General features: G+C 60.9%; 71 protein-coding genes and 3 pseudogenes (1 of these 74 running past the window's edge). 56 read left to right on the top strand and 18 right to left on the bottom strand.

Features of this window, described 5'->3' with window-relative positions:
• Together KHP07_RS25630 and KHP07_RS25625 are read left to right on the top strand one after the other, a co-directional pair.
• Window positions 1–109 (top strand): IS3 family transposase (locus tag KHP07_RS25630; protein WP_146427598.1); only part of this gene is annotated, 109 nt, incomplete at its 5' end.
• 18 nt (window positions 110–127) lie between these two features.
• Window positions 128–1057 (top strand): annotated as a pseudogene (locus KHP07_RS25625) (IS1182 family transposase); the annotation flags it as partial.
• Window positions 1058–1463: 406 nt separating this feature from the next.
• On the opposite strand, the gene KHP07_RS25620 reads toward KHP07_RS25625, so the two are convergent.
• Window positions 1464–2381, bottom strand: coding sequence for a LysR family transcriptional regulator (locus KHP07_RS25620; RefSeq protein WP_214498262.1), 918 nt, complete (start codon window positions 2379–2381; stop codon window positions 1464–1466).
• A gap of 157 nt (window positions 2382–2538) precedes the next feature.
• Here KHP07_RS25620 and KHP07_RS25615 point away from each other — a divergent pair, with 157 nt between their 5' ends.
• From KHP07_RS25615 to KHP07_RS25600, 5 genes and pseudogenes are all read left to right on the top strand, one after another.
• Entirely contained in the window at window positions 2539–3570 is a 1032-nt protein-coding gene (locus KHP07_RS25615) for an alcohol dehydrogenase catalytic domain-containing protein (RefSeq protein ID WP_214498261.1), read from the top strand.
• Between the two features lie 348 nt (window positions 3571–3918).
• Window positions 3919–4134, top strand: a complete 216-nt coding sequence (locus KHP07_RS29620) for a death domain-containing protein (RefSeq protein WP_058426048.1) — start codon at window positions 3919–3921, stop codon at window positions 4132–4134.
• A 201-nt stretch (window positions 4135–4335) separates the two neighbouring features.
• On the top strand, window positions 4336–4626 hold the full coding sequence (locus tag KHP07_RS25610; RefSeq protein ID WP_122555158.1) for a type II toxin-antitoxin system ParD family antitoxin: 291 nt from the start codon (window positions 4336–4338) through the stop codon (window positions 4624–4626).
• 2 nt (window positions 4627–4628) lie between these two features.
• Window positions 4629–4985 carry a type II toxin-antitoxin system RelE/ParE family toxin gene (locus KHP07_RS25605; RefSeq protein ID WP_068937483.1) on the top strand — a complete coding sequence of 119 codons (357 nt, stop codon included), beginning with the start codon at window positions 4629–4631 and terminating at the stop codon, window positions 4983–4985.
• A gap of 734 nt (window positions 4986–5719) precedes the next feature.
• Window positions 5720–5920, top strand: a pseudogene (locus KHP07_RS25600) (cupin domain-containing protein); the annotation flags it as partial.
• A gap of 46 nt (window positions 5921–5966) precedes the next feature.
• On the opposite strand, the gene KHP07_RS25595 reads toward KHP07_RS25600, so the two are convergent.
• The 5 genes from KHP07_RS25595 to KHP07_RS25575 are packed head-to-tail and all read right to left on the bottom strand — an operon-like array spanning window position 5967 to window position 11862.
• A complete protein-coding gene (locus tag KHP07_RS25595; protein WP_214498260.1) occupies window positions 5967–6842 on the bottom strand; it encodes an alpha/beta fold hydrolase in 876 nt (291 codons plus the stop codon).
• Entirely contained in the window at window positions 6835–8481 is a 1647-nt protein-coding gene (locus KHP07_RS25590) for a dipeptide ABC transporter ATP-binding protein (protein WP_214498259.1), read from the bottom strand. Before KHP07_RS25590 ends, KHP07_RS25595 begins: the two co-directional genes overlap by 8 nt.
• Window positions 8478–9305: an ABC transporter permease gene (locus KHP07_RS25585; protein WP_214498258.1), complete on the bottom strand. Its 828-nt coding sequence runs from the start codon at window positions 9303–9305 to the stop codon at window positions 8478–8480. Before KHP07_RS25585 ends, KHP07_RS25590 begins: the two co-directional genes overlap by 4 nt.
• Window positions 9305–10282 carry an ABC transporter permease gene (locus tag KHP07_RS25580; RefSeq protein ID WP_214498257.1) on the bottom strand — a complete coding sequence of 326 codons (978 nt, stop codon included), beginning with the start codon at window positions 10280–10282 and terminating at the stop codon, window positions 9305–9307. The genes KHP07_RS25585 and KHP07_RS25580 overlap by 1 nt, the downstream gene beginning before the upstream one ends.
• Complete coding sequence (locus KHP07_RS25575; RefSeq protein ID WP_214498256.1) at window positions 10279–11862, bottom strand: ABC transporter substrate-binding protein; 1584 nt, start codon at window positions 11860–11862, stop codon at window positions 10279–10281. Before KHP07_RS25575 ends, KHP07_RS25580 begins: the two co-directional genes overlap by 4 nt.
• Before the next feature lie 317 nt (window positions 11863–12179).
• Here KHP07_RS25575 and KHP07_RS25570 point away from each other — a divergent pair, with 317 nt between their 5' ends.
• Window positions 12180–13520 carry a tetratricopeptide repeat protein gene (locus KHP07_RS25570; protein WP_214498255.1) on the top strand — a complete coding sequence of 447 codons (1341 nt, stop codon included), beginning with the start codon at window positions 12180–12182 and terminating at the stop codon, window positions 13518–13520.
• Between the two features lie 103 nt (window positions 13521–13623).
• Here the strand turns inward: KHP07_RS25570 and KHP07_RS25565 are convergent, their stop codons facing one another.
• Complete coding sequence (locus tag KHP07_RS25565) at window positions 13624–14616, bottom strand: P1 family peptidase (RefSeq protein WP_150054148.1); 993 nt, start codon at window positions 14614–14616, stop codon at window positions 13624–13626.
• Window positions 14617–14926: 310 nt separating this feature from the next.
• Between KHP07_RS25565 and KHP07_RS25560 the strand changes: the two genes are divergently transcribed.
• From KHP07_RS25560 to KHP07_RS25530, 7 genes are read left to right on the top strand one after another with little or no spacing between them, the layout of a single operon-like run.
• On the top strand, window positions 14927–17362 hold the full coding sequence (locus KHP07_RS25560; RefSeq protein ID WP_214498254.1) for a TonB-dependent receptor plug domain-containing protein: 2436 nt from the start codon (window positions 14927–14929) through the stop codon (window positions 17360–17362).
• A 57-nt stretch (window positions 17363–17419) separates the two neighbouring features.
• The gene (locus KHP07_RS25555) at window positions 17420–18754 is read left to right on the top strand and encodes an LLM class flavin-dependent oxidoreductase (protein WP_214498253.1); all 1335 of its coding nucleotides are present in this window, start codon (window positions 17420–17422) and stop codon (window positions 18752–18754) included.
• Entirely contained in the window at window positions 18751–19665 is a 915-nt protein-coding gene (locus tag KHP07_RS25550) for a 5'/3'-nucleotidase SurE (protein WP_214498252.1), read from the top strand. Before KHP07_RS25555 ends, KHP07_RS25550 begins: the two co-directional genes overlap by 4 nt.
• Window positions 19662–20642: an LLM class flavin-dependent oxidoreductase gene (locus tag KHP07_RS25545; RefSeq protein WP_214498251.1), complete on the top strand. Its 981-nt coding sequence runs from the start codon at window positions 19662–19664 to the stop codon at window positions 20640–20642. The genes KHP07_RS25550 and KHP07_RS25545 overlap by 4 nt, the downstream gene beginning before the upstream one ends.
• Window positions 20639–21616 (top strand): LLM class flavin-dependent oxidoreductase, encoded by a 978-nt coding sequence (locus KHP07_RS25540; RefSeq protein ID WP_214498250.1) that lies wholly within the window; start codon window positions 20639–20641, stop codon window positions 21614–21616. Before KHP07_RS25545 ends, KHP07_RS25540 begins: the two co-directional genes overlap by 4 nt.
• 16 nt (window positions 21617–21632) lie before the next feature.
• Window positions 21633–22610, top strand: coding sequence for an LLM class flavin-dependent oxidoreductase (locus KHP07_RS25535; RefSeq protein WP_093545150.1), 978 nt, complete (start codon window positions 21633–21635; stop codon window positions 22608–22610).
• Complete coding sequence (locus KHP07_RS25530) at window positions 22603–23739, top strand: LLM class flavin-dependent oxidoreductase (protein WP_214498249.1); 1137 nt, start codon at window positions 22603–22605, stop codon at window positions 23737–23739. Before KHP07_RS25535 ends, KHP07_RS25530 begins: the two co-directional genes overlap by 8 nt.
• A gap of 7 nt (window positions 23740–23746) precedes the next feature.
• Here KHP07_RS25530 and KHP07_RS25525 read toward each other — a convergent pair whose 3' ends face one another.
• Entirely contained in the window at window positions 23747–24826 is a 1080-nt protein-coding gene (locus KHP07_RS25525; RefSeq protein ID WP_214498248.1) for a sigma-54 interaction domain-containing protein, read from the bottom strand.
• A gap of 303 nt (window positions 24827–25129) precedes the next feature.
• On the opposite strand from KHP07_RS25525, the gene KHP07_RS25520 reads away from it, so the two are divergent.
• The 3 genes from KHP07_RS25520 (at window position 25130) to KHP07_RS25510 (ending at window position 27592) form a co-directional block, all read left to right on the top strand.
• A complete protein-coding gene (locus KHP07_RS25520; protein WP_214498247.1) occupies window positions 25130–25858 on the top strand; it encodes an SDR family NAD(P)-dependent oxidoreductase in 729 nt (242 codons plus the stop codon).
• A 15-nt stretch (window positions 25859–25873) separates the two neighbouring features.
• Window positions 25874–26707: a CmcJ/NvfI family oxidoreductase gene (locus KHP07_RS25515; RefSeq protein ID WP_214498246.1), complete on the top strand. Its 834-nt coding sequence runs from the start codon at window positions 25874–25876 to the stop codon at window positions 26705–26707.
• A 102-nt stretch (window positions 26708–26809) separates the two neighbouring features.
• Entirely contained in the window at window positions 26810–27592 is a 783-nt protein-coding gene (locus tag KHP07_RS25510) for an IclR family transcriptional regulator (RefSeq protein ID WP_214498245.1), read from the top strand.
• Here the strand turns inward: KHP07_RS25510 and KHP07_RS25505 are convergent.
• Window positions 27589–29067: a class I adenylate-forming enzyme family protein gene (locus KHP07_RS25505; protein ID WP_214498244.1), complete on the bottom strand. Its 1479-nt coding sequence runs from the start codon at window positions 29065–29067 to the stop codon at window positions 27589–27591. The two genes, KHP07_RS25510 and KHP07_RS25505, sit on opposite strands and share 4 nt — an antisense overlap.
• 2 nt (window positions 29068–29069) lie before the next feature.
• Window positions 29070–30092, bottom strand: a complete 1023-nt coding sequence (locus KHP07_RS25500) for an alcohol dehydrogenase catalytic domain-containing protein (RefSeq protein ID WP_214498243.1) — start codon at window positions 30090–30092, stop codon at window positions 29070–29072.
• A 148-nt stretch (window positions 30093–30240) separates the two neighbouring features.
• On the opposite strand from KHP07_RS25500, the gene KHP07_RS25495 reads away from it, so the two are divergent.
• The 15 genes from KHP07_RS25495 (at window position 30241) to KHP07_RS25425 (ending at window position 48106) form a co-directional block, all read left to right on the top strand.
• Window positions 30241–30942, top strand: a complete 702-nt coding sequence (locus KHP07_RS25495; protein WP_214498242.1) for an enoyl-CoA hydratase/isomerase family protein — start codon at window positions 30241–30243, stop codon at window positions 30940–30942.
• Between the two features lie 105 nt (window positions 30943–31047).
• Window positions 31048–33573: a TonB-dependent receptor plug domain-containing protein gene (locus KHP07_RS25490; RefSeq protein ID WP_150675466.1), complete on the top strand. Its 2526-nt coding sequence runs from the start codon at window positions 31048–31050 to the stop codon at window positions 33571–33573.
• Window positions 33573–34886, top strand: coding sequence for an MFS transporter (locus KHP07_RS25485; protein ID WP_224794944.1), 1314 nt, complete (start codon window positions 33573–33575; stop codon window positions 34884–34886). Before KHP07_RS25490 ends, KHP07_RS25485 begins: the two co-directional genes overlap by 1 nt.
• Window positions 34887–34906: 20 nt before the next feature.
• Entirely contained in the window at window positions 34907–36091 is a 1185-nt protein-coding gene (locus KHP07_RS25480; RefSeq protein ID WP_150675464.1) for an acyl-CoA dehydrogenase family protein, read from the top strand.
• A 9-nt stretch (window positions 36092–36100) separates the two neighbouring features.
• Window positions 36101–37423: an amidohydrolase gene (locus KHP07_RS25475; protein WP_150675463.1), complete on the top strand. Its 1323-nt coding sequence runs from the start codon at window positions 36101–36103 to the stop codon at window positions 37421–37423.
• A gap of 128 nt (window positions 37424–37551) precedes the next feature.
• On the top strand, window positions 37552–38472 hold the full coding sequence (locus KHP07_RS25470) for an ABC transporter substrate-binding protein (RefSeq protein ID WP_150675462.1): 921 nt from the start codon (window positions 37552–37554) through the stop codon (window positions 38470–38472).
• Entirely contained in the window at window positions 38469–39581 is a 1113-nt protein-coding gene (locus tag KHP07_RS25465; protein WP_150675461.1) for a phosphotransferase enzyme family protein, read from the top strand. Before KHP07_RS25470 ends, KHP07_RS25465 begins: the two co-directional genes overlap by 4 nt.
• The gene (locus KHP07_RS25460) at window positions 39578–40450 is read left to right on the top strand and encodes a sulfurtransferase (RefSeq protein ID WP_214498241.1); all 873 of its coding nucleotides are present in this window, start codon (window positions 39578–39580) and stop codon (window positions 40448–40450) included. Before KHP07_RS25465 ends, KHP07_RS25460 begins: the two co-directional genes overlap by 4 nt.
• Before the next feature lie 125 nt (window positions 40451–40575).
• Window positions 40576–42723: a TonB-dependent siderophore receptor gene (locus KHP07_RS25455; RefSeq protein WP_214498240.1), complete on the top strand. Its 2148-nt coding sequence runs from the start codon at window positions 40576–40578 to the stop codon at window positions 42721–42723.
• 12 nt (window positions 42724–42735) lie between these two features.
• Window positions 42736–43572: an HAD family acid phosphatase gene (locus KHP07_RS25450; protein ID WP_214498239.1), complete on the top strand. Its 837-nt coding sequence runs from the start codon at window positions 42736–42738 to the stop codon at window positions 43570–43572.
• Window positions 43573–43587: 15 nt separating this feature from the next.
• Complete coding sequence (pnuC, locus tag KHP07_RS25445; RefSeq protein ID WP_214498238.1) at window positions 43588–44181, top strand: nicotinamide riboside transporter PnuC; 594 nt, start codon at window positions 43588–43590, stop codon at window positions 44179–44181.
• A 62-nt stretch (window positions 44182–44243) separates the two neighbouring features.
• On the top strand, window positions 44244–45062 hold the full coding sequence (locus KHP07_RS25440) for a transporter substrate-binding domain-containing protein (RefSeq protein ID WP_214498237.1): 819 nt from the start codon (window positions 44244–44246) through the stop codon (window positions 45060–45062).
• Window positions 45059–45889 (top strand): amino acid ABC transporter permease, encoded by an 831-nt coding sequence (locus KHP07_RS25435; RefSeq protein WP_185710955.1) that lies wholly within the window; start codon window positions 45059–45061, stop codon window positions 45887–45889. The genes KHP07_RS25440 and KHP07_RS25435 overlap by 4 nt, the downstream gene beginning before the upstream one ends.
• A 27-nt stretch (window positions 45890–45916) precedes the next feature.
• A complete protein-coding gene (locus KHP07_RS25430) occupies window positions 45917–47290 on the top strand; it encodes an LLM class flavin-dependent oxidoreductase (protein WP_214498236.1) in 1374 nt (457 codons plus the stop codon).
• Between the two features lie 81 nt (window positions 47291–47371).
• Entirely contained in the window at window positions 47372–48106 is a 735-nt protein-coding gene (locus KHP07_RS25425; RefSeq protein ID WP_214498235.1) for a UTRA domain-containing protein, read from the top strand.
• A gap of 188 nt (window positions 48107–48294) precedes the next feature.
• On the opposite strand, the gene KHP07_RS29615 is transcribed toward KHP07_RS25425, so the two are convergent.
• Window positions 48295–48522: a hypothetical protein gene (locus KHP07_RS29615; protein WP_250883722.1), complete on the bottom strand. Its 228-nt coding sequence runs from the start codon at window positions 48520–48522 to the stop codon at window positions 48295–48297.
• Window positions 48519–49460 carry an MFS transporter gene (locus tag KHP07_RS25420; protein WP_250883723.1) on the bottom strand — a complete coding sequence of 314 codons (942 nt, stop codon included), beginning with the start codon at window positions 49458–49460 and terminating at the stop codon, window positions 48519–48521. The genes KHP07_RS29615 and KHP07_RS25420 overlap by 4 nt, the downstream gene beginning before the upstream one ends.
• Before the next feature lie 416 nt (window positions 49461–49876).
• On the opposite strand from KHP07_RS25420, the gene KHP07_RS25415 reads away from it, so the two are divergent.
• The 6 genes from KHP07_RS25415 (at window position 49877) to KHP07_RS25390 (ending at window position 54642) form a co-directional block, all read left to right on the top strand.
• Window positions 49877–50167, top strand: coding sequence for a type II toxin-antitoxin system ParD family antitoxin (locus KHP07_RS25415; RefSeq protein WP_214498234.1), 291 nt, complete (start codon window positions 49877–49879; stop codon window positions 50165–50167).
• A gap of 2 nt (window positions 50168–50169) precedes the next feature.
• On the top strand, window positions 50170–50526 hold the full coding sequence (locus KHP07_RS25410) for a type II toxin-antitoxin system RelE/ParE family toxin (protein WP_122815095.1): 357 nt from the start codon (window positions 50170–50172) through the stop codon (window positions 50524–50526).
• Between the two features lie 803 nt (window positions 50527–51329).
• Window positions 51330–52319 carry an aldo/keto reductase gene (locus KHP07_RS25405; RefSeq protein WP_214498233.1) on the top strand — a complete coding sequence of 330 codons (990 nt, stop codon included), beginning with the start codon at window positions 51330–51332 and terminating at the stop codon, window positions 52317–52319.
• Window positions 52320–52368: 49 nt separating this feature from the next.
• Entirely contained in the window at window positions 52369–52857 is a 489-nt protein-coding gene (locus tag KHP07_RS25400; RefSeq protein ID WP_214498232.1) for a (R)-mandelonitrile lyase, read from the top strand.
• Between the two features lie 70 nt (window positions 52858–52927).
• Window positions 52928–53821, top strand: coding sequence for a LysR family transcriptional regulator (locus KHP07_RS25395; RefSeq protein WP_214498231.1), 894 nt, complete (start codon window positions 52928–52930; stop codon window positions 53819–53821).
• Between the two features lie 65 nt (window positions 53822–53886).
• Window positions 53887–54642 (top strand): bestrophin-like domain, encoded by a 756-nt coding sequence (locus tag KHP07_RS25390; RefSeq protein WP_214498230.1) that lies wholly within the window; start codon window positions 53887–53889, stop codon window positions 54640–54642.
• A 33-nt stretch (window positions 54643–54675) separates the two neighbouring features.
• Here the strand turns inward: KHP07_RS25390 and KHP07_RS25385 are convergent.
• Window positions 54676–54882: pseudogene (locus KHP07_RS25385) on the bottom strand (zinc-binding dehydrogenase); the annotation flags it as partial.
• A gap of 162 nt (window positions 54883–55044) precedes the next feature.
• Between KHP07_RS25385 and KHP07_RS25380 the strand changes: the two are divergent.
• Both KHP07_RS25380 and KHP07_RS25375 read left to right on the top strand, forming a co-directional pair.
• On the top strand, window positions 55045–55596 hold the full coding sequence (locus KHP07_RS25380) for a GNAT family N-acetyltransferase (RefSeq protein WP_214498229.1): 552 nt from the start codon (window positions 55045–55047) through the stop codon (window positions 55594–55596).
• A 40-nt stretch (window positions 55597–55636) separates the two neighbouring features.
• Window positions 55637–56011 (top strand): hypothetical protein, encoded by a 375-nt coding sequence (locus KHP07_RS25375; protein WP_250883724.1) that lies wholly within the window; start codon window positions 55637–55639, stop codon window positions 56009–56011.
• 81 nt (window positions 56012–56092) lie between these two features.
• Here the strand turns inward: KHP07_RS25375 and KHP07_RS25370 are convergent, their stop codons facing one another.
• The gene (locus KHP07_RS25370) at window positions 56093–56539 is read right to left on the bottom strand and encodes a GNAT family N-acetyltransferase (RefSeq protein WP_214498228.1); all 447 of its coding nucleotides are present in this window, start codon (window positions 56537–56539) and stop codon (window positions 56093–56095) included.
• 306 nt (window positions 56540–56845) lie between these two features.
• Between KHP07_RS25370 and KHP07_RS25365 the strand changes: the two genes are divergently transcribed.
• The 5 genes from KHP07_RS25365 to KHP07_RS25345 all read left to right on the top strand — a co-directional run bounded on the left by KHP07_RS25365 (window position 56846) and on the right by KHP07_RS25345 (window position 64408).
• The gene (locus tag KHP07_RS25365) at window positions 56846–59266 is read left to right on the top strand and encodes a TonB-dependent receptor plug domain-containing protein (protein ID WP_214498227.1); all 2421 of its coding nucleotides are present in this window, start codon (window positions 56846–56848) and stop codon (window positions 59264–59266) included.
• 62 nt (window positions 59267–59328) lie between these two features.
• A complete protein-coding gene (locus KHP07_RS25360) occupies window positions 59329–60939 on the top strand; it encodes an ABC transporter substrate-binding protein (protein WP_214498265.1) in 1611 nt (536 codons plus the stop codon).
• On the top strand, window positions 60936–61886 hold the full coding sequence (locus KHP07_RS25355; protein WP_078048391.1) for an ABC transporter permease: 951 nt from the start codon (window positions 60936–60938) through the stop codon (window positions 61884–61886). Before KHP07_RS25360 ends, KHP07_RS25355 begins: the two co-directional genes overlap by 4 nt.
• 3 nt (window positions 61887–61889) lie before the next feature.
• Entirely contained in the window at window positions 61890–62789 is a 900-nt protein-coding gene (locus tag KHP07_RS25350) for an ABC transporter permease (RefSeq protein ID WP_214498226.1), read from the top strand.
• Window positions 62786–64408 (top strand): dipeptide ABC transporter ATP-binding protein, encoded by a 1623-nt coding sequence (locus KHP07_RS25345; protein WP_100490722.1) that lies wholly within the window; start codon window positions 62786–62788, stop codon window positions 64406–64408. Before KHP07_RS25350 ends, KHP07_RS25345 begins: the two co-directional genes overlap by 4 nt.
• On the opposite strand, the gene KHP07_RS25340 is transcribed toward KHP07_RS25345, so the two are convergent.
• Entirely contained in the window at window positions 64389–65582 is a 1194-nt protein-coding gene (locus tag KHP07_RS25340; RefSeq protein ID WP_214498225.1) for a hypothetical protein, read from the bottom strand. The genes KHP07_RS25345 and KHP07_RS25340 overlap by 20 nt on opposite strands.
• Window positions 65583–66038: 456 nt before the next feature.
• Between KHP07_RS25340 and mexE the strand changes: the two genes are divergently transcribed.
• From mexE to KHP07_RS25325, 3 genes are read left to right on the top strand one after another with little or no spacing between them, the layout of a single operon-like run.
• Window positions 66039–67280 (top strand): multidrug efflux RND transporter periplasmic adaptor subunit MexE, encoded by a 1242-nt coding sequence (gene mexE, locus KHP07_RS25335; protein WP_099491276.1) that lies wholly within the window; start codon window positions 66039–66041, stop codon window positions 67278–67280.
• Between the two features lie 15 nt (window positions 67281–67295).
• Window positions 67296–70475: an efflux RND transporter permease subunit gene (locus KHP07_RS25330; RefSeq protein ID WP_214498224.1), complete on the top strand. Its 3180-nt coding sequence runs from the start codon at window positions 67296–67298 to the stop codon at window positions 70473–70475.
• Window positions 70472–71887 carry an efflux transporter outer membrane subunit gene (locus KHP07_RS25325; RefSeq protein ID WP_214498223.1) on the top strand — a complete coding sequence of 472 codons (1416 nt, stop codon included), beginning with the start codon at window positions 70472–70474 and terminating at the stop codon, window positions 71885–71887. The genes KHP07_RS25330 and KHP07_RS25325 overlap by 4 nt, the downstream gene beginning before the upstream one ends.
• 196 nt (window positions 71888–72083) lie before the next feature.
• Here the strand turns inward: KHP07_RS25325 and KHP07_RS25320 are convergent, their stop codons facing one another.
• Window positions 72084–75599 (bottom strand): hypothetical protein, encoded by a 3516-nt coding sequence (locus KHP07_RS25320; RefSeq protein WP_214498222.1) that lies wholly within the window; start codon window positions 75597–75599, stop codon window positions 72084–72086.
• Between the two features lie 196 nt (window positions 75600–75795).
• Window positions 75796–76812 (bottom strand): AraC family transcriptional regulator, encoded by a 1017-nt coding sequence (locus KHP07_RS25315; protein WP_078048382.1) that lies wholly within the window; start codon window positions 76810–76812, stop codon window positions 75796–75798.
• Window positions 76813–76942: 130 nt separating this feature from the next.
• Here KHP07_RS25315 and KHP07_RS25310 point away from each other — a divergent pair, with 130 nt between their 5' ends.
• From KHP07_RS25310 to efeO (KHP07_RS25290), 5 genes are all read left to right on the top strand, one after another.
• Entirely contained in the window at window positions 76943–78337 is a 1395-nt protein-coding gene (locus KHP07_RS25310; protein ID WP_214498221.1) for a J domain-containing protein, read from the top strand.
• Window positions 78338–78443: 106 nt separating this feature from the next.
• Entirely contained in the window at window positions 78444–79289 is an 846-nt protein-coding gene (gene efeU, locus KHP07_RS25305) for an iron uptake transporter permease EfeU (protein ID WP_078048380.1), read from the top strand.
• 10 nt (window positions 79290–79299) lie between these two features.
• The gene (efeO, locus tag KHP07_RS25300; RefSeq protein ID WP_214498220.1) at window positions 79300–80502 is read left to right on the top strand and encodes an iron uptake system protein EfeO; all 1203 of its coding nucleotides are present in this window, start codon (window positions 79300–79302) and stop codon (window positions 80500–80502) included.
• Window positions 80503–80516: 14 nt separating this feature from the next.
• Window positions 80517–81821, top strand: coding sequence for an iron uptake transporter deferrochelatase/peroxidase subunit (efeB, locus tag KHP07_RS25295; RefSeq protein WP_078050918.1), 1305 nt, complete (start codon window positions 80517–80519; stop codon window positions 81819–81821).
• Window positions 81822–81849: 28 nt separating this feature from the next.
• Window positions 81850–82668 carry an iron uptake system protein EfeO gene (gene efeO / locus KHP07_RS25290; protein ID WP_078048378.1) on the top strand — a complete coding sequence of 273 codons (819 nt, stop codon included), beginning with the start codon at window positions 81850–81852 and terminating at the stop codon, window positions 82666–82668.
• 64 nt (window positions 82669–82732) lie between these two features.
• On the opposite strand, the gene pssA is transcribed toward efeO (KHP07_RS25290), so the two are convergent.
• A complete protein-coding gene (gene pssA, locus KHP07_RS25285) occupies window positions 82733–84076 on the bottom strand; it encodes a CDP-diacylglycerol--serine O-phosphatidyltransferase (protein WP_099491152.1) in 1344 nt (447 codons plus the stop codon).
• 125 nt (window positions 84077–84201) lie between these two features.
• Between pssA and KHP07_RS25280 the strand changes: the two genes are divergently transcribed.
• Entirely contained in the window at window positions 84202–84765 is a 564-nt protein-coding gene (locus KHP07_RS25280) for a TetR/AcrR family transcriptional regulator (RefSeq protein ID WP_078048376.1), read from the top strand.
• A gap of 53 nt (window positions 84766–84818) precedes the next feature.
• A protein-coding gene (locus KHP07_RS25275; protein ID WP_078048375.1) for a nuclear transport factor 2 family protein crosses the window boundary here: on the top strand, window positions 84819–84853 show its beginning. The gene runs 445 nt beyond the window's last position; only the first 35 of its 480 coding nucleotides appear in the window; the start codon lies at window positions 84819–84821; its stop codon lies off the right edge, out of view.

The following is an 84853-nucleotide window of genomic DNA, read 5'->3' as shown; positions in this document are numbered from 1 at the left end:
CGATTACATCGAGATGTTCTACAACGTAAAACGCCGCCATGGTTTCAACAATCAGCTGTCACCGGTAGAGTTTGAAAAGCGTTACGCAATGAGCTTGCAAGGTGTCTAGAGAATCCGGGGCGATTCAGAAATTGAATCGAGCATCAACCGTTACCTGACGGCACTCGATGCTGCCGATCGGCAAGAACCAACAGCTTCCGAGCCCAGTGTCGTGCGGCTGGAAGAAAAAATCGCCAAGCTCAAAACTCAAATGAAGGAGCTTCAGGCGATCGAAATCCAGCTCAATGAATCGCCTGATAAACAGGTCTCACTGACCGACCCAGATGCTCGCTCCATGATGACGCGCGGCACGGGAATCGTCGGCTACAACGTGCAGACAGCGGTCGATACGCAGCACCATTTGATCGTTGCACATGAGGTGACCAACGTTGGTTCCGACCGCGATCAACTCAGCTCAATGGCCAAGCAGGCCCGCGAGGCCATAGCGTCAGAAACATTGTCGGTGGTGGCGGATCGAGGTTACTTCAAAAGCGAACAAATCCTGGCTTGTCACGATGCAGGCATCACCGCCTACGTGCCCAAGCCGATGACCTCTGGAGCCAAGGCTGACGGGCGTTTCAATAACGATGCCTTCATCTATGACGCGGAAAAAAACCAATACATTTGCCCGGCTGGCGAGGCGCTGATCTGGCGCTATTCCAACGTTGAAAAAGACCTGAAGTTGCATCGTTACTGGAGTTCGAAATGCCAGGGCTGCGCGTTGAAAGCACAGTGCACGCCGAGCACGGAACGACGAGTTCGACGCTGGGAGCATGAAGCCGTCTTAGAGGAAATGCAGCTTCGGCTGAGCAACGCGCCAGAGATGATGCGAGTCCGAAAACGGACGGTTGAGCATCCCTTCGGGACGCTCAAACAATGGATGGGTGCGGCGCACTTCCTGACGCGAAAGCTGGCCGGGGTGAGTGCAGAGATGAGCTTGAGTGTGCTCGCCTACAACTTGAAACGGGTCATGAAGATCATGGGTGCCAACGGTTTGATGAAAGCGCTGACTGCCTAAAAAGGCCGATTTGGCCCATCCCAGAAGCTGTAAGAACAGGCTGGTGTGTTCCAAGTTACGACTGATGCGACCCGCGACATTGACCGTGCGATCGCTCAGCCACGAACGTAAATGACCCAAGACGATCAGGTTATGAGCGTTTTTACACACTCTGGGCCGATTGCTGCCTGTCTCGAAGAGCTGCAGCCCGCCAGAAGCGGACGGATTGCGAGCAGAGAAAAGGGGACTGATATAATTTCTGAGAAATAAATCAGTCCCCTTTTCCCTAAGACCGCGGACGCGTCCGAGACGCTTGGCCAACGATCAGCCGCAGACAGCTGCAATGGCAAGTCGCTGACGATGCTGGTCGTCAAATTGTGCCAGGCGGTGTTACCACGGGCCCGCCGGCTCCTAGGCGCAAGGTCGTCTAATTGCTGGACCGCCTATCAGTCAGCATATTGATCAACGCCCTGAGGCCGGATGGTACATGGCGATTCGCCGAGTAATAGAGGCACAGCCCCAGATACGCGGGACACCACTCTTCCAGAACTCGTTTGAGTCGGCCCTCCTTGAGCGCATGTGCTGCAAGATGGTCGGGCACGAAGGCGATCCCTATTCCCTCGATTGCTGCCTCCACCATCAACGATTGATCAGTCAACGTGAGAGGGCCGGGAGCGTTGATCCTTTCGACAGCGCCATGGCGCTCAAACTCCCATCTGTAGATTGCACCACTTTCAAACCGGAAGCGGATGCAATGATGGTCATACAGATCTTGCGGCACTACTGGATATCCGCGTTGCTCGAAGTACTCGGGCGACGCCACTACCGCAAAGCGGACCTCTCCCATAACTGGGATGGCCACCATATCTTTGGGTACTGCTTCCGCTAATCGGATACCCGCATCAAAACCATCGGCAACGATATCGCTCAGCTTGCCATCACTGAATATGTCGAGATGGACGCGAGGATTCTCGCGCAAAAAGCGCGCAAGCACTGGCCACAGTACCAACCGGATGGCGCCCTCACTGGCATTGATTCGCACCGTTCCGCTGGGAGCGTGGTCATTGCCCTCCAGCTCCCGAACGGCTTCTTCAACTGAGGCCATTGCCGGTCTTAGTTTTATGGCCAGGCGCTCTCCCGCCTCGGTCAAGGAGACGCTTCGAGTCGTCCGGTTGAAAAGGCGGACGTTTAACCGTTGTTCGAGAGCCTTGATCGAGTGACTGATCGCCGAGGGCGTCATGTCGAGATCGATTGCGGCGCTGCGGAAACTTCGGTGGGCTGCGACCGCTAAGAATGCGGCAAAGGCCGACAGGTCATTGCCCTTGGATTGGTGAATTACTTTCATCATGAAATCAAATATTGACCAGATTGTCGCGACAGTCAACGACCCATAGACTCGAATGAAGCTGCAGCATCGTGGGTCCAAAAGGGCCGGTGTAGCTCTCAGAGCATCTCGTTCGCAGCCCTAACAGTAATGACCACCTGATCGAAAGGAACATGCGATGAAGATGAAGGCAGTTGTGATGACCGGCGCGAACAAACCCTGGGAGGTTCATGAGGTTCCCATGCCCAAGGCAGAGCCAGGGCTGGTCCTGGTGAAAGTTCACGCCTCCGGCATGTGCTACACGGACGTGTGGGCAACTCAGGGGGCTGGCGGTGACATTTATCCTCAGACTCCGGGTCACGAAGTGGTTGGTGAAATCGTCGAAGTCGGTGCGGGTGTCCACACGCGCAAGGTTGGAGACCGAGTCGGTACCACCTGGGTACAGTCCTCGTGCGGTCGATGCCCTTACTGCCGCCAGAACCGCCCGTTGACCGGCCAGACTGCCATGAACTGCGTTTCGCCCAGAACGACCGGCTTCGCGTCGCAGGGCGGGCACGCAGAGTACATCGCAATTTCTGCGGAAGGCACCGTATTGTTGCCCGATGGGCTGTCCTACACGGACGCCGCGCCCATGATGTGCGCGGGCTATACCACCTGGAGCGGCCTGCGAGACGCGGAGCCGAAACCGGGTGACCGGGTCGCTGTGCTGGGGATCGGCGGGTTGGGCCACGTCGCCTTGCAGTTCTCAAAGGCATGCGGATTCGAGACCATCGCGATCACGCATTCTCCAGACAAGCACAAGCTTGCGACCGACTTGGGTGCCGACCATGTCGTCACCAATGCCGAGGAGCTATTGGCAGTCGGTGGTGCCGACGTGCTGCTGATCACCACCAACGACTTCGAAACCGCCGAAAAGGCGCTCGCGGGAGTCAATTCTGACGGTCGCATCGTCCTTTGCGGGCTCGACTTCAGCAAGCCGTTCTCGATTCCGTCCGATGGCAAGCCATTCCATATGATGCGCCAACGGGTGGTTGGCTCCACGCATGGGGGACAGCACTACCTCGCCGAAATTCTCGAATTGGCCGCGAAGGGTAAGGTCAAGCCTATAGTCGAAACCTTCTCTCTTGACCAAGCAACGGAGGCTTATGAACGCCTGTCCTCCGGGAAGATGCGATTCCGTGGTGTGTTCCTGCCTCACGGCGGAAATTGATTCCCAGAGCGGTTCCGGCGACCGCGCGGTCGCCGGCTTCGACTCCAACACATGCAGATGCCTGTTTGCGACTGACAAATATCGGCTTCCGCTTCCAGAGCGATGCATCGCATCTTGGGCGGGTGCGTGAATAGGTATAGCTTTTCTAGAAACCTCGGTACCTCAAAGCGAGCCCACTGATCCGTGTGGGGCGGTCTGCTAATGGCCATCTGCTGCCTGTCGCAACGGCAGTTTTTGGCGAATGCTGACCCTCACTCTAAACCGTTTCATTCACTTAACTCACGGGTGGCTCGGGACATCCGCCTCCCCCGCTGCTACGCTTTCGGCTCCTTCATTGGAGTCGAAACAATACCCACTGAATATTCACTGCCTGATGTCCTTGAGCGTCTGTACCAAAACCAGCTCGCCTTAGAGGCGGCGGTGATGGAGTTGACGTTGTGGATTGAGCGCAAGGGTACGACGGACACAGGCGACAATATCCGCGGCGCGCTACAAACGATTGGAGAGAACGCCGGACACATCAAACAAGGCTTGGCAAAACTGAAGGCCCGAGGCCCACACTAATTAAGCTGTCCACGACGTCCCGCATGCGGCAGCCTTGCTTGGACTTTGTGCGCATACAGTCCGGGCCATCTGTTCGGCGCAAAGGATGACCCCACACTTTACAGTTCGTCAGATACAAATCCCAAACTCCCTGAGTTTATGTAAAATGGCATAATATGCCAACGATCGAAACAATATGTTTGCCCAGAGTTGGAGCTAATGATGGCGACGCGAAACGTTGTGCTCACCCCTCAACAAGAACAGGTTATCCAAGACCTGGTCCAGTCCGGCCGTTATCAAAATGCCAGCGAAGTGATGCGAGAAGGTTTGCGTTTACTGGAGCAGCGCGTCGCCGAAGACACTGCCAAAATTGAGGCGCTGCGTCTGGCGACCTCGATCGGCATCATGGATCTTGAACACGGGCGCTTTACTCAATTGAACGAAGGGCATCTGGAGCTTTACCTAGAGGGCTTGAGCCTGGAGGCCACCACTCTCGCGAGCGAGAAACACTGAGCATGCCGCAGTATCGGATTTCCAACGCGGCGCGCGCCGACATTGTCGACATCCTCAGGCTCTCCCAGACGCAGTTCGGCGATCAAGCACGGCAGCGCTACCAGGCGCTGATACTCACGGCGTTGCAAGCTCTTGCCAGCACTCCTTACTGCATTGGCAGCCACGACCGCGATGAGCTTGCACCGGGCCTTCGCAGCTATCACCTCACCTATTCACGCCAGCAGGTCAAACACCCCCATGGGAGGGTCAAAAGCCCACGCCATATCGTGTTCTATCGTGTGGTAAATGACGCCCTGATCGAGGTCGTCCGACTCCTTCATGACGCCATGGAAGTGCAGTTGCACTTGCCTAATGACTGATCACCGAGCGGGCCCAACAGCATAACTGGCCAGGAACAACGAAGGTAAGACGCGCCCTCTACTAGCGACCGCGCCATTGCAACATCGCGCAGAGCCTGAGCATCTCGCGAGCCAATTTCTGGATAGGTACAGAGAGACAGATCCGAAAAGTCCGCTTAGGGATATCAACTCATAACCCATATCCCTCTTCCGAACGACCATGGATTTGCCACATTCGGGTTGCTCATCCAGTATACGGAGGCGCACTGAATACCAGCCACGGCCACCCAGGTCCGCGTCAGAAATCGCCATTCGCGATCGCTCGAACACCCGGTGCAATTGGGGGCAAAACTGGGGGCATAATTCGAGCTTTTCACGCTATAACTACCGTGCTAGAGCAATGTCAAAATGTTTTTTGGCTTGCCTGAGAGTCTTTCTGCCTCGTAGGACAGGCAATTCTTCTGATCATTTTCGCATTTCCACAAACCATGTGGCTTCGTTCACTTCCAGTGGATTGCTAGATTGGGGGCACATCTGAGGGCATGCTTTGGATGGTCTGAAAAGGATGCCCCTAGCCTGAGGCTCAACAATCTTCTTCTCGAAAAGTCACCTGCTACAGTTCCCTACCGCCGTTGAATGCTATCAGATCACCTCAGTTCAAAGACGCAGAGTGCTCATTGTCGCTGGAGCAACCTGCGCGCTTGCTGGGTTGATGTCGCAGTGGCTGACTACAGACATTACTTGCAGAACAACCGTCACCCCAAGGAGTACCAATCCATTTCGCGCACAGCCCATACCTTCACCGCACAGTGTCGCAGGGCGTGCTGGAAATCAGCGTCAACGATGATCGCTATCTGCTCTCTACTGGTGACTCTATTCTGTTCTTCGCCGATCAGCCGCACCGCTATCTCAGTCCGGCCGATAGTCAGGCTGCAGGGCTCCTGATAGTGACGTAGTCCGAACGCCAAAGCTGAAGGGCCCGCATCCACAACTGAAGCCAGATTAGCTGGACGCACCTGGACGCTGATCAAGTTTTTTCATCAGCCTCTGGAATGCCGCCAGCACCTGCGCAGGCCTTTCCAACATCAATTGATGACCACACCGCTCCACCACCTCAAAGCTACCCGTTGGCAGCTGTCGGGCGAGCGCTTCACCCCCACTGGAGGGCGTCAGCCCGTCGCTGTCTCCCGCTAACACATAAGTCGGCAACGTCAGTCGGGCCAGGGCATCGGCGTCGGGCCATTGGGCGTTTTGCAGTAGAGACTTGAACACATACAGACGATTACGACGAGTCAGGTTTTCCTCGTAGGCCACCAGCCGGGCATCGGCTGCGAGGTGCCACGCACGCTGACGAAAGCCCTTGGCCAGCAACGGCCGCAGCAGCTCCAACACCCAGGCAGGCAGCGCCATCAGGCCACCGCGGCTCAACGGGCGATGCAGTTGCGTGCCTAGCAGCAGGGCGCCATCTATGGTCACCTGCGGCAACCTGTGTGGGAGCTCCAGCAAGGCACTCAACCCCAGTCCGGTACCAAAGGAATGTGCAACCAGGATATTCCGACGTGCAGCGTAGCGGCTCAGTATTTCCAGCTGATCTGCCACCAGTTCCGACCAGGCATAGGCCTGCGGCTGGCGCGGCTTTTCACTATCGCCGTGCCCCAACAGGTCCCACGCCACCAGGCTGTATCCCTGATCGGACAACGCCTGCCATAACTCGCGCCATTGATCCTTGTGACCACCCCCACCATGCCCGAAGAACAAAACTGTATCTGCCTGATGCGTGCCTGGTTGATAAGCGATGCTCAGGTACCGTCCTGGACGGATTTCCACCCGCTCGCCCCGCACCAGAGGTAAATCAGAAAATGCGTGTAAATCAGTCATGAGTGGGACAAGCCTCTTTGAATTCAAGGTTTTGAGGAGTGACTGTCGAAGGGAGGACGGTTCTGGAGAAGCCACGCAATAAGGTCTGGGTATAAGCATGTTGCGGATGGACCAGTAGCGTTGCCGCTTCCCCCTGCTCCACCACATGCCCGCCCTGCATCACGGCAATGCGATCACACAGTCTGGCGGCCACTCGCAAATCGTGGGTGATGAACACAATGCTCAGCTTGAGCCGACGTTGCAGGTCTTCAAGCAACTCGAGAATCTGTACCTGGATCAGCGCATCCAGAGCGGAAACGCATTCGTCCGCGATGAGTATTTTCGGCTCCACAGCCAAGGCACGGGCGATACCGATACGTTGGCGCTGGCCACCGGAGAACTCATGGGGATAGCGCTCGAACGCCGTGGCGGGTAGCCCAACCAACGCCAAAAATGAGCGCGTGCGCCGCTCGGCCTCGGCCTTTGAGTGCCCCTGTACCAGCGGGCCGGTCATGACGATACGACCGACGGTCTGGCGCGGATTGAGCGAGGCAAACGGGTCCTGGAAAATCATCTGCACATCGCTACGCAATGCTCGCAAACGCCCTTCGGAAAGCGCCGTTACATCCTGACCCAGCCATTGAATTTGACCACTGTCAGCGCGTAGCAGCCGAACAAGGCAACGCCCCAGAGTGGATTTCCCCGAGCCTGACTCCCCAACAATGCCCAGGGTTTCACCCTCGCGCAGGGTCAGCTGAACCTGCGCCAGGGCCTGGGTAGCACGCTTGCGCCACCAACCGCTGTTGCTGCGAAACACTTTATTGAGTTGCTCGGCCTTGAGCACCACACTCCCGTCCACCGTTGTGCGCGGGGCCCGAGGTTGCGCCGAGACCGCTGCCAGCAGTTGCTGGGTATAAAGCGCCTGAGGCTTGCGCAATACTTGATGGGCGCTGCCCTGCTCCACCAGTTGACCTTTTTCCAGCACCAGCACGCGGTCGGCAATGGCCTCGACCACGGAGAAATCATGGGTGATGAACAACAGCGACATGCCCTTATCCTGTTGAATCTTGCGTAACAGATCGATGATCTGCGCCTGGGTGGTCACGTCCAGCGCCGAGGTGGGTTCGTCGGCGATCAGTAACGAGGGATCGAACGCCAACGCCATGGCGATGACCACGCGCTGACGCTGGCCACCGGAGAGCTCAAAGGGATAGACCAGGCGCAGGCGTTCAGGCTCGGGCAGGCCGACATAACCCAGCAATTCCACAACCCGTCGGCGACGCTCCTGGGCCGATTTCACCCCGTGGGCGCGCAGGGTTTCATCGATCTGCTCACCCACACGCAGCAGCGGGTTCAGCGCGCTCATGGGCTCCTGGAACACCATGCTTATATCTCGCCCGCGCAGCTGGCGCATCGCGGTTTCACTGAGCTTCGCCAGGTCTTCATCACGAAACACCAGTCGCCCGCTTTCCACGCTCAGCGGCGTCGGTAACTGGCGCAACAATGCCTTGGCCAACATCGACTTGCCCGAGCCGGACTCGCCCACTACACATAGGCATTCGCCGCTGCGCAATTGCAGCGACAGGTCATACAGCGCGTGACTGCGGTCGGCACCGGCCGGCAAGGCGATACGCAGGTTTTCCACACTGAGCAACGTCATAGCGACCTCCCCGGTTCAAAGGCCACGCGCAGGCCTTCGCCCACCCGGTTCACGGCCAGCACGCACAGCACAATCGCCACCCCCGGCAAGAAACTCATCCACCAGGCATCCCGCAGCAGCCCACGTGATGCGTTGATCATGTAACCCCAGCTCATGGCCTCAGGGTCGCTCAGGCCGAGAAACGCTAACGCGGCTTCGGTGAGAACTGCAGTGGCCATCACAAAGGTCATGGTCACCAACAACGGCGCCAAGGCATTGGGCAGGATTTGTTGGCTGATGATGCCTAATGGCGATTGCCCCAGCACCCGCGCCGCCTGCACAAACTCACGTTGTCGCAGGGTAAGGAATTCGCTGCGCACTAGCCGCGCGACGCCCGGCCACGCTACCAGCGAAATCGCCAGCACGATGGAACCCAGGGACGGCTCCAGCACCGCCACCAGGATCACCGCCAACACTAACTGCGGAATGATCTGAAAGAACTCGGCGATCCGCATCAGCGCGCCGTCGAGCCATCCACCAAAATAACCGGCGACAGCGCCGACGAGCAGCCCCACCAGCAAGGTCGCCAGACTGGTCAGCACCCCAACGGCCAGGGACACACGGGCGCCGTAGAGCAAGCCGCTGCCGAGGTCGCGGCCAAGCATATCGCTGCCCAGCCAGTGCGCAGAATCGTGGAACGGCGGTAGCATCGGCTGGGTGTTCATTTCCCAGGGCGAGCTACTGGTGAGCCACGGTGCGGCAGTCGCTAGTGCTGCTAACACCAGCAAAAACACCGCGCCGGCCAGCGCCGACGGCTGGTGAATAAAGCGTGTGAACACCGCCATCAGCCCTGTCCTCCAGCGCCAATACGTGGGTCGAGCAAACGGCAAATCACATCGGTCAACACATTGAAGCCCACCACCAAAATCGAGATCACCAGAAAGCCGCCCATCAACACACCGTAGTCACGCTGGGCCAATGAGTCATACATCAAGCGGCCAATGCCAGGCCAGGAGTACACCACCTCCACCAGTAACGCACCGCTGGCCAGTTGGCCGAGTTGCAAACCAGCGAAAGTCACCACCGGCAGCAGTGCATTGCGCAACACATGTACATACAGAATCCGCCGTGGATACAGGCCTTTGGCGTGGGCAGTGCGTACGTATTCCTGACCAAGAGCATCGAGCACGGCGGCTCGGGTGAGGTGGATATACAGAGCCAGAAACAGCACGCTCAGGGATAGGCACGGCAACAACAGATGCCGCAGGCGATCCAGCAGCGAGAAGTCCCGGCCCACGGTCTCCATACCGAACGCCGGCAACCAATCCAGACTGACGGAGAACAGCAAAATCATCAGCATCGCCAGCCAGAACGGCGGCATCGCGTACAGCAACAAAGCACCATGGGAGATCACGCCGTCCAGCCAATGCCGCTTCTGCCGTGCCCGCGCCGCCAGCACACCTAAGGTCACGCCGAGCACGGAAGAAACTACAAAGGCCGAGCCCATCAATGCCAGCGTCGCCGGCAACCGCTCGGCGATCAGCGACCACACCGAGGTCTGGTTTCGGTAGGAATAACCCAGGTCCAGGTGGGCGATATTGCTCAGGTATATCAGCAACTGCTGGAGCAACGGTTTATCCAGGCCCATGGTCTGGCGCAGTTGCTCGATAAACTGCACATCGTCCACTCCTGCCTCTCCGGCCAACAGCAATGCAGGATCGCCCGGCGCCAGTCGAATCAGCAGGAAACTCAGCACCAGCACCGCCACCACCATCAGCAACGCCTTGACGAGCCGCCCGCTGAAATACAACACGCCGTTCATGGCGTCAGGGCCTCGAGGTACACGCTCTCGTAGTCCTCATTAAGGCTGGTAGCGGTCTGCAGCAGTTTTTTCACCTGTTTGTGAAACAGCGTCGGGTAACGCATTTCGAAGATCGGTGCGATGGGCAGGTCGGTGTTCAGCAGGTTCTCCAGCTGGCTGTAGAGCTGTTTGCGCTCCGGGCCTTCCGGGGTATCGGCGACTTTCGCCCACAAGGCATCGGCCTCTGCGCTGTTGTAGCCGCTGACGTTGGCGAACGGAGAAGTTTTGAGTATGTAGTCGGAGCGGAACAGATAGGCGCTGGTCAGGTAGGGATCGCCGATCTGGAAGATAAAATTGTAGGTCAGGTCGAAGTCCCAGTCGCTCACGCGCTGGAACCAGGTCGCCGCGTCGGACGTCACCACCTGCACCTTGAAACCCAGGGGCTGCAAGGACTGCTTAGTGTATTCGGCCAGGCGCTCCCAGGCCCCCCCCTTCTCGCCATTGAGCAGGCGAATGCGCACCGCGCCGACATCAACGCCGGATTCGGCAATCAGCGCTTTGGCCTTTTTCACGTCATAGGCGTACTGCGGCAACTGGGGATCGTGGTAAGGCGAGCTGGACACAAACGGCCCCTGGGCGACCTTGCCCGAGCCGAAGAAGATGTTATCGACGATGAACTGTCGGTTCAGCGCATACAGGATCGCCTGGCGCACCTTGGGGTTGTTCAACGGTGGCTTGCGCGTGTTGATTTGCAGGAAGGCCAGACCTGAGTACAACTCCCAGCCCTTCTCCGACGACTGCACATCGGGCAAGGCGGTTAGGCGCTTAAGGTCGGAGTAATCCGCATCGCCGCTGCGCAGCACTTGCACGTCGTTACGCTCGAACGCGGCGGCACGCGAAGAGGCATCAGGAATGACGTGGAAGATGATGCTGTCGAGGTGCGGCAGGCCCTTTTTCCAGTAGTTGGGGTTTTTAGCCAGCTTGATATAGGCGCCTCGTTTCCACTCGACGAACACAAACGGCCCGGTACCCACCGGTTTTAGGTTGTAGGGGTTGTTACGAAAGTCGGTGTTCTCGTAAAGGTGCTTCGGCACCACCGGGCGCAAGCCGCTGCCCAAGGCCGAAAGCAACGGTGCGAAAGGTTTCTTCAGGTGAAAGACCACCTGCAGCGGACCTTTGGCGGTGATGCTCTCGACGTACTCGGTGATGATACCGCCAAGACGCTTGTCCACCTCGGGGTAGAAGGTCTGGAAGCTGAACACCACGTCATCGGCGGTGAACGCTGGACCGTCGTGCCAGTGCACGCCGTCCTGCAAGTCGAAGGTATAGGTGAGGCCGTCAGGGGAGATAGTCCAGGCTTTGGCCAATACCGGTTTGGGCGCAAGGTGTGTGTCGAAGGTGAGCAGGCCCTGGAGCACCTTGCCGCTCACGTATTGGGTCGACACATGGCTGACTACGCCGTGCATCAGCGAGGGCGGCTCCGGCTGGGCCACCAGGTTGAGCACCCCGCCCTCCTGGGGTTGCGCTTGAGCCTGGCCGGCCAACAACGTGGTGCACAGTGCCACGGACGTGAGGGCACGGCGGAAAGAGAATGAGCGCATGGAGTCTCCTCGAATTGAAAAATATAACGAGGGTTTTGCAAGCGTTGTGCCATGGCCGGTTGGGCGGGTATTGCTGGGGTTGGTGGTGATCGCGCTGATGAAAAAACCACAGAGCTGCGCCTGAGTGTGCAAAAAGCAGCAGCAAAGCATTTCAAATGCGGGAGGGGGCTTGCCCCCGATACCGGTCGGTCATCAATGAATGAGCCAACTGACACGCCGCTATCGGGGGCAAGCCCCCTCCCACAGGGGTTCATCGCTGGTCGATGGCACAAGGTTTGCCCCTGTAACCGTCATCTGAATAAACGAGCCTCGCCACTATGTCACTGGATTACCTGGGCAACCCCATCGACACCACCGACCCCACCACCCGCCAAGGGCTGGACGACTTCATAGGCGGCTTCCTCGGCTACCAGCCCCGTGCCGAACGCATCCTTGCCACCGCCGATGCCGATCCCGGCTCCGCGCTGGCTAATGCGTTTGCCGGCTTGCTGCTGATGTTCAGCGAGTCGCCCGAGGGCCCGGCACTGGCGGAAAAATACCACCAACGTGCGGCGCACGCCGCTCACCCGCGCGCTGAGCTGTACCTTGGCGTGCTGCAAGCCTGGATCAAGGACGACCTCGATCAGGTCCTGCATTTGAGCGAAAACCTGCTCGACCGCTACCCCCGCGACCTATTCGCCGCCAAGCTCAACCAGTACCTGGAATTCAACCGCGGCAACTGGCCCGCCCTGTTGCGCATCGGCCTAAAGGCCACCGCTGGCGCACCCGATATTGCCCACAGCCACGGTCTGCTGGCCTTCGCCTACGAGCAATGCCACCTGCTTGAAGACGCCGAAGCCAGCGCGCTGCAAGCCTTGCGCCTGCAACCCTCGGAGCCTTGGGCCCAGCACGCCCTGGCCCATGTGATGCTGACCCAGGGACGTATCGAGGAAGGCACGGTATTCCTGGAAAGCGTGACCCATCACTGGGACGGTTTGAACTCGTTCATGTACACCCACAACTGGTGGCACCTGGCGTTGTTCTACCTGGCGCGGGGCGAGAATCAGCGCGTGCTGGAGATTTACGACCAACACGTGTGGGGCATTCTCCCGGAATACTCCCAGGACCAGGTCGGCGCCGTGTCCTTGCTCGCGCGATTGGAACTGGCCGGCATCGATGTGGGCGAGCGCTGGCAGGCGCTGGCACCGTACCTGCAACGCCGGGTCTGCGATACGGTACAGCCGTTCCTGAGCGTGCAGTACCTGTATGGCTTGGCCCGGGCGGGCAAGCCGGAGGCGGATAGGTTGCTGGCGACGTTGCGCCAGTACAGCTTTGACGCACGGCCGGTGTGGGGCGAAGTGACCCTGCCGTTGGCGAAGGGCTTATTGGCCCATGCACGTGGCGACTGGCAACAGTCGCTGGCGCAACTGACGATCGCCCTTCCCCGGCTGAATGAGATTGGTGGCAGCCACGCACAGCGCGATCTGTTTGCCCTGGTGGAGCTGGATGCACGCGTGAAGGCCGGGGATTGGTTGGGGGCGCAGCAGACACTGGAATTGCGGCGCCGGTATGACGGGTGGGATGTGCCGACGAATCGGAGTTTGGTACGGGTGTATGAGGCGTTGAAGTTGCCGGAGCTGGCGGCAAAGGCACAGACGCGCCTATCACCTTTCACCTGAGCAGCAGGAGCCGGCTTGTCGGCGTTAGCGGTCTGTCAGTTAATACAGGCGCAAGCTAAACCGCCGCCGTCGCCGGCGAGCCGGTTCCTACAGTGGATAGTGGCTAGCCCCTGGCACTGAACACCCCTCTGGCGATCGCCCGCGCCACGCAATCCGCAGCCGCCGAGCCAATACAACCAATCTCCACCTGCCGCCGTGGGCCATCGGTCAACTCAACCGCCGCCGACGCCAAGGCAAATACAGTGTCCCCATCAAACGGCAAATGCGCCGGACGCACCGCACGGGCAATTCCGTCCTGAGCCATGATCGCCACGCGCTTGCACTCAGCCACAGTGAGCCGAGCGGTACTGGCGACCACCACCAGCGTCGTGTTGGCCCCGGCTTGCAGGCGGCCCATCGAATCCAGGCGTGACAACTCCGGCATCGGGTCGCTGCAGTCCATCTCGGCTTCAGGCCGCCGGCCACCGAATTCCCCCGCGACTTCCCAGGGCCAGGCCCAGAACGTTTTACCGTCGGGCATGTACACCGAGCCAATGGGGTTGGCGACGACCAGTGCGGCGACGATCAATCCGTCACCCAGGTCCAGCGAGGCGGTACCCAGCCCGCCTTTCAATACACCGGCCATGGCGCCACGGCCGGCGCCCACCGAGCCCAACTCGAAATCTTCTCCAGCATTGGCCAGCGCTTCAAAGCCCAGGCGTCGGTAAGGCGGGTCCAGGCCCCAGTCCTTGTCGCCGCCGTTGGCCAGGTCGTGCAACACGGCGGCGGGCACTATGGGGATTGCCGGGGCGCCGGGTTTCAAGTGCAGGCCCACCTCGTCCTGAGACAGTTTTGCCGCCACGGCATCCGCCGCGCCCAGGCCGAACACCGAGCCGCCGGCGAAAACCAGAGCGTGGAGTTGGCCGACCATGTTTTCCGGCTCCAAGGCGGCGGTTTCACGCCCGCCAGGGCCACCGCCGCGAATGTCGATGCTGGCAGTCCAGAAACCATTGGGGCGAATCACTGTGACGCCGGTGTCGACGCGCAGGTCCGTGGCGTGGCCGACCGTGAGGCCTGGGATATCGGTGAGGGCATTGCGCGGGCCGGGTCTAGGCATACAGAAATAGCTTCCTTGGGTTCAGGGTGTTGCGTGGGGAGAGCAAGTCGTGTGCCAAGCACAACCACCCAAGCCTTACGGCTCAATACCCGGTTGCCGATGAAAGCCCCTGCACAAAAACCAACACCCTGCCCTTCGGCCTGTTAAAAAAACACCAACACCCCCGCTTACTACGCAATAAGCCTATGTTTTTAAACATTTTTAACAGATGGCACAGCCCTTGCTCTCCAGCCTTCCCACCAGAGCTTGAACTCAACAAGCCGTCCTCTATCAAGGCCCAACACCTTAAACCACTGGAGTATTTCCCATCATGAATGCATCACGCGCCACAGGTCGCCGACCCAGTAAGGCCTTCGCCCACACGTTGTTGTTTATTGCCCTGTACGAAGCCGCCAGCTACAGCAGCCTGACTCTCGCCGCCGACGCGCCGGCCAGCGATAACCCCTTGGACACCGTTGTGGTGATCGGCAACCGTGGCCAGGCGCGCACCCTGGCCGAGAGCACCGCACCGGTGGATGTGATCTCGTCCAAACAACTGCTCGCTACCGGCCAGGGCGACCTGACCCGCGCCTTGAGCAGAGTGCTGCCGTCCCTCAACCAGCCGGCGTCGTCGGGCTTCGGCTCAACCTCGGTGGTGCGCCCGATCAGCCTGCGTGGCCTCAATGGCGACCAGGTGCTAGTACTGGTCAACGGCAAGCGCCGCCATAACAGCGCGCTGCTCAACAACGGCACCTACCTCAACTCTGGCTCGCAACCAGTCGACCTGGACATGATCCCCACCGCCCTGGTGGATCACGTCGAAGTGCTGCGCGACGGCGCCTCGGCCCAGTACGGTTCGGATGCGATCGGTGGAGTGGTGAACATCGTGCTCAAGCAGACCGACCACGGCGGCAGCCTATCCACCAGCTACGGCCAGAACTATGAGAACGGCGACGGCGAAACCGCGCGACAAACCGGCAATATCGGCCTGGCGTTGCCCAACGACGGCTTTATCAACCTCGCCCTGGACGTGAAGAAACAGAAGATCTCCGACCGCTCCGACAACGCGCCATATACCGACTCGGCCGGCAACACCAGCCTGCAACACACCTACTACGGCACCGGCCTGCCCGAGGCACGCAACTTCAGTTTCGGCTACAACGCCGAGCTGCCGGTGGACGATGCCCTCACGCTCTACTCATTCTCCACCTACACCCGCCGCAACTCGGAAAAACCGCTGGCTTTCCACCAGCCCGCCAGTTTCGATGGCATCCGCACCCCCTTCCCCGAAGGCATCGAAGACACCCTGCGTTTTATCGAAAATGACTTCCAGGTAGCGTTTGGCGGCAAGGGCGAACTCGCCGGCTGGGACTATGACCTGTCCAGCACCTATGGCCAGGACCACGCCGAAGCGACCCTGCGTCACACCTACAACCTGAGCTACGGCCCGGACTCGCCGACCTCGGTGGACACCGGCGTCAAGACCTTCAGCCAATGGACCAACAACCTCGACCTGACCCGCGCATTTGACCTCGGCCTGCACAAACCCACGCAGATTTCCTGGGGCCTGGAGCAACGCTACGAGAACTACAAGATCGGCAAGGGTGACCTCGCCTCCTACGCCAGCGGCCCTTTCACCACCGGAGCCAGCGGTGGCCTGATCGCACCGGGCACCATCTCCGGTGCCGGTACCACCCCGCAGGATGCTGCGCAAAAAGGCCGCACCAGCCTCGCCGGGTATGGCGAGATCGGCCAGGACTTCACCGATAAATGGCACGTCGACCTGGCCGGTCGCTACGAGCACTACAACGATGGCTCGGGCACCACGACTAACGGCAAGTTCTCCACCCGCTACCAACTCACACCGATCCTGGCAGTACGCGGCACCTTCAGCACCGGTTTCCGTGCGCCTTCACTGGCCCAGCAGATTTACAGCTCCACCTCGCAAACCAGCGTCAACGGCCAGCTGTTCGACTACCGTAACGTTGCAGTCAACTCCGACGTGGCCAAGGCGCTCGGTGCCGAGACTCTCAAACCTGAGAAGTCCACCAACTTCAGCCTGGGCCTGACTCTGCAACCGACGGATGCCACCAGCATCACCCTTGATGCCTACCAGATCAAAATCAAGGACCGTATCGCGCAAACCGGCTACCTGGGCGGCACGCCTCAGATTAGCGCGATCCTCGCCGCCGCCGGCCTCAACCCGAACCAGGCCGTCACCTACTTCACCAACGCCCTCGACACCACCACCCGCGGCGTCGACCTGGTGGGCGACTACCGCCAGAGCATCGGTGCCTACGGCAACCTGCGCTACACCCTGGGCTTCAACTGGAACACCACGCAGATCGACGACATCCACGCCTCCAGCGTGGCCCAGCAAGCCCTCGGCCCAACCGGTGGTTATGACCGCCAGCGCCAGGGCAACCTCAAGTACGGCCTGCCGCAATCCAAATTGCTGCTGGGCACCACCTGGACCTACGAAAAACTCGAACTGGGCCTGAACCTGACCCGCTACGGCGAATACACCCAGTACGGCACCGCCGAAGCCTTCGACCGCACCTTCTCGCCGGCGTGGATCACTGACCTGAACATCGACTACCACCTGACCCCGGCAATCACCCTGAATGCCGGTGCCAACAACCTGTTCAACCAGTACCCCGAGCGCACAAAGCTGGCCAGCAGCTCCGGCGCATTCCCCTACGGCAACTTCTCGCCGTACGGCACCACCGGCGGCTATTGGTACACCGGCGTGACCTACAACTTCTGATCCTGCTCCACGGGCCGGTTCGCCGGCCCCTTGCCTGACTCAAATGGGAGCCTGTCCATGACCCGCCGTACCGATCGACTCAAACTGGGGGCCTTCCTCGCCAACAGCGGCCATCACGTCGCCGCCTGGCGCCACCCACTGGCTCAGGCCGATGCGAGCCTGGATTTCGAGCACTTCAAGCACATCGCCCAAACCGCCGAACGCGGCAAGTTCGACGCCCTGTTCATCGCCGACGTGGTTGCGCTGTGGGGGCATCATCACGACGCGCTCAGCCGTACCGCCCGTGCCGAGCACTTCGAACCGCTGACCTTGATGTCGGCCTTGGCGGCCGTCACACACAAGATCGGCCTGATCGCCACCGCGACCACCACCTACAACGAGCCGTACCATATCGCGCGCAAGTTCGCCTCCCTGGACCACCTGTCCAAAGGCCGCGCCGCCTGGAACCTGGTGACCTCGGTCGTCTCCGATGAAGCCTGGAATTTCGGCCGCGAACACCATGTGGACCACGGCGACCGCTACCAGCGCGCCGAAGAGTTCCACGACGTGGTCAAGGGCCTGTGGGACAGCTGGGACGACGACGCCTTCACCCGCGACAAGGCCAGCGGCGAGTATTTCGACCCGGCCAAACTGCACACCCTCAACCACCGCGGCGAGCATTTCTCCGTGCGCGGCCCACTGAATGTGGCGCGCCCGCCCCAGGGCCACCCGGTGCTGGTGCAGGCCGGTGCATCGGAGCCGGGCAAACAGCTCGCCGCCCGTGTGGCCGAGCTGATTTTTGCCCACGCCCATCATCAGCAAGACGCCCAGGCGTTCTACCAGGACATCAAGGCCCGTGCCGCCGCCCTGGGTCGTAACCCGGACCACATCAAGATCCTGCCCGGCGTCACGCCATTTATCGCCGACACCCGCGAACAGGCCCAGGCGTTGTTCGAGGAATTCCAGGCCCTGATCGACCCAGTGCTGGGCCTGCGCCTGCTGGCCGATACCCTCGGCGATGACATCGACCTGTCCGGCCATAACCTTGACGACCCGTTGCCGGATACACCGGTGGGCCAACGTGGCAGCCGTCGCGACAAGGTGCTGGAACTGGCGCGCACGGAAAACCTCAGCATCCGCCAACTGTACCTGCGCCTGGCGGGCGGCAACCCGGTGATAGGCACCGCCGAGGACGTGGCCGATCACTTCGAGACATGGTTCCAGGCACGCGCCTGCGATGGCTTCAATGTGTTCTTCCCCTACTTCCCTGGCGCCATCGACGTGTTCGTCGATCAGGTGATTCCGTTGCTGCAGGCGCGTGGGCTGTTTCGCCAGGAATACGAGGGCACCACCCTGCGCGAAAACCTCGGCCTGCCGCGCCCGGACAACCGCTTTACGGGAGAGAGGGCATGAAACGCAGCGCCTGGATGCTCGCCTTCGCCAGCTTGATCGCCCCCAAAGCCTTCGCCTTGAACATCTTGCTGAGCAATGACGACGGCTATCAGCATCCGAACATTCGCGCACTCTACACCGTGCTGAAAGCCCAGGGGCACACCGTGAAGATTGCCGCGCCGCAAAGTGACCAGAGTGCACGCGGCGGCGCGTTCTTTTTCGGACGCGAAGTCACGGTCGGCCACGACACCGACCCAGCCTACCCCGACAGCTACTACATCAGCACCTCCGATAAAGGCGTGTGCCAGAGTCCCGAATGCGCCGGCAAAGAGGTCCAGATCGAAATCAGCGGCACGCCGGTGATGGCCCTGCTGATGGGCCTGGACAAGGTGCTGCCCCACCCCGACCTGGTGATCGTCGGCCCCAACCCCGGCAATAATCTTGGGGCGATCAATATGGCTTCCGGCACCTTCAATGCGGCCAGCGTGGCGTTGCAATCGGGTATTCCGGCATTGGCGGTGAGCACCGACCTGAAGGAGCAAGACCCACAGCGCGCCGCCCAATTGGTGGCAAAACTGGTCGCCACCCTCGACCGGCATCGCCAACCCGACGGAGCCCTGCTACCGCTGGGACTGGGCTTGAATATGAACCTGCCCAAGGACACGCAGATCAAGGGCGTGAAACTCACCCGTGTGGGCAGTTACGTGGGCTTCGAAGCGCGCTACACCGATGACCTCAAGCAATTCAACCTGCCGGGCAAACCGGGCATCGGCTTCCAATACAGCCCCGCCGCGACTGCCGCGCAGCAAAACGATGAGGCGGTGTGGCTGAACAAGGGCTACCTGACCATCAGCCCGTTCAGTGGCCTGCCGGAATCCATCAACGCCGGACCCGCGTTGCAAATGCAATTGGCCCGTGAGATGAAGCCATGAGTGGCGGTTTTTCCCTGGGCTTTTTGAGCCGGGTCTATAGCCCGCAATTTGATCCGAGGGTATATCGCGACACCCTGGAACTGTTCAGAGTCGCTGAAGAACTGGGTTTCGACAGCGGCTGGGTGGCGCAGCACCACTTCGCCAGTGAACACGGGCGCCTGCCTGCGCCGCTGGTGTTATTGGCCGCCATTGCCCAGCGCACGCGACATATCAGCCTGGGCACCGGGATTGTCGTACTGCCCCAGGAAGTGCCGCTGCGCCTGGCCGAAGATGCGGCCGTGCTGGATGTGCTGAGCAATGGCCGGCTGGAACTGGGCCTTGGCGCGGGTTTCGATCCCGAGACATTCCTGGCGTTTGGCCGCGAACATGAGGCGCGCCATCGTGACTACGAACAGCACCTGCAACAACTGCGCAACGCCCTGGGCAATATGCCGCTGACCGACAGCGGCTCACGCCTGTTGCCACGCGCCAACGGCTTGAGACATCGCCTGTGGGAAGCCACTTCGCGGGTAGAACAGGTCGCCGAGCGTGGCCACGGCCTGATCATGGCACCCAATCCGCATTTGCCTGCCCAAGCCGGTGTTGAACTGGTGAACCGCTACCGCAACGCCTGGACCGGCGACAACGGCACGCCCGCCCGCTTCGCACGGGTGCAGGCGTTGCTCGCCGCACCGGACGACGCCACACGCCGCGATATCCAGGCCTATGTGCAACGCCAGCAAAACATCGGCGTACTCAAGGGCATGCCGGACGCTGACTTCGACACCACCCTCAAGCGCCTCGGTGTGTTGCACGGCCCGGTGGAGAATATCATCGAGCAATTGCAGCAAGGCCCGCCATTGACAGCCCACGATCAACTGATCCTGCAAATCCAAACCACCAGCACACCGTTGCGCGAGGCGATCCGTGCGCTGGAGATCATCCGCCAACACATCGCACCAGCACTGGGCTGGCAGCCCACAGGAGCCCCCTCATGACGTTCAAATTGGGTTTCCTCAGCCACGCTTTTGGTGATGACCCCCGGCAGGTCTACCGCGACCTGATCGAACAATTCGAAGTGGCTGAAGCCCTTGGCTTCGACGGTGGTTGGATTGCCCAGCACCACTTGAGCAATGGCTTTGGTCGTCTTCCTTCACCCTTGGTGCTGCTGGCGGCCGTTGCCGAACGCACGCGGCATATCGAACTGGGCACCGGGGTGATTGTGTTGCCATTCGAGGACCCGATCCGCCTGGCCGAAGACGCTAGTGTGCTGGACGCTCTGAGCAGCGGGCGCGTGCAATTGGGCCTGGGCAGTGGTGGCGCCAACCTCGATAACTTCAGCGCTTTTGATCGCGACCCAAGCCGGCGCCAGGCGGATTTTGCCGAGCGCCAGCAACGTTTGCAGCGCCTACTGGAAGGTAAACCGCTGAACGGCGAATTAACGTTGCAACCGCCTGCCATCGGTCTGGGCGAACGCCTTTGGCATTCCCACGGCAGCACTGACGGCGCGGTCTATACCGCCCGACAAGGCAATGGACTGCTGCTGGGCACAGCTACCCATGATCCGCTCACCGTGCAAAAGCCTTTGGCGGATGCCTACCTGCAAGCCTGGTCGAGCAGTGAGCGCGCACCGCGTATCGGCGTGGTTCGTGCCATTTTCCCTGCCATCGACCGCGCCAGCGCCCAGGCCGAACTGTCGGTGGATATCGAGCGGCATATCCCGCGCCTGCAACGTGAGGGCCTGATCGACGAAGCCTTGGATTTGCAGGAACACCTGCGCTTGATGAACGTGCACTACGGCCATCCCGATGAAGTGATCGAAAGCTTGCAACAGGACCCGTCGCTGCTGCCTTATGCTGACTACATGATTGCTGTGGTTCAGGCCGAAAGCTCGACCCAGGCACAAATTCTCAAACGTTTGGAAATCCTGGCCCAGGACATCGCCCCGGCCTTGGGTTGGAAAAAACGATGAATAATGGAGCTTATGCATGCCCCTGGAATTCAGCTGGTTGATGCCCTTGTGTACCCCAGACTGGGCGGCGCGGCCGGGACAATGGGTTCAATTGGCCCAGGCTGTGGAATACGCCGGGCTCGATGGCCTTTGGATTCCCGGTGGCGTGTTATGTGCCGACAGCCTGGGCGTGGCGGCAGCCTTGTGTGCGCATACACGCAGCGTGCAGTTGTCGGTGAGTGTGCCGCCGGAAGTGATGCTTCCAGCCGCGCTGGCCACTACCCTGCAAAGCCTGCAGTCGATCAGCGGCCACCGTGTGCGGCTACATTTACCCAATAGCGAACACAGTGCCTTTGGGGAGTGGCTCAACCGCGACCAACGCAGCGAACGCATTGGAGAATATCTGGAACTGTTGCAACGACTGCTGGCTTCCAACACCGGCGGGTTCGACTATCAGGGCCGTTATTTCCAACTGGAGAACGCCGGCTTCACCCGCCGCGAAATACCCGCCCCATCGTTGCTACTGGACGACACCCAGAGCCATGCGCTGGTGGCGGCACATGCCCAGACCTGCCTGTTAGCGCCTGGCCATCCACAACGACTGGCCCAGGAGATACAGCACTGGCGACAGGTCCAACCTACGCTCGACTTTGCCTGCACGTTTGGGTTGATCCTCGGTGACAGCGAAGACCTCGCCTGGGAGACCGCCGCCGCTTTATTATCGGCTCCTCAATTGCCCGAAGAACCCCTGGCCACCCTGCCCCGTGCACGCCACCCGCTGCGCCAGTGGGAAGTGCATCCCAACCTGCTGCAAAGGGAAGCCGGCCAACCGCTGATCCTGGTGGGCACCCCGCAACAAGTCGCTACACGCCTGCAAGAACTGCACGGAATTGGCTTGAATCACCTGATCCTGGAGGGCGGGCCGTCAGTCAGCGAAGTGCTGCGCTTTGGCGAACAGGTTTTACCGTTGCTTTTCCAACAGGGTTTGCGCAAGGAGCGCCTGCACCATGACTGATGATTTACGCCCACCGATCCAACTGGACTGGTTTTTACCCACCAATGGCGATGGCCGTCACCTCACTAGCAGCGGCTTGCCCAAGGTCGGGTTGTTCCAGCAAGGCGAGCGTGCACCGACGCTGGAATACCTGCGCCAGATTGTGCGCGCCACCGAACAGGCCGGTTTCGACGGCATCATGGTGCCCACCGCTGCCGGGTTTGAAGACCCATGGCTGATCACTGCGGTGCTGGCCCAGGAAGTGCGCCGCCTGAAATTCCTCCTGACGCTGCGACCGGGCACCGAGCTTCCAGCCTATACCGCCCACCGCGCGGCGACGTTGCAACTGCTCAGCGAGAATCGTCTGGCGTTGCATGTGGTGACCGGCTCCAGCCGTTTTGAACAGCGCTCCCTCGGGGATTTTCTCGAACACGATGAACGTTACGCACGCACCGCAGAATTTCTGCAGGTGTTCCAGTCCGTGTGGGCAGCCCAACCGCCCGCGCATCAGGGACGTTACTACCGCAGTGGCATTCAAACGCCGATTGCGCCAGGCGCACACGTACCGCCAATTTACTTTGGCGGCGCCTCCGAAGCCGCCGAGCGTGTCGGTGCGGCCCATGGGCAAACATATCTGATGTGGTGCGAACCGCCGGTCATGATCGCCGAACGCATCCAACGCATGCGTGAACTGGCTGCCGCCCAAGGCCGTACTCTGCGCTTCGGTCTACGTCTGCACGTGTTCGCCGCTGTCACTGACGACGCGGCGTGGGCCCACGTGGAACGGCTGCTGGAAGAAATCCCAACGGATACCATTGACCATGCACAACGGCAGATGGCGGCATATGAGTCGGTGGGGCAAAGCAGGCAGACGCAGTTGATGCAGGGCCGTGGGCGCGGCGCTCGGGAACTTGAGGTGTCAGCCAATCTTTGGGCCGGGGTAGGCTTGGTACGCGGCGGCGCAGGAACAGCGTTGGTCGGCAGTTATGCGCAGGTGGCAGAGCGAATCGAGGAGTACCACCAGTTGGGGGTGGACAGTTTTATTCTGTCGGGTTTTCCCCATTTGGAGGAAGCGATTCACCTGGGCGCGCAGTTGCTGCCTAAGCTACGCCGCATAGGTAACCCACCCAGCCAGGTCAAACAAGGTTGAACGCAGATCAGGGTTTTGCTCGACCTTTGAGCATGCCGTGATTGACCAGTAAGGTGCGCATGGCGTTGCGGGTAATACCCAGTAGTTGCGCGGTGCGTAACTGGTTGAAACCGCAGTAGGCAAAAGCCTCGCGCACCATCAACTCCTCAATATCGTGCAAGAGCGAATCACCTGGAACATCGAACAATCGCAAAAACTGTTCGCGAAGCACTTCCTGAGGAAGCTTTTGCACCCCGTTGGAACTTGCGCCTTGCAATGCACTAAGGCCTGCCGAGAACTTCAAGTGCTCGGGGCGGACCGGTCTGTCGCCGGCCACCAGTAAAGCCAAGTGAACAACGTTCTCGAGCTCTCGGATATTCCCCGGCCAGGGATAATCGAGCAGCGCCTGAGTAGCCGACTCCGAAAGCATAGGCTCATTGATTTTAAGGCGGGCGCTGTAGAGTTTCCTGAAGTGTTCCACCAACGGCAGAATGTCCAAGGGACGTGCCCTTAACGGCAGAACTTCCACTTGGGCGACGTTTATTCGATAGAACAGATCGAGCCGAAAATTGCCAGCTTCAATGGCCTGTTCCAAATTGACGTTGGTAGCCGTCACCAATCGGATGTTGATCTTGATCGGTTTGCGCGAGCCGACCCGAACCACTTCCTGTTCCTGTAGGACACGCAGCAATTTAACTTGCAAAGGCAGCGGCAGATCACCAATCTCATCGAGAAACAGTGTCCCTCCATCTGCCTCCTCGAACCAGCCGGCTCGCCGACCGACAGCTCCGGAAAACGAACCGGCCTCATGGCCAAAAAACTCGCTTTCAGCCAGGGTCTCACTGATCGCACCGCAATTGACCGCAATAAAAGCGCCAGTGCGGCCACTGCTCGAATGGATGTAGCGCGCCACCAACTCCTTACCGGTGCCCGTCTCTCCATTGATCAACACTGGCGCGTCACTGGGCGCCACCCGCTGCAGATACTCCAGCAACTGCCGAGACCGGGGGTCGGCAAATACCAGCGCTTTCGCTCGGATTGAAAGAGGATCTTTATCGCCCTGAGGCAATGTCAAAATCGGGCTGGGGTGTCCGCGCGGGATGTTCATAGACAATTTCCAATGGCGGCCATGAAGGAGTTAACAGCACTTTACTGCTCGCGCCATATAACAAGAAATATTAAAAAAACATGAGGATATAACCTCGCAACAAGAATGCAATTCGACCGGCCATAAACCAATCGCTTACATGGGCGAACGATAAGAAAGGATCCAGGGGGCTTAATTGCAGGCCAACCCTCTGATCCCCTATGCCTGAAAAGACGAGCATAACCTTAGCTGTCGATATTCTTATTCCTCCCGCCCGGCCATGGGTAGATTGGTAGCCACTTACCCCATTGGAGGATGTGGCGCATGGCGGAATCAGTGGTGTGGATTGCCGGGGTCGGCGCGGTTGCCGGGCTGGGTGCAGCCTTAGCACGGCGTTTTGCCCGCGAGGACTACCGCGTAGCGGTCAGCGGCAGGAGCCAGGACAAGTTGCAGACGGTGGTGGCTGATATAGAAGCGAACGGCGGCAAAGCCAATGCAATCGTGGCCGACTTGGGTATCGAAGCCGACGTGCTCGCCGCCATCGCCCAGGTCAATGAGCTCGGCACACTCAGGGCGGCGATCTTCAACGTGGGCAATTCGGTGTCCAAGCCGGCGCTTGAGTTGAGCGCCGAGTTGTTCGAGCAAACCTGGCGCGCCTCGACATTGGGGGGCTTTTTATTCGCCCGCGAAGCCACCCGCACCTTGCTCGCCAATGGCGGCGGCAGCCTGTTATTTACCGGCGCCACCGCCTCACTGCGCGGCAAGCCGCCGTACACCGCGTTTGCGGCAGGCAAGGCCGGGCTGCGCTCGGTAAGCCAGTCGTTTGCGCGGGAATTCGGCCCACGGAATGTGCATGTCGCCCATGTGGTCATCGACGGTTCCATCGATGGCGAGCGCGTGAAAAGCCGTGCGCCCGACTACCTGACCAAGCTGGGCGAAGACGGCGCATTGCGGCTCGAAGACATCGCCGACGCCTATTGGTATCTGCACACCCAACCGCACAGCGCCTGGACCCAGGAGCTGGACTTGCGGCCATTCAAGGAACCGTTCTGACACCGGGAGATGGTTATGGGAACCCATCAGACACAACTCGCGCCCGCCTCCGTGCTCGGCGTGCTCAATTACCTGAAAGACACCGGCGAGCGCCCGGTGAACTACACCTACCCGCCACCCGATGGCGCGGCCCAGCGCAGCGGCGTACTTGACCCTACCCAGGTGACCATCCATAACGCGCGGTTGCTGGATACATCTGCGAGCCTGCAGCGTGAGGGCTTCGAGAAGGTCGAGCACGCCAGCGCAGTGGTCAACCTGGAGGATGACGAACAGGTGCGCCTGCATTACTACCCGGAAACCGAAGCCCTGCTCAAACAGCAGACTGGTGCGATAAAGGTGGTGATTTTCGACCATACGATTCGCGTCGATGACCCTGGCCGTGAGGCGCGTGGCCTGCGCGAGCCGGTGCGCTACGTGCACAACGACCAGACCGAACGCTCGGCGATTCGCCGTGTGCGCGACCACCTCGACCCAGACGAAGCCGAACAGCGCCTGCTCAAACGCTTTGCGATCATCAATGTGTGGCGGCCCATCGGCACGACAGTGCTGAGCACGCCCCTTGCCTTGTGCGATGCGCGTAGCATGGTCGATAGCGATTTATTGCCCAGCGACCTGGTGTATCGCGACAAGGTCGGCGAAACGTTTTCGGTCAAGGCTAACCCGGCTCACCGCTGGTTTTACTATCCGCAGTTGCGACCAGACGAGGCCTTACTGTTGAAGATCCACGATTCGCGGCGGGATGTAGCCAGGCTGAGTGCACACACCGCATTTGATGACCCCACCACGCCAAAGGACGCGCCGCCACGGCGCAGCATCGAATTGCGCGCACTGGTGTTCTTCGACACGTAAATCAAGGCTTCACCCAGCAACGGATCGCGGCTAACCTTGGCCACCGGCCAAGCCTGCGATCCGCGCTTGCCGAACATAATGATTTCGGAAGCTGCTGCCACCATGGATATTTCTTCGACGCCTTCTCCGCCTGCCAGTAACAAGGAAAATACCGGTGGGCGCGTACAGGTCATCGACCGCTCGATTGTACTGCTGCGCACCCTCTCGGGCCTCAAGCATGGCGCCAGCGCGCTGGACCTGGCGCGACTGACCGGTATAGACCGCACCACCATTCATCGCCTGCTCAAGACCCTGACCCACTGGAGCCTGATCGAATCCCAGGGCGGCACCTATCGCATCGGCCCGGAATGCCTGATCTACTCGGCGGCGTACCTGAACCGCCTGAACCTGCGCAAGATCGCCCTGCCCTACGCCATCGAGTTGCAACGGGTGATCGGCGAGCGCCAGGCGATTGTGTCGTTGTCGGTGCCAGTGGGTGACCAAGTGGTGTTGATCGAGCGGATGTGGACACCGACCACGCCGCTCAACGTGATTGTCGACCTGGCCGACCAATTCCCCATCGACGGCAGCCCCAGCGGGCGTGCGGTACTCGCCACCTACAGCGAGACGGCCGCACAGGCAATCCTCGGCGAAGCGCGTTACGCCAAAGCCCTGCCGGCACTGGAGCAAATTCGCAGCCAGCAGGACTTCGCCTTCGGCCACGGCGAGTTCAAGCCGGGCCTGTCTTCGGTGGCGTTTCCGATTCGCGTGGAAGCCGGGCAAGCCATTGGCGCGGTCGTCGTTGCCGGGCTTGAGATGGAAGACGAAACCCACCCCGGCTCGTCCCTGGCCAGCCATGTGCGCCGCGCCTGTGAAGGTATCGCGGCGCAGTTGGGCAACCTTTAGGGCTTGAGGCCCAGTGCGGCGAGCAGGCGATTTTTCTGCACCTTGCCGTAGTGGGAGCGCGGTAGTTCGTCGATAAAGTAGACGCGGCGCGGCACCTTGTAGCGCGACAAACCGGCGCGGCAGTGGTCCATCAACTGCTGCGCCGACAGGTCTTGCGAGCCGTCCACTACCACGGCTGCGCATACTTGCTCACCCCATTCCAGATCCGCCAGGCCAAACACGTGGGCGTCCTGCACGCCGGGATGGCTCAGCAGGTTTTGTTCGACTTCACCGGGCTGCACGGATTTGCCGCCGCTGCGGATGATGTCCTTGCAACGCCCCAGCACACGCAGCAGCCCATCGGCGCCAATGCGCCCGAGGTCACCGCTGCGCAGCCAGCCGTTGTCCAGGGTCTTGGCGCTGAGTGCTTCCAGCTGCCAGTAGCCGCTCATCAATTGCGGGCCGCCGAGCAGGATTTCGCCCACACCGTTTGCGTCCGGTTGATCGATACGGATCGCGGCGCTGAACAACGGTCGGCCCACCACACCTTCGCCACTGTCGCCGGCCGCGCGCACCGCCGACATTTGCGCGGGCGAGAGGTAGCAACTCCAGGGCGCTTCGGTCATGCCGTAGAGCACGCCGATGCGTTCACTGAACAAACTGCATGAGCCTTCCAGCACGTCGCCGGTCAACGCGGCAGCGCCGATATCGAGGCTCTTGAATACCGGAAGATCGGCCGCTGCAGGGCCGGTTTCGCGCAACAGACGCAGTAATTGCGTAGGCACAAGAGAGCTGAACGCCACCTGGTACTCAGTAAGCTGAGCGATGAAGGCCTTGCCGTCGAAGCGACCACCCAACACCACTCGGCCGCCGCTGAGCACATGGGCCAGCACCGCCACCGCTGCAATCGGCCATAGCGGGCGGACGTTGAGCAGTACATCGCCGACCACGGCGCCGCGGCCCATGACGATGTTCTGCAACACCGCGCACAAGCTGGCATGCCGATGCATCACCGCCTTGGGCGTGCCGGTGGTGCCGCCGGTGTAGTTGAGCGAGGCCAGCGCCTGGGGTGATTGCGCCGGGCGTGGAAGGATGTCGACGGGGTTGGAGTCGGTCACGGCTTGCAGCGGCAGGCAACGGATGCCCAAGCCTTGCGCCACACCGGCGTACTGCTCGGAAAACAGCAGCAAGGCAGCGCCCGCGTCCTGTAGCTGAGCAAGCAATTCATCAAGCGCCAGGGCCGGATCCAGCGGCACGCGCACACGGCCGCTGGCCATGCAGCCATAGTCGGCCAGCAGGTAGTCGAGGCTGGCGTCGGCCAGTAAGGCCACCCGCGCACCCACCGGGATTTGCAACCGATCCAACGCTTGTCCGACGCCACTGAGGGCGCGGTCCAATTCGTCAAACGTGAGGGTGCGAGCACTGGCCGGTTCGTGCAGTGCGATGTGGTCGGGCCATTTAAAGGCCGCCTGGCTGAGCAGCGTACTGATGTCCATGCTTACCACCCGCTCAACACAATGCGCCCATTGACCTGACGCGATTCCAGCAGCGCGTGGGCCTCGGCCACTTGGTGAAACGGCAGCACACGGTCAATCAACGGCTTGACCTGCCCGCCCTTGATCAATGCCAGCGCCAGGCGCACTTCTTCGAGGGTGGCGCTGCCGGAGCCTTGTACCCGCAGGCGTCGGCCGATCAACAGCCCTGGGTTGATCGGCACACTGACGGGCGTCACATTGCCCAATACCACCACGCGCCCTCCGAGGGCCATGCTGCGCAGAGTGTCTTCAAGGGTGCTGCCGAGGTTTTCCATGGCCACGTCCACGCCGCGTTTGCCGGTTAGTTTCCAGACCTCGGCACTGTAGCTGCCGCTGCTCACAATCACGTCATCGGCGCCCAGGCTGTGGAGAAAATCACGCTTGTCCGCACTGCCTGTGACGGCGATGACCCGCGCGCCGAACGCCTTGGCCAATTGGATCTGATGGGCGCCCAGGCCACCGCTGGCGCCATTGATCAACACGCTTTCGCCGGGTTTGAGCGCGGCCTCGCCGTGCAACGCGCGCACGCTGGTGCCGATCGGGCAGGACGCCAAGGCGGCCGGGATGTAGTCCAGACCGTCGGGCAGTTCGATGGCGGAGATCGCGGGTACTCGCAGGTATTCGGCATAGGCGCCTTCCGTGTCCACCGATGGCAGGCCAAGGGCCCGGCACAGATCCTGGCGACCGCGCAGGCAGTCACGACACTGACCGCAAAAGCGTCGCTGGTAAACCACCACCCGGGCGCCGACCGTCAAATGGTGCACACCCGTGCCCACCTCAACCACTTCACCCGCCACTTCATGGCCCAGTACCACGCCGGTATGGGCTCCCGGTAACCGCCCGGCACGATGCAAAAGGTCATGATGGCAAACCCCGGCTGCCGCGACCTGGACCAGCACTTCACCCGCGCCAACCTGCGGGGTCGGCACCTCCTCGACCTGCAATTGCTCCGGCCCGCCGAAGGCTTTTAGAACTATGGCTTTCATTTTTTATAACCGTTTTTGACCCGATAAGAATATGTTCATATAACAAACATCTTGTTTGCATTGTGCACATCAATTAAGTTTTCCTCACTTTGGCGCTGACCTCAAGGGGTAATCGCGTCTTTCTTTCACACCGGATAAAAAGCACCCCATGACAGTCGAGTATCAAAATATTGGCGAAGGAATCCTGGTGGTCACCCTCAACCGCCAGGAGCGCCTCAACGCACTGGACAGCCAGGCCAAGCACGCGCTGGCCGAGGTTTGGCAGCGCGCGCAGCAAGACACCGCCGTGCGCGCCATCGTGCTGCGCGGTGCCGGCGAGCGGGCGTTTTGCGCCGGCTCCGACCTCAAGGAGATCGACGCCACCGGCGAGACCGTCAGCAGCGAAGTCCTGGCCCGTGCCCTGCCCGGTGTCGGCAACGATTTGAGCAAGCCGGTGATTGCCGCGTTGCACGGCTACACCCTGGGCCTGGGCATCAGCCTGGCGATTCATTGCGATTTCCGTATTGCGCGGCACGACACGCGCTTTCACTTCCCCGAAGTGCAGCACGGCATGTTGTCCGGCTTCAGTGCGATCACCCTGCCCAGCCTGATAGGCGAAGCAGCGGCCCTGGACATCATGCTCAGCGCGCGCAAATTCGATGCCCAAGAGGCTTTGGCCATCGGCCTGGTCAACCAAGTGGTGGACGACGCCTACGCCAGCGCGCTGGAACTGGCCGCACGCCTGGCCAGCCATTCCTCTAAGGCCGTGGAATGGACCAAGACCTTGCTGCTGGCCGAACGCAAAGCCCGACTGACGCGGCAGATGGCACTGGTCGACCAGGCCCGCCAGGACGTGATGCTGGGGCGTTGACCTCAACCCATAACTAGAAACAGCCAACACATAAGCCTCCCCAGTACTGTCAGGAACTCCCACCACCAGGAATGGAAAGCGGCACCTAACCATCGGAGCCTCACCATGTCTCGCCCATACACTCGCTTTCGTCCCAGGTTCAGCCTGCTGACCGCCGGCATCCTCGGGCTGTGCGCCCAGCCGGCAGCCCACGCTGAAGAGAACCCGTCACGTCCGTCGGCGGCCAGTGACACCGCCCTGCAAACCGTGGTGGTCACCGGTGCCCGGGACAGCGGTCGCACTGTCGCCAAGAGCCTGGCGCCGATCGATGTGATCAGCGCCGACGACCTCGCCCGCTCCGGTAAACAGAACCTGCGCGACGCCCTGGCCGCCAGTGTGCCGTCCTACACCAATGCTGCAGGGTTTACCGGCGGCACCGGGTTGTCGGTCAAGTCCGCGACTTTGCGCGGCCTGGGCGGTAACCATGTGCTGGTGCTGGTCAACGGCAAGCGCCGCCACAATACGTCGCTGATCTTTGTGCAGACCGCCGCCACCTCAAGCGGCCAGTCGCCCGCCGACCTCGACCTGATCCCCATCGCCGCGGTGGACCACGTGGAAGTGCTGCGCGACGGCGCGGCGGCGCAATACGGTTCGGACGCGATTGCCGGGGTGATCAACATCATCCTCAAGACCAACCGCTCCGGCGGCAGTGGCAGCGCCCTCTATGGGCAGTACGCCAACCGTGTGGGCGGCAAGGGCAATTTCGGTGCGCGGGGACAGGGCCAGATCAACCAGGGCTTCGAGCTGCCCAATGACGGCTTTTTCAGCCTCAGCGCCGATATCGGCCTCCAGGAAAGCTCCAACGTGGCCGGTGCCGTACCGGACCGCACCAGCATCTATTTCCGCCAGAACGGCCAGCCCGACCCGCGCGAAACCAGCGAAAGCCGCTACCGCCAGCAACTGGGCCAGCCCCGTTCGCAAACCTATAACTTCGGCTACAACGCCGAGCTGCCGCTGAACGAGGATTACACGCTGTATTCGTTCTCCACCCTCAGCCACCGCAACTCCACCAGTTGGGGCACCTACCGCACCGCCAACTCGCCACAGAACATTGTCTCGGTGTACCCGGACGGTTTTTCGCCGCGTTTCGTGGTGGAAGAAGACGACTTCCAAAGCGTGTTCGGCGTGCGCAACGACGACCTGCTGGGCTGGGCTTGGGACCTGAGCACCAGCTACGGCTACAACAACGCCAACACCCGCAACGAACGCTCGCTGAACCCTTCCCTGGGACCAAACAGCCCTCAGGATATGGACGGCGGCAACCTGATCGCTAGCCAATGGACCAATAACCTCGACCTGACCCGTGCGTTCGATACCGGGCTGTTTGCCAAGCCGCTGAACGTGTCGACCGGCCTTGAGTTCCGCCGTGACGGTTTCGAAATCCAGGCCGGCGAATACGCCTCTTACGCCGATGGCGGCTACGTCTTCCCCGCTGGCAGCCCGCTCGCCGGCCAACGCCCCAACCCCGGCGCGCCTGGGCTGGTGGGCTTCACCCCGGCCGACGCGCACAACTACTCACGCACCAACACCGCAGGCTACGTCGACTTCAGCCAAAGCCTGACCGACCAATGGGACGTGAGCCTGGCCGGGCGTTTCGAGCACTACAGTGATTTCGGCGACACCGGCAGTGGCAAGTTCTCCACGCGTTACGCGTTCACCCCGCAATTCGCCGTGCGCGGCACGGTGAGCAACGGTTTCCGCGCGCCGTCCCTGCAACAGCAGTTCTATTCGTCGTCGCTGACCGCCTGGCGCACCAGCCCGCTCACCGGGCAACTGGAGCAGGCCACCACGCGCTACGTCACCGTCAACGACGCCGCCGGCCAGGCCCTGGGCGCCAAGGAGCTCAAGCCTGAACGCTCGATGAACTACAGCCTCGGCTTTGTCGCCACACCGACCGAGAACCTGGACATTACGGTCGACCTGTACCAGATCGACATCAAGGATCGCATCCTGCAGACCAGTAACCTGCAAGGCACGGCGGTCTCCAACGTGCTGGCCGCCCAGGGCCTGAACCCGAACCAGATCGTCTCGTACTTCGGCAACCTGGCCGATACCCGCACCCGTGGTATCGATCTGGTGGCCGACTACCGCTATGACCTGGGCCGCTACGGCAAGACCAAATGGACCTTGCTCAGCAATCAGAGCCTGCAAACCATCGAGAAGATCAAGGAGCCCGCAGCACTGGCCGGCACCGGCGTCAGCGTGATGGGCCGTGACCGCCAGGGCAACCTGACCTCGGCCTACCCGAAAAACACCACGTCGCTGAATGCCGCCTGGCAACTGGGGGATTTTGAGGTGAATCTCAAGGAAACCCGCTATTCCAAGGTCACCGGGCGCAACCAGATTTCGGCCAGTCGCGATGAAAAAATTCGCCCGGCATTCATCACCGACCTGAGCGTGGGTTACTGGCTGAGCGACGCGGTGAAAGTCACCGTCGGCGGCGAAAACATCTTCGACCGTCGCCCCCAGCAACTGAATGACGAGGCCAAGCGCTTCTACTTCTTCCCCACCGACAACCCGACCTATAGCTGGTACTCGCCCTACGGCCTGGAAGGTGCTTATTACTTCGCTAAAGTCGACGTGAGCTGGTGATGACGAACTTCGAACGCCCGCAGGCGACCTTCGACCAACGCCTGTACCGCAAACTGGCGTGGCGGATCATGCCGTTCCTGTTCCTGTGCTTCGTGCTCAACTGGCTGGACCGGGTCAACATCAGCTTTGCGCATTTGCAGTTCAAGACCGACCTGAACATCAGCGACGCCACGTTCGGCATCATCGTCGGGGTGTTCTCCATCGGTTACCTGCTGTTCGAGATCCCGAGCAACCTGCTGCTGGAAAAGATCGGCGCGAAAAAAACCATGATGCGCATCATGGTGCTGTGGGGGCTGGTGACCATCGCCACCGCGTTTGCCCAGACCCCGGCGCAGTTTTATGTGCTGCGGGTGTTGCTGGGCGCCGCCGAAGCCGGATTCTTCCCAGGGGTGATCCTGTACCTCACCTACTGGTTCCCGGCCAGCCACCGTGCGCGCATCACCTCGCGGTTCATCATGGCAATTGCGGTGTGCGGGATCATCGGCGGGCCGCTGTCGACGTCGATCATGGGGCACTTCGCCGGGGTCGGCGGCTTCACCGGCTGGCAATGGCTGTTCGTGATCACCGGCATTCCGCCGGTGCTCGCGGGGTTGTTCGCCTGGTACTGGCTGGACGACAAACCAGCCTCGGCCAAGTGGCTGAGCGACGCGGAGAAACACGCCATCGAGCAAGCCCTGGCGCGTGAACGGCTGCAGCGCAAACCCGGCGGGCATACGCGCTTCGTCGAGGCGCTGAAGGACCGCAAGGTGTGGTTCATCACCCTGGCCTACTGCCTGACCATCATGTGCACCGGCAACGTCACCAATATCTGGGCACCGTCGATCATTCGCGATTCCGGCGTGAGCAACCTTGGGCAACTGGGCTTGCTCTCGGCTTTGCCCTATGTGGTCGGCGTGTGCGTGATGCTGTGGGCGTGCCGCCATTCGGATGTGAATCAGGAGCGGCGCTGGCACTTCGCGCTGGGCGGCCTCACGGCGGCGCTGGCAATGCTGGTGCTGCCCAACTTTCTGTTCAGCCCGTACTCGGCAATCGCCGTACTGACCCTGATGACCAGCGGCTACCTGGTGGCCACGGCGATTTTCTGGACCATCCCCACGTACTACCTGTCGGATCACGCCAAGGCCGCCGGCCTAGCGCTGGTCAATTGCTGCGGGCAGATCAGCAGCCTGCTCACGCCGATCATGATCGGTGCGATCAAGACCTCCACCGGCAGCATCAGCCTGGCGCTGTATATCGTGGCGGCCCTGGTGGCCAGCGGCACGTTGATTCTGTTGTTCGGCGTTCCACGCAGCGCCCTGCGCGACGCTTCCTGACCTTTTTGATGGACACTTCCATGACCGATTACCTTGCCCTCGCCCACCAGCTGGCCGCGCAGATCCGACCCGGCGCCGCCGAGCGCGACGCCGGCAGAATCTTGCCTTACGCCCAGCTCGACCTGATCCGTGAGTCGGGCCTGGGCGCCGCGCGCGTTCCGGAGGCGTTTGGCGGCGGCGACATCAGCCAACTGCAAGTGGCGCATATTTTCATCATCCTGGCCAAGGCAGACCCCAGTGTGGCGCAGGCGCTGTTTCCGCATTTCGCCACCGTCGAGCATTTGCGCCTGATCGCCAACCCGGAGCAACAGCGCGAATACCTCGGGGCTTTTGCCGAGCGCCAGCTGTCGTCGGGGGCGATTGCCGAGCGCAACGGCACCTTTCGCGGTGAAATCCATACACGCCTGGAGCAGCGCGGCGACCAACTGGTGCTCAATGGCAGCAAGTTCTATAGCACCGGCTGCCTGTTTGCCGACCTGCTGAAAATCCAGGCGGTGGACGAAGCCGGCAACGCGGTCTACGTGATGCTGCCCGCCGACACCATAGGCATTACGCTGCTGGATGACTGGGACGGCATGGGCCAGCGTGTGACCGCCAGTGGCAGCACTTTGCTGGAGAATGTTGTGGTGCGCCCCGAGCAGGTGATCCCGTTGGCGCAGTGGTACCAGCGCCGCAACTATGTCGGCGCAAGCGCGCAATTGATCCACTGCGCCCTCGATGTCGGCATCGGCCTCGCGGCGCTGGATGACGCGGTGGAATGGGCGCGCAGCGGTACGCGGCCAGTGCGCGAAAGTGGTGTGGATTCGGCACGTAACGACCCCTACATCCTGCACACCCTGGGCGATCTGGCCGCGCGCATCCACGGCGCCGAAGCGCTGGTGGAAAAAGCCGCCGGTGCGGTCGACCTGGCCGCGCGCACGCAATTGCAGGGGTTGGCGCAGGGTGAGGAACTGGAAGCTATTTTGGTCAAGTCCTCGATTGCCGTGGCCGAAGCCAAGATCGCCTCGACCCGCGCCGCCCTCTTCGTGTGCGAGCGTCTCTATGAAGTCGGCGGCGCCGCCACCACCCAATCGCGCTACAACTTCGACCGCCACTGGCGCAACGCGCGCACCCACACCACCCATGACGCCCTGGCCTACAAGTACAAGGCGATTGGCGATTATTTGCTGAACGCGAAAGCACCGCCGATTGCGTTTACTTACTGAGCACTGGATATGTTGAAACGACCGATTTTCCTGCTGCTTCTGTCTGGCACCGTGTCGGCCGCCGAGCCTTGGGACGATCTGGACGCGCAGATCAGCCAGGCACTGCCCGGCGTGATAGAGCTGCGCCACGCCATTCACCAGCAGCCGGAACTGGGCAATCGCGAGCTCCACACCAGCGAGCGTATCGCCCAGCGCCTACGGGAACTGGGGCTGGAGGTGCAGACCGGCATCGCGCATACCGGTGTCATCGGCATTTTGCGTGGCGGCAAACCTGGCCCCGTGGTCGCGATTCGCGCCGAACTGGACGCTCTGCCGCTCACCGAGCAAACCGGCCTGCCGTTTGCGTCGACAGTGCGCAGCAAAGATGAAGGCGCGGACTTTCGCAGCAGAGGCAAGGACGTTGGGGTGATGCACGCCTGTGGTCACGATGCTCATATGGCGATGGCGCTGGGGGTTGCCGAGGTCTTAGCGGCCCATCGCGAGCAACTGCCGGGCACGCTCAAGCTGATTTTCCAGCCGGCCGAGGAAGGCCCGCCACTGGGCGAACAAGGTGGCGCGCAATTGATGATCAAGGAAGGCGCGCTGCAAAATCCGGCGCCCGCGGTGATCTTCGGTATTCATGTGACAGCCGGTACAGCGGGCACCTTTACCCTCAGCCGCCAACGCACCACGGCAGCGGCGGATACCTTTGTTGCACACATCATCGGGCGGCAAACTCACGCGGCCTTCCCGTGGACCGGCATCGACCCGGTGCCAGTGGCAGCCCAGGTGATCCTGGCCTGGCAGACCATTCCCAGCCGCCAGTCGAACCTCAGCCTGTTGCCGGCGCCGGTGATTTCGGTGGGCCGTATCGAGGCCGGTGACCGACATAACATCATCCCCGCCGAGGTGCGCCTGGAAGGTTCGATTCGCACGGTCAGCGATGAGCAGCGCGAGGACGTGTTGCAACGCATGACCCGCACCGCCGAGAAAATCGCCGAGGCTTCGGGAGCAACCGCCAAGGTGGACTACCTGCCAGGCAATTACCGCGCCGGCTACAATGACACCGCGTTGGTGGACCAGTTGATGCCGGTGCTGCAACAGGTGTCGACCACGCCGGTACGCATCGACAACGGCACTTACGGTGCCGATGACTTTGCCGAATATGCCCGACAGATTCCTGGAATTTTCATGCGTATGGGCGTGACACCGCCTGCGCTGGAGGGCAAAAACGTGTGGCCTACCCATTCGCCGGGCTTCCAGGTGGATGACCCGAGCCTGGCGGTGGGGATCCGGGCACTGAGTCGGATGACGTTGAGCTACATGATTGACGCTCCTCGGTTGTCGCCCTAGGGTCCAGAACGTCGAATTCAGACCGCGCGCTGCGGTTATATCCATAGCAACAAAGGATATTGGTATATACCAGATTACTCGCTTATAAATCGCTCCCATCAAAGGACGTTGGGCTGGAGTAACACGCGATGGTGTCGGTAAAGGTAATGCTGGAGTACTTTCACCCATGGCCGAATTCGGCGGGTTTGTACCTGGCACGGGAGCGCGGCTGGTATGCGGAGTTGGGCCTGGATGTAGAACTGGTGGTGCACGACCCCTACCGTGGCGACACCCTGGAGCACCTGCTGACTGGCGCCGCCGACTTCGGCGTATTCCCCAGCAACCGCCTGCTGGTACGCCGTGGCCTGGGTCAGGCGTTGCAAGGCATCGCGGCGATCAACCATGCCGGGCTGGAGTCCATCCAGACCCTCACCGATTCCGGCATCCGTCGCCCCCGCGACCTGGTGGGCAAGCGCCTCGCGCTTAACCCCACGCCGCGCGGCCTGGCCATGGTGCGTCACTTGGTCAGCCGCGACGGCGGCGACCCCGATGGCGTGATCCTGGTGGACAGCGGTGTGCGCGAGTTGCGCCCCGAACAATTGGCAGAAGGCGTCGCCGACGCCAGTTTCGGTGGTTACTGGGCCTGGGAAGCACTGATGCACAGCCCCATCGAGGCGGCGCGCCGCGTGGTGTTGCCGGTGGACGAGATCGGCGCGCCGGTCTATCACAGCTACCTGCTCGGCGCCCACGAACGCACGTTGGCGGACAAGCCCGAAGTGGTGCGCGACTTTCTCGCCGCCACCGCCCGCGGTTACCTGGCCGTAGCCCAGGAACCGTCGATTGCCCTCAGCGCGTATGAACACACCACGCCGTATTTCCCGGCAGAACTGCTAAGTGCCTCGCTGCATAAAATCGCCCCCACCTGGCTGCACCAAGGCCGCTGGGGCGAGCAACGCCAGGCGCTGATCGCGCCTTACGCCGAGTGGTTGCACCACCACGCGGTGCTCGACAACCCGCAGGTATGGCAAGGCGCGACCAGCAACGCCTACCTGCCCGAGGCGCGCCCATGAACCCGCAACGTACCGCCCATGGCCTGGGGCTGGAGCCTGTCACTGCGGATTGGCCGGCCCTGCACGAAACCGACATCGAACACCTGCTGCGTGACTACCCGCAACTCGGCCCGCTGCACAGCCTGCACTGGCACAGCCCGCGGCCATTTTCCGCTGCCGGCTTGATCACCACCGCCGATGCGACGCTGTTCGTCAAACGCCATCACCAGCAGGTGCGCCAGGCCGCGTGGCTGGAAGAAGAACACCAGCTGATCGCCCACCTGTATCGCCAGGGCGCGCCGGTGGCAGCGGTGGTGCCGAACCGCCACGGGGCGACGGCCACCGTGCTAGGCGAGTGGACCTATGAAGTGCACCACCTGGCCGAGGGTCTGGATCTGTACCGCGACGCGCTGTCGTGGTCGCCGTTCCAGCACCATCAACATGCCCTCGCCGCCGGCCAGGCCCTGGCCCGTTTGCATCAAGCCGCCGAACACTACGCAGCGCCGCCACGCCGCACCGCCGTGCTGCTGGCCAATGCGCGGCTGATCGAGCACGAGGCACCGCTGCACGCCATCGCCAACCGCCACAACGCCTACCTCGCCGACAAGGATTGGCACGCCCAGCTCAGCGAGCTGCTGCTGCCATGGCACCAAGCGCTACAGCCCTTATTACGCAACCAGCCACCGCTCTGGACCCACAACGACTGGCACGCCTCCAACCTGTTGTGGAATGCAGACGGCAGCGTCTCCAGCGTGCTGGATTTCGGCCTGGCCGACCGCACGTTCGCGCTCTTCGACCTGGCCACCGCCATCGAACGCAACGCCGTGCCCTGGCTGGACCTGGACAGCGGCGGCACGGCCAGCGCCGACCTCGACAGCGTTGATGCCCTGCTCAATGGTTATCACCAGGTGCGCCCGTTGAGTGCACACGACCTACACACACTCAGCGCCTTGCTGCCGCTGGTGCATGTGGATTTCGCCCTGTCCGAGGTGGCGTATTACCAAGACGTGGTCGGTTCCAGCGCCAGCGCCGACGTGGCCTACTACGCCTACCTGCTCGGTCATCTGCGCTGGTTTGCGGGTGCCGAGGGGCAACGCCTGCTTGAGCATATCCGGCGCCAAAGCGTATGAGCCTGCTGGTCGATGCCCAATGGTTACAGGCACATCTGGCCGACCCGGCGCTGGTGGTGCTGGACGCCACGGTGCTGCTGCCGTCGCCGCAATTCGACGGTGACTATCGGGTTGCCAGCGGTTATGACGGCTGGTTGCAAGCGCATATTCCCGGCTCGCGGCACGCTGATTTGTTGACGGCACTGGCAGATACCCAGGCCAGTTTCAGCTTTGCCTTGCCAGCGCCCGACGCGCTGGTGCAAGGCTTGGCAGCGCTCGGCGCGGGGGTGGATAAAACCTTGGTAATCTACGATCGCGCCGACGGTTTCTGGGCCGCCCGCCTGTGGTGGATGCTGCGCGGCGTGGGCATCGAAGCGTCGGTACTCGATGGCGGATTCAACGCCTGGCGCCAAGCGGGTTTGCCCGAACACGGTGGACCTGAGGCATCGATTGCTGCGGTGCAACCTTGGCCGATCAACCGGCGCCCGCAGGTGTGGATCGACCGCGTCGGCGTCGAAGCCATCGTCGCCGGGCAAGCGCCCGGGGTCTTGATCTGCGCCCTGGGCGCGGCACTCTTCGACGGCAGCGCCGCCACCCGTTACGCCCGGCGCGGGCATATCCCCGGCAGCCGTAACCTGCCGGCGCGCAACCTGTTCGACGCCCATGGCCGCTACCTGCCCAAGGATGCCCTGGCCCTGGCTATCGGCCCCACGCTGCTGCACAGCGAAGGCCCCCTGGTGTTGTATTGCGGCGGCGGTATCTCGGCCGCCGCCAACGCCCTGGCCCTGACCCTGCTGGGGCGCCAGGACATCACACTCTACGACGGCTCCCTGCAGGAATGGGCCGCCGACGCACGCTTACCAATGACTACCGGAGCAGCTCCGGCCTGACGCCCTCTGCGGCGAACTCGGCTTTTTCATTTCGTACTGGCAACCCCTCGTTGCGCAGCGCTGGGCACCCTGTTGTCCGATAAAAGCGTACGGCAGCGGCGGCAGGCCTTTGGAGCGCTCTTTTCATGGCTACACCTTACCGTCACACCCTGCTCGCCTTGAGCATCACCCTCGCCGCTGCGGCGGCTCACGCCCAGGACACGACCCTGGACACCGTCACCGTGGTCGGCCAGGAGGCCACCGACTACCAGGCCAAAAAAGCCGCCGTGGCCGGCTTCGACAACGCGCCGTTGCTGGACACCCCGGCGTCCGTCTCGGTGATCACCGAAGGCCGCTTGAAAGACCAGCAGGCGCGCCTGCTCAGCGAGGTCTTGAAGAATGACGCCTCGGTCGGCGACAGCTATGCCCCCGTCGGCTACTACGAGAATTTCGTGATACGCGGCTTTGCCCTGAACCCGGCCAGCAGCTACAAGATCAACGGTCGCACCATCACCGGCGAGCAAAACGTGGCGCTGGAGAACAAGCAGCAGGTAGAAGTGCTCAAGGGCCTGGCCGGTTTGCAGAGCGGCGTCTCGGAGCCCGGCGGCCTGGTCAACTACGTGAGCAAACGCCCGGAGAATGTGCGCTCGGTCACCGTGTCTACCAACGAACAGGGCGAGCGCTACCTGGCCACCGATATCGGCGGCTGGCTTGGCACCGAACAGCAGGTGGGCGTGCGCATCAACCTGGCCCATGAGGATATTCGCTCCTACGTCGACCACGCCGACGGCAAGCGCGATTTCGCCTCCCTGGCGCTGGACTGGAACATCAGCCCCAACGCCTTGCTGCAACTCAACGCCGAGTACCAGAACCGCGAGCAGCGCTCGGTGCCGGGCTATCAATTGCTCGGGGGGACCGAGGTGCCGCACCATGTCTCGCCCAAGGATCTGCTGGCGTACCAGAGCTGGTCGAACCCGGTGGGTATCCAGTCGCTGAACCTCGACGGGCTGTTCGAGTACCGCTTCAACGACGCGTGGAAAGCCAGCTTCAGCGCATCCCGCAGCCGCGTGGTGATCGACGACTACAGCACCTTCGCCTGGGGCTGCTACGGCGCCGCCAGTTGCGCAGGCACCGCGGTGCCCAACCACTTCAGCGCCGAGGGCGACTACGACATCTCCGACTACCGCAGCCCCGATGACACGCGTAGCAATGAGGAAGCCCAGGCCGCGCTCAACGGCCAGTTCGACACCGGCTTTCTCAAGCATGACCTGACCGTTGGCACCAGCGCATTCCGCCGCCTGGTGGACCGGCGCCAATCGGTCAACGAGTACATCGGCGAAGGCAATATCTATCAGCCGTCACCCGTGCTGGAACCCTACGACGGCCCGCTGGGCCACACCTACCGGCGCCTCGACAGCCGCCAGTACGGCCTGTTCGCCAGCGACCGCATCAGCTTCAACGAGCAATGGCAAACCATCCTCGGCGGGCGCCAGGTGCGTCTCGACGAAGAGACCTACAACCAGGCCGGCGCCACCACCCGCCATACCCAGCGCAGCGTGTTCCTGCCCCAGGTGGCGTTGATCTACAAGCCGCGCCCGGACACGTCGTTGTACGCCAGCTACAGCAAGGGCCTGTCCCTGGGTGGCGAGGCGGCGTGGTTCAGCAACAACTCCGATGAGGTGTTGCCACCCACCACCTCGCGCCAGCTGGAAGTCGGGATCAAGCGTGACTTCCAGCGCCTGAGCCTGACGGCCGCACTGTTCCAGATCACCCAGGATCTGCAATACAACCGCCCCAACGACGACGGCACGATCACCTTTGTGCAGCAAGGCAAGCAGAAGAACGTCGGCATCGAACTGTCCGCCAACGGCCGTGTGACCTCCGACCTGCAAGTGTCGGCCAGCGTCGCGGCGATCCGCGCCCAGGTCAGCGGTAGCGGCACCGATGACTATGACGGCCATCAGGCGATCAACGTGCCCAAGCTACGCGCCAGCCTGCACGGCGACTACAGCATCCCCGGCGTACCCGGCCTGGCCCTGCTCGGCGGGGTGCAATACAGCGCGAATAAATACGCCAACCGCGAGGCCACGGTGAAGGTCGACGACTACGCGGTGTTCGATGTGGGCGGCCGCTACACCACCAAGGTCGGCGATTACGCTACTGTTCTGCGCCTGACCGTCGACAACCTGTTCGACAAACGCTACTGGCGGGATGTGGGTGAATCCGCAGGCGATGGCTACTTGTTCCTGGGCGCGCCACGCACTGCGCGGCTGTCTGCCACCGTCAATTTTTGAGGCTGAGTGTTCATGCGTAATCTGATGTTTGCCAGTGTGTGCCTGCTCTCCACCGCCATCGTCGGCTGCCAGCAGCAACCGCCCGCCAACGACCAACTGGACGCGGTGCTGTGGACCCAGACCTCCATCGAGCACGAGCTGATTTACCGCCAAATCTTCGCCAGCGCCACCCGTCAGCTGGACGTCGCCCTGGCCGACCCGACCTGGGACGCCCTGCCCTTGCCACCCCGCAACCTCAGCGGGCTGCCGCCGGCGGTGGTGGTCGATATCGACGAAACCGTGCTCGACAACGTGCCGCTCAACGCCCGGGACATTCTCAGCAACCAGGTCTACTCCTACGACCGCTGGAACACCTGGGTCGACCAGGCCAAGGCCCAGGCCCTGCCCGGAGCCGTCGAGTTCCTGCAGGCGGCCGATAAAAAAGGCGTCAGCGTCTACTACATCACCAACCGCGAACACAGCCACGTCCAGGCCACGGTCAACAACCTGCGCCTGCGCGGCTTTCCGGTGGCGAGCAACGAACAGGTGCTGGCTGCCAGTACGCCCACCGGCCATTGCGAACAGGCCGGCTACGGCAAGAACTGCCGGCGTCAATGGGTGGCCAGCCATGCCCGTGTGCTGATGCTGGCGGGCGATTCCTTCGGTGACTTCGTGCAAGCTGAACACAACACCCTGGCTGATCAACGCAAGGCCGCCGCGCCGTACCTGGCCTGGCTTGGCCAACGCTGGTTCCTGTTGCCCAACCCCACCTACGGCAACTGGTACAGCGCGCCCTATGGCGACCAGGAAAAACTGCCCTTCGAACGCAAGCGCCAGCTCAAGCAACAGGCGCTGCATCTGGAAAACTAGTTCCGAGAGAACCCTATGTCGCCACTCGAAATCGTCGCCGTGTTCTTCAACATCGCCGGGGTCTGGCTCACCGCACAGCGGGTGCGCTGGTGCTGGCCGGTCAGCGTGGTCGCGGTGTTGTTGTATGCCTGGATCTTCTTCGACGTGAAGCTGTATTCGGACATGCTGCTGCAACTGGTGTTTGCCGTACTGCAAGGTTATGGCTGGTGGCGCTGGAGCACTGGGCGCATTGACGCGGGCAAGGTGCGTGTAGAGCGCCTGCCGCCTCAGGAGGCGTGGCGGCATCTGTTGGCGGGGCTAGTCGGCGCCGTGGCCCTGGGCTCCGTGATGCACCACTTCACCGACGCCGCCCTGCCCTGGCTCGACTCGCTGCTCACCGCCTTCAGCCTGGTGGCCAGCCTGTGGGCGGCGCGCAAATACGTGGTCAGTTGGTGGCTGTGGATAGTGGTGGATGCGGCCTATGTGGGCCTGTTCCTGTACAAAGACCTGCAGCTGACCGCCGCGCTGTACGCCGGATTCGTGGTGCTGGCGACCTATGGTTTGCGCGCCTGGCACCGGGATTTGCAACAACAGGAACATATAACCAAAGCGTCGGTTTACAGCGTTTAATATCATTAAACATTAGGGCATCTATCGCGTTTAAATATAACAAAACTCGCCTGGATGCTTTTATGAACTTACGCACTGCCGCCGCCCTCAGCGTCACCCTTCTCCTGGCCAGCCCGGCCGTGTTCGCCGGGCAAACCTTGGACCGCATCACCCAATCCAAGCAGTTGGTCGGCGTGTTGATGGAGAACTACCCACCGTTCTCCTTCCTCAACGAACAAAACCAGTTGGATGGTTTTGACGTTGATGTCACCAAGGCCGTGGCCGCCAAACTCGGCGTGAAACTCAAACTGGAAACCCCGTCCTGGGAAGTCATCGCAGCGGGCCGCTGGAACGGCCGTTACGACGTGTGCATCTGCTCTATGACCCCCAGTGCCGCACGCGGCCAGGTGTTCAATTTCCCGTTCGAGTACTACGCCTCGCCTGCCGTGGTGGTGGTCAATGTAACCGACAACAGCATCAAGTCACCGGCCGACCTGACCGGCAAAAAAGTCGGGGTGGGCAGTGCGTCCACCTACGAGGCCTACCTGGCCAAAGACCTGGTGATCGAAGGCGCGAGCAAGCCCATCGTGTACCCGTTCAAGGCCGTACAAGCCGTGCCCTACGACAACGAAACCATCGCCTTCCAGGACCTGGCCCTGGGCACCGGCAAACGCCTGGATGCCATGGTCACCAACCTGGTCACCGCCAAGGAACGCATTGACCACGACCCGCGCTTCAAGATCACTGGTGACGTGCTGTACGCCGAGCCCAATGTGGTGGCCACCGAGAAAGGCGATCCGGCGTGGGATGCCAAGCTGACCCAGATCCTTGCCGAGCTGAAAAGTGACGGCACGCTGGCGAAGATCTCCCAGAAATGGATCGGCTCAGACATTACCCAATGAGTGTATTCCCCACCCCACCTGCCGTTGTGAAACCACCACCGGTCAAGCGCACGCTGCTGTCGTTCAAAGTACGCCTGTGGCTGACCTGGGGCGTGATGCTGTGCCTGTTCGCCGGCCTGTTCATGAGCTTCGACCTGCAGTTCGCCATCGTCGCCGCCAAGTGGCAAAACCTGGTGGGGCTGCACCTGTCGCCCCAAGGTTTCCTGCAAGGCGCGGCGCTGACGCTGTTCCTGTGTTTCTGCTCGATCTGGTTGTCGGTGGCGCTGGGTTTTGCCACCGCCCTGGCGCGGTTGTCGAGCAGCGCGGTGGCGTTCGGTATCGCCAGCTTCTACGCTTCGTTTTTTCGCGGCACGCCACTGCTGATCCAGATCTTGCTGATCTACCTGGGCCTGCCTCAATTGGGGGTGGTGCCGGGCGCCATCAGTGCCGGGATCATCGCGTTGTCGCTGAACTACGGCGCGTACCTCAGCGAGATCTTCCGCGCCGGCATCCTGGGTGTGTCCCAAGGCCAACGCAACGCAGCCGCCGCTCTCGGCATGGGCCGGGCGGTAACGTTCTGGCAGATCGTCCTGCCCCAGGCCATGCGCACCATCATTCCGCCCACCACCAGCCAGTTCATCTCGATGCTCAAGGACTCCTCCCTGGTCTCGGTGATGGGCGTGTGGGAAGTAATGTTTTTGGCGCAATCCTATGGCCGCTCGTCTTACCGCTATATCGAAATGCTCACCACCGCTGCCGTCATCTACTGGTTGCTGTCGATCGGTCTGGAACTGATCCAGGCCCGGCTGGAACGGCACTACGGCAAGGCTTATCTCCACGGGCGCTAGCCCTACTCTTTACCTGCAGGAAGCACCATGTCCGATCCCACCCCGTTGTTATTCGGCCTTTATGAACAAGCCAGCGTCGGCTGCGGCGGTGCGCCCAGCCTGTGGACCCACCCGGCGGATGAGCGGCTGGGCATCAATACCCTCAAATACTGGTCGAACCTGGCCCGCACGGCAGATGAAGCCAACCTCGACCTGATGTTCTTCGGTGACGTGCTGGGCTTTTACGATGTGTTCGGCGGCTCCGAAGCCATGGCGTTGAAATGGGCGGTGGAAGCCCCGGCCAATGACCCGCTGACGATTATTCCAGCGCTGGTGGCCCTCACCGAAAAACTCGCGTTTGGCGTCACCGTTACCACCACCTACGAGCACCCGTTCACCCACGCCCGGCGTTTCAGCACCCTCGATCACCTGTCGGACGGGCGCATCGGCTGGAACATCGTCACCTCGTACCTGTCCAGTGCTGCGCGCAATTTCGGCCTGGAGCAGATGATCAAGCACGACGACCGTTATGAGCGCGCCGAAGAGTTTCTCGACGTGGTGTACAAGCTCTGGGAAGGCAGCTGGGCCGATGATGCAGTGATCGCCGACAAACTCGCGCACACCTACGCGGACGGCGCGCGCGTGCGGCCTATCCAGCATGCCGGTGAACATTACCGGGTGGCTGGGCCGCACCTTACGTCGCCGTCGCCGCAACGCACGCCGTTGCTGATCCAGGCCGGTTGGTCGGGGCGTGGTCGACAATTCGCCGCCAAGCACGCGGAGTTGGTGTTTATCGCCAAGTCCAACCCGCTGGAAATCCGCCAGGGCCTGGAAGATATCTGGGGCCAGGCCGAGGCCCGAGGCCGTCAGGCGGCCGACGTGAAATCGCTGACCGTGTTGCGCATCGTCACTGCTCCCACGGCCATCGAGGCGCAGAAAAAATACGACACCCTGCAAAGCAACTATCACCTGCAAGCGCAGTTGGTGAGCTACGCCGGTGACACCGGCATCGACATCAACCGCTATGCAGACAACGAGGCGCTGTCGACCCACACCGAAGGCATGACCTCCTACATCATGAAGCCCGATGGCAGCGGCAAGCCGCTCACTGCCGGCGAGGTGCGCCAGCGCTTCGCCAATGTCACCCGGGGCAGCGACCTGATCCTGGTGGGCACCCCGGAGCAGATCGCGGAAAAGATCGAGGAGCACGCCCGCATCTCCGGCACCAGCGGCTACATGCTCAACCCGCTGATCAGCCCAGGCTCCTTGAACGACTTTGTCGAACTGGTGATCCCGGCCCTGCAAAAACGTGGCCTGTACCGCACCACGGCGCAAAGCGGCACCTTGCGCTCGCGCCTGCGCGCCGATGGCAGTGACCGGTTGCCGGCCTCGGCCCATGGGGCGTCATTCCGCTTTGCATAGCCCCTGCGTGGGAGAAGGTGACCTGCGCCAACAGGAACGGTAGAGTCACCCCCACGTCATGCCTGCTCACGGAACCCCAGGATGCCTTTCGACCCCATTTCCCCGCACTACCAGCGCATCCGCGAACAGATCGCCCATGACATCGCCGCAGGCGTGCCCCAGGCCGATGAGAAATTCCCCTCCGAACGGGACATGATCGAACGCTTCGGCTGCACCCGCGTCACCCTGCGCCAAGCGTTGCAGCAACTGGAAGCCGAAGGCCTGGTGTACCGCGAAAACCGCCGGGGCTGGTTCGTCAGCCCCCAGCGCATCCGCTACGACCCCACGCGTATCAGCGGCTTCATGGATTACGTCAGCGCCCAGGGCCGCACCCCGCGCACCGAATGCCTGCACGCCGAACTGCGCCCCGCCGGCCCCTGGTTGGCCAAGCGCATGGGCCTGGCCTCGGCGGACGAGCCGGTGTTCTTCCTGCAACGCCGACGCTGGATCGACCGCCGCCCGGTGCTGCTGGAGTTCAACGCGCTGCTCGCCAGTTGGTGCCCTGGCCTGCTCGAAGCCGACCTCAATACCTCGCTGACCCAACTGCTGCGCGAGCGTTTTGCGCGGGTGCAGTCGCGGTGTGAGCTGGAGATGCACATCGGCACGGTGAACGAAGAACAAGCCGAGTTACTGCAACTGTCGCCGGGCTCCACCAGCGTGTACCTGGAACGCTTGAACTTCGGCGAGGACAACCGGCCGGTGGAATTCGACCAGGAATTCTGGCGCCCGGATGCGTTGTCGATTGTGATGGAGACTCGGTATCCGGGAACTCACTGAGACGTCAACACAGACGCCGCTGACAAGTCCCGTGATAGGGTTGCTTCGGCGCGTCGAACAACTGCTCGGGTACTCGCTGCCTCCCCAGCACCACGGCGTCCTTGATCACGATCAAATCAGGGGCCAGCGCCCGTACCACAGCCAGGTCTTGTGTACGCGTAAGTCCTCATCATTGAGGTGCTGCACGTTCATGCATGGGGAACCCTGCGCAAAACCAACATTGCAATGAACAGCAAACCGACTATCCCCACCGAGATCATCAATCCGTGCTCACTGACATAGGAAACTGTGGCGCCCGTGGCAATGGGACCTAATACGCTGCCCAAGGTGTAGAACATCGCAATAGCCGTCATGGCGGTGGACACTTGATGTTCGCCGACCTGGTCTCCCACCTCGATCACAGCCAAGGTGTTCATGCCACCAATGGCGCCGCCCCAGAGGAATATGACATCGTCGCTAGCCAAGGAAGCGGCTGGCTGAACGGAATGGCCAGGGTGCCCAGCAACAGTATCAAGCCGCAGACTAATTGGCCGACTTTGTATGAACTGCGGTCGGCCATCCAGCCGATTGGCAGTTGCAGGATGGTGCCGCCAATTCCGAACGCCGATATCAGCAGGGCGGCGGCGGTCAACAGATAACCGGCCGAGAGGCTGTAGCCTGCAAGGAACGATACGGATGAGGTTTCCGAAAAGCCCGCGATAAACGCGCCACACAGTGCCGTTGGAATGATGCTGAACAACTTGCCATGGCGATTTTCTGCCGGGGTTTGCGGTCGCGTATCGTAGTCCTTGAGGGCTAATTCCAGCGCGCCGGACAACAACACGATCACGATACATGCGTAGTAAGGCGCGGCACTCCCGACGCCGAGTACAACCAACAGCAGCGGACCGACAGCAATACCCAGGCCCATCAAGGTCTCATGTATGCCGATCGCCCGACCGCGCTCGTCTTTCGATGCAACCGCGACAATCCACGTATCGCAGGCGATCCAGCGCAGAATCAACCCGATACCAAGCACGAAATTCAGCGAAAAAACCAGTGCCAAATGGGTTGTCAGGGTCATACCGATCAGCGCAGCAATCGTTAGCGTTGCGCTGAGGACATTCGTCTTGACCAGCCCCAGATGGGCCAGCAGACGCGGAAGCCATTTGTAGAGCAGCAGGATCGCCAACCACGAGGCGCTGACAATCACCCCGATCTTTGCCGGTTCGACCCCTAGCTGCTCAAGCGAAAGTGACAGCAGCGGAGTGACTGTACCGATCTGTACGATCTGCGACAGGGCCGAGAGGGTGTTTATCTTGGTAAAGGCAAACCAGCGTTGTTTGTCGGTGTACTCAATACTTAGATTTTCCATTCGTGACCGACCTTAGTTGGACAGCGGTAAAGTGCTCAAACTGCCACGGGCAAAGTTCACCTTCAGGCTTGTGGAACAAGGCATTGATGGTGTCTGGAGGCGACCAGTCGGTGAGGTTGTCTTCGAAAAGGCAGAGCATTCCAGCACTCGCTTCTGTTCCGGCTCAAAGGTCCCGCGGTCAAGGTTTCCAACGGCCCAGATGATGCCTGAGTACACGCCGGCGGCCACTGCAGACTGGTGGCCGTGTTGTACGGGCAATTTGCCACGTCTCGTCGAGACTAAGGATCGAAACATCCCAAAAAGCAACCATACAACCCAGTTTGGCAGACCCAAGCCTTAAACCATGTACCGGAAAGTTAAATGGCATAATATGCCAATTACCGAAAGACACTACTCGCTGAAAGCTGGAGTTCAATATGGCAACGAGAAACGTTGTGCTCACCCCTCACCAGGAACAGGTCATACATGACCTGATACAGTCCGGCCGTTATCAGAATGCCAGTGAAGTAATGCGAGAAGGTTTGCGTTTACTGGAGCAGCGCATCGCCGAAGACACCGCCAAAATTGAGGCCCTGCGTCAGGCTACATCGATCGGCATCATGGACCTTAAGCGCGGGCGCTCCACTGAGCTCAACGAAGGGGATCTGGCGCACTACCTCGAGGGCTTGAGCCTGGAGGCAACAATCCCGACGAAAGAGAAACACTGAGCATGTCGCAGTATCGGATTTCCAATGCGGCTCGTGCCGACATTGTTGACATCCTCAGGCTCTCCCAAACGCAGTTCGGCGATCAAGCACGCCATCGCTACCAGGCGCTGATCCTCGCGGCGCTGCAAGCTCTTGCCAGCACGCCTTATCGCATTGGCAGCCACGAGCGCGATGAGCTTGCACCGGGCCTTCGCAGCTATCACCTCGTATATTCACGCCAGCAAGCTAAACACCCTCATGGGACGGTCAAAAGCCCACGCCACGTCGTGTTCTATCGCGTGGCAAATGAAGAGGTGATCGAGGTCGTCCGACTCCTTCATGACGCCATGGACGTGCAATTGCACTTGCCTAATGACTGATCAGCGATCCAGGACACAGACATGACTGGCCAGGAACAACAAAGGTGAGACGCCCCCTCTAGATCTCAACCTCAACCCCCGCGCTGCCAGCCGACTCAACGGTCAATTGGAGCACAAGGTTTTAGGCCCTAGTGCACTATCGAGGTCTACGACCACAAACACGATACTCAACTTTGCCCCGCTTTTTTAACGCCGATTGCGTATTTAGACGCCTGGCATTGGGCCCCAACTTCCGATGGATACTCGCATCGATCCCTCTGGCGACCAGCGCCATTGGAACATCGCGCAGAGCATGACTATCTGGCGATGCCAATTTCAGGACAGGTGCTGAAGGACAGCCCGACAACTCCGATTAAGGATATCGAATCATCGAACCATCAAGGATTTGCCCGATTCGGTTTGGTCATCCAGTATACGGGGGTGCACTGAATGCCAGCCACGACCACCCAGGTCCGCGTCAGAAATCGCCATTCGCGATCGCTCGAACACTCGACGCAATTGGGGGCATAACTGGGGGCATAATTCGTTTTTTTCAAGCTGTAACTACCGGCCTAGAGCCCAGTCAAAATGTTTTTTGGCGATCCGAACAGCCTCTGAACCAAAGACCCCCCAATAACCATCCGCGCCCCGGCGACTCATGAATCCTCCTCATAGGTCCATCCCGATTTAACCGTCTAGTCCCCCCTACCCACCTCCCCTAAGGTGTTCACACCACATCTGCACGCGCCCGTCCCGGCCAGTGCAGCCTGTTCGTGAACACCCGGCGCCCGCTCAACGCGGTGCGCCAGACTGGGGGATCTCCTATGCAAAAGCGCAAACTCGGCAACAGTTCTCTTGAAGTCTCGGCCTTGGGCCTGGGCTGCATGGGGCTCAGCCATGGCTACGGCCCTGCCACGGATACCGGTGTCGCCATCTCATTGATTCGCAAAGCGGTTGATCTGGGCGTGACGTTTTTCGACACGGCCGAGGTCTACGGCCCTTACCTGAATGAGCACGTGGTGGGCGAAGCACTGGCCCCCGTGCGCGACCAGGTGGTGATTGCGACCAAATTCGGTTTCACCTTTGGCGACGACAACAAACAACAGATCCTCAACAGCCGCCCGGAACATATCCGCGCCGCGGTGGAGGGCTCGTTGCGGCGGTTGCGCACGGACTATATCGACCTGCTCTATCAGCACCGGGTTGATCCGGACGTGCCGATCGAAGACGTCGCCGGCACGGTGAAAGCGCTGATCGAGGAAGGCAAGGTCAAGCACTTCGGCCTGTCGGAAGCCGGCGTGCAGACCATCCGCCGGGCGCATGCGGTGCAGCCGGTCACCGCGCTGCAAAGTGAGTATTCGCTGTGGTGGCGTGAGCCGGAGCTGGAGATCATTCCGACGCTTGCCGAGCTGGGGATTGGCTTTGTGCCTTTCAGTCCGTTGGGCAAGGGCTTCCTCACCGGGGCGTTCGCGGCAGACGCATCGTTCGGCAGCGATGATTTCCGCAGCATTGTGCCGCGCTTCAACTCACAGGCCCTGCAGGCCAACCAGGCGCTCGTGGTGCTGATCCGTGAGATCGCGGCGCAGAAAGACGCCACGCCAGCGCAAGTGGCCTTGGCCTGGCTGCTCGCCCAGGCGCCGTGCATTGTCCCGATCCCGGGCACCACCAAGCTGCATCGCCTGGAAGAAAACATCGGCGGCGCGTCGCTGTCGCTTTCCAAGGCAGAGCTTGAGGCCATCGAAACAGCGCTGTCGCAGATTCATATCGAGGGTGAACGCTACCCGGAATCGCTGAAGGCGCGTGTCGGTCGTTGAGCACGCCCGTTCCCCTTGTATCTCTCACCTTTAAATTGGGACGCCTGCGATGAAAAAACTGATTGCCCCCATGATTGCCTTGTCACTGCTGTCCGGTGAAACCCGCGCTGAAACCGCCAATGAAGTCCGCGTCAACCGCGCAGGTGCCCAGCCCTCGATCCTGGGCGCAGCGCAAACCTTCACCGGCACGGTGCATGTCGATGGTCTGTTCAACGCCGAGCCCCCTGCTCGCGTTGGCGGCGCTACCGTGACCTTCGAGCCGGGCGCGCGTACGGCTTGGCATACCCATCCACTGGGGCAGACGCTGATTGTCACGGCCGGCGTCGGTTATGTGCAGCAACAGGGCGGCCCGCGCCAGGAAATCCGCCCCGGCGACACCGTGTGGATCCCGCCGCACGTGCGCCATTGGCACGGCGCGACTGCGACGTCGAGCATGACCCACATCGCTATCGCCGAGGCCGAGAACGGCACAGCCGTCACCTGGGCCGAGAAGGTCTCAGACGCGGACTATGCGGACGGCGCCGTGCAGTCACGATAAAACCTCGCACGTCCCGGCATCTCATGCTTACATTCAGCAATGTCCCGCCCTTCATGAGAACCGCTCATCAATGTCCCGCGCCAACTTCAATGACCTTCAGGCCTTCGTGGTGATTACCCGCGAAGGCAGCTTCACCCGCGCGGCGGCGCAACTGGGCGTCTCGCAATCGGCGCTCAGCCATACCATGCGTGCCCTGGAGGCACGGCTGGGGGTGCGGTTGCTGACACGCACCACACGCAGTGTGTCGACCACCGAGGCCGGCCAGCGCCTGTACCTGTCGATGGCGCCGCGCTTCGAGGAAATTGAACTGGAACTGGCCGCCGTCAGCGAGTTTCGCGACACCCCGGCCGGCAACGTGCGCCTCTCGGCCTCTGAGCACGCGGCCAACAACATCCTGTGGCCCAAACTGCTGAAGGTGCTGCCGGACTACCCGGACATCCATGTCGAAATCACCGTTGACTACGCCCTCTCCGACATCGTCGCGCAACGCTACGATGCCGGCGTCCGCCTGGGCGAGCAAGTGGCCAAGGACATGATCGCCGTGCCGATCGGCCCTCAACTGCGCATGGCCGTGGTCGGTTCCCCCGAGTACTTCAAGCACCGTCCCTCGCCCACAACTCCAGGCGACCTTGCCGAGCACAACTGCATCAACCTGCGGCTGCCTACCCACGGCAGCCTTTTGCAATGGGACTTCGAAAAGGACGGCCACGAACTCAAGGCCCGCGTTGAAGGCCAATGGACCTTCAACAGCAGCCTGCCGATCCTGCGCGCCGCGATCGCGGGTTGCGGGCTGGCGTTCCTGCCCGAGGATATGGTGCTGCAGGCGGTGGCTGACGGCGAGCTGCTGCGCGTGTTGGAGGATTGGTGCCAGCCGTTTCCTGGGTATCACCTTTATTATCCTAATCGGCGGGAGCATTCATCTGCGTTCAGGGTGGTGATTGAGGCGTTGCGGAATAGGGAATGAAGGGGCTAAGTCCACCCGACAGTCTATTCTCTAAGACTTGAATCCTATTGATCAGGGCGCAATGCATGAACTCACTCTTGATCGCATTCGCCATTTTTGGGTGCCTGGTTGCGGCCTCGCTGCTCATGATGCATTGGTACCCCAAGCTGCCAGCTCGCCACAGGGATGAAGAGACCAACACCGTGATTCGCCTGGTCGCGAATATTTTTGTGGTGATGACGTCGCTGGTCTTCGGCCTGATGATTAATTCCGCCAAGAATACCTTTGAGTCCATTGATGCGAACTTCCATGGGTATGCAACCAGCCTGATCATTTTTGACCGGACGCTGCGCGGCTACGGAGAAGCCACACAAGAAACAAGGACCCGTCTGGTCGCTTATCTTGAGCGTGCTATCGAGACCCCCTACCGAGGTGACGAAGCCTTGCAGCATCGTAACAGTGAGGCAGCTAAATACCTGGACGACATCGGCAAGTCACTGGCCGGTATAAAGCCCCCGGATCGCTTCCATGAAACCATGCTTCAGGATATCCGCCAGCAATACCACTCGCTCATCGAGCAACGCTGGAGGATCGTCGAGCAGTCGGAAGGCGCGATTCCAAGCCCGTTGATCGGGATGCTGGTCGCTTGGTTGACACTCATCTTCGCGAGTTTTGGCTACCGCGCGCCCCGGAACTCGATGGTCATTGGCATGTTCATCATCTCGTCATTGCTCATCGCGGCTTCTGTTTACCTTGTATTGGACATGGATGTGCCCTTCCACGGCCCTATCCAGATATCCGACGAGCCCCTGCGCCGGGCGCTCGCCGTCATGCAACTCTAGGCGAAAAAAGGGCGCCCGGTTGGCGCCTCAATGTTATTCAGCGATTTTGATCACGACCTTGCCAAATGCGCCCTTCGCGAGATGCTCGTAGGCCTCTCGTGCTTGCTCGAATGGGTACACCTGTTCGATCACGGGGCGGATCTTGTGTTCGTTGAGGAACAGGTACATTCGGTCAAATGATGAGCGCGGTGCTACGGCGATACCGCGAAGGGTCGTCTGACGGAATATGAGTGGCATCAAATACGGTGACGGTTAGCGACTGGCTATCAAAGCTGAGGGCTCCAGCCCTTCGGATTTACGCACTGCGATGGCTCCATCAATAACCCGTCACATTGGATCTTTCTTTATCAAACTGCCGCTCTAGACTGGCTCCAACCCCTTTGGCCACTCGGAAAGAAACCCATGCCCTCCCCCGACTTCGACTGCCAACCCGACCTGTACGGCAGCACCCTAAGGCTTAAACCGCTGGCAGACGGTGATTTTGAAGGCATGTTCCAGGCAGCGGCTGACCCGGACATCTGGTGCGGTCATCCCGCGCGGGATCGCTATAAACGCGAGGTGTTCGAGGCGTACTTCGCCTCTCTACTTGCCACGAAGAAGGCGCTCGCGGTCATCGAGAGTGCCTCGGGGGATATCGTCGGCACCTCAAGCTATTACACGCCGCCGGATCTACCGAACAGCATAGCCATCGGTTTTACGTTTCTGGTGCGGGCGAAGTGGGGCGGCAATGCCAACCGCGAACTTAAGCAGTTGATGCTGGAACATGCCTTCACGGTTTACGACATTGTCTATTTCCACATCGCGCCTACCAACATTCGCTCGCAAACGGCCACGATGAAGTTGGGGGCGGTGCATTTGTATGACGCCGAACTGAAAATATCCGCTGCACCTTCCTTGGCGAAGTGTTACGGACTGACGCGCGCTCAATGGGAGAGCGCTAGTCTATTTGCGTGAGATGCCGGAAGATGGGCGATTATTTGAAGGGAGGCAAACAATGCGTTGTTTAATTGGTTTTATGGTCCTGGTGTCATCGGCAGCCGCCCTCGGCTCAGAGGCGCAGATGAAGCAGTGGGAAAAGATGGATCGTTGCTCAAACGCCGCCTTTATCGCGGTATCCATCGTTGAAGAAAGTGCCGACACCTTCAAGCAGACACTCGCGCTGCAGGGCGCCATTGGCGGGCTCAAGAACAATACAAAGCTGGGAGAGGCGACACCGAGTGAAAACGAAGTTGCGGGAGCGCACAAAATGGCACTTCGAGTCTCTGCCGGGATGCCTCGGCCCTTGTCGAAGCGCGATCACGATTGGCTGATCGCCCAGGCCGCAACATCCTGCACCTTGTGGGTGCCTGACGCCAAACCTGCTTCATAGCGCCCGCACTGGCATGCCGACATCGCAGCTGAACTGGCCGGTGTGGGCGCCAAAATTCGCCAATAGCCGAAAGCTGCCCAGTCAGGCGTTGGCCAGCTCGATTATGTGGGTGGCATGGACATCTTCTGTTCGAGTGAAGCCGCAGCGCAGGTAAAACGCGTCGCCTCCTGACGTATCGGTGGAAAGACGCACCGTCTGAAAGTGAAGCGTGGCCTGCGCAACCAACGCTTTTACCAGCGCCTGACCGACGTGTTGATTCCTTGCCGCAGGTGCCACGTACACGCGCCGTAGCCTTGCGGTATCGGGCTGAGTATAGGGATCCACTGATAGCCCTCCGATACCTATCACTCGCTGGTTCGAATACGCTGCCATGAGACATTCACCGGGCGCGTTGAAGCGATTCGTTCCAGACTGCCACTCCGAAATCAGGCGCGTGAGAAACCTGAAACCTTCTGCAACTGCCTCTTTCTCCAACGTAAAAACTTCTGCCGGCAGGTGCGTAATCTGTTGAATCTCGATTCGTTTCATTCGTCGTCCTTGATTCGGTGTGAATCCGTTTGGCTTATCGAGGATGCATCGGGTGCAGACTATAAGCGGCAAGTGGCAGTGCAGCTACTGCATTAGGGCGCCGGATTTGGCCGCTGCTGAGAGTACAGAACTGACACAGCCACTAAATAAAAATAGATGATCTTATTTTTTAACAACATAACAATGTTTAATAATTAGCTTATTCCAAAAAAGACTTTCCACAAGGTTTTTTATAGATATATCTTCATTTCACAGACCGACCCCATACCTGGCGGAGGACGCACCCACACCCTCCAGGTTACCTCCATGCCAGACATCGCCTTCCCCACGCACTTCAAGAAATTACCTCTTTCACTCCTGACCGGCTCCCTGCTCCTGACTGCTGCGCCCTCTTTTGCCGAAGACGCCAAGCTCGACACCGTCACGGTGATTTCCACCGGCCTGCGGGGCCAGCAGCGCACCGTGGCGGACAGTCCGGCGCCAATCGATGTGATCAACAGCGACCAGTTGCTCAAGACCGGCCGCGCCGAGTTGTCCGAGGCGATTGCCAAGCTACTGCCCTCGTTCAACTTCGGCACCAACATCGCCGGCTATAACTCGGTGACCCGCCCGCTGAGCAACCGCAGCCTGGGGCCGGCCTACACCCTGGTGTTGGTCAACGGTAAACGCCGGCATAACGGCGCCACCGGCCAGCGCGGTTCCATCGATAACAGCGGCGCAAACGCGGTCGACATCGACCTGATTCCGGTGAGTGCCGTGGACCATATCGAGGTGCTCAAAGACAGCGCTGCCGCACAGTACGGTTCGGACGCGGTGGCGGGTGTGATCAACATTATTCTCAAGAACACCAAGAGTGGCGGCCACCTGGAAACCAGCTACGGCCAGCTGTATTCCGGCCAGGGCGAAACCATCAAGGTGGCGGGTGACCAGGGTTTTGAACTCGGCCAAGGCGGCTTCTTCCACTTTTCGGCCGATGCGCGCAAACGCGGCAGTGCCTCGTGGAACGACAAGGCCGACAGCACCGTGCGCGCTTTCGCCGACCCGGCCAAACAAGCGGCCTGGGACCGAGTGGCGATCAAGAATGGCGACCCTGACCTCAAGGCCTTCAACCTGGCCTACAACGCCGAACTGCCCCTGGAAGACTTGACGCTGTACTCCTTCTCTACCTATGGCGAGCGGGACGCCGAGGCCGCCAACTACTTCCGCTTGCCCACCGGCACGGCGGCAGTGCCGGAGGTGTTTCCCGACGGTTACTTCCCGCTCAACAACATCAAGGACCGTGACTACCAGTTCCTGTTCGGCGGCAAGGGTTTGGTGGCCGACTGGAACTGGGACCTGAGCACCACCTACGGGCGCAACAACGTGCACCACTCCAGCGACCTCAATATCAACCCGTCGCTGGGCACCGCTTCACCGACCAAATTCGACAACCTGGCGACCTTCCGGTTCGAGCAGTGGGTCAACAACCTGGACTTCACCCGCCGCTACGACAGCCTGTTCAACCTGACGCCGCCAGTGCAGGTATCGGCCGGCCTGGAGCATCGCTGGGAGCACTTCAGTACGTTCGCCGGCGACCCAGAGGCGTATGTCACTGGCACCTACCCCGCCGCTTCCGGCGCGCAGGCTGCCGTGACAATTCGCCCCGAAGATGAAGTGAGCCTGATCCGTAACAACTACGCGGGTTACCTCGACCTGGGCTTCGACCTGACCGACCGTTGGTTCCTCGACGTGGCTGGCCGGGTCGAGCATTACGACGATGACTCGGGTAATACCTTCGGCCTCAAAGTGAACTCACGCTACGAACTGACCGACACTGTGGCCGTGCGCGGCACCGTCGGCACAGGCTTCCGGGCGCCCTCCCTGACCCAGATCGGCTACACCGTGGCCGACAACCGGGTGGCGACCGATGTGAACGGCAATGTGGTGCCGGCCGTGACGCGCCTGACGCCGTCGGGCAGCAACCTGGCCAAGGCCCTTGGCGGCGATGACCTCAAGCCGGAGAAATCCCGCAACCTCGGGCTGGGCCTGACCTGGCAACCGGCGCCACGCACCAGCATCACCGCCGATGCCTATTTGATCGACATCGATGACCGCATTGCCCTGACCAGCAATATCTATGACCGTGGCAATGGCGCAATCAACGCCATTCTCGCCGCCCAGGGCGTGCCCACGGGTACCTGGGTCAACTATTACACCAACGCCTTCGACACGCGCACCAAGGGCCTGGATGTGGTGGCCGACCACACCACACCGCTGGATACCTGGGGCGATGTGCGCTGGAGCCTGGGCTTCAACTGGAACAAGACCACCATCGAAGGCACCCGCGACACGCCGAGTGCGCTGGCGGGTTCGGGCGTGACCCTGGTGGGCCGCGACCGTGAAGGCGACCTGACCGACGCATCACCCAAGACCAAATGGATCCTGGGCGCCAACTGGAAGGTCCAGGACCTGGCCGTCAACCTGCAGACCGCCCGTTACGGCGCGGTGAAGACCCTGGCCGTCAACCCTACAGGCGACCGTAGCTTCGGTGCCAAATGGATCACCGACCTGGACGTCAGTTACACCTTCGTCGACAGCCTCACCGTCAGCATCGGCGGCACCAACATTTTCGACGTACGCCCCGACAAACATGCCGTGTACAGCAACCTCGGCCTGGCGGCCTACGGCAACCCACCGTTCTACCCAGGCGGCGGCTATTGGTACACCAAGCTGGCGTACGACTTCTGATCCACACCTTGCATGCACCCGCAACGCCACATGAGGGCACCCCATTGAATACCTCCAACTTGATGAGCCGTCTGCTGGCCCCTTGCGCCTTGGCGCTGAGCCTCGCCGCTTGCTCGCCCGGGAATGACACCCAGGCCGGCAAGACTCTGAACATCGCGTTCTTTGGCGACAACACCACCCTGGTCAGTGTCGACCCGTTCCAGGTCTATTGGCTGGAACACCGGGTGCTGCTGCGCAATGTCGCCGAATCCCTGACCGACCAGGACCCGGAGACCGGCAAGATTATTCCCTGGCTGGCCAAAAGCTGGGAGGTCAGTGATGACGCGCTGACCTACACCTTCCACCTGCGCGATAACGTCACCTTCAGCAACGGCGAACGCTTCGATGCCAAGGCGGTGAAAACCGCCTTCGATAGTGACAAGGCACTGGCCACTGAGCTGCCAGCGACCTTTGGCGCCACCTACCTGGCGGGCTTCGACCACGCCGAGGTGGTAGACGATTTCACCGTCAAGCTGGTGCTGTCCAAGCCCAACGCCGGCTTCCTGCAAGCCACGTCGACGACCAACCTGGCGATCCTCGCCCCCGCCTCCTACGCACTGACGATGAAGGAGCGCTCCCTGGGCAAAATCATCGGCACCGGGCCTTTTGTATTGGCCAGCTACACGCCGGAAGTCGGTGCGCACTTGACCAAGCGCAAGGGCTACGCCTGGGCCTCGGCCAATATGAAAAACCAGGGGGAAGCGCACCTGGACGCGGTGGACATCAGCTACATCCCCGAAGAAAGCGTGCGCAACGGCCTGTTCCTGCAAGGCAAGGCCGACATCCTGTGGCCACGCAACCCGTTCTCGGAAGTCGACCTGAAACTGTTCCAGTCCAAGGGTGCGACCATCCAGAGCCGCTCGCTGCCAGGGCCTGCGCTCAACCTGTACCCCAACACCCGTGGCGAGCGCATCCTCGCTGACCAGCACGTACGCCTGGCGGTGCAGAAGTCCCTCGACCGCAAGAGCTACGCGAGCACCGTCTACAACGCCGAGTTTCCGGTGGTGGACGGTATCTTCGATGTGACCACGCCTTACTTCAAAAGCCAGGGCAACAAGCTCGCCTATGACCCTGCGGGCGCTGAACGCTTGCTGGACCAAGCCGGCTGGGCCAAGGGCACGGACGGTTACCGGCAAAAAAACGGCAAGCGCCTGACCCTCAGCTACAACATCAGCCCCGCCGAGACCGCTGGCGACGTGTTGATCCAGGACCAACTGCGCAAGGTCGGTATCGAATTGAAACTCAGCGTGGTCACTCGCGCCGAATGGGTCGCCAACAACTCTGCCGGCAATTACGACCTGACCATCAACTACATGACCCGCGCCGACCCGATCATCCTGCAGACCATCCTCGATCCGCGCAGCGCCAACAGCTCAACGGTGGCCACCAACACCTACGAACCGGCGGTGTTGGAAAAAGCCAAGGGCTTGTTCGATGCCGGTATCACCGCGACCCAAGGCCAACAACGCGCAGCGGCCTATGGTGACTTGCAGGACCTGCTGATCGATGAAAGCTCTGCCTTCCCGGTGTACGAGCGCGTGTGGCAGGCGGCGACGTCGCCGAAGGTGAAGAACTTCCGCTGGACCGCCGAGGGCTTCGCGCTGCTGGGTGATATCGAGATCGGCACGCCATGAGCCGTTACTTGATCGGTCGCGTTGGCCAAGCCCTGTTGGTGCTGTGGGGGGCGTACAGCATCACGTATTTCATTCTCTATCTGCTACCGGGTGACACCTTGTCGATCATGCTCAGTGCGTCGGGCATGGAAGCCGACTCGCTGTCGGTGGAAGACCTGGCCAAGGCCCGGGCTTTCTACGGGCTGGACAAGGGCCTGTTCGAACAGTATTTCGACCTGCTGCTCGGCGCACTGCACGGTGACTTCGGCCAGTCACTCTCGCTCAATCGCCCGGTCGCCGAGCTGCTCGCCGAACGCCTGCCGCAGACCTTGTCCCTGGCCGGCCTGGCCATCGTGCTGTCGCTGCTGGGCGGGATCGGCCTGGCCTACCTGACGGCCTATATCCGCTGGCAGCCGTTGAAGCAGGCCTTGGCGCGCCTGCCGTCGCTGGGGTTTTCGGTGCCGGTGTTCTGGATGGGATTGTTGCTGATCCAGGTGTTTGCGTTTGGGCTGGGCTGGTTTCCCGCCACTGGCAGCCGGGGTTTCGAAAGCCTGGTGCTGCCGGCCATCACCCTGGCAATACCCAGTGCGGCGGTGTACGCCCAAGTGCTGCAACGCAGTTTCCAGGGGGTGTGGAGAGAGTCCTACATCGCCACGGCCTACGCCAAGGGCCTGAGCCGTGGCCAGGTGCAGGCACGGCATGCGTTCAAGAATGCCGCACTGCCGATCCTCACCCTGATCGGCTTGCAGGTGGGCAATACGGTGTCGGGCGCGGTGTTGGTGGAGACCATCTTTGCCCGCTCCGGCATTGGCCGCCTGGCCCAGGAAGCGGTATTGCGCCAGGACATACCGGTGGTGCTGGCAATCGTCGCGGTGTCGGCAGCGGCATTTGTACTGGTGAACCTGCTTGTCGACCTGCTCTATCCGTGGCTCGACCCGCGTATCTCTCACACGCCAAAGGTGTCCTAGACCATGACGATCCTTGAGCAGAACCTGGGCCGCAGCACCCTCCCGGCCAGCCCGGCGCTGTGGCGCCGCCGCAGCCGCCTGCAACGCACCACGGCGGTGGTGTTGCCGCTGCTGCGCAGGCCCGGTTTCAGCCTGGCGCTGCTGGTGGTGGTATTCGCGCTGGTGGCCGCCGTGGCCCCGCACCTGTTGAGCGGCTTCGACCCCTACGCCACGTCCCCCATCGACAAGCTCCGCGCGCCCAACCTGAGTCATTGGTTCGGCACCGATGAGCTGGGGCGCGACCTGTACACCCGCGTGGTGTTCGGCTCCAGCCTTTCGGTGCTGGCGGCGTTTCTCGCCGTGGGCATCGCCCTGCTCGGCGGCCTGGGCCTGGGCATCCTGTCGGGCTTCGCCGGTGGGCGCATTGATGCGGTGATCATGCGTTTTGTCGATGTGTTGCTCGCCCTGCCCGGCCTGCTGCTGGCCCTGGCCATCGTGACGGCGATCGGCTTCGGCACCGTGCCGGTGGCTATCGCCGTGGGCATCGGCATCATTCCAGGGTTTGCGCGCACCACCCGCGCCGAAGTGCTGCGGGTCAAGACATTGCCCTACGTCGAGGCCGCGCGCCTGGGCGGTGCAAGCTGGGGCCGCACCTTGCTGCGGCACATCCTGCCCAACGCCTGGGGGCCAGTGGCGGTGCTCGCGACCCTGGACTTTGGCGCGGCCATCCTGGCGACTGCGGGTCTGAGTTTCCTGGGGTTTGGCGCCGCGCCACCGGCAGCCGAATGGGGCACCTTGATCGCCAACGGACGGCACTTTCTGATCACTGCACCGTGGGTGTCGCTGCTGCCCGGCCTGTTCCTGGTGGCCGTGGTGTTCAGCCTCAACCATATCGCCCGCACCTTCGAGGAGATCCAGCGATGAACGCTTTAGTGGATGTTCGCCAACTCAGTGTCAGCTACCGCTCCGGCGGGCACGTCAATCAAGCGGTGCGCACGCTGTCGTTCGCTATCGCCCAAGGCGAGACGGTGGCGATTGTCGGCGAATCCGGCTCGGGCAAGTCGACCCTGGCCAATGCCATCCTCGGCCTGCTGCCAGACAATGCGCAGATCAGCACCGGCCAACTCTGGGTGGACGGCAACGACCTCACCCACGCCAACGAGCGCCAGAAACGCAGCCTGCGCGGCCGCACAGTGGGCCTGGTGCCCCAGGACCCGATGGTCAGCCTCAACCCGACCCTGCGCATCGGCCAGCAGATTGCCGAGGCGCTGATCCTGGCCAAGGGCAAACGCTACCCCGCCGTGGATGCCGACATTGTCGAACTGCTGCAACAGGTGGGCATCGACAAGCCTCTGCTGCGCGCACGCCAGTACCCCCATGAACTCTCCGGCGGCATGCGCCAGCGCGTGCTGATCGCCATTGCCCTGGCCGGCAACCCACGCTTGATCATCGCCGACGAACCCACCAGTGCCCTCGACGTGACGGTGCAGCGCAAGATTCTCGACCACTTGCAACGCCTGGTCAGTGAGCGTGGGATTTCGCTGTTGATCATCACCCATGACCTGGGCGTGGCTGCCGACCGCGCCGATCGGATCCTGGTGATGCAGCAAGGCGAACTTGTCGAGCAGGGGCCGCCACGCCAGATCCTCAGCGCGCCGCAACACGACTACACCCGCGCGCTGATTGCCGCCGCGCCCGCGTTTGCCAAGCGCCGTGAGCCCTTGGTGCGCATTGACCCGGCGCAACAACCGATACTGAGCCTGCACAATGTGGGCAAGACGTTTGCGCTGCCCAAGGTCAAGGGGGAGGATTCGACGTTCGTTGCCCTCGAAGACCTCAACCTGCAGGTCTTTCCCGGCCAGACCCTGGCCATCGTGGGCGAGTCCGGATCGGGCAAGAGCACCGCGCTGCGTATCGCCCTCGGCCTGGAAAAACCCACACAGGGTCGGGTCTGGTTCGAGCAACGGGACGTCACCGACCTGAGCTGGCGCGACTTCCGCCCGCTGCGCCAGCGCCTGCAACTGGTGCAGCAAAACCCGTTTGCCGCCCTCGACCCACGCTTTACCGTGTTCGACAGCATTGTCGAGCCGCTGGTGTCATTCGGTGTGCTCAAGGGCCCGGCCCTGGAACAGGCGGCACGCGAGTTGATCAGTCGTGTCCACCTCCCGGTCAGCTACCTGGACCGGCTGCCGCGCGAATTGTCCGGCGGCCAGTGCCAACGCGTCGCCATCGCCAGGGCACTGGCGTTGAAACCGGACCTGTTGCTGCTGGACGAGCCAGTCAGCGCGCTGGATGTGTCGGTGCAGGCGCACATTCTTGATCTTTTGGAAGAGCTGCAACGGGAGATGGGCATTGCCTATGTGCTGGTGTCCCACGACCTGTCGGTGGTGGCCAACTTCGCCCATGAAGTGCTGGTGCTGCGCAATGGCCGGGTGATTGAACAAGGCTCGGTCGAGCGGATATTCAATCAGCCGGCGAGTGATTACACGCGGGAATTGATTGCAGCCATACCGGGTCGGCAAGTTACGGCGACGGCGGCGTGATCTCTCGTCTAAGCTGCTCCCAGCCCACGAGTCGAGCAGCTTGCCTGGTCCAGATCGATTTTGCCGTCGGCGGTGCATGAAGGTTCATCTGCGGGGGCATGCGCTGTATCCGGCTGGCGCGGGTGAACAGGCAGAGTTTGGTATAGGACGGCAGTTGGTGAAGTTTGGCGGTATGGATAGCCATTGGACAAATCAACAATAGGTCGCCGAACGCGAACAGCTGGTACGCGCTAACCTGCACCCTTGCATCATCGCGCAGGCGTGTCTGCCATTGCAGCGAATCCAGATCGCCCAATTTCACCTGGTCCTCCAGAATGAACCGGGCAGCGTGAGCCTGGCGGATCTCCAATGTGCCCGCGACGATGTAAGTGATGCTCGACATAGGCCCGCGCGCGGAAAGCAGGAACAGAATGAAAAATATCATCACTGACACCGCTACCATGGACATGCGACGAAACAGACTGCCCTGGACGACAAAAAACAAGAGTGCCGGTATCAGGCTGAGCACGAAGGTGCAAATCGAAAAAATCGCCACAAATGTGACTGCCGCCTCGTCATCCTGGCCGACGTAGCTGTCCAGGATCAACAGCGTCGGCAGTGTTCCGGAAACGACCGTCATCAGCAGCATCAGGGCGATGGGCACGTACACCCACTTGCGTTGGTCCCGGGGCGCTCCTCGCGCGATAAGCACCCGCACCGCTCTTATTTGAGCCAACCCCAGCAGTGCCAGAAGCGTAGTGCCCGAAACAATCGACAGGGCCTGCCCTGCGCTGACCTCTTCATTCCAGTAAAAAGCCAGTGTCATAAACGTGGTGAACCCGACAACCAGTGGCACCAGAAGCCATCCGGCAATGTATCGGGTGTTCTCGCGGCGGCTGTTGAGCAATGAAACCGACATTCCGTACAGCCATGCCGAAACCATCAGCACTGCCAGTTGCAGGGTCATCATGAAGGTCACCACAAGTACCCACACCAGCAACGCCGATTTGGAGTCCAGCGTGGACATGAAAATGTCCGGGCGCCCGATGGCTTTGGTGTAGATGTAGAGGCTGAGCATGCCGAAGCCCGTGCCGAGAAAAATTACAGTCACCGTAAACGGTGTCCAGTGTTCAAGCAGGCGCTTGAACCCACTGCGGAAAAACATCTGGAACGTTGAAGCGGGCGCCGGCGACATCAGATCTCCTTGAAGTGAACACTCTCAGGCGGCTGTTTTAATCCACAAACAACCTCACCGCAAACAGTATGGGCACGGCATCCTGACGCAAACGCTGGCCTGACGTGCCGCAGCGCCAGCGGCTGGCGACAGTCTCAATGCGTGACGCAGCCCTCATGGCCCTGTTGCCGCTAATAGCGCTGCGCATCAGAATCCCCCAAGTCGTCGGGCACTACAGGGATATTCTGCACATGGCTGCTTCAAATAACGCCTGACGCCGACGCGTCTTTACCACCCACGCAAAACACCTTTGTCATCACGCCTATTGATAGCCCCCTAACGAAACCCCCATGCTAGAGGGCTAATCGCTCGCTTATATCATTCCGAATGATAGTTACCTTTGCTTCATTCGATTCGTGACATAGCACCTCGCCGCGCATGATCCGCCCATCTCAAATACATTGGCGGATGCACCTCATGGAACAGTCACTCAAACATTTGCGCTTCCCTCTGGCGATTTTGGCCGTGGTCGTGATGAGCGCGTGCGGCAAGAGCCCGGAACAAGCGGCCGCCATGCCAGCTGCCAAAGTCAGCGTGGCCAAGGTGCTGGAACAACCGGTCAACGAGTGGGATGAGTTCACCGGTCGTTTGGAAGCCCCGGAAACCGTGCAGATCCGTCCGCGCGTGTCCGGCCAGATCGATCAGGTGGCCTTCACCGAAGGCGCCCTGGTGAAGAAAGGCGACCTGCTGTTCCAGATCGACCCGCGTCCTTTCCAGGCCGAAGTGCGCCGCCTTGAAGCCCAGTTGCAACAAACCCGCGCCGCGGCAACCCGCAGCGATAACGAAGCGCAACGTGGCGAGCGCCTGCGCCAGAGCAATGCGATCTCCGCCGAACTGGCCGATTCGCGCACCACGTCCGCCCAGGAAGCCCGCGCCGCCGTCGCCGGGATCCAGGCGCAGTTGGATCTGGCCAAGCTGAACCTGAGCTTTACCCGCGTGACCTCGCCGATCAGCGGCCGTGTCAGTCGTGCCGAAATCACCGCCGGCAACTTGGTGACCGCCGACGTCACCGCGCTGACCAGCGTGGTCTCCACCGACAAGGTCTACGCCTACTTCGACGCCGATGAGCGTGTGTTCCTCAAGTACACCGAACTGGCCCGCCAAGGCCGTCGTGGTGCGACCACTCCGGTTTACCTGGGCCTGTCCAACGAGACCGGCAACCCGCACCTGGGCCAGATGAACTTTGTCGACAACCAGGTCAACCCAGCCACCGGCACCATCCGTGGTCGCGCCGTGTTCGACAACAGCAAGGGCGAATACACCCCTGGGCTGTATGCACGCCTGAAGCTGGTCGGCAGCGGCACCTACTCCGCCGTGTTGATCAACGACGAAGCTGTCGGCACCGACCTGGGCAAGAAGTTCGTGCTGGTGATGGACGGCGACAAGCCGGCCTATCGCGCGGTGGAACTGGGGCCGAAGATCGAAGGTTTGCGCATCGTGCGCAGCGGCCTGAACAAGGACGACACCATTATCGTCAAGGGCCTGCAGCGCGTGCGCCCTGGCTCGCCGGTCGCCCCGGAAACCATTCCGATGGCCAGCAAGGAAACCCTCGCCGCCTTGGCCCAACAACGACAAGCGCTTGAAGCCAGCAACCTGGAACAAGTGGCGCCGGATAAAGCCGCGCCGAAACTTGCCAGCGCTGCGACTCCACGCGGTTAAGGGATACAACTCAAGATGAATTTTTCCAAGTTCTTCATTTCGCGGCCGATCTTCGCAGCGGTGCTTTCGCTGCTGATCCTGATCGCCGGTGCAATTTCGCTGTTCCAACTGCCGATCAGCGAATACCCGGAAGTGGTGCCGCCGACCGTCGTGGTACGTGCCAACTTCCCGGGCGCCAACCCTAAAGTCATCGGTGAAACCGTGGCCGCGCCGCTGGAGCAGGCGATCACCGGCGTCGAGAACATGTTGTACATGTCCTCGCAGTCGACCGCCGACGGCAAGCTGACCCTGACCATCACCTTCGCCCTGGGCACCGACCTGGACAACGCGCAGGTGCAAGTGCAAAACCGTGTGACCCGGACTCAGCCGAAGCTGCCTGAGGAAGTGACACGCATCGGTATCACCGTGGACAAGGCCTCCCCCGACCTGACCATGGTGGTGCACTTGACCTCCCCGGATCAGCGCTACGACATGCTGTACCTGTCCAACTATGCCTTGCTCAATGTGAAGGATGAGTTGGCGCGTCTGGGCGGTGTGGGTGACGTGCAGCTGTTCGGCATGGGCGACTACTCGTTGCGTGTATGGCTGGACCCGAACAAGACCGCTTCGCGCAACCTGACGGCCACTGACGTGGTGACGGCAATCCGTGAGCAGAACCGTCAAGTGGCCGCCGGTGCCCTGGGTGCGCAACCAGCACCGACCGCCACTGCGTTCCAGTTGTCGGTGAACACCCAAGGTCGCCTGGTGACCGAGGAAGAGTTCGAGAACATCATTATTCGCTCCGGCGATAACGGTGAAATCACCCGCCTCAAAGACATCGCACGGGTGGAGCTGGGCTCCAGCCAATACGCCCTGCGTTCGTTGCTCAACAACCAGCCGGCCGTGGCGATTCCGATCTTCCAGCGCCCTGGCTCCAACGCCATCGAGATCTCCAACGAAGTACGCGGCAAGATGGAGGAGCTGAAAAAGAGCTTCCCGCAAGGCATGGACTACAGCATCGTCTATGACCCGACCATCTTCGTGCGCGGCTCCATCGAAGCGGTGGTGCATACGCTGTTCGAAGCGCTGATCCTGGTGGTATTGGTGGTGATCCTGTTCCTGCAGACCTGGCGCGCCTCGATCATTCCGTTGGTGGCGGTACCGGTATCGTTGATCGGTACGTTTGCGGTAATGCACCTGTTTGGCTTCTCGCTCAACGCGTTGTCACTGTTCGGATTGGTACTGGCCATCGGTATCGTGGTGGACGACGCCATCGTGGTGGTGGAGAACGTCGAACGGAACATCGAACTGGGCCTGGAACCGTTCCCGGCTACTGAAAAGGCCATGAGCGAAGTGACCGGCCCGATCATCGCCACCGCGTTGGTGTTGTGTGCGGTGTTCGTACCTGCGGCCTTCATCAGCGGCTTGACCGGGCAGTTCTATAAGCAGTTCGCCTTGACCATTGCGATCTCCACGGTGATCTCGGCGTTCAACTCACTGACCCTGTCCCCTGCCCTGGCTGCCGTATTGCTCAAGGGCCACAACGCGCCGAAGGATGGTTTCTCCAAGTTCCTCGACAAGTTGCTGGGCGGCTGGTTGTTCAAACCGTTCAACCGCTTCTTTGACAAGGCCAGTCATGGTTATGTCGGCACCGTGCGCCGCGTGATCCGTGGCAGTGGTATCGCGCTGTTCCTGTACGCCGGCCTGATGGTCCTGACCTGGCTGGGCTTTGCCCACACGCCGACCGGTTTCGTACCGGCCCAGGACAAGCAGTACCTGGTGGCCTTCGCCCAATTGCCGGACGCCGCGAGCCTGGATCGCACCGAAGACGTGATCAAGCGCATGTCCGACATCGCCCTGAAACAACCAGGCGTGGAAAGCGCCGTAGCGTTCCCGGGCCTGTCGATCAACGGTTTCACCAACAGCCCGAACAGCGGCATCGTGTTCGTGACCTTGAAACCGTTCGACGAGCGTAAGGACCCGAGCATGTCCGCCGGTGCGATTGCCGGTGCCTTGAATGGCAAGTACAGCAGCATCCAGGAAGCCTACATGGCGATCTTCCCACCGCCGCCGGTACAGGGCCTGGGCACGATTGGTGGTTTCCGCCTGCAGATCGAAGACCGCGGCAACCTGGGTTACGACGAGCTGTACAAAGAAGTGCAGAACATCATCACCAAGAGCCGCACCACGCCGGAACTGTTCGGCCTGTTCACCAGCTACACGGTCAACGTGCCCCAGGTCGATGCTGCCATCGACCGCGAAAAGGCCAAGACCCACGGCGTGGCGATCAGCGACATCTTCGACACCCTGCAGATCTACCTGGGCTCGTTGTATGCCAACGACTTCAACCGCTTCGGCCGCACCTACCAGGTCAACGTGCAGGCTGAGCAGCAGTTCCGCCTGGATGAAGACCAGATCGGCCAGCTGAAAGTGCGCAACAACAAAGGCGAGATGATCCCGCTGGCGACCTTCATCAAGGTCAGCGACACCTCCGGGCCGGACCGCGTGATGCACTACAACGGCTTTATCACCGCTGAAATCAACGGCAACGCTGCACCGGGCTACAGCTCGGGCCAGGCTGAAGCGGCGATCGAGAAACTGCTGAAAGAGGAACTGCCCAACGGCATGACCTACGAGTGGACCGACCTGACTTATCAGCAAATCCTCTCGGGCAACACTGCGCTGTTCGTGTTCCCGCTCTGCGTACTGCTGGCGTTCCTGGTACTGGCCGCCCAATACGAAAGCTGGAGCCTGCCATTGGCGGTGATCCTGATCGTACCGATGACGCTGCTGTCGGCGATTACCGGGGTGATCATCTCGGGCGGCGACAACAACATCTTCACCCAGATCGGCTTGATCGTACTGGTGGGCCTGGCGTGTAAGAACGCGATTCTGATCGTCGAGTTCGCCAAGGATAAACAGGCAGAAGGCCTCGACCCGCTCGCCGCGGTACTGGAAGCCTGCCGTCTGCGTCTGCGGCCGATCCTGATGACCTCGTTCGCCTTCATCATGGGTGTGGTGCCACTGGTGTTGTCCAGCGGTGCGGGTGCCGAGATGCGTCACGCCATGGGCGTGGCGGTGTTCTCCGGGATGATCGGTGTGACCTTCTTCGGTCTGTTGCTGACGCCAGTGTTCTACGTACTGATCCGTCGCTATGTGGAGCGCCAAGAGGCACGCAAAGCGGCCAAGGCCTTGAAGCTGGAGACACAGCAATGAGTGTGAAAGTATTCCTGCCGAGCTTGCTGGTACTGGCGCTGAGCGCTTGTGCCGTAGGCCCGGACTACAAGACCCAAACCCCGGAGGCGGCCAATATCACGGCCGCTGCCGATGCCAAGAAGTATGACCATGCCAAGTTCGAAGGCATCTGGTGGCAGCAGTTCGAGGACCCGACCCTCAACCAGTTGGTGACCCAATCGCTGCAAGGTAACCGTGATCTGCGCGTCGCTTTTGCCCGCCTGCGGGCGGCCCGTGCGATCCGCGATGACGCCAGCAATGACGCCATGCCGACCATCACCAGCCGGATCAGCAGTGACCAGGGCAAAGGCCAGATCCCAGGCCAGACCACTAGCCGCGTCAAGACCGAGCGTTACGACCTCGGCCTGGACATGGCCTGGGAGCTGGACCTGTTCGGCCGCATCCAGCGCAACCTGGAAGCCACCGACGCCGACCAGCAGGCTGCCGAGGCTGACTTGTACCAGCTGCAAGTCACCATGATTGCCGAACTGGTGGACGCCTACGGCCAATTGCGGGGCGCGCAACTGCGTGAACGCATTGCCCTGGACAACCTGAAGAACCAGCAGGAATCGCGCACCATCACGGTCAGTCTGCGGGATGCCGGTGTGGGCGACCAACTCGACGTGGAGCGTGCCGACGCACGCCTCGCGGCAGTCGAAGCCAGCGTGCCGCAACTGCAAGCCGAACAAGTGCGTGAGCGTAACCGCATCGCCACCCTCCTCGGCCAGCGTCCCGACAAGCTGACCGTCGACCTGGGGCCGAAAGACCTGCCGGCGATCGCCAAGGCGTTGCCGATTGGCGACCCGGGGCAACTGCTGCAACGTCGCCCGGACATCCTCAGCGCCGAACGCAAACTGGCCGCCGCCACCGCGCGTATCGGCGTGGCCAAGGCAGACCTGTTCCCACGGGTCAGCCTCAGCGGCTTCCTCGGCTTCACCGCCGGGCGCGGTTCGCAGATCGGCTCGTCCGCCGCCAATGCCTGGGCCCTTGGCCCGAGCATCACCTGGGCCGCGTTTGACCTGGGCAGCGTGCGCGCCCGTTTGCGTGGCGCCGATGCCGAGGCGGATGGCGCCCTGGCAACCTACGAGCAGCAAGTGCTGTTGGCGCTGGAAGAGTCCGAGAATGCCTTCAGTGACTACGGCAAGCGCCAGCAGCGTTTGGTATCGCTGATCCGCCAAAGCGAATCCAGCCGCGCCGCCGCCGACCTGGCCGCAATCCGCTACCGCGAGGGCACTGTGGACTTCCTGGTATTGCTCGACGCCCAGCGTGAACGTTTGGCCGCCGAAGACTCCCAGGCCCAAGCCGAAGTAGACCTGTATCGCGGCATTGTTGCGATCTACAAGGCACTCGGTGGTGGCTGGCAGCCGGACACGGTGGTCGCCAGCGCTAAGTGATGTAAAGAGCTCCTTTGGTTGGTCGCATCCAGCCAATTTTTTGCCCCGTGGTCCATTCGGTCACGGGGTTTTTTTTGAAAGCTTTTATGTGATTCTTTCGAATAAAAATCCAACGCAGCAGTGCGTGGTGTATGCATAAAAAAAATAAAGACTGTTGAGCATCCGTGCTCGAAACATTACAAGCAACTCATGGCGTTCAAACGGTTACAGCAGTACCTTGCGAAGGAACAGGTGGGGGTTGTTGGACGTACGCCTCAGTTCCGATTCCGGTATTGATCAACCCTGTGTTAGACAGCAGCCCTACCGTATCATTGGTTGTCCAGGGTTTAAATGAATTCCTGAAGTACCCATGATTACTCTTACCCGCACTAGACGCCAACGACCGGAAATTGGAAACACCTTTAGCCAAGGCTTTAGGCGCATGCGTGCCTATGCTTCTAACCCCGATAGATGTGAGACGGTACAACCCTTTACTCGTGTCTATAACAGCACCCGGTAAATTGAACATCGAGAGGGCGGCCCTACCATACTGCGCAAGTTTTGCCGCTGTCGTGGCAGCTTTTGCAGCTGCACCGACAGCACCGGCTACTACAAACAACGCCCCGAAAATTTCCAACCCGAGTCCGATTGCCCCCATCGCCATGCGTTTGGGATCGCCTGACGCGAGGTCTTCAATATTGGATTTGAAAGGAATTATCGTATTGATAATAAATGATTCGGCTGCTTCAAATCGCTTCTGAATGGCCTCATTCGTTGTTACCCCCCTGGCGCTTTCCAACATCAACTTACGATTCAGGAATAACTGATTATCCTTGAAGGTCTTAATGAGTTCATCGGTTCTCTTGGATGAAAAGGTGTTCGGCACCTGGTTGGATTCGCTTCGATCTTGTTTATCTGCAGGAAAGTAGCTCAAGATGTCGAGGTCAGCCGGCAACTCCGGATAGCTATTTTTATAGACGCGCACCCACTTCTTATCATGGTCGGCCAGGGCTCTCATCGCCGGCAAGTACTCTGGACGCAGGACGTAGCCCTCTCCTGAGGGAAGCATTTCATAGCACTGATCGCCTGTAGTGTCCTTGGCATATATTAGAGGCCCCATTTTTTGTTGAGCCTGCGCTTGAGAGAGCTTGCTCCCGTCCGATAATTGGTAGGGGGATGCACCCACTACGAAGACCTCTCCGAACTCTAACCGGACTCTGTCTTCAAGAGGCATGTCGCTCATAATTACCCTGGCCGACTGAAGGACGAATTTTTCCAGGTGTTGGGTTCCGTCATTGAACACGTCATCGAACACGTCGCCTAAAGGCTCTAACTTTGACAACTGAGACTTTAGCGATTCGAACTTAAGCCGATCTGCGGCGCTGGCAAACTTCCATTGCACGGTGTCCACATTCTTTGCGGTCAGCACGCCCGACATATACAAATCCAAGATCGAGTGGGTGCCAACCGCATGCTCGGCCGTTGAGACGGACTTTCCATCAACAGTGGTTCCGTCCGGAACAAGTGGATGCAGAGCCTTAACTGCTTTTACGGTTTTATATATCAACGAGTCTGGTTCAGCATAGATGATGCGCTTACTGAAAAAATTCTCATTACCTGGAGACACTTTCTCTAACGCTTGCTTCGCCATTTCAGAACGGGAAATAACACCCATGCGAGCGCTATCCAGATCACTGTTCATCGCGCTGTAGTTTTCAAGACGCTGGTTGTAGCTTGTGAGTGCCCGCTTGACTGCTGATTCCGAGTAATCGTCCTCGGCGGTGACAAGCCCCTGTGCAAGGGCCCAGTCATAAATAGGCCCCGCGCTCAGCGCGGTTTGCAATTCCTCATGGCTGCTGGTTATAGGCGTCAAGACACTGCGTGAGCTGACTTGCGCTACATCCATTTCCCGCGAACTGCCTTGAGAGGCCATTTCCACGAGGGCGGTCTGAATACGCAAGTTAACATGCGTCAAACTCCCCACCCGTTCCGCGCCAGCCCCCTTAACCAGGAACTCTGGAGCGACCGTCGCCAGCAAGCCATGCGTCATCAGTACAGCCTGCTCCATGGGGAGCTTTTTAGTGACACTTATGTGTTTTTCCAACTCATCCCGCACCTCAGACAGCTTTTTCCCCGCATTCGATGCTGAATACAGGTTGTAGCCCGCAATAAGATTACGTTTTTTACCCAGGTCTATATCAACGCGAAGCATATCGCGTAGCATCAGCAACTGTTGTCGATCACCGGGAGTGGCGTCCGCGATCGCGAAAGGGAGTTCGCCGTCAAACCGGGTGAGAATGGTTTGGCTACGTGCCAACCCTTCTCCCTGGCTTAACGCCTGGGCAATGAGTTTGTCGGCATTCTTACGTATTTGCTCCAAGGTTTTACCGGCCCGCGGTTTAGGCGAGCAATCGAATAGGGTTAACTTTGCGTCCGGGTCATTGTCAGTCGCAGTACGGCGCACTCGGTGGCGATGGTCGGCGCTCGGCGTTTCGGAATCCGTCAGATATTCCCGGCCATAGCTGCCAAGTGAACTTCCAGGTGGGATTGGATTAAGTTTCCAGTTGATCAGGTTCCGCAGTTCCTTCACCGTGGGTGTGCTGGGAAAGTCGTCAAGTCCGGAAGCACGCAGCATCTGCACGGCGTCGGCCCTTGCTCCCGAGTTGATGATACCCCCGGTACTTTTGGCCTTTTCGATAGCGTTATCGAGCAGTGGGGCCAATACGGCATTGGCTCGAACTTGCGCGGTCACATTTTTCCACGTCCCGGATTTACCACGGCTCTTTATGAACAATTGGCCATCTACCAGGCGAGTGGGAGCATACCAATCCGCCTGGTGCGCTAGCAGAATAGAAGCCATCTGGGGAAGTTGCCTCAGCTTCTTCAATAGCTCGGGCTTTGACGAATTGGCAGAGGCAAGTGATGACCCCGGTACAATGTCCGACCGGATCGTCGCTAAATCGATTTTTTCATCGTCCGGTTTATCCTTGATAGCGCCGAGTAATGTTTTTATCAACGCGGATTCTTGCTCCGTGTCCTGATACTGGCGCAATGTTAATTGCTGAGCCATAGGTCCACGTGTGGGATTATCAGCAGCGTTTACGGCAGGGAAACCATCTCTCTTGAGTTCGCGGGCTTCGACAGTGTTGATCGGCCAGGTTCCTCCGTAGAATGCCATGACCTCTTTGGGTGAGAGTTTAGCGTTGCCATTACCAGCCAGGCCTGTACGTTGCGGGTCCAGCATGGCAGCACTCTCAATAGCTTGGCGTCCTAGCGGCCACCAACCCGACTTGTCTGACGGGGTAAACTTGACGGCGGTAAGTTTACCATCGACCCTTTTTTGTGCGGTGAGCGTGAAACCCCGAAGACGAAGTGAGTCAGGCACTAAGTTCTGCGCCTTTACCCAGGTCTGCAACGCCTCGGAGTTCCATGATTTATTGTAAAGTTTGAGCCACTGACCCACCGATGACTTATCCGACGGCCACTTCCACCATCCGATGTCTACGTGCGAATCTGCTACAGTTGCGGCCAGTTTATCGTCCTCTATTTTTGCCGCTTTAATGGCCTCGTCCACCCCCCCAGAGGAAGTTCGCGAAACAGGTTCATTAGCTGATACACCCGATTGGGCGGTCTCCTGCGGATCAGACAGCTCACGCCTGACTGTTTCATCTCGGCCGTTAGGAGAATAGTTAGGTCTCGACACGCCCCCAGTATTAACGGTTTGCACACTCATATAAGTACTCCAGTATTTAGGAGACTTCATTCTGTAAACCGCTACCTTTACATGATGTAGGAGTTGTCCTGAGCCATTCGGGCGTGTTTATCCATGTATTGCGGTTGCGAATTGGGCACGTTGCCGAGTGTTTCACTTTCGTTGGGAGGTGCGTGTTTCCTATCGGATTAGTCGCATTGCCTTGTGGTACTCGGCCTCACTCAGCGCCATCCAAAATCAAGCTGCGATAGTGCCCAGGGTTGGAACCGGCCCACTTGCGGAAGGCCTTGTAAAAGGAGCTGGTATCGGCGAACCCAAGCCGCGCGGCGATCTCCGCAAAGCTGATCTGCGGTTCAGCCAGCCAGACAATGGCCAGTTCCTTGCGCACGCTGTCCTTGAGGCCTTGGTAGGTTTGCCCTTCTTCTGCCAATCGGCGCCGCAAGGTTGAGGCCGAGATGCACAGGCTGGCGGCGAGGCCTTCGGTTTCCTCCCAGGTGTCGGGGGCTCGCTGGCGCAGGTCATGCTTGATGCGAGTGGCGAGGCTGTCCGGGTCGCGGTATTTGACCAGAATGTTGGCCGGCGCATGGGCCAGGAAGCGCTTGAGTTCCTCTGTGCTGCGCTTGATCGGCAGGTCCAGGCAGTCGGCGGAGAAGATCATGCGGGTACGCGGCCGATCGAAACGCAGGTTGTCGGAAAACATCACCTGGTAGTCGTCGCAGAAGTCCGGTTTTGGACAGCGCAGTTCAATCGCCAGGATCGGAATCCGCCGCCCCGCCAACCAGCACGCGACGCCGTGCACGATCATCCAGTAGGTAAAGTAGGTGAAGGCCCGATTGGGTTCGGACTCGGGTTCCAGCAATACGATCTCTGCCAAACTCTGTTGACGCACCAGTTCAGCGGGCATCCGCTCCAGCATCAGCGACAGGAACCCCAGGCCAATTTCCAGGCTGGTGGCCAGGGTGGGTTGCGCCATCGTGGCGCGACAGAGAAACGCCAGGCTGCCGGACTTGAGCTTGCGCGGGTCCATGCCAAAGAACTCATCGTCCATGCGCCGCGCCAGCAGACGCCACAGGCGCGCGTAGGTGGTGGCCGAGACCCGTGCATTGGGCTCGGCCAACAGTGCCGGATCAATCCCGGCTTTAAGCAGCACTTCGGCAGTGGCCGCCCCAGGAACGCAGCTTTGCAACAAGGCTTCGCGCACGAGGTGGAGGGAGATGGTGTCTTTTTCCGACATTGGCGCGGTCCGTGCCCTGGGTGGGGTGAAATGCCGCCATCTTAGGCAGTCACGCGATAAAAGAGTAGGCGCCGCGTAACAGGTCTCAGGTATTCTGCGCCCGGATTTTTACTGACAGGATGTTGAACCGATGAGTTGCTGGGAAGTACTTGGACTGACGCGCGACGCCGACACGCGCACAATCAAGCGCCAGTACGCGGTGTTGCTCAAGCAGCATCGCCCGGACGAAGACCCGAGCGGCTTCCAGCGCTTGCGTGAGGCCTATGAGCACGCCCTTGAGTGGCACCGCTTCGACGCGGCCGCTGATTCGCCGCAACCGGTGCCTGTCGATATCGTGCAACCGGCCACGCACGAAGCCGACACCCGTGGCGAACAGGCTCAAGCCCTGATCGCAGGCGCCACTGCCAACGATCTCGCCAACCGCTACCGGCAGGCCATGGACAGTGACTGTGCCGATGCATTCGAGGCCCTGTTGCTGCAGCGCTGCCTGATATCGGCCGACCCGGCGTTCAGCGAATGGGCCGTCACCCACTTGCATTGGCTCAGCCCCTGGCAACGCGAAGCACCGATTTGCCTACCCGAGTACCGCCTCGGCGTGCTGTTGGAGCAGATGTTTACGCACGTCGAGCAGCGGTTGGTCGGGTTGCTTGATCAACAACAGGTCGAGGCGTTCAAGGCCGCATTGACCGAATTGAACCACACCGAATGGCTCAAGCCGCTGGCCCGTCACGCACGGATCAACGACCTGCTGGCCCGCACCCTGCTGGCGAGCCGGTTTTGGTCCGAGGCATTGTTCGACACCCTATGTGCCCAACAGGCCTGGTCCGACAAAGAGTTGGAAAACCCCTGCCCCGAACCCGAGTGGTCGCAACTCAAGGCGCGCAATGCACTCGAGCGCTTCAAGGCGCACACCTTCGCCCAGGCCAGCCTGGATTCGCGCGATGCGCAGTGTCGCGCCGCAAGGTTGTTGTTCGGCGACATGCCGCTGGAACAACGCCAGCGGTTCGCCCGACGCTTTGGCGAGCCCGACTGGAACGCCTGCCGTACGCTCAGCGAAACCCTCCTGAACCAATTCCCGTCACTTTGTGCCCTGACGCCCGGCGGTGACCCGTACTTCTGGCGCGACTGGGAACGTGCCACCCGCCCCTGGCCGATGTTCGTGGCACTGCTGGGCATGGCCGCCGGCTGGGCTGTGCACGACCAGCAGGTGACCGACCACACGTTGATGGAAACCCTCGGCATGGCGCCGACCTGGGCGTTTCTTATTACGATACCGGCGCTGATGATCCTGGCAATCTGGCGCCCAGCCACTGATGGCTACGGCGAAATCGACGACCGACTCGCCCCGCTGTCACGCTGGCTGAGCTTTCGCCGACCGTCGCCCTTGTTCATCCGCGAGATCCTGCCGTGCTGGCTGTTGGGTGCGCTGATCTGGGTCATCCTTGGCCCTTATGCCTTTATCGGCTATGGGGTGTCGCTGCAAGCCTTGGGGATCGCACAGCGTTTGTTCGGCCGGCGTGGCTGACGCGCGCCGTTCAGCCAGGGTTCAGCAAACGTCAAGATTGCTTGTTTAGTAATGAGTATCATTATGTTACAACTTAGGCTCCTATCTAGTTGTGATGCGGTGCCGAATGCTCGTTCCTTTTCTCATCATGCTGCGCGAAGGCATTGAAGCCGCATTGATCGTTGGCATTATCGCCAGCTACCTGCAACAGACCGGCCGCGGCCAATGGATGCCCGCCGTGTGGATTGGCGTTTTCCTCGCCGCCGCACTGGCCCTGCTGGTCGGTGGTGGCCTGGAACTGGTCAGCGCCGAATTCCCGCAAAAACAGCAGGAATTGTTCGAAGGCATCGTCGGCCTGGTCGCCGTGGGCATCCTCAGCTCCATGGTGTTCTGGATGCGCAAGGTGGCGCGTTCCATCAAGCATTCCCTGCATGAATCCCTCGATCACGCGTTGGCCGGTTCCAAGCACCAGGTCACCGCGCTGATCCTCATGGTGTTTTTCGCCGTGGCCCGTGAAGGCCTGGAAACCGTGTTCTTCCTGCTCGCGGTGTTCCAACAAAGTGAAGGCCCGGGCGCGCCGATTGGCGCCCTGCTCGGCTTGATCCTGGCGATCATCGTCGGTTTCCTGATCTACACCGGCAGCATGCGCCTGAACCTCGGTGCGTTTTTCCGCTGGACCGGCTTGTTTATCCTCGTGGTGGCCGCCGGCATCCTCGCCAATTCGGTACAGGCCCTCCACGAAGCCGGCGTGTGGAACCACTTGCAAACCGTGCTGTTCGACTTCAGCGCCGCGCTGCCCATGGACAGCCCGTTGGGCTCGGTGCTGGCCGGGATGTTCGGCTATCAGGAAGCGCCCACCCTCAGCACCCTCGGCGCCTACCTGATTTACCTGGTGGTGGCCCTGGTGATGTTCTTCCTGCCCTCCGCACCGTCCAAGCCTGCCGCCTCACCTTCTTCTGTTGCCAACCAGTAAGGACCGCCTCTTGTCCAACCCAACCCCTCAACCGTCCTCGCCACCCCGCGCCCTGCGATGGGCCGTGGCGGGCTCGGTGGTCGTGATGATCGCCGCCGGAGGCCTGTTCTATTACGCCTCGCAACTGGCGGCCAGCAAGCGCCAGACCAACCACAATGAAATCGCCGTGACCATTCATGGCCACGCCTGTGAGCCGAATGAACTGACGGTCCCCGCCGGCCGTGCGAGCTTTCGCATCATCAACCGCTCGGACCGTGCAGTGGAATGGGAAATCCTCGACGGCGTGCTGGTGGTCGAAGAACGCGAGAACATCGCTCCCGGCCTGAGCCAAGTGATCAACGCTAACCTGCTGCCCGGTGACTATGCGATCACCTGTGGGCTGCTGAGCAACCCGCGTGGCACCTTGCGCGTAACGCCCACTGCCGAGTCCGAGGCGCAGGCCAAGGCCAAACCGTCGATGGTGGCGTTTATCGGGCCACTGTCGGAGTTCCGCGTGTACCTGAGCAGCCAAGGCAGTGCATTGGTCAAAGCGGTCACCGCCTTGCAGCAGGCCATCGACAGCGGCGACCTGGCCCAGGCACAAGCGCTCTATGTGCCTGCGCGGGAGGCTTACCAGCGACTGGCCCCGGCGTCCCAACGCCTGGCGGAGCTGGACAATGCCATCAACGCCCGCGCCGACTACTTTGAAAAACGCGAGCAGGACCCGGCCTTCAGCGGCTTCCACCGCCTGGAATACAGCCTGTTCCAGCAACGCAGCCTCGACGGCCTGGCGCCAATTGCGCAGCGCTTGCTGACCGACGTCACCACCCTCAAGCAACAATTGCTGGCCCAGTCGCTGCCGCCGGAGCAACTGGTGCGCATCGTGGTGCGCAACCTCAACAGCCTAGCCGATGTACGCGCCATCAGCGGTGAAGAGGAACGCTACAGCCACGTCGACCTGAATGGTTTCGCTGCCAACCTGGAGGCCGCCCACAAAGTCGTTCACCTGATGCGCCCTTTGCTGACCAAGTCTGCCCCAGACCTGCTGCCTAAAGTCGACAGCGCTCTCACGGCCTTCGACAGCCAACTCAACGAATTGAAAGTCGACGGCCAGTACCGCCGCTACGACAGCGTAACCGCCGATCAGCGCAAGCAGATCGCCGACAAGGCCAAGGCTCTGGCCGCTGCACTCGATGGAATCGACCCCGCCCTTGGCCTTTCTGGCCTGCAGTGAAGACGACCGCACACATGAGTGATTCCGCACAATTTGACCTCCAACGCCGCCGTGTCCTGTTGGGCATGGCCGCCACTGGCGCTGCGATTGCTGGCAGCACCCTGACCTGCCCGGCCATGGCCGCCGCTGCCGAGCAAGTCACCACTGCGCCACGCAGCGACAAGACCCAGGACCACCACGATTTTTTCGGCAAGCACCAGAGCGGTATCGTCACCCCACGCCCAGCCTGCGGCATGCTCGTGGCATTCGATGTGCTGGCCAGCGACCGCGAAGACCTGGAGCGCCTGTTCCGCACCTTGAACGAGCGCATCGCCTTCCTGATGACCGGCGGCACCGTGCCACAAGTCGACCCGAAGCTACCGCCCACCGATTCCGGCATCCTCGGCCCAGTGGTCACGCCAGACAACCTGACCATCACCGTGTCCGTCGGCGAATCGCTGTTCGATGAGCGCTTTGGTCTCACGGCAGTCAAGCCCAAACGCCTGAGCCGCATGGTCGGCTTCCCCAACGATGCGCTGGAACCGGCGCAGTGCCACGGCGACTTGAGCCTGCAATTCAGTTCCAACACCCCGGACACCAATATCCACGCGCTGCGCGACATCGTGAAAAACCTGCCCGACCTGTTGCTGGTGCGCTGGAAGCAGGAAGGCAGCGTGCCGCCACAGGCGCCGGCCAAACCTGGCGAGCCGGCCCAGAGCGCGCGCAACTTCCTTGGTTTCCGTGACGGCTCGGCCAACCCCAACTCCAACGACGCCAAGGCCATGGACCAGATTGTGTGGGTGCAGCCCGGCAGCGACGAACCGGCCTGGGCGGCCAACGGCAGCTACCAGGCCGTGCGCATCATCCGTAACTTCGTCGAGCGCTGGGACCGTACCCCGCTGCAAGAACAGGAGAGCATCATCGGCCGCATCAAGCCGACCGGTGCGCCCATGGACGGCGACAAAGAGACCCAGGTGCCCGACTACAGCAAGGACCCGGAAGGCAAGTTGACCAAGCTCGATGCCCACATCCGCCTGGCCAACCCGCGCACCCCGCAGACTCAGGCGAACCTGATCCTGCGCCGGCCGTTCAACTACTCCAACGGCGTCAACAAAAACGGTCAGCTGGACATGGGGCTGTTGTTCATCTGCTACCAGGCTGACCTGGAGAAAGGCTTTATCAGTGTGCAAACCCGGCTCAACGGCGAGCCCCTGGAGGAATACCTCAAGCCGGTTGGTGGCGGGTATTTCTTCACCTTGCCCGGCGTCACCGGGGCCCAGGATTTCATCGGGCGCACGCTACTCGCTGCAACGCACCCTCAAACCACTGCCAACACCTAATAAACATACCCAGAGCGGATACCGTCCCATGAAGAAGTCGACTATTGCGTTGTCGTTGTTAATGACCCTTTCGCCGTTGGCAGCGTTCGCCGCTACCGCGCCGCTGGACCTGGTTGGCCCGGTGTCGGACTACAAGATCTACGTCACTGAAGAAATCGGCGAGCTGGTCACCCAGACCCAAGCCTTCACTGACGCCATCAACAAAGGCGACCTGGCCACCGCCAAGAAGCTCTACGCACCAACCCGCGTGCACTATGAGTCCATCGAGCCGATCGCCGAACTGTTCAGCGACCTCGATGCGTCCATCGACTCCCGTGTCGACGACCATGAAAAAGGCGTGACCGCCGAAGACTTCACCGGCTTCCACCGTATCGAATACGCGCTGTTCTCGCAGAACACCACCAAGGGCCTGGAAGCGCTGACCGCCAAGCTCAACACCGACGTCAACGACCTCAAGACCCGCGTCGATGGCCTGACCTTCCCACCCGAGAAAGTCGTGGGCGGTGCCGCAGCGCTGTTGGAAGAAGTCGCCGCCACCAAGATCTCCGGCGAAGAAGACCGCTACAGTCACACCGACCTGTATGACTTCCAAGGCAACATCGACGGCGCGAAGAAAATCGTCGACCTGTTCCGTGGCCAGATCGAGAAGCAAGACAAGGCCTTCCTGGCCAAGGTCGACAAAAACTTCGCCACCGTGGACAAGATCCTGGCCAAGTACAAGACCAAGGACGGCGGCTTCGAGACCTACGACAAGGTCAAGGAAAACGACCGCAAGGCCCTGGTGGGTCCGGTCAACACCTTGGCGGAAGACCTGTCGACCCTGCGTGGCAAGTTGGGCTTGAACTAAACCGTACGCCAAAAAAAAGACCCGGCCTTGTTGAAGGGGCCGGGTCTTTTTTTGCCGGAAGGTTTTACAGGATTCGGTACAGCAACCGCTCGATCCGCACACGACTGACCCGCCGCAGAAACTTGCCGACCGCCTCCGGGTAGTCCGGCAGTGTCTGCAAGTCCTGGTAACGCTCGATACGCGTGGTGTGCTGGAAAATCTGCGCCAGCTCGGTCCGTCGCGGCTCAAGCCACTGGCCCTGGGGGTCGTCGATCAACAGGGCGTTTTCCAGGTCAAGGCGGAACGCGCGCGGGTTGAGGTTGTTGCCGGTCAGCAAGGTGTAGCGCAGGTCGACCCACATGCCCTTGAGGTGGTAGGTGTTGTCACCGTCGCGCCACAGGTGCAGGTTCAACTGGCCGCTGTCGATCATCGGCTGATGGCGCTTGGCGAAGCGGCGCAGGCTGATTTCGTACAGGTACGGTAGCGCCGCAATGACCTTGAATGGCTCGCTCGGCGGGATGTAGAAGTCGTTGGCGGTCTTGTCACCGACGATGATGTCGATCTTCACCCCACGCGCCAACGCGCGGTTGATTTCACGGGTGACCGGCAGCGGCAGGTTGAAGTACGGCGTGCAGATGGTCAGTTGGTGCTGGGCGCTGGCGATCAGTTCGAGGATCACCCGGTTCAGCGGGTTGTTCTTGCCAACCCCGAGCAACGGGCTGACCGACAGATGCCCGTTGGGCAATTGCCCCGTGGTGGTGTCGTAGGTCGCGTGTTTCAGGCGGCTGCGCAAGTCGCCGATATCGTTGCGCAAGCTGCGTGTGGTGGGCGGGTTGGGCAGGTCCAGGCGATTGACCGCCTTGGAGGCGACCAGCCCGTGTTCCACCAGGTGCTGCATCGAATCCGCCAGGGCTTTGCTGTGGACCAGGTGATAACGGTCGAAACGGTACTTGTCGAACTTGTGCAGGTACACATTGTTCAGGCTCGCGCCGCTGTACAGCACGCTGTCGTCGATCACGAAGCCCTTGAGGTGCAGCACGCCGAACAGCTCGCGGGTTTGCACCGGCACGCCATACACCGGCACCTCGCTGCTGTGGCTTTGGGTCATGGCCTGGTACCAGGCGCTGTTGCCCGGTTGTTTGCCGGCGCCGATCAGGCCGCGCTGGGCGCGCAGCCAGTCGACCACCACCACGATGTCCAACTCCGGCCGCGCAGCCTTGGCTGCGTGCAGGGCGTCATAGATCTCCTGCCCCGCTTCGTCGTGCTGCAGATACAGCGCGACGATGTAGATACGCCGGGTGGCCTGGGCGATTTTTTCCAGTAGGCAACGGCGGTATGCGTCGGCGCCGGACAATACCTCAAGGGCGTCTGGAGTAACGGGGAAACCGCGCAGTTTGGGCAACAAGGAGCGTTTGAAGAACGACGGCATAAGGCTCGCAGTGGGTCGAATCCAAAGAGTCCCCGAGCTTACACCATGGGGGTGCCCAGGTCTCGCTGTGGCGCATGGAAAAAATCTTATTGACAAAGAAGAACGATCGTTCTACTGTTGGCCACATGAACGATATTACTCAAAATGAAACCCGCGACATCATCCTCGATGTGACCGAAAAGTTGATCTATCGCCATGGCATCGCCGCCACCGGCATGGACCTTCTGGTGAAAACCGCCGGCGTCTCGAGAAAAAGCATTTACCGTTACTTCGCCAATAAAGACGACTTGGTGATTGCCGCCCTGCAACGCCGCGACGAGCGTTGGATGCAGTGGCTGCGCAATGAAGTGGAACGCAGTGAAGGCTCGGGCGAACGCTTGCTCGCGCTGTTCAGCGCGCTCAAGGCCTGGTTCGGCACCGCCGATTTTCGCGGTTGCGCATTTATCAACACCAGTGGCGAAACCGGCGACCCCCAAGACCCGGTGCGCCTGCTGGCCAAGGCCCATAAACAGAAACTGTTCGAGTACGCACTTGAACTGTGTCAAGCACATGGCACCCCCGACCCCGAACGGCAGGCCGCGCAACTGCTGATCCTGATCGATGGCGCCATTACCGTTGCCCTGGTGATGGGTGATTCAACAGCCGCCGATAATGCGCAATGCATGGCGCGAACGTTATTGGGACTGTGACGCACAGGTCAGCGCAACTTTCGATTAAACCTTATTCCTTTGAGGAAATGCCCATGTCATCCGCCGCTGAAACACGCCCGCCGCTGCC

Origin of the sequence: Pseudomonas sp. VS40 (assembly GCF_018587885.1) — a bacterium.
Taxonomy (GTDB): domain Bacteria; phylum Pseudomonadota; class Gammaproteobacteria; order Pseudomonadales; family Pseudomonadaceae; genus Aquipseudomonas; species Aquipseudomonas pergaminensis.
The sequence above is the reverse complement of the archived record's forward strand: the minus strand, read 5'-3'. Positions and strand labels throughout refer to the sequence as shown.

Bases quoted from the DNA above. Each gene is read 5' to 3' on its own strand.
- KHP07_RS25620 (WP_214498262.1), bottom strand. From the start codon at position 2,381: ATGAAAGTAATTCACCAATCCAAGGGCAATGACCTGTCGGCCTTTGCC.
- KHP07_RS25615 (WP_214498261.1), top strand. From the start codon at position 2,539: ATGAAGATGAAGGCAGTTGTGATGACCGGCGCGAACAAACCCTGGGAG.
- KHP07_RS25610 (WP_122555158.1), top strand. From the start codon at position 4,336: ATGGCGACGCGAAACGTTGTGCTCACCCCTCAACAAGAACAGGTTATC.
- KHP07_RS25605 (WP_068937483.1), top strand. From the start codon at position 4,629: ATGCCGCAGTATCGGATTTCCAACGCGGCGCGCGCCGACATTGTCGAC.
- KHP07_RS25595 (WP_214498260.1), bottom strand. From the start codon at position 6,842: ATGACTGATTTACACGCATTTTCTGATTTACCTCTGGTGCGGGGCGAG.
- KHP07_RS25590 (WP_214498259.1), bottom strand. From the start codon at position 8,481: ATGACGTTGCTCAGTGTGGAAAACCTGCGTATCGCCTTGCCGGCCGGT.
- KHP07_RS25585 (WP_214498258.1), bottom strand. From the start codon at position 9,305: ATGGCGGTGTTCACACGCTTTATTCACCAGCCGTCGGCGCTGGCCGGC.
- KHP07_RS25580 (WP_214498257.1), bottom strand. From the start codon at position 10,282: ATGAACGGCGTGTTGTATTTCAGCGGGCGGCTCGTCAAGGCGTTGCTG.
- KHP07_RS25575 (WP_214498256.1), bottom strand. From the start codon at position 11,862: ATGCGCTCATTCTCTTTCCGCCGTGCCCTCACGTCCGTGGCACTGTGC.
- KHP07_RS25570 (WP_214498255.1), top strand. From the start codon at position 12,180: ATGTCACTGGATTACCTGGGCAACCCCATCGACACCACCGACCCCACC.
- KHP07_RS25565 (WP_150054148.1), bottom strand. From the start codon at position 14,616: ATGCCTAGACCCGGCCCGCGCAATGCCCTCACCGATATCCCAGGCCTC.
- KHP07_RS25560 (WP_214498254.1), top strand. From the start codon at position 14,927: ATGAATGCATCACGCGCCACAGGTCGCCGACCCAGTAAGGCCTTCGCC.
- KHP07_RS25555 (WP_214498253.1), top strand. From the start codon at position 17,420: ATGACCCGCCGTACCGATCGACTCAAACTGGGGGCCTTCCTCGCCAAC.
- KHP07_RS25550 (WP_214498252.1), top strand. From the start codon at position 18,751: ATGAAACGCAGCGCCTGGATGCTCGCCTTCGCCAGCTTGATCGCCCCC.
- KHP07_RS25545 (WP_214498251.1), top strand. From the start codon at position 19,662: ATGAGTGGCGGTTTTTCCCTGGGCTTTTTGAGCCGGGTCTATAGCCCG.
- KHP07_RS25540 (WP_214498250.1), top strand. From the start codon at position 20,639: ATGACGTTCAAATTGGGTTTCCTCAGCCACGCTTTTGGTGATGACCCC.
- KHP07_RS25535 (WP_093545150.1), top strand. From the start codon at position 21,633: ATGCCCCTGGAATTCAGCTGGTTGATGCCCTTGTGTACCCCAGACTGG.
- KHP07_RS25530 (WP_214498249.1), top strand. From the start codon at position 22,603: ATGACTGATGATTTACGCCCACCGATCCAACTGGACTGGTTTTTACCC.
- KHP07_RS25525 (WP_214498248.1), bottom strand. From the start codon at position 24,826: ATGAACATCCCGCGCGGACACCCCAGCCCGATTTTGACATTGCCTCAG.
- KHP07_RS25520 (WP_214498247.1), top strand. From the start codon at position 25,130: ATGGCGGAATCAGTGGTGTGGATTGCCGGGGTCGGCGCGGTTGCCGGG.
- KHP07_RS25515 (WP_214498246.1), top strand. From the start codon at position 25,874: ATGGGAACCCATCAGACACAACTCGCGCCCGCCTCCGTGCTCGGCGTG.
- KHP07_RS25510 (WP_214498245.1), top strand. From the start codon at position 26,810: ATGGATATTTCTTCGACGCCTTCTCCGCCTGCCAGTAACAAGGAAAAT.
- KHP07_RS25505 (WP_214498244.1), bottom strand. From the start codon at position 29,067: ATGGACATCAGTACGCTGCTCAGCCAGGCGGCCTTTAAATGGCCCGAC.
- KHP07_RS25500 (WP_214498243.1), bottom strand. From the start codon at position 30,092: ATGAAAGCCATAGTTCTAAAAGCCTTCGGCGGGCCGGAGCAATTGCAG.
- KHP07_RS25495 (WP_214498242.1), top strand. From the start codon at position 30,241: ATGACAGTCGAGTATCAAAATATTGGCGAAGGAATCCTGGTGGTCACC.
- KHP07_RS25490 (WP_150675466.1), top strand. From the start codon at position 31,048: ATGTCTCGCCCATACACTCGCTTTCGTCCCAGGTTCAGCCTGCTGACC.
- KHP07_RS25485 (WP_224794944.1), top strand. From the start codon at position 33,573: ATGACGAACTTCGAACGCCCGCAGGCGACCTTCGACCAACGCCTGTAC.
- KHP07_RS25480 (WP_150675464.1), top strand. From the start codon at position 34,907: ATGACCGATTACCTTGCCCTCGCCCACCAGCTGGCCGCGCAGATCCGA.
- KHP07_RS25475 (WP_150675463.1), top strand. From the start codon at position 36,101: ATGTTGAAACGACCGATTTTCCTGCTGCTTCTGTCTGGCACCGTGTCG.
- KHP07_RS25470 (WP_150675462.1), top strand. From the start codon at position 37,552: ATGGTGTCGGTAAAGGTAATGCTGGAGTACTTTCACCCATGGCCGAAT.
- KHP07_RS25465 (WP_150675461.1), top strand. From the start codon at position 38,469: ATGAACCCGCAACGTACCGCCCATGGCCTGGGGCTGGAGCCTGTCACT.
- KHP07_RS25460 (WP_214498241.1), top strand. From the start codon at position 39,578: ATGAGCCTGCTGGTCGATGCCCAATGGTTACAGGCACATCTGGCCGAC.
- KHP07_RS25455 (WP_214498240.1), top strand. From the start codon at position 40,576: ATGGCTACACCTTACCGTCACACCCTGCTCGCCTTGAGCATCACCCTC.
- KHP07_RS25450 (WP_214498239.1), top strand. From the start codon at position 42,736: ATGCGTAATCTGATGTTTGCCAGTGTGTGCCTGCTCTCCACCGCCATC.
- pnuC (WP_214498238.1), top strand. From the start codon at position 43,588: ATGTCGCCACTCGAAATCGTCGCCGTGTTCTTCAACATCGCCGGGGTC.
- KHP07_RS25440 (WP_214498237.1), top strand. From the start codon at position 44,244: ATGAACTTACGCACTGCCGCCGCCCTCAGCGTCACCCTTCTCCTGGCC.
- KHP07_RS25435 (WP_185710955.1), top strand. From the start codon at position 45,059: ATGAGTGTATTCCCCACCCCACCTGCCGTTGTGAAACCACCACCGGTC.
- KHP07_RS25430 (WP_214498236.1), top strand. From the start codon at position 45,917: ATGTCCGATCCCACCCCGTTGTTATTCGGCCTTTATGAACAAGCCAGC.
- KHP07_RS25425 (WP_214498235.1), top strand. From the start codon at position 47,372: ATGCCTTTCGACCCCATTTCCCCGCACTACCAGCGCATCCGCGAACAG.
- KHP07_RS29615 (WP_250883722.1), bottom strand. From the start codon at position 48,522: ATGAACACCTTGGCTGTGATCGAGGTGGGAGACCAGGTCGGCGAACAT.
- KHP07_RS25420 (WP_250883723.1), bottom strand. From the start codon at position 49,460: ATGGAAAATCTAAGTATTGAGTACACCGACAAACAACGCTGGTTTGCC.
- KHP07_RS25415 (WP_214498234.1), top strand. From the start codon at position 49,877: ATGGCAACGAGAAACGTTGTGCTCACCCCTCACCAGGAACAGGTCATA.
- KHP07_RS25410 (WP_122815095.1), top strand. From the start codon at position 50,170: ATGTCGCAGTATCGGATTTCCAATGCGGCTCGTGCCGACATTGTTGAC.
- KHP07_RS25405 (WP_214498233.1), top strand. From the start codon at position 51,330: ATGCAAAAGCGCAAACTCGGCAACAGTTCTCTTGAAGTCTCGGCCTTG.
- KHP07_RS25400 (WP_214498232.1), top strand. From the start codon at position 52,369: ATGAAAAAACTGATTGCCCCCATGATTGCCTTGTCACTGCTGTCCGGT.
- KHP07_RS25395 (WP_214498231.1), top strand. From the start codon at position 52,928: ATGTCCCGCGCCAACTTCAATGACCTTCAGGCCTTCGTGGTGATTACC.
- KHP07_RS25390 (WP_214498230.1), top strand. From the start codon at position 53,887: ATGAACTCACTCTTGATCGCATTCGCCATTTTTGGGTGCCTGGTTGCG.
- KHP07_RS25380 (WP_214498229.1), top strand. From the start codon at position 55,045: ATGCCCTCCCCCGACTTCGACTGCCAACCCGACCTGTACGGCAGCACC.
- KHP07_RS25375 (WP_250883724.1), top strand. From the start codon at position 55,637: ATGCGTTGTTTAATTGGTTTTATGGTCCTGGTGTCATCGGCAGCCGCC.
- KHP07_RS25370 (WP_214498228.1), bottom strand. From the start codon at position 56,539: ATGAAACGAATCGAGATTCAACAGATTACGCACCTGCCGGCAGAAGTT.
- KHP07_RS25365 (WP_214498227.1), top strand. From the start codon at position 56,846: ATGCCAGACATCGCCTTCCCCACGCACTTCAAGAAATTACCTCTTTCA.
- KHP07_RS25360 (WP_214498265.1), top strand. From the start codon at position 59,329: ATGAGCCGTCTGCTGGCCCCTTGCGCCTTGGCGCTGAGCCTCGCCGCT.
- KHP07_RS25355 (WP_078048391.1), top strand. From the start codon at position 60,936: ATGAGCCGTTACTTGATCGGTCGCGTTGGCCAAGCCCTGTTGGTGCTG.
- KHP07_RS25350 (WP_214498226.1), top strand. From the start codon at position 61,890: ATGACGATCCTTGAGCAGAACCTGGGCCGCAGCACCCTCCCGGCCAGC.
- KHP07_RS25345 (WP_100490722.1), top strand. From the start codon at position 62,786: ATGAACGCTTTAGTGGATGTTCGCCAACTCAGTGTCAGCTACCGCTCC.
- KHP07_RS25340 (WP_214498225.1), bottom strand. From the start codon at position 65,582: ATGTCGCCGGCGCCCGCTTCAACGTTCCAGATGTTTTTCCGCAGTGGG.
- mexE (WP_099491276.1), top strand. From the start codon at position 66,039: ATGGAACAGTCACTCAAACATTTGCGCTTCCCTCTGGCGATTTTGGCC.
- KHP07_RS25330 (WP_214498224.1), top strand. From the start codon at position 67,296: ATGAATTTTTCCAAGTTCTTCATTTCGCGGCCGATCTTCGCAGCGGTG.
- KHP07_RS25325 (WP_214498223.1), top strand. From the start codon at position 70,472: ATGAGTGTGAAAGTATTCCTGCCGAGCTTGCTGGTACTGGCGCTGAGC.
- KHP07_RS25320 (WP_214498222.1), bottom strand. From the start codon at position 75,599: ATGAGTGTGCAAACCGTTAATACTGGGGGCGTGTCGAGACCTAACTAT.
- KHP07_RS25315 (WP_078048382.1), bottom strand. From the start codon at position 76,812: ATGTCGGAAAAAGACACCATCTCCCTCCACCTCGTGCGCGAAGCCTTG.
- KHP07_RS25310 (WP_214498221.1), top strand. From the start codon at position 76,943: ATGAGTTGCTGGGAAGTACTTGGACTGACGCGCGACGCCGACACGCGC.
- efeU (WP_078048380.1), top strand. From the start codon at position 78,444: ATGCTCGTTCCTTTTCTCATCATGCTGCGCGAAGGCATTGAAGCCGCA.
- efeB (WP_078050918.1), top strand. From the start codon at position 80,517: ATGAGTGATTCCGCACAATTTGACCTCCAACGCCGCCGTGTCCTGTTG.
- efeO (WP_078048378.1), top strand. From the start codon at position 81,850: ATGAAGAAGTCGACTATTGCGTTGTCGTTGTTAATGACCCTTTCGCCG.
- pssA (WP_099491152.1), bottom strand. From the start codon at position 84,076: ATGCCGTCGTTCTTCAAACGCTCCTTGTTGCCCAAACTGCGCGGTTTC.
- KHP07_RS25280 (WP_078048376.1), top strand. From the start codon at position 84,202: ATGAACGATATTACTCAAAATGAAACCCGCGACATCATCCTCGATGTG.